General features: G+C 71.6%; 102 protein-coding genes and 1 pseudogene (2 of these 103 running past the window's edge). 55 read left to right on the top strand and 48 right to left on the bottom strand.

The window, feature by feature from the left end; genetic code table 11:
- Window positions 1-2069: the 5' portion of an ATP-binding cassette domain-containing protein gene (locus ACZ607_RS12740; protein ID WP_469734608.1), read on the bottom strand. The gene continues 322 nt to the left of window position 1, outside the view; 2069 of the gene's 2391 nt are visible here — the first part of the coding sequence; the start codon lies at window positions 2067-2069; its stop codon lies beyond the left edge, outside the window.
- Window positions 2070-2442: 373 nt separating this feature from the next.
- Here ACZ607_RS12740 and ACZ607_RS12745 point away from each other — a divergent pair, with 373 nt between their 5' ends.
- Together ACZ607_RS12745 and ACZ607_RS12750 are read left to right on the top strand one after the other, a co-directional pair.
- Window positions 2443-2934 carry an SHOCT domain-containing protein gene (locus ACZ607_RS12745; protein WP_469734610.1) on the top strand — a complete coding sequence of 164 codons (492 nt, stop codon included), beginning with the start codon at window positions 2443-2445 and terminating at the stop codon, window positions 2932-2934.
- Window positions 2935-3042: 108 nt separating this feature from the next.
- On the top strand, window positions 3043-3840 hold the full coding sequence (locus tag ACZ607_RS12750; RefSeq protein ID WP_469734612.1) for a tyrosine-protein phosphatase: 798 nt from the start codon (window positions 3043-3045) through the stop codon (window positions 3838-3840).
- 78 nt (window positions 3841-3918) lie between these two features.
- Here the strand turns inward: ACZ607_RS12750 and ACZ607_RS12755 are convergent, their stop codons facing one another.
- Entirely contained in the window at window positions 3919-4395 is a 477-nt protein-coding gene (locus ACZ607_RS12755) for a hypothetical protein (RefSeq protein WP_469734614.1), read from the bottom strand.
- On the bottom strand, window positions 4392-4994 hold the full coding sequence (locus ACZ607_RS12760; RefSeq protein ID WP_469734616.1) for a hypothetical protein: 603 nt from the start codon (window positions 4992-4994) through the stop codon (window positions 4392-4394). The genes ACZ607_RS12755 and ACZ607_RS12760 overlap by 4 nt, the downstream gene beginning before the upstream one ends.
- Before the next feature lie 226 nt (window positions 4995-5220).
- On the opposite strand from ACZ607_RS12760, the gene ACZ607_RS12765 reads away from it, so the two are divergent.
- Together ACZ607_RS12765 and ACZ607_RS12770 are read left to right on the top strand one after the other, a co-directional pair.
- Window positions 5221-5625, top strand: a complete 405-nt coding sequence (locus ACZ607_RS12765; protein WP_469734618.1) for a DnaJ family domain-containing protein — start codon at window positions 5221-5223, stop codon at window positions 5623-5625.
- Between the two features lie 43 nt (window positions 5626-5668).
- Window positions 5669-6151, top strand: a complete 483-nt coding sequence (locus tag ACZ607_RS12770) for a GNAT family N-acetyltransferase (RefSeq protein WP_469734619.1) — start codon at window positions 5669-5671, stop codon at window positions 6149-6151.
- A 50-nt stretch (window positions 6152-6201) separates the two neighbouring features.
- Here the strand turns inward: ACZ607_RS12770 and ACZ607_RS12775 are convergent, their stop codons facing one another.
- Window positions 6202-6588 (bottom strand): VOC family protein, encoded by a 387-nt coding sequence (locus tag ACZ607_RS12775; protein ID WP_469734621.1) that lies wholly within the window; start codon window positions 6586-6588, stop codon window positions 6202-6204.
- 305 nt (window positions 6589-6893) lie between these two features.
- On the opposite strand from ACZ607_RS12775, the gene ACZ607_RS12780 reads away from it, so the two are divergent.
- On the top strand, window positions 6894-7466 hold the full coding sequence (locus tag ACZ607_RS12780; protein WP_469734623.1) for a DUF6328 family protein: 573 nt from the start codon (window positions 6894-6896) through the stop codon (window positions 7464-7466).
- Window positions 7467-7470: 4 nt separating this feature from the next.
- Here the strand turns inward: ACZ607_RS12780 and ACZ607_RS12785 are convergent, their stop codons facing one another.
- The 3 genes from ACZ607_RS12785 to ACZ607_RS12795 all read right to left on the bottom strand — a co-directional run bounded on the left by ACZ607_RS12785 (window position 7471) and on the right by ACZ607_RS12795 (window position 9694).
- The gene (locus ACZ607_RS12785) at window positions 7471-8304 is read right to left on the bottom strand and encodes a VOC family protein (protein ID WP_469734625.1); all 834 of its coding nucleotides are present in this window, start codon (window positions 8302-8304) and stop codon (window positions 7471-7473) included.
- 102 nt (window positions 8305-8406) lie between these two features.
- On the bottom strand, window positions 8407-9324 hold the full coding sequence (locus ACZ607_RS12790) for a cation diffusion facilitator family transporter (protein ID WP_469734626.1): 918 nt from the start codon (window positions 9322-9324) through the stop codon (window positions 8407-8409).
- A 25-nt stretch (window positions 9325-9349) separates the two neighbouring features.
- Window positions 9350-9694 (bottom strand): DUF6479 family protein, encoded by a 345-nt coding sequence (locus ACZ607_RS12795; protein WP_469734628.1) that lies wholly within the window; start codon window positions 9692-9694, stop codon window positions 9350-9352.
- 88 nt (window positions 9695-9782) lie between these two features.
- On the opposite strand from ACZ607_RS12795, the gene ACZ607_RS12800 reads away from it, so the two are divergent.
- The 11 genes from ACZ607_RS12800 to ACZ607_RS12850 all read left to right on the top strand — a co-directional run bounded on the left by ACZ607_RS12800 (window position 9783) and on the right by ACZ607_RS12850 (window position 24733).
- Window positions 9783-10748: an LLM class F420-dependent oxidoreductase gene (locus ACZ607_RS12800; protein WP_469734630.1), complete on the top strand. Its 966-nt coding sequence runs from the start codon at window positions 9783-9785 to the stop codon at window positions 10746-10748.
- A 151-nt stretch (window positions 10749-10899) separates the two neighbouring features.
- Window positions 10900-14172: a formate dehydrogenase gene (gene fdh / locus ACZ607_RS12805; RefSeq protein WP_469734632.1), complete on the top strand. Its 3273-nt coding sequence runs from the start codon at window positions 10900-10902 to the stop codon at window positions 14170-14172.
- The gene (locus ACZ607_RS12810) at window positions 14169-15095 is read left to right on the top strand and encodes a 4Fe-4S dicluster domain-containing protein (RefSeq protein WP_469734634.1); all 927 of its coding nucleotides are present in this window, start codon (window positions 14169-14171) and stop codon (window positions 15093-15095) included. Before fdh ends, ACZ607_RS12810 begins: the two co-directional genes overlap by 4 nt.
- On the top strand, window positions 15092-16027 hold the full coding sequence (nrfD, locus tag ACZ607_RS12815; protein WP_469734636.1) for an NrfD/PsrC family molybdoenzyme membrane anchor subunit: 936 nt from the start codon (window positions 15092-15094) through the stop codon (window positions 16025-16027). The genes ACZ607_RS12810 and nrfD overlap by 4 nt, the downstream gene beginning before the upstream one ends.
- Window positions 16028-16040: 13 nt before the next feature.
- Entirely contained in the window at window positions 16041-16436 is a 396-nt protein-coding gene (locus ACZ607_RS12820; protein WP_469734638.1) for a hypothetical protein, read from the top strand.
- A 36-nt stretch (window positions 16437-16472) separates the two neighbouring features.
- Window positions 16473-17045: a 2Fe-2S iron-sulfur cluster-binding protein gene (locus tag ACZ607_RS12825; protein WP_469734639.1), complete on the top strand. Its 573-nt coding sequence runs from the start codon at window positions 16473-16475 to the stop codon at window positions 17043-17045.
- Window positions 17042-18022 carry an FAD binding domain-containing protein gene (locus tag ACZ607_RS12830; RefSeq protein WP_469734641.1) on the top strand — a complete coding sequence of 327 codons (981 nt, stop codon included), beginning with the start codon at window positions 17042-17044 and terminating at the stop codon, window positions 18020-18022. Before ACZ607_RS12825 ends, ACZ607_RS12830 begins: the two co-directional genes overlap by 4 nt.
- A 47-nt stretch (window positions 18023-18069) precedes the next feature.
- Complete coding sequence (locus tag ACZ607_RS12835; RefSeq protein WP_469734643.1) at window positions 18070-20166, top strand: xanthine dehydrogenase family protein molybdopterin-binding subunit; 2097 nt, start codon at window positions 18070-18072, stop codon at window positions 20164-20166.
- A gap of 151 nt (window positions 20167-20317) precedes the next feature.
- Window positions 20318-20779 (top strand): ATP-binding protein, encoded by a 462-nt coding sequence (locus ACZ607_RS12840; protein WP_469734645.1) that lies wholly within the window; start codon window positions 20318-20320, stop codon window positions 20777-20779.
- 148 nt (window positions 20780-20927) lie between these two features.
- Window positions 20928-22334 (top strand): NADP-dependent succinic semialdehyde dehydrogenase, encoded by a 1407-nt coding sequence (locus ACZ607_RS12845; protein WP_469734646.1) that lies wholly within the window; start codon window positions 20928-20930, stop codon window positions 22332-22334.
- 11 nt (window positions 22335-22345) lie between these two features.
- A complete protein-coding gene (locus tag ACZ607_RS12850) occupies window positions 22346-24733 on the top strand; it encodes a phosphoketolase family protein (RefSeq protein WP_469734648.1) in 2388 nt (795 codons plus the stop codon).
- A 79-nt stretch (window positions 24734-24812) separates the two neighbouring features.
- Here the strand turns inward: ACZ607_RS12850 and ACZ607_RS12855 are convergent, their stop codons facing one another.
- Together ACZ607_RS12855 and ACZ607_RS12860 are read right to left on the bottom strand one after the other, a co-directional pair.
- Window positions 24813-25220, bottom strand: a complete 408-nt coding sequence (locus tag ACZ607_RS12855; RefSeq protein ID WP_469734649.1) for a hypothetical protein — start codon at window positions 25218-25220, stop codon at window positions 24813-24815.
- Between the two features lie 156 nt (window positions 25221-25376).
- Complete coding sequence (locus tag ACZ607_RS12860) at window positions 25377-26492, bottom strand: baeRF3 domain-containing protein (protein ID WP_469734651.1); 1116 nt, start codon at window positions 26490-26492, stop codon at window positions 25377-25379.
- Window positions 26493-26729: 237 nt separating this feature from the next.
- Between ACZ607_RS12860 and glsA the strand changes: the two genes are divergently transcribed.
- Window positions 26730-28103 carry a glutaminase A gene (gene glsA / locus ACZ607_RS12865; RefSeq protein ID WP_469734652.1) on the top strand — a complete coding sequence of 458 codons (1374 nt, stop codon included), beginning with the start codon at window positions 26730-26732 and terminating at the stop codon, window positions 28101-28103.
- A 30-nt stretch (window positions 28104-28133) separates the two neighbouring features.
- Here the strand turns inward: glsA and ACZ607_RS12870 are convergent, their stop codons facing one another.
- Window positions 28134-28955, bottom strand: a complete 822-nt coding sequence (locus tag ACZ607_RS12870; RefSeq protein ID WP_469734654.1) for an endonuclease I family protein — start codon at window positions 28953-28955, stop codon at window positions 28134-28136.
- Between the two features lie 212 nt (window positions 28956-29167).
- Here ACZ607_RS12870 and ACZ607_RS12875 point away from each other — a divergent pair, with 212 nt between their 5' ends.
- A complete protein-coding gene (locus ACZ607_RS12875; protein ID WP_124278767.1) occupies window positions 29168-29380 on the top strand; it encodes a hypothetical protein in 213 nt (70 codons plus the stop codon).
- A gap of 70 nt (window positions 29381-29450) precedes the next feature.
- Window positions 29451-30608 (top strand): methyltransferase, encoded by a 1158-nt coding sequence (locus ACZ607_RS12880; protein ID WP_469734656.1) that lies wholly within the window; start codon window positions 29451-29453, stop codon window positions 30606-30608.
- Window positions 30609-30614: 6 nt separating this feature from the next.
- On the opposite strand, the gene ACZ607_RS12885 is transcribed toward ACZ607_RS12880, so the two are convergent.
- Complete coding sequence (locus ACZ607_RS12885; RefSeq protein WP_469734658.1) at window positions 30615-31091, bottom strand: hypothetical protein; 477 nt, start codon at window positions 31089-31091, stop codon at window positions 30615-30617.
- 157 nt (window positions 31092-31248) lie between these two features.
- On the opposite strand from ACZ607_RS12885, the gene ACZ607_RS12890 reads away from it, so the two are divergent.
- Both ACZ607_RS12890 and ACZ607_RS12895 read left to right on the top strand, forming a co-directional pair.
- Complete coding sequence (locus ACZ607_RS12890) at window positions 31249-32139, top strand: oxygenase MpaB family protein (protein WP_469734660.1); 891 nt, start codon at window positions 31249-31251, stop codon at window positions 32137-32139.
- A gap of 35 nt (window positions 32140-32174) precedes the next feature.
- Window positions 32175-34427 (top strand): serine/threonine-protein kinase, encoded by a 2253-nt coding sequence (locus tag ACZ607_RS12895; RefSeq protein ID WP_469734662.1) that lies wholly within the window; start codon window positions 32175-32177, stop codon window positions 34425-34427.
- A gap of 3 nt (window positions 34428-34430) precedes the next feature.
- Here ACZ607_RS12895 and ACZ607_RS12900 read toward each other — a convergent pair whose 3' ends face one another.
- Window positions 34431-35057: a DinB family protein gene (locus ACZ607_RS12900; protein WP_469734664.1), complete on the bottom strand. Its 627-nt coding sequence runs from the start codon at window positions 35055-35057 to the stop codon at window positions 34431-34433.
- A gap of 151 nt (window positions 35058-35208) precedes the next feature.
- Here ACZ607_RS12900 and ACZ607_RS12905 point away from each other — a divergent pair, with 151 nt between their 5' ends.
- Window positions 35209-36783 carry a phytoene desaturase family protein gene (locus tag ACZ607_RS12905; protein ID WP_469734666.1) on the top strand — a complete coding sequence of 525 codons (1575 nt, stop codon included), beginning with the start codon at window positions 35209-35211 and terminating at the stop codon, window positions 36781-36783.
- Window positions 36784-36793: 10 nt separating this feature from the next.
- Here the strand turns inward: ACZ607_RS12905 and ACZ607_RS12910 are convergent, their stop codons facing one another.
- Genes ACZ607_RS12910 through ACZ607_RS12960 form a run of 11 tightly spaced genes read right to left on the bottom strand, consistent with a single transcriptional unit; the run spans window position 36794 to window position 50719 of the window.
- Window positions 36794-37768 carry an acetylxylan esterase gene (locus tag ACZ607_RS12910; protein WP_469734668.1) on the bottom strand — a complete coding sequence of 325 codons (975 nt, stop codon included), beginning with the start codon at window positions 37766-37768 and terminating at the stop codon, window positions 36794-36796.
- A 4-nt stretch (window positions 37769-37772) separates the two neighbouring features.
- A complete protein-coding gene (locus ACZ607_RS12915; RefSeq protein ID WP_469734670.1) occupies window positions 37773-40175 on the bottom strand; it encodes a polysaccharide lyase 8 family protein in 2403 nt (800 codons plus the stop codon).
- Between the two features lie 11 nt (window positions 40176-40186).
- Window positions 40187-41338 (bottom strand): SGNH/GDSL hydrolase family protein, encoded by a 1152-nt coding sequence (locus ACZ607_RS12920; RefSeq protein WP_469734672.1) that lies wholly within the window; start codon window positions 41336-41338, stop codon window positions 40187-40189.
- Window positions 41326-42405, bottom strand: coding sequence for a DUF1565 domain-containing protein (locus tag ACZ607_RS12925; protein WP_469734673.1), 1080 nt, complete (start codon window positions 42403-42405; stop codon window positions 41326-41328). Before ACZ607_RS12925 ends, ACZ607_RS12920 begins: the two co-directional genes overlap by 13 nt.
- Entirely contained in the window at window positions 42402-43004 is a 603-nt protein-coding gene (locus ACZ607_RS12930; RefSeq protein WP_469734675.1) for a YesL family protein, read from the bottom strand. Before ACZ607_RS12930 ends, ACZ607_RS12925 begins: the two co-directional genes overlap by 4 nt.
- A gap of 2 nt (window positions 43005-43006) precedes the next feature.
- Window positions 43007-44992, bottom strand: coding sequence for a hypothetical protein (locus tag ACZ607_RS12935; RefSeq protein ID WP_469734677.1), 1986 nt, complete (start codon window positions 44990-44992; stop codon window positions 43007-43009).
- A gap of 3 nt (window positions 44993-44995) precedes the next feature.
- Entirely contained in the window at window positions 44996-46783 is a 1788-nt protein-coding gene (locus ACZ607_RS12940; RefSeq protein WP_469734679.1) for a heparinase II/III domain-containing protein, read from the bottom strand.
- The gene (locus ACZ607_RS12945; RefSeq protein WP_469734681.1) at window positions 46771-47535 is read right to left on the bottom strand and encodes an SDR family NAD(P)-dependent oxidoreductase; all 765 of its coding nucleotides are present in this window, start codon (window positions 47533-47535) and stop codon (window positions 46771-46773) included. The genes ACZ607_RS12940 and ACZ607_RS12945 overlap by 13 nt, the downstream gene beginning before the upstream one ends.
- 45 nt (window positions 47536-47580) lie before the next feature.
- Window positions 47581-48486, bottom strand: coding sequence for a carbohydrate ABC transporter permease (locus ACZ607_RS12950; protein ID WP_469734683.1), 906 nt, complete (start codon window positions 48484-48486; stop codon window positions 47581-47583).
- Entirely contained in the window at window positions 48473-49438 is a 966-nt protein-coding gene (locus ACZ607_RS12955; protein WP_469734685.1) for a carbohydrate ABC transporter permease, read from the bottom strand. The genes ACZ607_RS12950 and ACZ607_RS12955 overlap by 14 nt, the downstream gene beginning before the upstream one ends.
- 12 nt (window positions 49439-49450) lie before the next feature.
- Window positions 49451-50719 (bottom strand): ABC transporter substrate-binding protein, encoded by a 1269-nt coding sequence (locus ACZ607_RS12960; RefSeq protein ID WP_469734687.1) that lies wholly within the window; start codon window positions 50717-50719, stop codon window positions 49451-49453.
- A gap of 224 nt (window positions 50720-50943) precedes the next feature.
- Here ACZ607_RS12960 and ACZ607_RS12965 point away from each other — a divergent pair, with 224 nt between their 5' ends.
- Window positions 50944-52080 carry a LacI family DNA-binding transcriptional regulator gene (locus tag ACZ607_RS12965; RefSeq protein WP_469734688.1) on the top strand — a complete coding sequence of 379 codons (1137 nt, stop codon included), beginning with the start codon at window positions 50944-50946 and terminating at the stop codon, window positions 52078-52080.
- Between the two features lie 66 nt (window positions 52081-52146).
- Here the strand turns inward: ACZ607_RS12965 and ACZ607_RS12970 are convergent, their stop codons facing one another.
- From ACZ607_RS12970 to ACZ607_RS12980, 3 genes are all read right to left on the bottom strand, one after another.
- On the bottom strand, window positions 52147-53541 hold the full coding sequence (locus ACZ607_RS12970; RefSeq protein ID WP_469734690.1) for a glycoside hydrolase family 10 protein: 1395 nt from the start codon (window positions 53539-53541) through the stop codon (window positions 52147-52149).
- Between the two features lie 474 nt (window positions 53542-54015).
- Complete coding sequence (locus tag ACZ607_RS12975; RefSeq protein WP_469734692.1) at window positions 54016-54660, bottom strand: SIMPL domain-containing protein; 645 nt, start codon at window positions 54658-54660, stop codon at window positions 54016-54018.
- Window positions 54661-54749: 89 nt separating this feature from the next.
- Window positions 54750-56609 carry a serine hydrolase domain-containing protein gene (locus tag ACZ607_RS12980; RefSeq protein WP_469734694.1) on the bottom strand — a complete coding sequence of 620 codons (1860 nt, stop codon included), beginning with the start codon at window positions 56607-56609 and terminating at the stop codon, window positions 54750-54752.
- 269 nt (window positions 56610-56878) lie between these two features.
- Here ACZ607_RS12980 and ACZ607_RS12985 point away from each other — a divergent pair, with 269 nt between their 5' ends.
- The 3 genes from ACZ607_RS12985 to ACZ607_RS12995 all read left to right on the top strand — a co-directional run bounded on the left by ACZ607_RS12985 (window position 56879) and on the right by ACZ607_RS12995 (window position 60448).
- Complete coding sequence (locus tag ACZ607_RS12985) at window positions 56879-58435, top strand: acyl-CoA synthetase (protein WP_469734696.1); 1557 nt, start codon at window positions 56879-56881, stop codon at window positions 58433-58435.
- A 285-nt stretch (window positions 58436-58720) separates the two neighbouring features.
- Window positions 58721-59224, top strand: a complete 504-nt coding sequence (locus ACZ607_RS12990) for a sortase (protein WP_469734698.1) — start codon at window positions 58721-58723, stop codon at window positions 59222-59224.
- A 237-nt stretch (window positions 59225-59461) separates the two neighbouring features.
- Window positions 59462-60448, top strand: a complete 987-nt coding sequence (locus tag ACZ607_RS12995; protein ID WP_469734700.1) for a class F sortase — start codon at window positions 59462-59464, stop codon at window positions 60446-60448.
- A gap of 143 nt (window positions 60449-60591) precedes the next feature.
- Here the strand turns inward: ACZ607_RS12995 and paaK are convergent, their stop codons facing one another.
- Window positions 60592-61878 carry a phenylacetate--CoA ligase PaaK gene (gene paaK, locus ACZ607_RS13000; RefSeq protein WP_469734702.1) on the bottom strand — a complete coding sequence of 429 codons (1287 nt, stop codon included), beginning with the start codon at window positions 61876-61878 and terminating at the stop codon, window positions 60592-60594.
- A gap of 383 nt (window positions 61879-62261) precedes the next feature.
- Here paaK and ACZ607_RS13005 point away from each other — a divergent pair, with 383 nt between their 5' ends.
- Window positions 62262-63785 carry an alpha/beta fold hydrolase gene (locus ACZ607_RS13005; RefSeq protein ID WP_469734704.1) on the top strand — a complete coding sequence of 508 codons (1524 nt, stop codon included), beginning with the start codon at window positions 62262-62264 and terminating at the stop codon, window positions 63783-63785.
- 39 nt (window positions 63786-63824) lie between these two features.
- Here the strand turns inward: ACZ607_RS13005 and ACZ607_RS13010 are convergent, their stop codons facing one another.
- Window positions 63825-65459, bottom strand: a complete 1635-nt coding sequence (locus tag ACZ607_RS13010; RefSeq protein WP_469734706.1) for an FAD-dependent oxidoreductase — start codon at window positions 65457-65459, stop codon at window positions 63825-63827.
- Between the two features lie 273 nt (window positions 65460-65732).
- On the opposite strand from ACZ607_RS13010, the gene ACZ607_RS13015 reads away from it, so the two are divergent.
- From ACZ607_RS13015 to ACZ607_RS13045, 7 genes are all read left to right on the top strand, one after another.
- A complete protein-coding gene (locus ACZ607_RS13015) occupies window positions 65733-66854 on the top strand; it encodes a SchA/CurD-like domain-containing protein (RefSeq protein WP_469734708.1) in 1122 nt (373 codons plus the stop codon).
- A gap of 69 nt (window positions 66855-66923) precedes the next feature.
- A complete protein-coding gene (locus tag ACZ607_RS13020) occupies window positions 66924-67367 on the top strand; it encodes a cupin domain-containing protein (protein WP_469734710.1) in 444 nt (147 codons plus the stop codon).
- Complete coding sequence (locus ACZ607_RS13025; protein ID WP_099171225.1) at window positions 67364-68632, top strand: beta-ketoacyl-[acyl-carrier-protein] synthase family protein; 1269 nt, start codon at window positions 67364-67366, stop codon at window positions 68630-68632. Before ACZ607_RS13020 ends, ACZ607_RS13025 begins: the two co-directional genes overlap by 4 nt.
- Window positions 68629-69888, top strand: coding sequence for a ketosynthase chain-length factor (locus tag ACZ607_RS13030; protein WP_469734712.1), 1260 nt, complete (start codon window positions 68629-68631; stop codon window positions 69886-69888). Before ACZ607_RS13025 ends, ACZ607_RS13030 begins: the two co-directional genes overlap by 4 nt.
- 16 nt (window positions 69889-69904) lie before the next feature.
- Complete coding sequence (locus ACZ607_RS13035) at window positions 69905-70162, top strand: acyl carrier protein (protein ID WP_383193856.1); 258 nt, start codon at window positions 69905-69907, stop codon at window positions 70160-70162.
- Window positions 70163-70164: 2 nt separating this feature from the next.
- Complete coding sequence (locus ACZ607_RS13040) at window positions 70165-70644, top strand: SRPBCC family protein (RefSeq protein WP_099171220.1); 480 nt, start codon at window positions 70165-70167, stop codon at window positions 70642-70644.
- Between the two features lie 19 nt (window positions 70645-70663).
- Entirely contained in the window at window positions 70664-70996 is a 333-nt protein-coding gene (locus ACZ607_RS13045; protein WP_469734715.1) for a TcmI family type II polyketide cyclase, read from the top strand.
- Window positions 70997-71151: 155 nt separating this feature from the next.
- Here ACZ607_RS13045 and ACZ607_RS13050 read toward each other — a convergent pair.
- Window positions 71152-71320: pseudogene (locus ACZ607_RS13050) on the bottom strand (transcriptional regulator); the annotation flags it as partial.
- Between the two features lie 92 nt (window positions 71321-71412).
- Window positions 71413-72342 carry an NADP-dependent oxidoreductase gene (locus tag ACZ607_RS13055; RefSeq protein WP_469734716.1) on the bottom strand — a complete coding sequence of 310 codons (930 nt, stop codon included), beginning with the start codon at window positions 72340-72342 and terminating at the stop codon, window positions 71413-71415.
- 248 nt (window positions 72343-72590) lie between these two features.
- Between ACZ607_RS13055 and ACZ607_RS13060 the strand changes: the two genes are divergently transcribed.
- Window positions 72591-72911, top strand: coding sequence for a nuclear transport factor 2 family protein (locus tag ACZ607_RS13060; protein ID WP_469734717.1), 321 nt, complete (start codon window positions 72591-72593; stop codon window positions 72909-72911).
- 127 nt (window positions 72912-73038) lie between these two features.
- Here ACZ607_RS13060 and ACZ607_RS13065 read toward each other — a convergent pair whose 3' ends face one another.
- Both ACZ607_RS13065 and ACZ607_RS13070 read right to left on the bottom strand, forming a co-directional pair.
- Window positions 73039-74124 (bottom strand): methyltransferase, encoded by a 1086-nt coding sequence (locus ACZ607_RS13065; protein WP_469734719.1) that lies wholly within the window; start codon window positions 74122-74124, stop codon window positions 73039-73041.
- Between the two features lie 34 nt (window positions 74125-74158).
- Window positions 74159-75229 carry a right-handed parallel beta-helix repeat-containing protein gene (locus ACZ607_RS13070; protein ID WP_469734721.1) on the bottom strand — a complete coding sequence of 357 codons (1071 nt, stop codon included), beginning with the start codon at window positions 75227-75229 and terminating at the stop codon, window positions 74159-74161.
- 136 nt (window positions 75230-75365) lie between these two features.
- Here ACZ607_RS13070 and ACZ607_RS13075 point away from each other — a divergent pair, with 136 nt between their 5' ends.
- Both ACZ607_RS13075 and ACZ607_RS13080 read left to right on the top strand, forming a co-directional pair.
- On the top strand, window positions 75366-75767 hold the full coding sequence (locus tag ACZ607_RS13075) for an ACT domain-containing protein (protein ID WP_469734723.1): 402 nt from the start codon (window positions 75366-75368) through the stop codon (window positions 75765-75767).
- Window positions 75768-75813: 46 nt separating this feature from the next.
- Window positions 75814-76314, top strand: coding sequence for a hypothetical protein (locus ACZ607_RS13080; RefSeq protein WP_322986605.1), 501 nt, complete (start codon window positions 75814-75816; stop codon window positions 76312-76314).
- Here the strand turns inward: ACZ607_RS13080 and ACZ607_RS13085 are convergent.
- Complete coding sequence (locus tag ACZ607_RS13085; RefSeq protein WP_469734725.1) at window positions 76253-78514, bottom strand: family 2 encapsulin nanocompartment cargo protein terpene cyclase; 2262 nt, start codon at window positions 78512-78514, stop codon at window positions 76253-76255. The genes ACZ607_RS13080 and ACZ607_RS13085 overlap by 62 nt on opposite strands.
- 240 nt (window positions 78515-78754) lie before the next feature.
- On the opposite strand from ACZ607_RS13085, the gene ACZ607_RS13090 reads away from it, so the two are divergent.
- Entirely contained in the window at window positions 78755-80086 is a 1332-nt protein-coding gene (locus ACZ607_RS13090) for an N-acetylmuramoyl-L-alanine amidase (RefSeq protein ID WP_469734727.1), read from the top strand.
- A gap of 101 nt (window positions 80087-80187) precedes the next feature.
- Here ACZ607_RS13090 and ACZ607_RS13095 read toward each other — a convergent pair whose 3' ends face one another.
- The gene (locus tag ACZ607_RS13095) at window positions 80188-81324 is read right to left on the bottom strand and encodes an aminoglycoside phosphotransferase family protein (RefSeq protein ID WP_469734729.1); all 1137 of its coding nucleotides are present in this window, start codon (window positions 81322-81324) and stop codon (window positions 80188-80190) included.
- A 231-nt stretch (window positions 81325-81555) separates the two neighbouring features.
- On the opposite strand from ACZ607_RS13095, the gene ACZ607_RS13100 reads away from it, so the two are divergent.
- Entirely contained in the window at window positions 81556-83052 is a 1497-nt protein-coding gene (locus ACZ607_RS13100; protein ID WP_469734731.1) for a DNA-binding protein NsdB, read from the top strand.
- Window positions 83053-83142: 90 nt separating this feature from the next.
- On the opposite strand, the gene ACZ607_RS13105 is transcribed toward ACZ607_RS13100, so the two are convergent.
- Window positions 83143-84576, bottom strand: a complete 1434-nt coding sequence (locus tag ACZ607_RS13105; protein WP_469734733.1) for a PP2C family protein-serine/threonine phosphatase — start codon at window positions 84574-84576, stop codon at window positions 83143-83145.
- 519 nt (window positions 84577-85095) lie between these two features.
- Here ACZ607_RS13105 and rpmG point away from each other — a divergent pair.
- Complete coding sequence (gene rpmG / locus ACZ607_RS13110; RefSeq protein WP_103515106.1) at window positions 85096-85260, top strand: 50S ribosomal protein L33; 165 nt, start codon at window positions 85096-85098, stop codon at window positions 85258-85260.
- Between the two features lie 241 nt (window positions 85261-85501).
- On the opposite strand, the gene ACZ607_RS13115 is transcribed toward rpmG, so the two are convergent.
- A complete protein-coding gene (locus tag ACZ607_RS13115) occupies window positions 85502-86002 on the bottom strand; it encodes a tetratricopeptide repeat protein (RefSeq protein WP_469734735.1) in 501 nt (166 codons plus the stop codon).
- Between the two features lie 62 nt (window positions 86003-86064).
- On the opposite strand from ACZ607_RS13115, the gene ACZ607_RS13120 reads away from it, so the two are divergent.
- Window positions 86065-86865: a VanZ family protein gene (locus ACZ607_RS13120; RefSeq protein ID WP_469734737.1), complete on the top strand. Its 801-nt coding sequence runs from the start codon at window positions 86065-86067 to the stop codon at window positions 86863-86865.
- On the opposite strand, the gene ACZ607_RS13125 is transcribed toward ACZ607_RS13120, so the two are convergent.
- Window positions 86862-88616 carry a glycoside hydrolase family 6 protein gene (locus tag ACZ607_RS13125; protein ID WP_469734739.1) on the bottom strand — a complete coding sequence of 585 codons (1755 nt, stop codon included), beginning with the start codon at window positions 88614-88616 and terminating at the stop codon, window positions 86862-86864. The genes ACZ607_RS13120 and ACZ607_RS13125 overlap by 4 nt on opposite strands.
- Window positions 88617-89740: 1124 nt before the next feature.
- Here ACZ607_RS13125 and ACZ607_RS13130 point away from each other — a divergent pair.
- From ACZ607_RS13130 to ACZ607_RS13165, 8 genes are all read left to right on the top strand, one after another.
- Entirely contained in the window at window positions 89741-92578 is a 2838-nt protein-coding gene (locus ACZ607_RS13130; RefSeq protein WP_469734740.1) for a glycoside hydrolase family 48 protein, read from the top strand.
- A 118-nt stretch (window positions 92579-92696) separates the two neighbouring features.
- Complete coding sequence (locus tag ACZ607_RS13135) at window positions 92697-93212, top strand: DinB family protein (protein ID WP_469734742.1); 516 nt, start codon at window positions 92697-92699, stop codon at window positions 93210-93212.
- A 90-nt stretch (window positions 93213-93302) separates the two neighbouring features.
- Window positions 93303-94016 carry a DUF4230 domain-containing protein gene (locus tag ACZ607_RS13140; protein ID WP_469734743.1) on the top strand — a complete coding sequence of 238 codons (714 nt, stop codon included), beginning with the start codon at window positions 93303-93305 and terminating at the stop codon, window positions 94014-94016.
- 109 nt (window positions 94017-94125) lie between these two features.
- Window positions 94126-94563 carry a nuclear transport factor 2 family protein gene (locus tag ACZ607_RS13145; RefSeq protein ID WP_469734745.1) on the top strand — a complete coding sequence of 146 codons (438 nt, stop codon included), beginning with the start codon at window positions 94126-94128 and terminating at the stop codon, window positions 94561-94563.
- Between the two features lie 128 nt (window positions 94564-94691).
- Window positions 94692-95363, top strand: a complete 672-nt coding sequence (locus ACZ607_RS13150; protein ID WP_469734747.1) for a TNT domain-containing protein — start codon at window positions 94692-94694, stop codon at window positions 95361-95363.
- Between the two features lie 8 nt (window positions 95364-95371).
- Window positions 95372-95629, top strand: coding sequence for a hypothetical protein (locus tag ACZ607_RS13155; protein WP_469734748.1), 258 nt, complete (start codon window positions 95372-95374; stop codon window positions 95627-95629).
- 79 nt (window positions 95630-95708) lie between these two features.
- Complete coding sequence (locus ACZ607_RS13160) at window positions 95709-96716, top strand: alpha/beta fold hydrolase (protein ID WP_469734749.1); 1008 nt, start codon at window positions 95709-95711, stop codon at window positions 96714-96716.
- A 52-nt stretch (window positions 96717-96768) separates the two neighbouring features.
- Window positions 96769-97281, top strand: coding sequence for a mycothiol transferase (locus tag ACZ607_RS13165; RefSeq protein WP_469734751.1), 513 nt, complete (start codon window positions 96769-96771; stop codon window positions 97279-97281).
- Here ACZ607_RS13165 and ACZ607_RS13170 read toward each other — a convergent pair.
- Window positions 97275-98078 carry a helix-turn-helix transcriptional regulator gene (locus ACZ607_RS13170; protein ID WP_469734753.1) on the bottom strand — a complete coding sequence of 268 codons (804 nt, stop codon included), beginning with the start codon at window positions 98076-98078 and terminating at the stop codon, window positions 97275-97277. The genes ACZ607_RS13165 and ACZ607_RS13170 overlap by 7 nt on opposite strands.
- Before the next feature lie 89 nt (window positions 98079-98167).
- On the opposite strand from ACZ607_RS13170, the gene ACZ607_RS13175 reads away from it, so the two are divergent.
- Together ACZ607_RS13175 and ACZ607_RS13180 are read left to right on the top strand one after the other, a co-directional pair.
- Window positions 98168-98599 (top strand): DUF2000 family protein, encoded by a 432-nt coding sequence (locus ACZ607_RS13175; protein WP_383193808.1) that lies wholly within the window; start codon window positions 98168-98170, stop codon window positions 98597-98599.
- A gap of 123 nt (window positions 98600-98722) precedes the next feature.
- On the top strand, window positions 98723-99010 hold the full coding sequence (locus ACZ607_RS13180) for a hypothetical protein (RefSeq protein ID WP_099171177.1): 288 nt from the start codon (window positions 98723-98725) through the stop codon (window positions 99008-99010).
- Window positions 99011-99098: 88 nt separating this feature from the next.
- Here the strand turns inward: ACZ607_RS13180 and ACZ607_RS13185 are convergent, their stop codons facing one another.
- The 6 genes from ACZ607_RS13185 to ACZ607_RS13210 all read right to left on the bottom strand — a co-directional run bounded on the left by ACZ607_RS13185 (window position 99099) and on the right by ACZ607_RS13210 (window position 104046).
- The gene (locus tag ACZ607_RS13185; protein ID WP_469734923.1) at window positions 99099-99497 is read right to left on the bottom strand and encodes a protein-tyrosine phosphatase family protein; all 399 of its coding nucleotides are present in this window, start codon (window positions 99495-99497) and stop codon (window positions 99099-99101) included.
- 61 nt (window positions 99498-99558) lie between these two features.
- Window positions 99559-99825 (bottom strand): HPr family phosphocarrier protein, encoded by a 267-nt coding sequence (locus ACZ607_RS13190; RefSeq protein ID WP_469734755.1) that lies wholly within the window; start codon window positions 99823-99825, stop codon window positions 99559-99561.
- A gap of 46 nt (window positions 99826-99871) precedes the next feature.
- Entirely contained in the window at window positions 99872-101863 is a 1992-nt protein-coding gene (locus ACZ607_RS13195) for a PTS fructose transporter subunit IIABC (protein WP_469734757.1), read from the bottom strand.
- Window positions 101864-101945: 82 nt separating this feature from the next.
- Window positions 101946-102893 (bottom strand): 1-phosphofructokinase, encoded by a 948-nt coding sequence (gene pfkB / locus ACZ607_RS13200; protein WP_469734759.1) that lies wholly within the window; start codon window positions 102891-102893, stop codon window positions 101946-101948.
- Window positions 102890-103651 carry a DeoR/GlpR family DNA-binding transcription regulator gene (locus ACZ607_RS13205; RefSeq protein ID WP_469734924.1) on the bottom strand — a complete coding sequence of 254 codons (762 nt, stop codon included), beginning with the start codon at window positions 103649-103651 and terminating at the stop codon, window positions 102890-102892. The genes pfkB and ACZ607_RS13205 overlap by 4 nt, the downstream gene beginning before the upstream one ends.
- 143 nt (window positions 103652-103794) lie before the next feature.
- Entirely contained in the window at window positions 103795-104046 is a 252-nt protein-coding gene (locus ACZ607_RS13210) for a DUF6296 family protein (protein WP_469734761.1), read from the bottom strand.
- 275 nt (window positions 104047-104321) lie between these two features.
- Here ACZ607_RS13210 and ACZ607_RS13215 point away from each other — a divergent pair, with 275 nt between their 5' ends.
- Complete coding sequence (locus ACZ607_RS13215; RefSeq protein WP_469734763.1) at window positions 104322-104576, top strand: DUF5133 domain-containing protein; 255 nt, start codon at window positions 104322-104324, stop codon at window positions 104574-104576.
- A gap of 181 nt (window positions 104577-104757) precedes the next feature.
- Window positions 104758-105603 carry a PepSY domain-containing protein gene (locus ACZ607_RS13220; RefSeq protein ID WP_469734765.1) on the top strand — a complete coding sequence of 282 codons (846 nt, stop codon included), beginning with the start codon at window positions 104758-104760 and terminating at the stop codon, window positions 105601-105603.
- 86 nt (window positions 105604-105689) lie between these two features.
- Here ACZ607_RS13220 and ACZ607_RS13225 read toward each other — a convergent pair whose 3' ends face one another.
- Together ACZ607_RS13225 and ACZ607_RS13230 are read right to left on the bottom strand one after the other, a co-directional pair.
- Window positions 105690-106190, bottom strand: a complete 501-nt coding sequence (locus ACZ607_RS13225) for a GNAT family N-acetyltransferase (protein ID WP_469734767.1) — start codon at window positions 106188-106190, stop codon at window positions 105690-105692.
- A gap of 94 nt (window positions 106191-106284) precedes the next feature.
- Window positions 106285-107733: a hypothetical protein gene (locus ACZ607_RS13230; RefSeq protein ID WP_469734925.1), complete on the bottom strand. Its 1449-nt coding sequence runs from the start codon at window positions 107731-107733 to the stop codon at window positions 106285-106287.
- A 188-nt stretch (window positions 107734-107921) separates the two neighbouring features.
- On the opposite strand from ACZ607_RS13230, the gene ACZ607_RS13235 reads away from it, so the two are divergent.
- Together ACZ607_RS13235 and ACZ607_RS13240 are read left to right on the top strand one after the other, a co-directional pair.
- On the top strand, window positions 107922-109058 hold the full coding sequence (locus ACZ607_RS13235) for a hypothetical protein (protein WP_469734769.1): 1137 nt from the start codon (window positions 107922-107924) through the stop codon (window positions 109056-109058).
- A 111-nt stretch (window positions 109059-109169) separates the two neighbouring features.
- A complete protein-coding gene (locus ACZ607_RS13240) occupies window positions 109170-109937 on the top strand; it encodes an NPP1 family protein (RefSeq protein WP_469734771.1) in 768 nt (255 codons plus the stop codon).
- Between the two features lie 91 nt (window positions 109938-110028).
- Here ACZ607_RS13240 and ACZ607_RS13245 read toward each other — a convergent pair whose 3' ends face one another.
- Entirely contained in the window at window positions 110029-110460 is a 432-nt protein-coding gene (locus ACZ607_RS13245) for a VOC family protein (protein ID WP_469734773.1), read from the bottom strand.
- Between the two features lie 141 nt (window positions 110461-110601).
- Window positions 110602-112165 carry the 3' portion of an AbgT family transporter gene (locus ACZ607_RS13250; protein WP_469734775.1) on the bottom strand. 47 nt of this gene lie beyond the right edge of the window, so the window shows 1564 of its 1611 coding nt (coding positions 48-1611); the start codon falls outside the window, past its right edge; the stop codon is at window positions 110602-110604.

The raw sequence follows: 112165 nt of genomic DNA on the forward strand, positions 1-112165 counted from the left end.
CCGCCGGACAGGGTGGTGAGCGGCTGGCCCAGGCGGAGGTAGCCGAGCCCCACGTCGGCGAGGCGGCCGAGGACGCGGTGCGCCGCCGGCGTACGCGCCTCGCCGGCACCGAAGAACTCCTCGGCCTCGGCCACCGACATCGCGAGCACCTCGCTGATGTCACGGCCGCCCAGGTGGTATTCGAGCACGGACGAGTCGAACCGCTTCCCCTCGCAGTCCTCACAGGTCGTCGAGGTGCCGGCCATCATCCCCAGGTCGGTGAAGATGACGCCCGCACCGTTGCACGTGGGGCACGCCCCCTCGGAATTGGCGCTGAACAGCGCCGGCTTCACCCCGTTGGCCTTGGCGAACGCCTTGCGGATCGGATCGAGCAGTCCGGTGTACGTCGCCGGGTTGCTGCGCCGCGAGCCCTTGATCGGGCTCTGGTCGACCGACACGACGTTCTCTCCGGCCGGGACCGACCCGTGCACGAGCGAGCTCTTGCCGGAACCGGCGACTCCGGTGACGACGGTCAGCACCCCGAGCGGGATGTCCACGTCGACGTCCCGCAGGTTGTGGGCCGACGCCCCGCGGATCTCCAGCGCGCCGGTGGGCTTGCGCACCGACTCCTTGAGGGTGGCCCGGTCGTCGAAGTGCCGCCCGGTGACGGTGTCGCCCGCCCGCAGCCCCTCGACGGTGCCCTCGAAGCAGACGGTGCCGCCCTCGGTGCCCGCCCCGGGCCCCAGATCGACGATGTGGTCCGCGATCGCGATCGTCTCCGGCTTGTGCTCCACGACGAGCACCGTGTTGCCCTTGTCCCGGAGCCGCAGCAGCAGGTTGTTCATCCGCTGGATGTCGTGCGGGTGGAGACCGATGGTGGGCTCGTCGAAGACATACGTGATGTCGGTGAGCGAGGATCCGAGGTGCCGGATCATCTTGACGCGCTGCGCCTCGCCGCCCGAGAGCGTCCCCGCCGGCCGGTCCAGCGAGAGATAGCCCAGGCCGATCTCCTCGAACGAGTCGAGGGTCTGCTGAAGCGCGGTGAGCAGCGGCGCCACCGAGGGCTCGTCGAGACCGCGTACCCACTCGGCCAGGTTGCGGATCTCCATCGCACAGGCGTCGGCGATGCTGATCCGCCCGATCTTCGAGGACCGGGCGCCCTCGCTGAGCCGGGTGCCGTCGCACTCGGGACAGGTGGTGAAGGTGACCGCACGTTCCACGAAGGCCCGGATGTGCGGCTGCATCGCCTCCTTGTCCTTGGACAGGAACGACTTCTGGATCTTGGGGATCAGCCCCTCGTAGGTGAGGTTGACGCCGTTGACCTTGACCTTCACCGGTTCCCCGTAGAGGAAGTCCCGCAGTTCCTTCTTGGTGTACTCGCGGATCGGCTTGTCCGGGTCGACGAAGCCCGACTGCGCGTAGACCTGCACGGTCCACTGGCTGTCGGACTTCCAGCCGGGGATGGTGAACGCGCCCTCGGCGAGCGACTTGGAGTCGTCGTAGAGCTGGGTGAGGTCGATGTCCGAGACCGAGCCGCGGCCCTCGCAGCGCGTGCACATCCCACCGGTGCGGTTGAAGGTCGCCTTGACCGTTCGCGTCTTCGCCGCTCCGCGCTCGACGGTGATACCGCCGCTCGCCCGGACCGAGGCGGTGTTGAACGAGTACGCACTGGGCGGGCCGATGTGCGGCTTGCCGAGACGGCTGAACAGGATGCGCAGCATCGCGTTGGCGTCCGTGGCGGTGCCGACCGTGGAACGGGGATCGGCACCCATCCGCTGCTGGTCGACGGTGATCGCGGTCGTCAGCCCTTCGAGGACGTCGACCTCGGGCCGTGCCAGCGTCGGCATGAAGCCCTGGACGAAGGTGCTGTAGGTCTCGTTGATCATCCGCTGCGACTCGGCGGCGATCGTGCTGAACACCAGCGAGCTCTTTCCCGAGCCGGAGACGCCGGTGAACACCGTCAGCCGCCGCTTCGGGATCTCGACGCTGACGTCCTTCAGGTTGTTCACGCGCGCGCCGTGCACGCGGATCAGGTCGTGGCTGTCGGAAGCATGCAGCGTGGGCGACTGCTTGTCCGTCCTCGTGGCCATGCTTGTGGTTTCTCCATCTGTCAGGCGGGCCGTCCGCGCCTTCGCCGTCGGCGTCACCGCGTGCCGCGGCGACGGTCGTTGTCTACCAGAGCGACGGTCCCGTCCGGGGCGGAATCAGCGCCGGGACCGGTCGGGGCGCGGCACGCCGGGGTCGGTCTCCATGCGCATCACGCTACGGGGCGCGGACGGCTCGGGCTTCTTGATTCCTGACCGGTCGTGGACGACCCGGCGACGCCACGTGGAGCGGCTCGGCGGGGCGGCGGTCCGCCGAGCCGGAAGCCGTGTCGCTTCTGCCATCTCTTTTCACAGTGCGTAACGGATTGTCCGAAGTTAAGCTGCTGTCGATCCAGAACCGCAAGGGAAGGGGCGCACCGTGGCCGTGGGACCCGTGGAGTACCTCGTCGTCACCTTTCCCGGCGGCCGTTTCGCCGACGCGATCGCACCCGTACTGGCCGACGCCGTCGCGTCCGAGGCGGTGCGCATCCTCGGTCTGGCCTTCGCCCGGAGAGCGGGCGGGACCCTCGAACACGTCGAGCTGCGGCAGCTGGACCCCCAGGGACTGGTGTCGTTCGAACCACCGGACGACCTGCCCCCCGGGCTGCCGCAGATCACCGGCCTCGATGTGCTGGAACACCTGCCCGAGGAGAGCTCTGCCGCGCTGATCGTGTGGGAGGACCTCTGGTCGGTGCCTCTCACCCGTGCGGTCCAGGAGGCGGGTGGCCGGCTCCTGGCCCACGAGCGCGTCCCGGCGGACGGCGGGGACGACGTCATCACCCTGCTCGAGAGGCTCGCCGACCTGAAGCAGCGCGGCGTTCTCAGCGACGCGGAGTTCGCGGCGCAGAAGGCAAGGATTCTCGCCGACTGATCCCCACGGGCGGCCTGTGCCCGGTACCTCACGTTCCCTTTGTCGATATTCGCACGCCGTGCGACGTTGATTCCGACCTGCAGTCTGTCGGGAAAGAGGCAGTTCATCGTGCAGACCGCCCGGGCCGTCCCCGCATCGACCGTCGTCAACCTGCGCGATCTGGGCGGTATCGCCCTGGGGCGCCACCTCCGCCTGCGACAGGGCATCCTCCTGCGCTCCGGCCAGCTCAGCGAGCTGGACACGGAACACGACATGGCGGTGGCCGCCCTCGGCATCCGCACCGTCGTCGACCTGCGTACGGCCGAGGAGCGCCGCTGGGCGCCGGACCGGCTGCCCACGGGCGCACGGCTCTTCGTCGCCGATGTCCTCGGAGACAATCCGGGCGTGTCGCCGGCGCGGCTCAAGGCGCTGCTGAGTGACCCGGACGGAGCAGCCCGTCTGCTCGGCGGCGGACGGGCGGAGGAACTGTTCGCCCAGACGTACCGGGCGATGGTCCTCTCCCCGGGCGCCGCGGCCGCCTACCGCGCCTTCCTGGACACCGCCGCGGATCCGCACGCCAGGCCGCTCCTCTTCCACTGCGCCACCGGCAAGGACAGGACGGGCTGGGCCACGGCACTGCTGCTGATGACGGCGGGCGCCTCACGTGAGGTCGTACGCGCCGAGTTCCTCGGGGTCAACCGAGCCGTGCGCGCCGCCTTCGGGCCCGCGCTGCGGCGCTTCCTCGACGAAGGCGGGGACCCGGACATCGCGTCCGCGGTCATCGAGGCACGGCCCCGGTATCTCGAAGCGGCCCTGGACGCGATGGACGAGCGCTGGGGCGGCCTCGACGGCTATCTGACCAAGGCGCTGCGCCTGCCCCCGGCGGTGGCCGACCGGCTGCGCGCCGACCTCGTCCTCCCGGCCTGACGGACCGCTCGGGACACGGGCCGGCCCGGTGCCGCGTCCAGGGACGTGGTACCGGGCCGGTGTGCGGTGGCGCGCCGCTCAGATCCTCAGCAGCTGTTCGCTGAGGTCGCGGTAGCGCTGGAGCGCGATCCGCAGTTCCTCCGTCTGTGCTTCGGTGTCCTGCTCCTGCCAGCTCGCTCGCAGGACGCGCCTGCGCTCCGCGAGGGCCTCGGTCAGGCCGGAGACGATCTCGTCGAACGTGCTGTCCGCCTCCTCGACCGCCCTGCGGGGGCTCTCGACGAAGTTGGTGACCGCTTGCTGCATGCGCAGCGACAGCGCGTCCTGGGCGCCGCGCGGGACCAGCGGCCCGTCGGTGCCGGGGGCTTCCTGGGGTACGGCCTGCCCGGTGGGAGGGGGCGCGGGGGCAGCAGTGCGCGGGGCGGGCGGGACGCTGAGATCACCGGGCCCCCCGGTCCTGGGTTCGCGGATCCCGCCGTCCCCGGAGGGCCGCTCAGGTGTCTGCCGGGGCTCCGCGCCGGTGAGGGGCTCGGTCGTGTGTCCGGTGGGGTGGGTCATGCCGCTGCACTCCCTTTCGTCTCGTGCCGGTCCGTCCGCTCGGTCCGCTCGGTTCGCTCCGCGCGGTCCGGCTCACCGGGTGCGTCCGCGAGAAGTACGTCGAAGAGCGCCCGGGATTCGATGAGGGCCTTCCGCATCTCCTCGGTGCCGCCCTGGCCGCGTACGGCCGTGTGCACCCTGCGATAGCCGTCGACCTGCTCGGCGTGGTGGACGGAGAGGGCTGCCGTCTGTTCCTCGAAGCTGTCACCGCCGGGGAAGCCCCGGTCCCGGGCCAGCTGCGCCAGGAGTGCGTCGGCCTCGACGACCGCGTCCCTGGGGGAGTCGATGAACTGCTCCTGCACCTCCGCCCAGCGGCGGGCGTACGCCTCACGGGCCTCCGGCCGCAGGGGCCGCTCGGTCAGGGAACCGTGGAGCTTCACCCGCTCGGACAGTTCGTGCTCGGCGGCCTTGGTGTCGCCGTTGTGACGGGCGACCGTCCGGTCGTACTCGGGTCCGAAGCGGCGGCGCAGACCCCGTCCGCCGGTCCTGCGGCCGAGGACGAGGAAGAGGGCGAGCGCGGCCACCAGGACGACGGCAACGATGATCACCACGGTCGTCATGGCCGACGCTCCCGTCGGCTCGCGGTCGGTGCCTCGTACTGTTTCACTCTCGTCAACCCCTTCCGGTTCGGGCCCGGTTCGGTATGTGGGCCGGGCTGTGCGCACCAGGCGTGTACCCCCTGGGCGCGGTTCATGCGGGCGTCTTCCCGGTAGCCTGGAACGCGCGGGCCCGGACGCCCCGGCCGAACACGGTGCCGTCCGGTACGAGTGGGGAGAGGGGCACGCGGTGACCGAGCGCAAACCCGCAGGGGTCAGCTTCGAGACATGGGTGGACCGGCAGATCCGCGAGGCCGAGGAGCGGGGCGCCTTCGCCGACCTGCCGGGTGCGGGCAAGCCGATCCCCGGCCTGGACAGGCCCTACGACGCGATGTGGTGGATCAAGGCGAAGATGGAGCGTGAGGGGCTGTCGGCGCTCCCACCCTCCCTGACGCTGCGCAAGGCCGCCGAGGACGCCCGGGAAGAGGCGGTCCACGCCCGGTCGGAGGCCGAGGCCCGGCGCGTGCTGACCGAGATCAACGTGAGGATCCGCGCGGCACTGGCCATGCCGCCGGAGGGCCCGCCGCTGAACCTCGCTCCGTTCGACGTCGACGCGGTGGTGGCGGAGTGGCACGCACGGCGGAGCGGGCGCTGAGCGCCGTGCGCGCCCGGCACCCGCGGTGCGTGATACTCGTTCCATGAGACCGAGGGCCAGGGACCGGCACGGCGGCGTCCGCATCAGGCGGGCCGTCGCACGGGACGCCAAGCGGCTCACCCGTCTGGTCACCCGGTCCCGCGCCTACGAAGGCCCGTACGCGCCCATGGTCGCGGGATACCGGATCGGCCCGGACTACATCGAGGCGCACGCCGTGCACGTGGCCGTGGACGACGACGGCCGGATCCTGGGCTTCTACGCGCTGGTCCTGTCCCCGCCGGAGCTCGACCTGATGTTCGTCGCCGACGACGCCCAGGGGCGTGGGATCGGGCGGCTCCTCGTCGGGCATCTGCGCGAGGAGGCCCGCCGGGCCGGTGCCGACGCCGTACGCGTGGTCGCGCACCCGCCGGCCGAGGGCTTCTACCGGAGTGTCGGAGCCGAACGCACCGGTACCGTCGCGGCCCGCCCGCCGGCCGTGATGTGGGACCGGCCCGAGCTGACGCTGACGGTCGACGGCGGCCCCTGAGCCGGGCGGCCCGGCACGGTCATCGACCGCCGCCGGGCCGCCCTTCCGCCCTAGGACCAGCCGCCGTACGGCCGGGTGATGAGCTCCATCCCGTGGCCGCTGGGATCGGGGAAGTACACCCCGCGTCCGCCGTCGTTGTGGTTGATCTCGCCGGGGTGCTTCTTGTGGGGGTCCGCGTAGTACGGGATGCCCTGCTCCTCGATGTGGCCGAAGGCGGTGTCGAACTCCGCCTCCGAGATGAGGAACGCGTAGTGCTGCACGGTGATCGATCCGGCGGGAACGGTCGCGAAGTCCAGCGTGACGCCGTTCGCGAGGACCACCGGGATGAACGGTCCCCACTCGGTTCCGACGGTGAGACCCAGGATGTGCGCCAGGAACTCCGCGGACTCGCGGTTGTCCCGGCTGTGAACGATGGTGTGATTCAACTCGACCGACACGGTGGAATGCCTCCAACAGGCATCTCACGGGCTACCTCCACGCCTCACCCGGACGGTGACCGACGCGCGATGCCGTACCTCGATCCTAGGTCAGTAGTCACAGGGCGTCGAGGCTCGGGCCCCGGCCTGCGGCGGAGCCCGGTGCACGTCCGTCGGTGTGTTGGATTCCCCCGCGGCTGCCACCATGGAGAGCATCGGCGGGTGCGCCGTCCGCGTCGCCCGGCCGCCGGGCGGCACCGGCGGCCCAGGATTCACGGGGGCTTCGCGGGGAACCAGTACCACCTCGACGAGGTGGGGAGGCATCGATGGGCCGGAGACCGGGTGTCGGCGGAGAAGACGTGGAGCCGGGAACGAACCCGCTCAGCGGGCGGCACGAGACCGAGGAGGAGCGGGCCGACCGGCAGTGGGGCGATCTGCTCCAGGAACTGCGCGTCGCGCAGACCGGTGTCCAGATCCTGTTCGGTTTCCTGCTCGCGGTGGTCTTCCAGCCCCGCTTCGCCGACCTCTCCACCGTCGACCGGAACATCTACGTCGTCACCGTCCTACTGGGGTCGGCGACCGCGGCCGCGCTCATAGGGCCCGTCTCGTACCACCGGCTGCTCACCGGCCGCCGGATGAAGCCGCAGACGGTCATCTGGGCCTCCCGTCTGACGAAGCTCGGGCTGGGCCTGCTCTTCGGCACCATGTGCAGCACGCTGCTGCTCATCCTGCGGGTGGCGCTGCACAACTCGGTGGCGCTGTGGCTGGTGGGCGGGATGGCCCTGTGGTTCCTGGTCTGCTGGTTCGTGTTCCCGCTCTGGGCCATCGCCCGGGACAACCGCCGGCCGGCCGACGGGGGAGAGGGCCGGGACCCCGACGAGCCCGGCCCGCAGCCCTGACCGGTCAGCTCCCGTCCTCGTCCGCGCCCGCCGGGCCGCGTACGTCCGTCACGGTGAACAGACCGCCGTCCGGGTCCCGCAGCGTCGCCTCGTTGCCGTACCGCACATCGCGCCGCTCCATCAGGGAGCCCCCGTTCCGCTCCGCGGCGAGCACCGTCGCGCCCACATCGGGGACCGGGAACTGCACCTGCCAGTGCGGGCGCACCTGCGGGTCGGGGGCGGCCTCGACGGCACCGGAGCTGATCCGGGCCAGCGGGCGGCCGTTGCAGCGTACGAGCACCTCCTCCTTCACGTACGCCACCTCGCAGCCGCCCGGCTCACCGCTCGCCCAGCCGAGGACCTCGCCGTAGAAGATCGCGGCGTCGAAGGCGTCCCTGGTGCGCAGCCGGAGCCAGGCGTGCGCGCGGTTCCCGGACGGCGCCAGGGTGGCCGCGCGGCCCGTCCACTCCCAGACCCCGAAGGACGCGCCGTCACGGTCGGCGGCGAGGACCGCGCGGCCCGTCCCGACCGTGAGCGGACCCACGGCCACGGTGCCGCTGCGCTCACGGATGCGGTCCGAGACGACATCGGCGTCCCGGACGGAGAAGTACGGCATCCAGGCCACCGCCACCTGGTAGGCGGAGGCGACCGCGCCGATGCCCGCGACCGGCACTCCGTCGGAGCGCGCCATCAGGAAGTCCTTGCCCAGCGGCCCGCGACGGAACGTCCAGCCGAGGACGGCGCCGTAGAAGCGCCGCGCGTCCTCCAGGTCGCGGGTCACCAGATGGACCCAGCACGGGGCGCTCGCGCCGCTCAGCACCGCCGGTTCCGGAGCGGTCCGCGGATCGCCAGTAGTCATGGTCCACTGCCCTATCGTTCTGCGGCATGACTTCTTCGGTGCCGCGCGGCCAGGACCAGCCTCATGCGCCCCGGCGACTCCCGCAACACGCGGCGGCCGTGGTCACACGCCGCCCCGGGGCGGTGCGTTCGTGATGTCGAGGAAGACGTGCTCGGCCTCCGGCCACGACCGCGCGATCGACCGCTTGATCCGGACGGCGACCCGCTCGATCTCCTCGCTGTCGATGCCGGGCGCCAGATCGATCCTCGCCGCCACCAGCACCGAATCGAGACCGAGACCCATGGTGAACAGGGCCGCCACGTTGTCGATCTCGGCCTGGGACGTGAGGAACTCCTCCACGCCCCGGCGCAGCCCCGGTTCGGCGGACTCGCCGATCAGCTGGTCACGGGCGTCCTTGCCGAGCCGGTAGGCGACGTAGACCAGCAGCAGGCCGATCCCCAGCGAGGCCGATGCCTCCCACACGACGTCACCCGTGACGAGGTGCAGCACCATGCCGGCCATGGCCAGCACCACGCCCAGCACGGCGGTGCTGTCCTCGGCGATCACCGTCCTCAGCGCGGGGTCGCGGGCCGCGCCGCCCTTCTCCCCGCGGAGCTGGACCAGGGCGCGGACCAGCGAGCTGCCTTCCGCGATGAGGGCGACCCCGAGGACGACCAGACCCGCCGTGTACCCGTCGGGTGACTCCTGTTCGTTCCGCCCGAGCGCCTCGATCCCCTGGAAGAACGAGAAACAGCCCCCCACGACGAAGATCCCGACGGCCGCCAGCAGCGACCAGAAGTAGCGCTCCTTGCCGTACCCGAAGGGGTGACGGGCGTCCGGAGGCCGGCGGCTGCGCTTGAGTGCGGCCAGCAGGAAGACCTCGTTCACGCTGTCCGCCACCGAGTGGGCGGCCTCGGACAGGAGGGCGGGGGACCCCGAAAGGAATCCCCCCACCCCCTTGGCCGCGGCGATCACGAGGTTGGCGGCGAGCGCGACCAGGATCGTGATCCTGGTCCTGCGGTCGGACTTCGACCGGTTCATGTTCCCCCCCCATCCGTCTCCGCCGTCAGTCGCGCGGGCGCTCGGGATCGGGTCCGGACTCGGGCGGGATCACCTCGTTGCCGTGGTCACCGAGTTCGTACGGCGTCATGGCCCGGCCGTCCTCGGGGAAGTGGTCCGAGCCGTGCTTGTCGCTCTCCCGGATCTCGGTGCGGTGATCCGGCCGGGCCGGCTGCTCCTCCGGGCGCGGCGGCGGTGACTCCTTGTCCCGGCGTCGCATGCCCCACCAGAAGGCGCCGATCAGCAGAACCACCACGGCGAGCCCGACGACGCCGAGGATCGCACCCACCGCGCCGGGGCCATCAGCGAGGGTGGCGGCCAGCGAGTCCCTTGCTCCGTTCGTTACGTCCATGCATGGCGCATACCCCGGGGTATCGATCACAGACAGCCATTGACATGAATTCATGTTTTATGACGATGTCAGGGTAAATGTGTTTCGTATGGTGCAAATCGGCTACACGATGATGACCGAGCAAGCAGGCCCGCGAGCGCTCGTCGAGGACGTGGTCGCCGCGGAGCGGGCGGGATTCGACTTCTCCGTCACCTCCGACCACTACTTCCCCTGGTTGGCTTCCCAGGGACACGCGCCCTATGCGTGGTCCGTCCTGGGCGCCGCCGCGCAGGCCACCTCCACGATCCCCCTGATGACGTACGTGACCTGCCCGACCACCCGATACCACCCCGTGGTGATCGCACAGAAGGCCGCCACGCTCCAGCTGCTCGCCGAAGGCAGGTTCCGCCTCGGACTCGGCTCCGGGGAGAGCCTCAACGAGCACGTCGTGGGCGGGGGATGGCCCGCGCCCCATGTCCGCCTGGAGATGCTCGAGGAGGCCGTGCACATCATCCGGGCGCTCCTCGACGGGGGCTACGTCAACCACCACGGCGCCCACTTCGACGTGGAGAACGCCAAGCTGTGGGACCTCCCCGACCAGCGCGTGCCCCTCGGCATCGCGGTCTCCGGGGGACGGTCCTGCGCACTCGCCGGCCGGCTCGCCGACCTGGTCATCGCGACCGAGCCCAAGGGCGAACTCCTGAGCGAGTTCGACCGGCACGGCGGTACGGGGAAGCCCCGGGTGGGGCAGGTGCCCGTCTGCTACGACCCCGACCGGGACGCCGCGATCGACCGCGCCCACGACCAGTTCCGCTGGTCGCTCGGCGGCTGGAAGGTCAACTCCGAGCTGCCGGGACCGGCCGCCTTCGACCAGGCCACCCGGTTCGTACGCAAGGAGGACATCGCCGGCTCCATCCCCTGCGGCTCGGACGTCGACGCGTTCGTCGAAGCCGTACGACCCTACGCCGAGGCGGGCTTCACCGAGGTCGCCCTCGTCCAGATCGGCGGAGCCCACCAGGCGCCCTTCATCGACTGGGCCCGCGACACGCTCCTGCCGGCGCTGCGCGAACTGTAGGCGGCGGCCCGGGCCGGGGCCCCACGTTTCCCCGCCGCACACCGGGTACGAGATCTTCCGCGGGCCCGCCCGTCGGGACCTCGCTCGTGTCGCCGACACGGAGCCGTGGGGCGAGCCTGGAGTCAGTTCCCGGACCGCTGGAGGAATCGCGATGGCAGCAGGCAATCCGCTCGGCCGCTGGCCCGTGTACCGACAGCTGACCGGCGGCGATCCTCTGGGCAGAGGACGGGCGGTGATGTCGCGGGAGACGGAGCGGCTCCGGCCCCGGACGGCCACGGCGGACCGCGTCGTCAAGTCCGTCTGCCCGTACTGCGCCGTGGGCTGCGGCCAGCAGGTGTACGTGAAGGACGACCGGGTCGTCCAGATCGAGGGCGACCCGGACTCACCCGTCAGCCGCGGCAGGCTCTGTCCCAAGGGCTCCTCGACGCTCCAGCTCACCACCGGCCCGTCCCGCCGTCACCAGGTGCTCTACCGGCGCCCGTACGGCTCCGACTGGGAGCCGCTCGACCTGGAGACCGCGATGGACATGGTCGCGGACCGGGTCGTCGAGACCCGGCGCAGGACCTGGCAGTGGGAGCACGAAGGGCTCCGCACGGCCCGCACCCTGGGCATCGCCAGCCTCGGCGGAGCGACCCTGGACAACGAGGAGAACTACCTGATCAAGAAGCTCTTCACGGGCCTCGGCGTCGTGCAGGTGGAGAACCAGGCGCGGGTCTGCCACAGCTCCACCGTCGCCGGGCTCGGCACCTCGTTCGGCCGCGGCGGGGCGACGACCTTCATGCAGGACCTCCAGCACTCTGACTGCATCGTCATCCAGGGGTCGAACTTCGCCGAGGCCCACCCGGTCGGTTTCCAGTGGGTGATGGAGGCGAAGGCGCGCGGCGCCCGGATCATCCATGTGGACCCGCGCTTCACCCGTACGAGCGCACTGGCCGACCTTTTCGTGCCCATCCGGGCCGGCAGCGACATCGCGTTCCTCGGCGGCATCATCAACCACGTCCTCACCGAGGAGAAGGACTTCCGCGAGTACGTCCTCAACTACACCAACGCGGCGACGCTGGTCGGCGACGACTTCCGGGACACCGAGGACCTCGACGGCGTCTTCTCCGGCCTGGACGAGGAACGCGCCCACTACGACCCCAGCAGCTGGCAGTACCGGGACTCCGAGGTGCAGGCGCCCGCCGGGGACGTGGACGAGCAGTACGAGGACCGCGCCGAGGGCGGCGACGCGCAGAACCGGATCCACGCCGCGGCCAGGTCCGAGACCCACGGGTCCGGAGGCGCGCAGGCCGCGGCGCGGCCACCGCGCGACGAGACCCTCCAGGACCCCCGGTGCGTCTACCAGATCCTCAAGCGCCACTACGCCCGCTACACCCCCGAGATGGTCGAGGAGATCTGCGGGGTGAAGCCGGAGGTCTTCCTGGAGGTCTGCGACGCGCTGACCTCCAACTCCGGACGCGAGCGCACGGCCGCCTTCGCGTACGCCGTCGGCTGGACCCAGCACACCACCGGCGCCCAGTGCATCCGCGCGGCGAGCGTGCTCCAGCTGCTCCTCGGCAACATCGGCCGGCCCGGGGGCGGCATCCAGGCGCTGCGCGGACACGCCTCGATCCAGGGCTCCAGCGACATCCCGACCCTCTTCAACCTGCTGCCCGGCTATCTGCCGATGCCGCACGCCCACGCCCACGAGGACCTCGACGCCTTCATCCGCGCCAGCCGCACCGACAAGGGCTTCTGGGGCGACATGCGGGCCTACTTCGTCAGCCTGCTCAAGGCCTACTACGGCGACGCGGCCACCGCCGACAACGACTTCTGCTTCGACCACCTGCCCCGCCTCACCGGCTCCCACGGCACGTACGAGACCGTCATGGCGCAGCTGGCGGGGGAGTGCGAGGGCTACTTCCTCATGGGGGAGAACCCGGCCGTCGGCTCCGCCAACACCCGGTTGCAGCGGCTCGGCATGGCCCAGCTCGAATGGCTGGTCGTGCGCGACTTCTCCCTCATCGAGTCCGCGACCTGGTGGCAGGACGGCCCGGAGACCGAGACCGGGGAGATGACCACCGAGGAGATCGGCACCGAGGTCTTCTTCTTCCCGGCGGCGGCCCACACCGAGAAGTCCGGCTCCTTCACCAACACCAACCGGTGGCTCCAGTGGCACCACACCGCCGTGGAACCCGAGGGCGACGCACGCAGCGACCTCTGGTTCATGTACCACCTCGGCCGCCGCATCAAGGAGCGGCTCGCGGGCTCCACCGATCCGATGGACCGTGCCATCCAGGACCTGACCTGGGACTACCCCGTGGACGGGCCGCTCGACGAACCCGTCTCGGCGGCGGTCCTGGCCGAGATCAACGGACACGGCCCGGACGGCGCTCCGCTCTCCGCCTACACCGAGCTCAAGGACGACGGCTCGACCCGGTGCGGCTGCTGGATCTACTGCGGGGTGTACGCGGACGGTGTCAACCAGGCCGCCCGCCGCAAGCCCCACACCGAGCAGGACTGGGTGGCCGCCGAATGGGCCTGGGCCTGGCCCGCGAACCGGCGCATCCTCTACAACCGGGCCTCGGCGGCCCCCGACGGCAGCCCGTGGAGCGACCGCAAGGCCCACATCTGGTGGGACGAGGCCGAAGGCCGGTGGACCGGGTACGACGTCCCGGACTTCATCCCGGACCGTGCCCCCGGCCACGTACCTCCGCCCGGCGCCGAGGGGCCCGACGCCCTGCGCGGCGACGACCCGTTCATCATGCAGGCAGACGGCAAGGGCTGGCTCTACGCCCCCGCCGGACTGGAGGACGGCCCGCTGCCCACGCACTACGAGCCGCAGGACTCGCCGTTCACCAACGCGCTCCACCCCTCACGCTCCCGCTCGCCGGTCAGGAAGCTGCACCCGCGCGAGGGCAACCGCTCCCACCCGAGCGGCGACGAGCCGGGCGCGGAGGTGTATCCGTACGTCGTCACCACCCACCGCCTCACCGAACACTTCACAGCGGGCGGGATGAGCCGCTGGTCGCCCTATCTGTCGGAGCTGCAGCCGGAGTTCTTCTGCGAGGTGTCACCGATGCTCGCCGAGGAGAGAGGGCTGGAGCACGGCGGCTGGGCGACGATCGTCACCGCACGCAACGCCGTCGAGGCCCGCGTCATGGTGACCCGCAGGATCACGCCCCTGACCGTCGCGGGCCGCACCGTGCACCAGATCGGCCTGCCCTTCCACTGGGGCCCCAACGGGATCGCCACCGGGGACGCCGCCAACGAGCTGGTCGCCATCGCGCTCGACCCCAACGCCCTGATCCAGGAGGACAAGGCGCTCACCGCCGACATCCGGCCCGGACGCAGGCCCAGAGGCCCGGCGCTGCCCGAACTCGTCGCGGAGTACCGGCGCAGAGCCGGCATCACCGGGACGACCGGAACAGGGGAGACGACGTGAGGAACATCGTGGGCGACCACCTCTTCAGCGGGCCCGAACCCGACCCGGCCGGCGACGCCGGACACGACGACGCCCCGCCGCGCGTCGGCTTCTTCACCGACACCTCCGTCTGCATCGGCTGCAAGGCGTGCGAGGTCGCCTGCAAGGAGTGGAACGCCCTCCCCGAGGACGGGCTGTCGCTCACCGGCATGTCGTACGACAACACCGTCGGCCTGGGCGCCTCCACCTGGCGGCACGTCGCCTTCATCGAGCAGCCGCTGCCCGCCGGACGCACCGAACTGCCGCTCGTCGAGCCGGACTCCGGGAAGCCCGCGGCGGTCCAGGACGACGGCGCGGGCGTGCGGTGGCTGATGTCCTCGGACGTCTGCAAGCACTGCACCCACGCCGCGTGCCTGGACGTCTGCCCGACCGGATCGCTGTTCCGTACGGAGTTCGGCACCGTCGTCGTCCAGGAGGACATCTGCAACGGCTGCGGCTACTGCGTGCCCGCCTGCCCGTACGGAGTGATCGAGCAGCGCCCCACGGACGGCCGGGCGTTCAAGTGCACCATGTGCTACGACCGCCTCGGTGCCGGTCAGGAACCCGCCTGCGCCAAGGCATGCCCCACCGAGTCCATCCAGTTCGGCCCGCTCGACGAACTGCGGGAGCGCGCCGCGCTGCGGGTGGATCAGCTGCACGACGCCGGGGTCACCGAGGCACGGCTGTACGGCCATGAACCGGACAACGGCGTCGGAGGGGACGGCGCGTTCTTCCTCCTCATGGACGAACCCGAGGTGTACGGGCTGCCCCCGGACCCCGTGGTCACCACCCGGGACCTGCCCGCCATGTGGCGCCACGCGGGCGTCGCCGCCCTGTCGCTCGTCACGGGCGCGGCCCTGTCCTTCGCTCTTCCCGCACTCACCCGAAGGAGCGGCCGGACATGACCGGCACCACGTCCAGCAGGCAGAGGGCCCGCCGTGAGGAGCCCGTCTCCTACTACGGCCGTCCCGTCATCAAGGCACCGTCGTGGTCCGCCCAGGACATCGCCGGCTACTTCTTCCTCGGCGGCCTCGCCGGCGCCGGCTCCGTGCTCGCGGCCGGAGCCCAGCTGACCGGGCGCACCACCACGGCCGGCGCCCTGAAGGTGTCCTCCCTCGCCGCCGTCAGCCTCTCCGCCGCCGCGCTCGTCCACGACCTCGGCCGTCCGTCGCGCTTCTCCCACATGCTGCGCGTCTTCAAGCCGACCTCCCCGATGAGCATGGGCTCCTGGTTGCTCTCCGCCTACGGGCCGGCCGCCGGTGCCGCCGCCCTCACCGCGGTCACCGGACGGCTGCCCAGGACCGGCGCGGCCGCCACCGCGGCCGCCGCGGTGCTCGGCCCCGCCCTCGCGACGTACACCGCGGTCCTGGCCGCCGACACCGCCGTACCCGCGTGGCACGGCGCGCACCGCGAACTCCCCTACCTCTTCGCGGCATCGGCCACCGCCGCTGCCGCCGGAATGGCCCTGGCCACCGGGCCCGTGCACGAGAACACCCCGGCGCGGTACGCCTCCGTACTCGCCGCCGTCGCCGACGGCGCCGCGCTCCACGCCATGGAACGGCGCCTCGGCACCGTCGCGGTGACCTGCCGCGAGGGCCGGGCCGGATCCCTGCTGCGCGCGGCACGCGGGCTCACCGCCGCCGGAGCCGCGGCTGCCCTCGCGGCAGGTCACCGCAGCCGTCCCGTCGCCGCCGGCGCGGGCCTCGCGCTGCTCGCCGGGTCGGTCTGCACACGCTTCGGGGTCTTCGCGGCGGGAATCGCCTCCGCCGAGGACCCCGCCCACACGGTCGGCCCCCAGCGCGCGGCCGCCGAGCAGCGCGCACAGCGCTCCCAGTGAAAGGAATCCAGTGGTGAACAGCACGCGGCAACAGACACAGGAACACCAGGAGAGCGGCGATGTCGTGGTGGCGGTGACCGGCTGCCCCAAGGAGGACGCGCGCACCGTGTTCGACGTGCTGCGCCGCTCGTTCGTCTCCGACCGCCCGGCGGGCGACACCCCCGAGGACGCGTCGGACACACGCCCCACCGTGTGGACCGCGACCGTCGACGTCTCCGAGACGCGGACCGGCCCAGGACCCTCACGGCTCTCCGTACCGGTGACGGTCGAGGCCCAGGGCGGCTACTGGGCGGTCGACCGCCTCCGCAAGCACCTGGCGGAGGCCTTCACCGTCCGGCTCGTCGGAACGGCGGCCGGCGACCAGGAGCAGGAGATCCGCCTGCGGCTGGAGAGCCACCGGCCCGCGTGACGCCCGTACGACCCGAACCCGGAAGGTAACGCGTAGATGAATGCCACCCCGGGAACCGTCGACGCGGAAGCGGCCCTGGTGCCGACTCCCGAGGACTGTTCCACCTTCACCCTGTACGTCAACGGCACGGCCCGCACCCTGACGCTCGATCACCGCACCACCGTGCTCGACGCCCTGAGGGAGCACCTCGGACTCACCGGCGCCAAGAAGGGCTGCGACCACGGACAGTGCGGAGCCTGCACCGTGCTCGTCGACGGCCGGCGCGCCAACAGCTGCCTCCTGCTCGCCGTCGCCCAGGAGGACGCCCACATCACCACCGTCGAAGGGCTGTCCGAGGGCGACCGGCTGCACCCGCTGCAGTCGGCGTTCCTGGAGAGGGACGCCCTCCAGTGCGGCTACTGCACCCCCGGACAGATCTGCTCGGCCGCCGGCATGCTCGGCGAGGCCGAGGACGGCTTCCCCTCGCACGCCACCCCGCGTGCGGTGCTCGCCGCCGGAGGGCCGGTCGCGCTCGACGCGGACGAGATCCGCGAGCGCATGAGCGGCAACCTCTGCCGCTGCGGCGCCTACCCGCACATCGTCGAGGCGATCGAGGACGTGGCCCCATGAGACCCTTCGCCTATCTGCGCCCCGCGTCCGTGGCCGAAGCCGTCCGCGCCGGCGCCGGACATCCCGGCGCACGGTTCCTCGGAGGCGGCACCAACCTCGTCGACCTGATGAAACTCGGCGTCGAGTCGCCCGGCCTGCTCGTCGACGTCAGCCGGCTGCCGCTGGACCGGGTGGCACGGACCGACGACGGCGGTCTCCGGATCGGCGCCACCGTGCGCAACAGCGACCTCGCCGCCCACCCCGACGTACGGAGCGGCTACCCCGCCCTGTCGCAGGCCCTGCTGGCCGGTGCCTCCGGGCAGCTCCGCAACACCGCCACCACCGGCGGCAACCTGCTCCAGCGCACCCGGTGCCCGTACTTCCAGGACGTCTCCAAACCCTGCAACAAACGGACGCCCGGCTCCGGCTGCCCGGCCAAGGAGGGCGCCCACCGCGACCTCGCGGTGCTGGGCCACTCCGAGGACTGCGTCGCCACCAACCCCTCGGACATGGCGGTCGCCCTCGCCGCGCTCGACGCCGCCGTCCTGCTCCACGGGCCCGAGGGGGAGCGGACCGTGCCCGTGACCGACTTCCACCGGCTGCCCGGCGACAACCCGGACCAGGACACGGTGATCCGCCCGGGCGAGCTGATCACCGAGGTGGTGCTGCCACCGCCCGCCGCCACCTCCCTGTACCGCAAGGCCCGGGACCGCGCCTCGTACGCCTTCGCCCTGGCCTCCGTCGCGGCGGCGCTGAGCGTGCGCGACGGCCGGGTCGAGCGGGCCGCCCTCGCCTTCGGCGGAGTCGCGCCCCGGCCCTGGCGCGCCCGGGTGGCCGAGGACGTGCTGCGCGGCGCCCCCGCGAACGAGGAGACCTTCGCCCGCGCCGTGAGCGCCGAACTCGCGACGGCCAGACCCCTGCGCGACAACGGTTTCAAGGTGGACCTGGCCCACCGGCTGGCCGTCGGCGCCCTGGCCGAACTCGCCGGCCTCGCCTGACCCGCCGTCGCCCCGCACACACCCCCGAGAGACCGAGGACTTCCGTCATGAGCGACACCACCCGGGCGCTGGGCGCGCCCGTACTCCGGCGCGAGGGCCGGGACAAGGTCACCGGCACCGCCCGGTACGCCGCGGAACACACCACGCCGGGCTGTCTGTACGGCTGGGTCGTCCCGGCCACCGTGGCGAGCGGGCGGGTCACCGCGATCCGGACCGCCGACGCGCTCGCGGTGCCGGGGGTGCACACCGTCCTGACCCAGGACAACGCGCCGCGCCTGGAGGAGCCCGACGACCCGATCCTCGCCGTCCTCCAGGACGACCGGGTCCCGCACCGGGGGTGGCCCGTGGCCCTGGTCCTCGCGGAGAGCCTGGAGTCCGCCCGGGCCGGCGCGGAAGCCGTGTACGTCGAGTACGCCACCACCGGGCACGACGTCGTCCTCACCGCCGACCACCCCGGCCTTTACACCCCCGAGGAGGCCAACGGCGGCTACCCGGCCCTGCGCGAACGCGGTGACGCCATGCGCGCCTTCGCCGCCGCACCCGTGCGGATCGACGCCACCTACACGTTGCACGGGCTGCACAACCACCCCATGGAACCGCACGCCTCCACCGCGCGGTGGGCGGACGGGCACCTGACCGTCCACGACTCCAGCCAGGGGTCCACCGCGGTGCGTGAGAGCCTCGCCAAGGCCCTCGGGCTCGACCGCGACCGCATCACCGTCATCTCCGAACACGTCGGCGGCGGCTTCGGCTCCAAGGGCACCCCCCGCCCCCAGGTCGTCCTCGCCGCGATGGCCGCCCGGCACACCGGCCTCCCGGTCCAGCTCGCCCTGCCCCGGCGGTACATGGCGGCGGTCGTCGGGCACCGGGCCCCCACCCTGCAACGGGTACGCCTGGGCGCCGACCGCGACGGCGTGCTCTCCAGCGTCTCCCACGAGATCGCCACCCACACCTCGCGCATCAAGGAGTTCGTCGAGCAGGCCGCCGTGCCGGCCCGCATCATGTACGGCTCGCCCCACAGCCGCACCGAGCACCGGGTGGTGGCGCTCGACGTGCCCAGCCCCTCCTGGATGCGCGCACCGGGGGAGGCCTCGGGCATGTACGCCCTGGAGTCCGCCATGGACGAACTGGCGAACGCCCTCGGTCTGGACCCCGTCGAGCTGAGGCTGCGCAACGAACCGCAGACCGAACCCGACAGCGGGCGCCCGTTCAGCAGCCGGGGCCTCACCGCCTGCCTGCGCGAAGGGGCCCGCCGCTTCGGCTGGTACGAGAGGGACCCGCAGCCCGCCACCCGGGAGGAGGGGCCCTGGCTGATCGGCACGGGGGTCGCCTCGGCGACGTACCCCGTACTCGTCTCGAAGGCGGGCGCCACCGCCGAGGCGGCTCCCGACGGCTCCTACCGGGTCGGCGTCAACGCCACCGACATCGGCACCGGCGCCCGCACCGTCCTCGCGCAGATCGCCGCCTCGGTCCTGGACACACCCGTGGAGAACGTCACGGTCGACATCGGCAACAGCGATCTGCCTCCCGGCCCCGTCGCCGGCGGCTCCTCCGGGACCGCCTCCTGGGGCTCCGCGGTCCACAAGGCGGCCACCGCCCTGGTACGCCGGCTCGACGGGCACACCGGGCCGATCCCGGCGGAGGGCATCACCGTCACCGCCGACACCGGCGAGGAGACGGCACAGGAGTCCCCGTACGCACGGCACGCCTTCGGCGCCCACTTCGCCGAGGTGGCCGTCGACTCCCTCACCGGCGAGGTGCGCGTGCGCCGGCTGCTCGGGGTGTTCGCCGCCGGACGCATCCTCAACTCCCGTACGGCCCGCTCCCAGTTCATCGGCGGCATGGTCATGGGGCTCGGCATGGCCCTCACCGAGAGCAGCACCATGGACCCGGCCTTCGGCGACTTCACCGAGAGCGACCTGGCCTCGTACCACGTGCCCTCCTGCGCCGACGTCCCCGACATCCAGGCGCACTGGATCGACGAGGACGATCCGCACCTCAACCCCATGGGCAGCAAGGGCATCGGTGAGATCGGCATCGTCGGGACCGCCGCCGCCATCGGGAACGCCGTACGGCACGCCACCGGGGCCCGGCTGCGCGAACTGCCCCTCACGCCGGACAAAGTGCTGCCCTACCTGCCGTGACGCCCGGTGCCCGCCCCTTCGGTTGCGCAACCGGCCCCGCCGGGTCACCCTGAGGAGTGACCCAGAAGTGATTACTGCTCACGCTTCGTGTTCGGGGGTCGTTGGTTCAACGGGGTGAAGCACGTGGGCCTCGCGGTGAGGAGCCTCGACGATGACCGTTCCACTCGACCGGCACTATCTGGTCGAACTGCAGGTGTCGGCAGAGCGCATTTCCCAGCTGCGGCGCATAGTCGCCGCACACCTTCGTCACTGGAGTCTCGATCTGCACGTCCGGCCGGTGTGCCGGGCCGCGGAGGAGCTCCTGACGAACGTCCAGCGCCACGTCGGCGACGACAACCACTGCGTCGTCGAACTCCGCTGGAGCGGCCGGCACCTGACGGTGTCCGTGGCCGACAACGATTCCCGGATGCCCCGGCTGCTCGACGGCGGTGGCGGCGGTCTCAGCCGCGTCATGGCCCTGAGCGACAGCTGGGGCACCTGCCGGACCACCGACGGCAAGGTCGTGTGGTTCACGCGCTACGCGGAGACCCCCAGCACCACGGGACTGCTTCCGCGTACGCCGCTCCCCGGCGGACGTACGTTCCTCAGCGGCCCGGTCGCCGAACTCGTGTGACCGACAGCCCGGTGCCGGCCCGGCCGGCGCGGACGGTGTGCCCGCGGCACGCATGATCCGCGCCGGCCGGGTACGTGTGCGTGAGGGTCGCGTTGCGCGCCGGGGCGCGGCGCGGCACGGTCGAAGAACAACGCAAGGAGGCACAGCCATGCCCATCGCGACGGTCAATCCCGCGAACGGCGAGACGCTGAGGACATTCGACGCGCTGGACGAGCGGGAGACCGAGCGCAGGCTCGCCGCCGCGCACCGCGCGTTCCGCGACCACCGCACCACCGACTTCGCCGAGCGCGCCCGCCTGATGAACCGGGCCGCCGACCTCCTCGACGAGGACCAGCAGGAGATCGCCCGCACCATGACCATCGAGATGGGCAAGCCGGTCAAGGCCGCCCGCGCCGAGGCCGCCAAGTGCGCCAAGGCCATGCGCTGGTACGCGGCCAACGCCGAGCGGCTGCTCGCCGACGAGCACCCCGACGACGCCGACGTCAAGGATTCCGGTGCCACCCGCGCCCGGGTGCACTACCGGCCGCTGGGCGTGGTGCTCGCCGTGATGCCGTGGAACTTCCCGCTCTGGCAGGTCATGCGCTTCGCCGCGCCCGCCCTCATGGCGGGCAACACCGGCCTGCTCAAGCACGCGTCGAACGTGCCGCAGACCGCCCTGTACATCGAGGACCTGTTCACCAGGGCCGGATTCCCGGCCGGATGCTTCCAGACGCTCCTCATCGGCTCGGGCGCCGTCGAGGCGGTCCTGCGCGATCCGCGCGTCGCCGCCGCGACGCTCACCGGCAGCGAACCGGCCGGCCGCTCGGTCGCCTCGGTCGCGGGCGACGAGGTGAAGAAGACCGTGCTGGAACTCGGCGGCAGCGACCCCTACGTCGTCCTGCCCTCGGCGGACGTGCGGAAGGCGGCGGAGACCGCTGTGACCGCCCGCGTCCAGAACAACGGCCAGTCCTGCATCGCGGCCAAGCGCTTCATCGTCCACGCGGACGCCTACGACGCGTTCACCGAGCGGTTCACGGCGGGCATGCGCGCCCTGACCGTCGGCGACCCGCTGGAGGAGTCCACCGACGTGGGACCGCTCTCCAGCGAACAGGGCCGCGCCGACCTGGAGGAACTCGTCGATGACGCCCTCGCCAAGGGCGCCACCGTGCTGTGCGGCGGCGGACGGCCCGAAGGGCTGGACCGCGGCTGGTTCTACCGGCCCACCGTGCTCACCGGCATCACCCCGGACATGCGCATCCACCGCGAGGAGACCTTCGGCCCGGTCGCGACGCTCTACCGGGTGGCGGACCTGGACGAGGCCGTGGACCTCGCCAACGACACCCCCTTCGGCCTCAGCTCCAACGTCTGGACGCGCGACGAGGGGGAGATGGACCGCTGTGTACGCGACCTGGAGGCCGGCGGGGTCTTCTTCAACGGCATGACGGCCTCCCACCCCGCGCTGCCCTTCGGCGGCGTGAAACGCTCCGGCTACGGGCGCGAGCTGGCAGGACACGGGATCCGCGAGTTCTGCAACGCCACCACCGTCTGGTACGGCCCCGGCTCGGACGCGGCCTAGGGAGACGCTTCATGACCGACGCCCGCATACCGCCCGGGGCCTCCGCCCTGACCGACGCCGAGACCGAAGCGCTCGACGCGCACTGGCGCGCCGCCAACTACCTCGCGGTCGGCCAGATCTACCTGATGGCCAACCCCCTGCTGGAGGAGCCGCTCGCCCCCGAGCACATCAAACCGCGGCTGCTCGGACACTGGGGCACCTCGCCCGGGCTGAACCTCGTCCACACCCATCTCAACCGGATCATCAGAACGCGGGACCGGCCGGCCCTCTGCGTCTGGGGGCCGGGCCACGGCGGTCCCGCCGTCCTCGCCAACGCCTGGCTGGAGGGCAGCTACTCGGAGACGTACCCCGACGTCAGCCGCGACCGCGCCGGAATGGGAGCCCTGTTCAAGCAGTTCTCCTTCCCCGGCGGTGTGCCCAGCCACGTCGCCCCGGAGACCCCCGGTTCCATCCACGAGGGCGGCGAACTGGGGTACTCGCTCACCCACGCCTACGGCGCCGCCTTCGACCACCCCGAGCTGCTCGTCGCCTGCGTCGTCGGCGACGGAGAGGCCGAGACGGGACCGCTGGCCGCCTCCTGGCACTCGAACAAGTTCCTCGACCCCGTGCACGACGGGGCCGTCCTGCCGATCCTCCATCTCAACGGATACAAGATCGCCAACCCGACGGTCCTCGCCCGGCTGCCCGAGGACGAACTCGACGCACTGCTGCGCGGATACGGCCACGACCCCCTGTACGTCGAAGGGGACGACCCCGCCACGGTCCACCGCGCGCTGGCCGCCGCCCTCGACCTCGCCGTGGACCGCATCGACGCGTACCAGCGTGCCGCCCGCTCCGGGGGCGCGTCCGTACGGCCCCGCTGGCCGATGATCGTCCTGCGCACCCCCAAGGGCTGGACGGGCCCCGAGGAGGTGGACGGGCTCCCCGTCGAGAACACCTGGCGCGCCCACCAGGTCCCGCTGCCCGGCGTCCGGGACGATCCCGGCCATCTGCGCCAGCTGGAGGAGTGGATGCGCTCCTACCGGCCCGAGGAACTCTTCGACTCCGAGGGCCGGCCCACCGCCCAGGTCCTGGAGTGCGTCCCCGAGGGCGCCGCCCGCCTCGGCTCGACGCCGTACGCCAACGGCGGACAGCTCCTGAGCGACCTGCCCGTCCCTCCGCTGGAGGACCACGCGGTGCGGGTCGACACCCCGGGCACCGTCCTGCACGAACCCACCAAGGTCCTGGGCGGACTGCTGCGGGACGTCATGGCGGCCACCGCCGGGCGCCGGAACTTCCGGGTGGTCGGCCCCGACGAGACCGAGTCCAACCGGCTGGGTGCCCTCTACGAAGCCACCGGCAAGGCCTGGCAGGCCGAGGTGCTCCCGACCGACGAGCATCTGGCCCGCGACGGCCGGGTCATGGAGGTGCTCTCGGAGCACCTCTGCCAGGGCTGGCTGGAGGGATACCTCCTCACGGGCCGGCACGGGCTGTTCTCCTCGTACGAGGCGTTCGCCCACATCGTCGACTCGATGGTCAACCAGCACATCAAGTGGCTGCGCACCTCGCGCCGGCTGCACTGGCGGGCGCCCATCGCCTCCCTCAACTACCTGCTCACCTCGCACGTCTGGCGCCAGGACCACAACGGCTTCTCGCACCAGGACCCCGGCTTCGTCGACCACATCCTCAACAAGAGCCCCGAGGTCGTCCGGGTCTATCTGCCACCGGACGCCAACACCCTGCTGTCCACCGCGGACCATGTGCTGCGCAGCCGTGACTACGTCAATGTGATCGTCGCCGGCAAACAGCCCGGCTTCGACTGGCTCACCCTCGACGAGGCCCGCGCGCACTGCGCCCGGGGAGCCGGGGTGTGGGAGTGGGCCGGCACCGAGGACGGCGGCCGTGAGCCCGATGTCGTCCTGGCCTGCGCCGGGGACGTACCCACCCTGGAGACCGTCGCCGCGGCCGGACTGCTGCGGCGTCATCTTCCGGAGCTCGCCGTACGCGTGGTCAACGTCGTCGACATGACCCGGCTGCTGCCCCACTCGGAGCACCCGCACGGCATGCCGGACGCCGAGTACGACGCGCTTTTCACCCGGGACAAGCCGGTGATCTTCGCCTACCACGGCTACCCGTGGCTGGTGCACCGCCTGGCGTACCGGCGCGCGGGCCACGCCCATCTGCACGTCCGGGGCTACAAGGAGGAGGGGACCACCACCACGCCGTTCGACATGGTGGTCCGCAACGACCTGGACCGCTACCGGCTCGTCATGGACGTGATCGACCGGGTGCCCGGGCTGGGGGTCCGCGCCGTCGCCGTACGGCAGGCCATGGCGGACGTACGCACCCGCCACCACGACTGGATCCGGGAACACGGGACGGACCTGCCCGAGGTGGCCGACTGGACCTGGGAGGGCTGACGTTCCCGGCGCGACGCCCTCCGGCCGGCCCGCTTCTTCGCGGGCCGGCCGGAGTGCGTGGGGCGGGAGAGGCGGGCGCTCAGCCCACGCTGGTGCGGACGACCGGGGAGACGGCCCCGCCGCCGACGATCCGCAGGGCGTTCTCGCCCTTCATGCCGAGCTTCACCCGCAGGGTGTACTCGCCGCTGCGGGCCGTCCGCATCGTGGCGGGCAGGGACACCCAGCGCTTGCCCTGCTTCTGCTGAAGGGTGACCCGGGTGCCGGCGCCGATGTTGCGGGCGGAGCCGTGGATACGGAACTCCTCCCAGGCCACCACGGAGCGCGCGGTCGCGTGGGCGGAGAGGGCCGGCCGCGTCGCCAGGTCCTGCGCGCGCTCCCTGGACGGCGGCGCGGGGACATCCGACGATGCCGCGGCGCCGCCCACCGCGCCGGCCAGCGCCACCGCTGTCAGCAGGGCGGCCGCCGACGCGCGCCTGAATCGGTCCATGAATGGCTCTCCTTCGTGCACGACGTGATCGGTGCGATCAACGCGGTGAGATCGACTTGAGAGCGCCAAACCTAGACATAATTCACATAATCCTCACGTAGAGACACGCGGTGAGGAGCGCACGGAGTGCGAGGCGTGTGGTCGGGGGGTGCGTGTTCAGAAGCGCAGGGCGGCCGCGATCCTGCCGTGGCCGGCGAGGGAGTCGTCGGCGACGAACACCACCTCGCCGCCGTTGTCCAGGACCGTCTCGATGAGCTCGTCCACGATGTCCTCGCGGACCTCGTCGTCCCCCGGTGCCACGTCCGCCGGATCCACGGGCTGCAGGTGGTTGTCGCTGACCCTGACCGTCCGCTGGAAGTGCTCCTCGACCGCGACGACGGCGACGCGGCCCTCCCCGGCGGCGGTCCAGACCTCGTCGAGGCCGCTCGTGAAGGTCTTCGCGCCGAGAGCGGTGTCGAGCCTGTTCCGGACGGCGGCGTCCTTCTGCGCGTGCCAGTCGTCCAGGGCGGCCTTCAGCTCGGCGGCCAGCTCGGGCGCGGTCGTCTCCGCCGTCGTTCCCTTGGGCACCTTGCAGACGGCGGACCTGGCGCACTCCCCGACGTCCTCGAGCAGGGAGAGCGCCTGCGGCAGCCCGACCAGGAACAGCGGTCGCGGGTCGGCGGCCTGCACGGTCCGCAGCTTGCCGTCGACGGCGCGGAAGAAGCTGCGGGTGTCCTCGCTGGAGTAGATGCTCGGGGCGCCGCCGCTGCGGGCCTGACGCTCCGGATCGAAGTTCTCGTGCGGGGGCTTCAGCGGAAAACCGTGCCCGTCCTCCGTGCGCAGCACCTCGTTCGTGCCCGACCAGAGCGTCGCGTGCTCGGCGGACACGGTCAGCACCCGGAACAGCTGGGCCCCGGCCTTCGCCGCGACCAGGTTGCGGGTGAGGTAGCTGTCGCTCAGGACCACCCGTTCGGGGGCGGTGCGCGGCAGTTGCCAGATCTGGTACTCGTCGGGGCCCGCCAGGATGACGAGGGATTCGAGGGCGCGACGCTGATCCACCTCGGCCACCGCGCGGTCGAGCTGCGCCTTCACCGCGGCCCCGGTCTCGTGGGACACCCGGGGGTCGGCGTCCAGCCGGTTGCCGGCCTCGGCCACGAGGTTCCGCAGCCGTACGGCGTCCTGGGCGTTGTCCGGCGCGCGTCGGTGGGTCGGCATCGTCAGCGACAGGGCCGGGTAGGGCCGGTTCGCGCGAAGTTCCTGCAGCAGGCCGGGCGTCAGGGCGTCCGTATCCATCGTTCCCTCCCGGAGGGTTCGGGGTCCGCGGTGCTGGGCCGCCCTCAGGCGCGGAGCGGTCGCCCAACGAGTCAATTCATACCTTTTGATCCTAATATGGGCGAATTATTGAGCGAATTATTGGGCGAGTTTGCCCTTCACTCCTCCGGAGGTAGCCGCGATGTCCACGCCCACCGGGGAGGGCTCGCCCCTCGCGGGTGCCGAGGGGCGTCCCGTACGGCATCCGGAGGCGGCACGGTGAGCGCGTCGGACGCCGTCACGGACACGCTGCGCGAGCTCCACGGCCGGTTCGCCGTCCTGCGCGAAGGACAGCCGGCCGACTACATCCCGGAGTTGGCCAGGGCCGCGCCCGACGACTTCGGGCTCGCCCTCGTCAGCATGGACGGGCACTCCTACGGGGCGGGCGCCGCCGACACCCCTTTCACCCTGCAGTCGGTCTCCAAACCCTTCGTCTACGCCCTGGCGCTGGCCTCGCTCGGCCTCGACGAGGTCACCCGCTGGGTGGGCGCCGAACCGAGCGGCGAGGCCTTCAACGCCATCAGCCTCGAGCACGGCACCGGGCGGCCGGCCAACGCGATGGTCAACGCGGGGGCCATCGTCACCACGGCCCTGGTCCCCGACACCCGTGAGGCTCCCGCGTTCCGGCGCATCCTGGTCTGCCTGAGCCGGTTCGCCGGACGGAGGCTGGACGTCGACGAGGAGGTGTACGGCTCCGAGGCCGCGACGGGGGACCGTAACCGGGCGCTCGCCTATCTGATCCGCAGCACCGGCACCCTGCCCGTCGACCCGGTGGCGGCCGTCGACACCTACTTCCGGCAGTGCGCGGTGCGGGTCACCGCCCTCGACCTCGCCGTGATGGCCGCGACCCTGGCGCACGGCGGCGTCAATCCGGTCACCGGGGAGCGGGTCGTCTCCCCGGAGGTCGCCGCGCAGGTCCTCGCCGTCATGGCCACCTGCGGGATGTACGACTCCTCCGGCGACTGGCTGCTGAGGGTCGGGCTGCCCGCGAAGAGCGGGGTGTCCGGCGGGCTGATCGCCGCAGGACCCGCCCGCTTCGGGCTGGCCGCCTACAGCCCGCTGCTGGACGCGACGGGCACGTCGGTACGCGGCCACGCGGCGCTCGCCGCACTCTCGGAACGCTTCGGGCTGCATCTCATGCGGAATCCTGCGCTGCCCGGCTCCACCGTCACGCTGGTCACCACCGCCGATGTGCTGCCCTCGGCGCCGTCCGGCCGCCGCGGGCGCGCGCTGCGCGAGCGCGTGGGCGTCGTGGCCGCCCAGGGCGCGCTCGACTTCACCGCGGCCGAGCGGGTGCTTCACGCCCTGGACGAGTCGGGTGGGGAGCCGCCCGGTCCGGTGGTGCTCGACCTGCGCGAGGTGACCGGCGTCGACTCCCTCGCCCTCTCGCTGCTGCACGCCGGGCTGTCCCGGCTCGCCCGGGACGGACGGAGCGCGGCCGTCGTCGACCCGGGCGGCCGCCTGGGGCCGGCGGACCTGCTCCGGGAGCGGACCGGGCAGGACCTGCCGCGCTTCGGCTCCGTCGAGGAGGCTGCCGAGCGCTGCGCGCAGACCCTGGCGGACCGGGGTGAGCCGCCGGATCCCCGGGCGTGATCGCCGGATCCCGGCGGCTCCCGGCCGGTGCTACCAGATGGCCTCGACCCACTCGGGGTGGTCGATGAACGGGTTCCGGTTGTGCTGGAACCGGTCGAATATGACCTGGTTGCGGTTCTGCTCGAAGCTGTCCGGCGGGTCCTCCTGGCTCCACTGCTTCAGCACCGAGAGCCGCCCGATGTTCGGAGCCGACCCGTTGCTCACGCTGTCGTTCGGCTCCAGGTCGGCGAAGGCGTCGTCACCCTCGTACCGCACCGCCATGTAGAGGATCATCCGGGCGACATCACCCTTGACCGCGTCGCGCGGTTCGAAGGAGTCGCCGTCGCTGAAGTTGCCGGGCGCCCCCGAGACGGCGCTGCCGCCGTTGTCGAAGTCCTTGTTGCCGCGGATGGAGTTGACCTGGACGTCCTCGGGGCGCAGGTGGTGGATGTCGGTGCCGGGGCCGGTCGCGGTACCGAAGTCGCCATGGGACTTGGCCCAGACGTGCTCCCGGTTCCAGTCGCCGGTGTCGCCCCCGTTCTCGCTCTTGGCCTGGGAGCGGCCGGTGTAGAGGAGGATCACGTTGGAGGAGTTGGCCGGGTCCTCGTCGGTCGCCTTGAGCGCGTCCCAGACCTGGCTGTACGAGAGCTTGGTCTGTTCGCTGATGATCGTGTGCAGCGAGCTCTTGAGCGCGGAGCCCGTCTTGCCCAGGGCGTCCTGGTAGTAGGTGTCGTCGAGCGCGGCGGCCGGGGACGCCTGGCCGGACGACGTGGGGGTGGCGGCGGGCGCGGTGGCCGCGACGCCGGTGAGGACGACGACCGAGGCGGCTGTCGCGAGTAGTGGACGCGCGTAGAAACGGCGACGGCTGGACATGTGGGGTGTCCTTTCCGGGGCTGCAGAACGGGGTCGTGGAGGCCGGACGTTGACTGCTCGGTCGGGAGCCTTCCACACGCACGGTGCCGGTCGTGTGAACGTTGCGTATTCATCATGTGCAAGTCAAGTGACACGTCTTCCGGGGGCTCCGGGGCATCGGATGCGGGGATGTCGCCCCGGCGCGAGAATTGCCGCAAGGACGAGGAGGCGGTATGAGCGAAGAGTCCGAATCCGTATCCGTATCCGTGCCGGAAGTGCGGGGGGTGACCCCTGACCGTCTGCTGCACACCGGGGCCGGCGATCAGCCCACCGCGGAGGACCTGGTGCTCGCCTCCGGGCGGGATCTCACCCCCGAGAGCCTTGAATGGGCACAGCGCAGGCTGTCCGAGGAAGGCCGGTCCGCCATGGACAAGCGGCTCCCCTAGGACGCGGGACCATCCCCGGGGCGGGGAGCGTGCCCGGCGCTCCCCGCCCCTCGGTTAGCCTGAACTCAATATGAACCGTTTGACGACGTCACAGGGCGAATTCGATCTCGCCCGCCATCCCGAGAACCCCCGCGACCCGTTCCGCGCGTGGGACGCCGCCGACGAGTACCTGCTGCGGCGGCTGGAGGGGGCGGAGGGGAGCGAGCCGGTCCGTCCGTCCGGCACCGTGGCCGTGGTCGGCGACCGCTGGGGCGCCCTCGCCACCGTGCTGGCCGCGCACAGCCCCGTACAGATCACCGACTCGTACCTTGCGCGGCGGGCCACCGAGGCCAACCTGGCACGCAACGGAGCCGCCCCCGACGCCGTGCGCATGCTCTCGGTGCGCGACACCCCGCCGGAGCGCGTCGACCTCCTGCTCGTACGGGTGCCCAAGAGCCTCGCGCTGCTGGAGGACCAGCTCCACAGGCTCGCGCCCGCCGTGCACGCCGGGACCGTGGTCATCGGCACCGGCATGGTGAAGGAGATCCACACCTCCACCCTCAAGCTGTTCGAGCGGATCATCGGTCCCACCCGCACCTCCCTCGCGGTGAAGAAGGCACGGCTCATCTTCTGCACCCCGGACCCGGCCCTGCCCAGGACCCCCAGCCCCTGGCCCCGCCGCTACGCACTGCCCGACGACGTCGGCGTGGTCTCCGGCCGCACGGTCACCAACCACGCCGGGATCTTCTGCGCCGAACGCCTCGACATCGGCACCCGCTTCTTCCTGAAGCACCTCCCGCGGCGGACGGGACCCGACCGCGTCGTCGACCTCGGCTGCGGGAACGGCGTACTCGGCACAGCAGCCGCGCTCGCCAACCCCGACGCCACGGTCACCTTCGTCGACGAGTCCTACCAGGCGGTCGCCTCCGCCGAGGCGACCTTCCACGACAACGCCGGAGCCGACGCCAAGGCCGAGTTCGTGGTCGGCGACGGGACGGCGGACCTTCCCCGGGCCGGCGTGGACCTGGTCCTGTGCAACCCGCCGTTCCACTCGCACCAGGCGGTCACCGACGCCACGGCCCGGGACATGTTCGCCGGGGCGCGTGCCGCGCTGCGCCAGGGCGGGGAGCTCTGGGTCGTCGGCAACCGGCACCTCGGCTACCACACCCAGCTGCGCCGGATCTTCGGCAACTGCGTCACCGTCGCCGGGGACCCGAAGTTCGTGGTGCTGCGGGCCGTCAAGCGCTGACCCGCGTCAGGAGAGGTCGTCCCGGCCGAGCCAGGACGGCACCTCCGGCACCTGCGCGTCCCAGGCGGGCGGGGGACCGGGCTCCGGCGCCGTCGGCCGGGGCTCCGCAGCCCTTGGCGGAGCGGGCGCCTTCGCCCCGGGCTCCTCCCGGCCGGCGGGCGGGGAGGGTTCCTGCGCCTCGGCCGGCGGCGCGGCGGGGGCGGGGGCGGCGCTGTCGTACAGCTGCTCGGCCACCGAGAACCGGCAGTGGAAGGGCTGCCACTTCCCATGGGCGACCAGCAGGAAACCGTTCGCCTCCCGGTACAGCTCCCGGCGTCTCGGCTCAGCGGGATGGAACGGTTCGAACCGCTCGGCCAGCAGCCGGAGCGCCGCGAGCGCCTCCTCGCGCGTCCCCTCCACCTGGCCCAGGACCTCCACCGACCACGTCCGCGCATGCCGGCCGTACCCGCGGTTCTCCTCCACCACCAGTCCCCATCTGGGCACGGCCCCACCCCTCCCCGGAACGCGCGCGGTTGCGGTATGCATGTAACTGCGCCGGGACGTCATCCTACGAGTCACCGTCCTCCCGGCAGGACCGCGCCCGTACGACGACCCCGGCCCCCGGGCCCCGGTTCCGCCGCCGAACGGAAGGGACGAGCCGATGAACGATCCGGACCCCGGGCTGTTCGGTCCCCGCTCCGTCACCTGGCAGATGCACGGCGACCCCATGATGTGGGTGGCCGGCGTCCGGGCCCTGTACCTCCAGGCGCTCCACCCGCGCGCCGTCCGCGGGGTCATGCAGAACAGCGACTTCCGCCAGGACGCCTGGGGGCGTCTGCTGCGTACGGCCGACTTCGTGGGCACGCTCACCTACGACCCCACGGAGGCCGCCGAGAGGTGCGGGGCGCGCGTACGCAAGATCCACCGGCTGCTCAAGGCCACCGACCCGGAGACCGGCGAGGTGTACGGCGTCGACGAGCCCGGGCTGCTGCTCTGGGTCCACTGCGCCGAGGTCGACTCCTACCTCCAGGTCGAGCGCCGCTCCGGCTACCCGCTCACCGACGCCCAGGCCGACCGTTACGTCGACGAGCAGCGGGAGAGCGCCCGGCTCGTCGGCCTGGACCCGGCGGACGTCCCCGCCACGGCCGCCGCCCTCGCCGCCTACTTCGACCGGGTCAGGGACCAGCTCGCCGCGGGCCCCGAGGCGTCGGACGTCGACGACTTCCTGCGCGACCCGCCCGTCCCCGCCCTGCTGACACCGGCCCGCGCCCTGCTCTGGAGGCGCGTGGCCGCGCTCGCCTACGACTCCCTGCCCGCGTACGCCCATGAGCTGTACGGCAGAGCCGCGCCGCCTCCCGCGGCGGTCGACCGCCGGCTGCGCATCACGGGAACCGTCCTGCGCGCCATCCCCTCCCGCCTCCGCTGGCGCCTGCCGCCCGGGCACATCGTGAAGGCCATGGCCCGGCTCGGCCCCGGGAGCCGCCCCGCCCCGTACAAACTCCGCAGACAGGCAGCCATACTGGACGGGCCGGGGAGGGCGCAGCAGCGGTAGCGGGGCAGCGGAGCATACGGGGGCGACAACAGGCGATGGCGGACACCACCAGGCTGATCCAGAGCCGGTACCGGCTGCTCGACATGATCGGGCGCGGAGGCATGGGCGAGGTGTGGCGGGCGCGCGACGAGTCGCTGGGCCGCCAGGTGGCCGTCAAATGCCTCAAACCGATGGGGCCGCAGCACGACCAGGCCTTCACCCGCGTCCTGCGCGAGCGCTTCCGGCGTGAGGCGCGGGTGGCCGCGGCACTCCAGCACCGCGGAGTCACCGTCGTCCACGACTTCGGGGAGTCCGACGGCGTCCTCTACCTGGTGATGGAACTCCTGGAGGGGCGCAACCTCAGCCAGCTCCTGGAGGACAACAAGCAGCACCCCCTGCCGGTGGAGGACGTCGTCGACATCGCCGAACAGGTGGCCGACGCCCTCGGCTACACCCACCAGCAGGGCATCGTGCACCGCGACCTCAAACCCGCGAACATCATGCGCCTGGACGACGGGGCCGTGAAGATCTGCGACTTCGGCATCGCGAGGCTCGGCCACGACATCGGCTTCACCTCCCGGCTCACGGGTACCGGCATCGCCATGGGCACCCCGCACTACATGTCGCCCGAGCAGATCAGCGGAGGAGACGTCGACCACCGCAGCGACCTCTACTCGCTCGGCTGCGTGCTGTACGAGATCGCCACCGGGGTACCGCCGTTCGACATGGACGACGCCTGGGCCGTGCTCGTCGGGCACCGCGACACCGTTCCCGAGCCGCCGCGCACCCACCGCTCCGAACTGCCCAGCTTCTTCGACGAGGTCGTCCTTGACCTGCTGGCCAAGACGCCCGGCGAACGTCCGGCCGACGCCGGTGACCTGCGCCGGCGCATCACGCTCGGGCGGACCGGCGGGCAGCCGGAGATCGGGCGGGTCCGGCTCGCCCCGCCCGTCCCGGTCCAGCACCCCGCCGGAGGCAGGGAGTACCGACTGCCCTCCTGGACGCGCGACATGACCGCCGGTCACAAGGCCGTCGGTGCCACGGACCCGGGCACGGCCGCCATCGACCAGGCGACGGCACTGACCGGGGCGTGGACCACCGCGACCGGCCGCGCCCCCGCCGACGGCCTCACGCCCGGGGGAGCCGGCCGCCCCACGCCGCCGCCCGAGCTGCTGGCCACCCTGGCAGGCCGGCACAGCGCCGGGCTCAACCTGGGCCGGCTGGGGCACTGGGAGGAGGCCGGCGACGTACACCGCGCGGTCGCCGCCGAGCGGGAGCGCGTCCTCGGCCCCGCCCACCCCGACACCCTCGCCAGCAGGTACGAGGTCGCCTTCACCCTCAGCCGCACCGGCCGGGCCGAGGACGCCCTGCGTGAGTTCGGCCGGGTCGCCGACGGCCGTGCGCACACCCTGGGCCCCGATCACCCCGAGACCCTCGCCGCCCGGCAGGAGACGGCGTACGTCCTGGGGCAGCTCGGCCGGCACTTCGAGGCCCACCAGGTCTACGCCGCGGTGCTCGCCTCGCGGGAGCGCTCCATGGGCCCCGACCACCCCGACACCCTGCGCTGCCGGCACAACCTCGCCTTCAACCTCAGCAGGCTCGGCCGTCCGGAGGACTCGTACCGCATGGCCCGCGAGGTGGCGGACGCCCGCGCCCGGCTGCTCGGCGCGACACACCCGGACACCCTGGTCACCCTGTACGAAGTGGCGTACACCCTGGGCCGGCTGGACCGCTGGACCGAGGCCCTGCAGACCTACCGCGAGGTGGCGGGGGGCCGCGCCGCCACCCTCGGCGCGGACCACCCCGACACCCTCGCCGCGCGCTACGAGGTGGGCATCAGCCTCGGCAGACTGGGCCGCAGCGCCGAGGCCATGGAGCTCTACCGCGCCCTGGTCGCCGACCGCACCCGGGCCTGCGGCCCCACCCACCCCGAGACGCTGCGCGCCCGGCACGGACTCGGCGTCAACCTGGGGCGGATGGCGCGCTGGGAGGAGGCGCTCGAAGAGGCACGCGAGGTCTGCGCGATCCGGGAACGCACCCTCGGACCCGACCACCCCGACACCCTCGTCAGCCGCCGCGAGGTGGCCGTGGGACTGGGCTGGCTCGGCCGCTGGTCCGAGGCGCTCACCGACTACCGTACGGTGGCCGGCGTCCGCGAACGGGTGCTGGGCGCCGACCACCCCGACACCCTCGCCGGCCGCAACGACGAGGCGCACTGCCTGGAACAGCTCGGCCGCAGCACGGAGGCCGTGGACCTCTACCGGAGGGTCGCCGACCTGCGCCGGCAGCGCGCGGCGCCACCCCACTGACCGTCAGGCCAGGCCGCCCCGCACGCGGTAGAGGTCGCGCAGCAGCGCGATCTCCGCCCCGTGGTGCAACAGCTCCTGGTTGACCCACCACACGATCTCCAGGAACGGATCCTCCGGGTCGCTGCCGTGCGGGTACGAGCTGTACCCGACGGTGTCGAGTGCCGCGTCGTCGGCGCCGAGCAGCGCCGCGCGCCACGCGTCCGCCGAGGCGCCGAAGTCCGCGAGGGCTCCCGCCGCGTCACCCACCGGGCGGTAGTCGTCCCGGGTGAGGCTGTGGCTCCCCGCCGTGTGGTCGGCACGCAGCGCCAGCAGCTCGCTGAGATGGCTCAGACGCCACGCGAGGGTGGTGAAGGGCGGCGGCGAAGGATGCGGGTGCGGCGCGGTGTCGCGCCCCCACGCTCCCGCGCCTGTCAGGGCGGTCGCCCCCGGGCCGGGCCCTCCGCCCCGGCGGCGGACCGACCAGCAGCCCGGCACCGGCTCCCACAGGTACTCCTCGTCGGTCAGCGGGGGAACCTCCACGTCCGTGCCGTTGCCGCTGTCCACGAACGGGCCCGCGAGCCGGCCGGTGAGCCGCTCGCGTGCCTGGTCGAACTGGTCGAGCAACGGGGCCAGACGGGCAGGCGTGTTCATGGAGGCTCCAGTGCCGGGCGCGGGACGACGCGGTAGGGGCAGCACCTTGCCACACGCGCCGCCGGACCCCCACCGGATTTCCGGCGCCCCTTCCGTGCGCCACGAACCGCGCCCCCTGTCCAGAGACGATCATCCCGTGTTACGAAGGGGCATGCCCGCAGACGAGACGTCCTCACCCGGTGCCCCCGCGCACGCCGCCTACGACACGGTGATTGTCGGCGGCGGCCACAACGGCCTGGTCGCCGCCGCCTATCTGGCCCGTGCCGGGCAGTCCGTACTCGTCCTGGAACGTCTCGGCGGCACCGGCGGAGCCGCCGTGTCGACGCGCCCCTTCGAGGGGATCGACGCCCGGCTCTCCCGCTACTCCTACCTCGTCTCGCTCCTCCCGCAGAAGATCGTCCGCGAGCTCGGCCTCGACTTCGCCGTACGCAAGCGCACCGTCTCCTCGTACACCCCGGCCGTGCGCGGCGGCCGGTCCACCGGGCTGCTCGTCGGCGGCGACGGCACCCGGGACTCCTTCGCCGCGCTCACCGGCGACGGCCGGGAGTACGAGGCCTGGCAGCGGTTCTACGCGATGACGGGCCGGGTCGCCGAGCGGGTGTTCCCCACCCTCACCGAACCGCTTCCGGCCCGCGACGAGCTGCGGGCGCGCGTGGCCGACGCCGACGCCTGGCGCATGCTGTTCGAGGAGCCCATCGGCGTCGCCGTCGAGAAGAACTTCACCGACGACCTCGTCCGCGGAGTCGTGCTCACCGACGCGCTGATCGGCACCTTCGCCGACGCCCACGACCCGTCCCTGCTCCAGAACCGCTGCTTCCTCTACCACGTGATCGGCAACTCCACGGGGGACTGGGACGTCCCGGTCGGCGGCATGGGCGCGCTCACCGACGCCCTGGCCGGAGCCGCGCGGGCGGCGGGCGCCGAGATCCGCGTGCTGCACGAGGCGACCCGTATCGAGACCGACGGCACCCAGGCCGAGGTCACCGTCCGCTCACCCGAGGGAGAGCACGTCGTCGGCGCACGCCGGGTCCTGGTCAACGCCTCGCCCCGGGCGCTGGCCGAGCTCCTCGGCGAGGAGCCGCCCGCCCCCGCCGAAGGCGCCCAGCTGAAGGTGAACATGCTGCTCACCCGGCTGCCGAGGCTGCGTGACCGCTCCGTCGACCCGCACCGGGCGTTCGCCGGGACGTTCCACATCGCCGAGGGATACGGCCAACTGGCCACCGCCTACCAGGAGGCCGCGGCCGGCCGCCTGCCCTCCGCCCCGCCCTCGGAGATCTACTGCCACTCCCTGACCGACCCGTCGATCCTCGGACCCGACCTCGCGTCACGCGGCTACCAGACCCTCACCCTGTTCGGCCTGCACACCCCCGCCAGGCTCTTCGCGGAGGACAACGAGACGGCGCGCGAAGCCCTGCTGTCGGCCACCCTGGCCCAGCTCGACGCCCACCTGGAGGAACCCCTCACCGACTGCCTGGCCCTCGACGCCGACGGCCGTCCGTGCATCGAGGCGAAGACCCCCCTCGACCTGGAGCGCGACCTGAGGCTCCCCGGCGGTCACATCTTCCACCGGGACCTCTCCTTCCCGTACGCCACCGGGGAGACGGGCCGCTGGGGCGTGGAGACCGCCCACGCCAACGTCCTGCTGTGCGGTGCGGGCGCGGTGCGCGGCGGCGGGGTCAGCGGGGTGCCCGGCCACAACGCCGCGATGGCGGCACTGGGCCGGTGACGCCCCACCGCTAGCGGCCGAACACCCCGCGCAGCGCCCCGATCTTGCGCGGCAGGTCGTACTCCGCGCCGCCCTCGTGGCCGTTGTACGGGAACACCTCCAGCTCGGCCGGTCCCGCGTACGCGTGGTACGCGGCGAACACCGTCGACGACGGGCAGATCCGGTCCATCAGCCCCACCGAGAACCACGCCGGAGCCGTCGCCCGCGCCGCGAAGTTGACCCCGTCGAAGTAGGAGAGGGTCTCCATCGCCTCCTCGACCCGGAAGCGGTGGCCGGACAGCCAGCGGGCGATCTCCGCGTACGGACCCGAGTCGGTGATCTGAGAGCCGCGCCGGAAGTGGCAGAGGAACGGCACGTCGGCCACGGCCGCCGCCACGTCGTCGCGCAGTCCGGCGACCGCCAGCGCGAGGCCGCCTCCCTGGCTGCCGCCGAGCACCGCGACCCGCGAGGGATCCACGGCCTCGTGCGCCCGCACCGCGTCGACCGCGCGCACGGCGTCGGTGACGAGCCGCCGGTAGTAGTGCCGGTAAGGGTCCTCGATGCCCCGGGTGAGGAAGCCGGGGGAGGAGGAGCCATGACCGTCCGGGTCGAGGTCCGGGGTGTCCGACGTGTTCTTGCCGCCGCCGCCCTGCCCCCGGTTGTCCATCACCAGGTGGGCGTAGCCGAGCGCGCTCCACGTCAGCCACGCGTACGGCACTCCGCGCCCGCCGTTGTACCCGATGTACTGCACCACGGCGGGCAGCGGCCCCGAGCGGACGCGCGGCAGCATCAGCCATGCCTTCACCGGCTGCCCGCCCCAGCCGCCGAACGTCACGTCGTACACGTCGACGGTCGCGAACCCGGCGTCGTACGGCACGAAGGAGGCGTCCAGACCGTGGCGCGCGCTCTCGCCGAGCGTCTTCTCCCAGAACGCGTCGAAGTCGGCGGGCTCCTCCGGCTCGGGCCGGTACGCACGCAACTTCTCCAAGGGCATGTCGAACAGCAAGGGTCTAGCTCCTCTTCAGGGTGAGGCCGAGGGTGGCGCCGTGCAGGCCCGCCGTGTCCGCGGTGATCCGCAGCCCCCGGCCCGTGACGGCGGTACGGACACCGGGGTCCGCCGTGGCGACGGTGAGGCCGGGCAGGTCCAGGTCCAGCACCACCGAGGACCGCAGCTGCGTCGGATCGGACAGGGCGACCGTGACCGTCCTGCCCTCCGGGCGCACCAGCACCGAGGCGGGCCCGTCGCAGGTCAGTTCCCGCGCGGTGCCGGCGCCCCAGAAGTTCGCGGCGAGCAGCCCGTCGGAGAGGCGGCGCACCGCGTGCACGGCCGTCGAGCGGGAGACCGGCTCCACCGGAGGCGCCGCCGCCCACTGCCGGGTCCGCGCCGCCGAGGCCGCCGGAGCCTGGAGCCAGAAGTAGCCGGCACCGGAGGGCGCCTCGCCGTGGTCCTGCCACAGCGTCAGATAGGGGCGGGTGACCGGGGTGTCCGTACCGTACTTGAGGTTGATCTCCCGCCAGGTCGCCGTGCGCTCCTCACGCAGAGCGCGCAGGTCGGCCGGCTCGGGGAAGACATAGCCCCCGGTCCCTTCGAGGTGCAGCCAGCGGACCCCGCCGAGCCGCGCCGACCAGTCCGTGGCACCGGGGGCGGGGACGCCGTCGACGAGCAGGGGCGCCGCCGGGTCACGCAGTTTGCGGTTCTCGACGACGGTCTCCACGGCGCCCGTGTCCGCGTCGATGCCCGACCCCACGCACGCGATCACGTCGTCCAGGCAGAACCAGCTCTTCAGCGCGCGCAGCGTGCTCCCGTACGCCCGCAGCTCCATGCCGTACGCGCCGAGCGTCGTGCCGGCCAGCGCGGTGCCGCCCGCCCAGTCGGCGGTGCTCGTCGTGCGCTGGCCCGCGGCGTCCGCCGGCCGGCCTGCGACGACCGTGGTGCCCGGCAGCCGGGTGGGGTCGACGGTGGGCCAGTAGTCCTCGCTGTAGTGCCCGAGGTCGTCCGTGTACAGGAGGACCATGCCGTCGGACAGGTGCCAGCCGTGCAGGTTCTCGTTCTGGATCGACTCGTAGGTGTAGATCCGGCTCGAGTACGCCGAGACGCCCAGGGCGAACGACGGCCGGTGGTGCGCCGCCTTGTCCATCCGGGGGTGCTGCTTGTGGGTGACCAGCGGACCGCGCGCCGGGACGGGCGAGTCGAGGACCCGCAACGCGGCGACGAGGGACGCGGGGTCGGTCACCGCGAGGAAGTCCCGGTAGGTGTCCTCGGCGATCCACTGCTTGACCAGCGAGGTGAACACCTCGCCCGTCTCACCGGGGAAGCCCGGGATCAGCCGCAGCACCGCCTCCACGACGGTCTGCGCGGAGGCGTGGCCCTGCTTGCTGGGGCGTGCGATCTCGCGCCCGCACACCGAGGCCATCACGTCGCCGCGCACCAGCAGCGGGTCGAAACCGTCGACGATCCAGCCGCGAACGTTGTCGAGGGCGGGGTCGGTGACCGCCCAGTCCGTGCCGGCGAGCAGATTCAGCAACCGGGAGAGACTGTTGAGCAGCTCCTTCCCGTAGCCCCCGTTGTACGGATGCTTGTAGTGCTGCAGGAACGAGCCGTCCGCGTAGAAGCCCTCTCCCGTGCCCGAGGGCCCGTCCGTACCGTCGTTGAAGGCCAGGACGCTGTTGGCACTCCCACCCTCGACGTCCGAAAGAGCGTCACGCACCGTGCCCAGGGCGTCCCCGTCGTCACGGAGCACCGCGTTGACGGCGACCACGGTGGAGACCCACACCCGGTTGGCGCCGGTGGCGATCTGGCGGTCGGCGCGCCACAGGTCGGGGTCGGGGGTGTAGTGCCGCACCGCGGTGGTGACGCGCCCCAGCCGGTCCGCACCGAGTGCGTCGTACAGCAGGACGGCCGCGTCGTTGAGGGCGAGGGCCGAGCCGATCTCCCAGTCCCAGTCGTTGTCGAAGCGGGTGTGCCCGGGGCCGTAACGGTTCGTCAGCATCCAGTCGAGGCCCGCGAGCAGCAGGTCGCGCAGGGAGGTGTCGCCGTGCTGCGGGGTGCCGGGCATCGCCCAGGCGGTGGCGATCGTGGCGAGGCGCTTGAACGAGGTGGTGACGTGGTTGGAGAGCGTCGTGCTGGTGAGATCCTCGAACAGCCCGTCGGTACGGGAGGGGTCGAGCCCCTTGGCGGCGGTGGTGGCGGCCCTGCCGGTCCGGGCCACGGCCGCCGCGATCCGCTCGTCCGCGAGGTCGAGACCGGGACCTCCGGTCAGCAGGGTGTGCCAGCGGGCGCGCAGCGCGGCGGCGTCACCGGCGGCGGCGTGGGCGGTCCCAGGGGTAAGGGTCAGGGGCAGGGTGACGGCCGCGCCGAGCGCCGCCGCTCCGGCCAGGACGGTGCGGCGTGTGGTGCCGGTGTCCGGTCGCATGGTTGGGGTCCTCACAGGTGTCGGCGGTCGACGGCGCCGGCGAGCGCGGCGTGACCGGACGGGTCGGGATGCAGGCCGTCACCGCTGTCGAAGGCGGGCCGCAGACGTGACGGGCGTGCGGGGTCGCGCAGCGCCGCGTCGAAGTCGGCGACGGCGTCGAACAGGTGGCCGGTGCGCACGGCGCGGTTGATCCGCTGCCTCACCTCGTCGGCCGCAGGGGTCCAGCGGACCCAGCCCTCGAACGGGGTGATGGTCGCGCCGACGGTCCTCAGCCCCGCGCTCCTGGCCCGCAGCACCAGCTGGCGGTAGCCGGCCAGCACGAGCGAGGAGTCCGGCTGAACGGGCGGCTGCTGGAGGTCGTTGACGCCGAGCTGGACCAGCACGGTGCGCAGACCGGGCAGCGACAGGACATCGCGGTCGAAGCGCGCCTGGCCGCCGGGCCCGTACCGGGCGTCGTCCAGCAGCAGTCTGTTGCCGCTGATCCCGAGGTTGGCGACCGCCGAACCGGGCAGCCGCCGGGCCAGCTGGTCCGGCCAGCGCAGATCGGCGTCGTCGGGTGTGCCGACGCCCTCCGCGACGGAGTCGCCCAGCACGGCCACGACGGGCCCCCGGGCGCCCGTCACCTCGACGCCCGTCAGGAGGAACACCGAGGTGGTGCGCGCCCCGTCGACACGGTGCGACGCATGCGTGTTCCGGTGGAAGGACAACGGACCGGTGGGACCGGGCAGCCGGGTCTCCACCGTCAGCGCCGACCCGTCCGGAGCACGCAGCCCGTCGACCGGGTCGCTGGTCAGGGACGCTCCCGCGGCCAGCCACGCTTGCCGCCGCCCGCCGAACGTCACCGCCCGCCCGCCGGCGGTCACCGGACCGACCAGCACCGGTACGGTCCCGAAGGCATGCCCGTACCTCAGGCGCACCCGGCCGCCGGCGGAGAGCCGCACGGTCGCGGTGCACACCCCGTCGGTCAGTCCGGCGGCCGCCACCGTGTCCGCGTCGGTCGGCGCGGTCTGCGCGGTCGCCCAGGACGTGGCCCAGGCCGTGTGGGCTTCCTTCGACTGCGCCGCCCGGGCCTGCGGAACCGTCGCCGCGGCCGCCGCCACCCCCGCGACCGTGGCCGTCAGCACCCCGCGTCTCGCGGGCCCCCGGGCGGTCACCGCGGGCACGCGCCGGTCGGGTCGTGCTCGCCGCCGTAGGTGCCGACCGCGTCGCCGCCGGTGTTGCCGCTCATCGTGTTGGCGCACACCGGGCCCTGCGGGGTGCGCATGAACTTGACACCACCGCCCGCGTTGCCGGTGATCGTGTTCCCGTACACGCTCGTGCCGGTGCCGTCGGTCGCGGTGTCACCTCCGAGACGGACACCCGCGCCCACGTTGTCGTGCACGGTGTTGTAGCGGAAGACGTTGCCGCTGCCACGGGCGTCCAGCCCGCCGGAGCTCGCGTCCCTCTGTCCGCTGCAGTCGTTGTACTCGACGTAGTTGGCGGTCGAGTTCTCCTTCACGTCCACGCACTCGTTGCCCCGGGTGACGATGGTGTTGTGGTGGATGCGGTTGTTCCTGCTGACGTCGGCCGCCGCGTCCGGCGCGCCGTTGGCGCCCTGCTGCTCGGGCGCCGTACCGAGGTAGATCCCCTCGCCGTTCTTGCCGCCCCCGCCGAACTTGAAGTCGGCGACCCCGCAGTCGGTGATGGTGTTGCCGTCCACCTCGGCGCCCGTGACCAGATAGCGCAGCCGCAGGCACTCGTCCGCCGCGTTCCTCAGCGTCATCCTGGTGATGTGCAGGGCGCCCACCCCGTTGCCCGGGGTGGTGCTCATGACGTAGATCAGCTTGGCGCGGTAGCCGGCGACGTCGTCGGCCGAGCCGTGCAGTCCGTCGACCGTGAAGCCGCTCAGCGTCGTCGAGTCGTGCCGCACCTGGATGATCCTGCTGTCACCCGCGCCCTTCACCACGGCGTTCGCCGGCCCGGTGACCGTGACACCGGGGCGCGTGGTGACCACGTCCTGCCGGTACGTACCCGCCGCGAGGTGCACCACCGCCCCGGTGGGCGCCAGGTCGAGGGCCTTCTGGATCGTGGCGAGCGGCGCCTCCGCCGACGTACCGGAGGCGGAATCGCTCCCGGACGGCGAGACGTAGTACGCGGTGGCCGCCTCGACGGCCGGCGAGGGCGGGGCGAGCAGGAGCGGGACGCCGGCGGCGAGCGCGGCGACGAGGACGGTACGCGGTAAACGCCTCATGGGGTGTGCCTCCTGGGATCGGCGAAGGACAGAGCGAGCAGTACGGGGACACTGGGGCCCAGCAGCAGCGGCCCCAGCGGTACGACGAGCGGGAGCAGCACGGCGGAGACGGCAGCGCCGAGCAGCGCGGTGCCCCGGGCCGGGGACCCGAAGGCGAGCGCGAGCGCACCGGCCGACCAGGCGCGGACCGAACCGCCCGGCGACCGGCCCGCCTCGGCCGCCAGGGCGATGTGATGGACGACGAGAGCGGCGGCGATGCCCACCTGGGCCGCGAGCACGACGAAGGTCCAGGGCTCCGGACGCCCCACCAGATACACGATGTTCGCCGCGAGGACCGACGCCGCCACCGTGGAGAGCAGCCCGTGGAGCCACAGCGCGCGCCCGTACCGGGTGAACGCGGCGAAGGTGTTCACGAACACCCGGCTGTCCCCCTCCGTACGCCAGAGCTGGAGGGCGTGCCCCATCGCGGCCAGCGCGGGCAGCCACGTCACGACACCCAGGGACAGCACGGTGCACGCGGCCCCGGCGACGGCGGGAAAGGCGATGAACTCCAGCCGGCGCAGCAGCGCCGTCCCGCCGGACGGGAGGATTGCCTGCATGGTCAGCCGACCTTTCCCGTGTACGGCTCGGGCGCGTCGAGGAGCACGACCCCGTCCAGTTCCAGCCGTGTGCACCCCACGACGTACGGCGCCGAGCCGGCGCGGATGAGCACGGCGGCGGCGTCGGCGTCCACCCGTGGCGAGCTGATCCGCCGGGCGACGGGGGACAGCAGGACGCTCTCCCCGGTCTCCGTGAAGGTGACACCGTGCCCGTCCGCGCAGGCGGTCCGCTCGGCGCCCGGTGCCCCGCCCGGGGTGAGCGCGGTCAGGAAGAGCCCTTCGCGGGACGGCGCGGTCGTGGCGCGGAGCGTGTGCAGGGTGCGGGTCAGCCGCAGCTCCGGGGTGCTGGACGTCGGGTTGGCCTCCACCTCGGTGACCTCGCAGGTGACCGAGGCGTCCTGGGGTGCGAACCGGCGTACGAGCGCGGTGGCCGCGCCCGATCTGATCAGCCGGCTGCCTTCGGGGCCGGGCTCCGTCGGGCGGTCGGTCTGGAGCAGGAACGTCCATTCACGCGGTTCCTCCGCCTCGGCCAGATCGAGCAGGACGAGCCGTCCCGACGGGGTGAACACCAGCGTCCGGTCGAGCCGCCGGACACCGAGCCCGGCGTCGTACATCGCGGCGATCTCAGCCGTGGCGTGCGCCCAGCCGCCCTCGGCGTCGGCCAGCACATCGCGCTGCCGGGCCTGCCGTTCGTACGGGATGCCCTCGTAGACGTGGTACCGGTCCTCGTCCGCGTACCCCTGCCCGTCCACCAGCAGGAGATTGTGGTGGGCCGCCCGCTTGCGGTTGCTGTAGCCCTCGTCGACGGCGAGGAACTCGCCCTGCGAGACCAGGACGAACGAGCCGGAATCGGGATGGTGATGCCCCTGGTTCAGGGTCTCCCACCCTCGCTCGGCCCGGTGCTTCGCCGAGGTCTCCCACGCCGTGCGACCGCCGCCCGGACTCGCCTTGAACGACACCAGCGTGGCGTCGTCGTCCCAGCCCGTACGGGCCGCGAGCAGCCCGAGGTCCGGGAAGAACGCATGCGTCTCCGTGGGCGGGGCCGCCCGTACGGACGGGTCGTACCAGAGGTACTCCAGATACGCCTCGGGCAGGATCCCCGGCCGCACCCCGCTCTCCGAGGCCTCCTTCCACAGCAGTTCACCCGACGCGAGATCGCCCATCCACTGGGCCTCCGCGATCCCGTACCGCGCCGCGAGGCGGTAGTACAGACCGGCGCTGTGGCCGCTGCGCCGGTCATGGCAGTCGCCGTGGTCGACGTTGAACGCGAAGCCCGGCGCCGTCTGATGCAGCCGGTAGCGGAACGTCGAGGGGAGGAAGCCGCCGCGCTCCCACCAGTCGACACCCTCCGCCTCCTGGAGCAGGTCCAGATGGACCGCCAGGAACGGCACGCCGTAACGCCAGTAGACGACACCCTCGGCATGCGAACCGTCCGGTGGCATCAGGTCCAGGACCGTGCCCAGGTTGTCCTTGGCGCGCTCGGTCCACTCCTCCTTGCCCAGCACGTAGCCGGCCGTCGCCAGACCCGCGTAACAGATCCAGTTGTGGTTCTGCCAGTACGACGACGACCACCAGCTGCCCTCGCTCGCCACCGCGAACTCGTACATCCGGCGGCCCTGGAGCAGCAGCTTGTACCGGAGCATCGCCTCGACCTCCTCCGGCAGTTCGTCACCGATCCACCGGTGGGCGAGCGAGAGGTGGTGCAGCAGCCAGCCGGCGTCCAGGTCGTGGTCCGGCATATGGGCGCGGCCCCAGTGCGGCAGCCGCACCACGGCCTCGATCCAGCGCCGGCTCTCGTCCAGATGCGCGCGGTCACCGGTGACGCGGTACGCCAGCGCCGGATTGGAGGCGGCGGGCCCCAGCCAGGTGATGCTGGCCAGGGGGTGCGTACGGGGCGGGGTGAGACCGCGGTGACGGGCGGCCTCCTCCCGCAGACGGAGCTCCTGCGCGGGGCGCGGCCCGGGCGGCGGTGTGGCGGAGAGCAGCACGGGTCAGACCCCCGTTCCGAAACGCGTGGCCGAACCGTCCGCCAGCTCCACCGTCAGCTCCTCGCCGTCGAACCGCACCCCGGTCACCGCCGGGCCCGCGGACGCCGCCTGGTACACCGAGGCGAACGTGACCCGATCCGCCCGCGCGGTGAGGTCGACCCAGGTGCGGGTGCGCTGCGGATCGTCGGCCGGTCCGGGGCCCGGCCGCGAGAACGGACGGACCTCCGTCCCCGGGGTGTGCGTGTGCCAGCCGTGCAGGGTCTCGTCGCCGTACCAGGTGGTGCGCACGGGACCGGTGGCCTGGTGCTGGACGTCCAGAGCCGTCCCCGGACGCAGCTGGCCGGTGACGCGGCGCGGCCTTCCGCCCGTCACGGTGAGCAGATCCACCAGGTAGCAGTCGCCCGCCACGACCCTGCGCACCGCCCGCACCCCCTCATACGCCGTGGTGACCTCGGCGGTGACCGCGCGGGCGTCCGAGGCCAGGAGCGCGCCCGCGCACTCCGCCTGCTCCGCGCCGTCGACCCGGAACGCCGGATGCGCCTCGGTGGACGCGTACAGCTCCCGGAACTCCGCGTGGGCGTACGGCACCTGACCGGGGTCCGGCTGCCACGCGGTCGTGTCGCCGTACAGATAGAGGGACAGTTTGTCGCGGTGCCCGTGGGACCCGCCGTGCGGACCGAAGTCCAGCAGGGCGTGGATGCCCGCCGCACGCACCACCGCGTAACCCGTCGACGGGAACAGGGCGACCGTGTCCGGTGCCGGGCGTCGGGGGAGGGGCGGGCCCGCGAACCAGCCGCCCAGCTCACGATCGAGTCCGTCGTCGTACGCCCCCAGCTCCTGCCGGGCCCGCGCCGCCACCGCCTCCAAGCCGCCGGCCGGAACCAACTGCTGTGCCAGTGCGATCAGTTCGAGCCACTCCAGGGCCAGCGGCCGGCGCAGATAGGGGCCGTCGTGCAAGGCCGGCAGAATACCGCCGTCCGTCGCGATCACCGCCAGTACGTCCGTCATCCCGGCCAGCACCCCGACCACGTCGGACGGGATCGCCGCCGGGTCGGTCGAGCGCAGCGCCAGCAGCGCCGCCCGCAGCACGAACCCGTGGTAGTAGGTGCTGCCCTCCCACTCCCACCCGTCCTCGGCGACGGCCACCCGCAGATGCGCGTACAGCCCGTGCTCACCCTCCAGCCACTGCTTGCCGCCGTCCCACTCCAGACCGCGCGCCGCCGAAGCGGCACGGCTCGCGGAGGCACCGGCGGCGTTCAGCCAGGCGGTGTAGTTGGACGCCAGCTCACCCCGGCCCGTCAGCACGCCGCGCGCCTCCAGCGCCGCCTGCTCCAGCTCGTCCAGCAGCGGCAGCACCGGAGCCAGATCCTCCGTACCGTCCTGCGCCAGCGTGATCACGGCGTGCCCGATGTTCACCGCCCAGATGGCGTCGGTCAGCGCCTGGTGGAAGAGCCGGCCGCGCAGCATCCAGCCCTGCGCCTCGCCGTGCCGCTCCGTGGCGAGCGACGCGTACACACCGGCGTACTCGGCCAGCCGCGCCACCGTCTCCGCGCGCTCTCCCCGATGGGCGAGCACCCGCAGATGCCTGGCCCACGCCTGGTGCGACAGGACCACCCACGCGCCGCGCACCGCCGGAGTGTCCACCCGGCAGCCGTGCGCACACCGTGCACCGCCCTCCGGGAAGACCCCGGCGAGCGGATCACCGTGATCGAGCTCCACGCCGTGCGCCGGGCACACGTACGCGTGCCACCAGCCGCCCCGCTCCCGGGGGATCCGCCTCAACGCGGCCATACGCCACCGTCGATGTCCACCGTGGTGGCGGTCAGGAAACCGGAGGCGGGCGAGGCCAGATGGACGACCGCGTGGGCCACGTCCTCCGGGGTGCCGGCCCGGCCGACCGGGATGCCGGCCTCCATGGCCTCCTGTGCCGGGGCGGCGGTGAAGGTGTCGTGGAACGCGGTGCCCTTGATGAAGCCGGGGGCGACCGTGTTGACGGTGATCCCGGTGCCGGCGAGCTCCTTCGCGAGGCCCTTGGTGAAGCCCCGGACGCCGGCCTTGGCCGCCGCGTACGCGACCGAGCCGGGCCCGCCGCCGTTGTGCGCGGCCAGCGACGACATCGTGATGACGCGTCCCGCGGACGACCGCGTCAGATGCGGCAGGGCGGCCCGCACCGTGCGGAACGTCGACGTCAGATTGGTGGAGACGACCCGCTCGAAGTGGTCGTCGGACATCTCCGCTATCTTCTCGCGGCCGATGAGGTGGCCCGCGTTGCACACGAGGACGTCGAGCCCGCCGAGGAACCCGGTGGCCTCCTCGACCAGCAGGTCCACCTCGGCGGTCACCGTCGCGTCGGCCCGGAACGCCTTGGCCCTGCGGCCCAGCGCCTCGATCGCGGAGACGGTCCCCGCCGCCTCGTCGGCGGAGGAGTGGTAGTGGACGGCGACATCGGCGCCGGCCTCGGCCAGGGCGATCGCGATGGCGCGGCCGATGCCGTGCCCCGCCCCCGTGACGAGAGCGCGGGAGCCGGTGAGATCAGCAGACATGGGTGAAGCCCTTTCGGTGGCCGGCCCGCGGGGGGCCGGAGCCGGTCACTTGAGACCGGCGGTCGCGAAGCCCTGCACGAAGTAGCGCTGGCCGATGAGGAAGAGGACGACCATGGGCAGGGTGGCGAGCGTGGTGCCCGCCATCAGGAAGTGCCACTGGGTGCCGTTCTCCGTCTTGAAGACGGAGAGTCCCACCTGGATGACCCGCAGGCTGTCCGTATGGGTCACCAGCAGCGGCCAGAGGAAGTTGTTCCACGACGACTCGAAGGTCAGCAGCGCCACGGTGATGAAGGCGGGCTTGACCTGCGGCGACATGATCCGCGAGTAGATCCGGAACTCACCGAGCCCGTCGAGCCTGGCCGCCTCCTCCAGCTCGACCGGCAGGTCCAGGTAGAACTGCCGGAAGAGGAACACGGCGAAGGGCGTGACGGCTCCCGGGACGATCAGCGCCCACCAGCTGTCCAGCCAGCCGCTGCCGCCCTGGCCGAGGAGGTCGTTCCCGCCCGCCAGCGGCATGAAGCGGACGATCAGGAATTCCGGCAGCACCTTGGTGTACGTGGGGATCATCAGGGCCGCGACGAAGAGATAGAAGATCATCTCGCTGCCGCGGAACCGGATGCGCGCCAGCGCGTACCCCGCCATCGACGCCACCAGGACGTTGAGCACGGTGTGGCTGACCGCGATGATGAAACTGTTCCGGGCGTACGTCGCGAACGGCGCCGCCTTCAGCGCGTCGACGTAGTTGCCGAACTCCCAGTGCTCCGGCAGCAGTCCGGCGTCCTGCGAAGCGATCTCCACCGGCGTCCTGAGCGAGGTGAGCACCATCCAGGCGAACGGCACCACCATCAGCAGGGAGACGACGGACAGCGTCGCGTAGAGCGCGATCCGGCCGAGGGGCACGGCCCGCCGCCGTGGCACGGGGGCCGTTCGCAGCAGCTCAGTTGTGGCCACGACTGCCTCCCATGATCCGCTTGTTGACCAGGGTGAAGCCCATCAGCAGCACGAAGAGCACCAGTGACTGCGCGCTGGCGTAACCGACGCGGAACTCCCTGAAGGCGGACTTGTAGATCTCGTACGTCATCATCGTGGTGCTGTTGGCGGGGCCGCCGTCGGTCAGGATGTAGATCTGGTCGAAGGACTGGAAGGCGCTGATCATCGAGGTGATGAGCACGAAGAACGTCGCCGGCTTGAGCAGCGGCAGTGTGATCGAGAAGAACTGCCTGACCCTGGACGCCCCGTCCACCGACGCCGCCTCGTACAGCTCCCTCGGCAGGGACTGGAGCGCGGCGAGGTAGATGAGCATCTTCATGCCGATGCCCTGCCAGATGCCGACCAGGATCACCGACGGCAGCGCCCAGGTGGTCGAGGACAGCCAGGCCGGGCCCTGGACCCCGAGGAACGACAGCACCGTGTTGAGCAGGCCGTTGCCCGGGTTGTAGATCCACAGCCAGACCAGCGCGATGGCGACGGTGGCGGTGACCTGCGGCAGGAACACGGCGGTGCGGAAGATGCCGCGCGCCTTGAGCCCGGTGTGCAGGGCGAGGGCCACCAGCAGGCCCAGCGCCATCCCGAACGGCACGGTGAAGAAGGTGTACAGCAGGGTGTTGACGACGGACTTACGGAAGACCGCGTCGTCCAGCATGTCCCGGAAGTTGGCCAGGCCCACGAACTCCGGCGCGGTGAGCACGTCGTACTTCGTGAAGGCCAGGGCCACCGAGACCACGACCGGAAGACCGATCCACAGCGAGGCGTGCAGCAGCGCGGGCGCCACCATGAGCATGCCCGCCCGGCGCCGGCGGCGTCCCGGGCCCGTGGGGAACCGGCCGGTCCGCAGTGCCGCCGGGTTCGCTGGAGGGGAAGGCGGCCGGGCAGGCCTCGCCTTCATGATGGTTGTCGCTCCCATGGTGACGCGTCCTCACATCCGGCCGATGGCGGCCTCGGCGAGACGGCCGAGCTCCGCGATGGCGTCCTTCGCGGACTGGTCGCCGACGATCGCGGGCTCCAGCGTCGGCTTGATCTTTTCCCGGATCTCCATCCAGGCCGCGGTACCGCCCTCGGAGAAGGCGTGCTGGAGGTTCTTCAGGGAGAGATCGACGAACTGGTTCTCCGTGACGTATCCGGTGTCGTCGAGGTCGCGCAGACCGGGCACCGATCCCCGCTGCTCGGCGGCCCCGAGGATCGACTCGGGCGTGGCGAGGTACTCGACGAGCGCGCGCGCCGCCGCAGGGTGCCTGGATCGCGCCGCCTGGGTGACGAGGGTGCCGCCCTGGAGCATCGCGGGCCTGCGGTTGGCGAGCACGAACGAGCCGAGCTTGTCGTCCTCGACGAGGTCGGGGTTCTGCTCCTTCACCTGGACCCACAGCGCGCTGGTCGTCATCATCATCGACGCTTTGCCGGTCTGGACGTTGGACGGGGCACCGGCGTCCGTCTTCCTGGCGTAGTCGGCGGAACCGTCCTTGACCAGGTCCTTGAAGAGCTGAAGGGCCTCGACCCCGCGGGCGCCGGTGAACAGGACCTTCTTGCCGTCGGCGCTGAACAGCTCACCGCCGTTGGCGAAGAGGAACGTCTCCCAGCACTGGCGCAGGTCGATGGAGAACGGGTCGAAACCGATACGGCCGTTCCGGGTCAGCTGCTTGGCGACGGCGCGCAGTTCGGACCAGTTCGCCGGCGTCCTCCTCACTCCGGCCTCGGCGAAGTGGTCCTTGCGGTAGACGACGATGCGGGTGTCGAGGACGACGGGCAGCGCGTAGAGCTTCCCGTCGTAGCGCGAGGGCTCCAGCACACGCTTCTCGTAGTCGTGCGCGGAGGCGAGCGTCTCCGGCAGCTCGGCGATCGCCTTCTTCGCCGCGAACGGCGGGATCCAGCCGACGCCCATCATCAGCACGTCGGGCAGCAGCCCGCCGGCGAGGCCGGTGGTGATCTTCTCGTTGAGCTGCGCGTACGTCGTGTAGTCCACGTTCACCTTGACGTCCGGATACTTCTTCCGGAACCCGCCGAGGATCTTCTTCTCCAGCAGTGTCTTCCCGTCGGCGCCTTCGTAGATCGGTGTGAGCAGCGTGATCTCGCCCTCGGCCGGGCCGTCGGCCGAGCCGGCGGACGACGCGCCGCCGCCACAGCCTGCGAGAGCGGCGGCGGCGGTGCCCGCGCCGATCGCGGCGAGCACGGACCGTCGGTTGAGTTCCATGGGACACCCCTTGTGAGGTGGAGCGGTGGATCGATCCAGCGTTGACTTCCTCAAGGTGGCTGGGAAGTACTGGTAAATCGATGCAGTGATGCTAGGAACGCCTTGAGAGTGGCGTCAACAGCTGATGCACAAGAATTTTCAGGGACGTTAACGGGTGTACCGGTGGAGTGAGTTCAGTAAATCGGTACACTAGGCTGGGCAGTGCGTTCCCAACCGGAGGTGGCATGAGCGGGGTAACGATCCATCAGGTCGCGGAGACCGCAGGGGTCTCGGCGAGCACGGTCTCCAACGTCCTCAACGGGCGTACGGACCGTATGCAGGCGGCCACCCTGGCTCGCGTGGAACAGGCCATCGAGCAGCTCAACTACCGTCCCAACCGGGCGGCCCGCATGCTCCGCACGGGCCGGATCAAGGTCATCGGCCTTATCGTGCCGTCCGTCGCCAACCCCTTCTGGGGGGCGCTGGCGAGGGAGCTGGAGGCCATCGCGCTGGCCGAGGGCTACCACGTACTGCTCTGCAACAGCGAGCGCGACCCCGCCCGGGAGCTGAAGTACGGCGAGGAGCTGCTCGCCGACGGGGTGAGCGGGGTGGTGCTCTGCTCCTCGCTGCCCTCGCTGGACCACATGACGCCTCTGCTGAGCAGAGGACTCAAGATGGTGGCCTTCGACCGGACGGCGCAGGCGGGCGACCCGTCCTCCCTGGCCAGCATCAGTGTGGACAACGCGATGGGGGCGGAGCTCGCCACCCGTCATCTGGTCGAGCTGGGCCATCGGAAGCTGGCCTTCGTCTCAGGCTCCGTCCACAGTGTGAACCGGCGCGAGCGGCTGCGGGGCTTCCGTTCGGCCCTGGAAGCGGCGGGGATCGACCCGGCCGGCGCGATCGTCTGGCCCGGTGCGGACACCACCGAGTTCGGCGACAAGGACGCTGCGGAGCTGGGCCGGAACGCCGCCCGGGAGCTCCTCGCCCGCGCCGACCCGCCCACCGGCTTCGTCGCGATCAACGACATGTGCGCGATCGGCATCTGCCGCGGAGCCAGGGACGCCGGGCGCGGCGCGGGACGGGACGTCTCGGTGGTGGGCTTCGACGACATCCTGCTCGCCGACCTCTTCGAGCCGCCGCTCACCACGGTCCGCCAACCGCTGCCGGAGATGGCCGCGGAGACGTTCCAGCAGTTGCGGGCCCGGATCGACTCCGCCCCCGCCGCCGGGCGTTCGCTGCTGATCAGGCCCCGGCTGGTGGTACGGGAATCGACGGCACCGGCACCTCGGGGGGCGGATGCCCCGGCCGGGACCACCGTCCCCGCGCCGTCCGCCGCTCCGGCGCTCGCCGTCACCGGAACCGGCCCCTCCACCACCGGCTGACCGCCCCGGCAGTGCTCCGCCCCGCCCGGTCGGAGGTCCGGGCGGGGCGGAGGGGGTGCGGGGACGTCAGGAAGCGGTGCAGGTCCCGACGACGGGGGCCGAGGTGTCGCCGTTCGTCGTGACGGTGAACCCGAAGCTCGTCGAGGCACCGGCCGCCAGGGTCCCGTTCCAGGCGGGCCTGACCGTCATCACGTTGCCGGACGTGGTGGGCGTACCGTTCCAGAGGGCCGAGACCTTCTGGGACGACGGTACGGTCACCGGAACCGACCAGGTGGTGATGCCCGAACTGCCGGCCTTGACGGTCACCTCACCGTTGTACCCGCCGTTCCAGGCCGAGGTCCGGGTGTACGTCGCCGTGCAGGCGCCGGTGGTACCGCCGTCGTCACCACCCCCGTCGTCACCGCCACCGCCGGACCCGCCGAGCGCCGCCAGCACCGCGTCGTAGGCCGGCTTCTTGTTGTAGTCGCCGTCGAAGAGCAGCGGGGTGCCGCTGCTGCGCCACGAGTACTTGTCCGTGACGCCCCAGACGGTCAGGCCGGTGCACCGGGTGACGGCCAGGCAGGCGTTCACCACCTTGGTGTAGTTCGCGGCCTGTGCCGAACCCGAGCCCTCGATGTCCAGCTCGGTGATCTGCACATCCACGCCGAGATCGGCGAAGCGCTGCAGATTGGCCTGGTAGTCGGAGGGGACGGGCGAGTTGCTGTTGAAGTGCGACTGGAAGCCCACGCAGTCGATCGGGACGCCGCGCTGCTTGAAGTCCTTCACCATGTCGTAGACCGCGTTGCTCTTCGCGTTCTGACCGTCGGTGTTGTAGTCGTTGTAGCAGAGCTTGGCGCCGGCATCGACCGCACGAGCGGTGCGGAACGCCTCCTCGATGAAGCCGTTGCCGAGCTTGTCCTGGAACGGCGAACTGCGCCGGGCGCCGCTGCTCCCGTCCTGGTACGCCTCGTTCACCACGTCCCACGAGTGGATCTTGCCCTTGTAGTGGGTCATCACCTGGGTGATGTGGTTGTTCATGGCGGAACGGAGCTCGGTGGCCGACAGGCCGCTCACCCAGCCCGGAAGCTGGGAGTGCCACACGAGGGTGTGGCCCCTGACCTTCATCCCCTTGGCCTGGGCGTGGCTGACGATCTGGTCGGCCGCCGAGAAACTGAACGAGTTGCGGGAGCTCTCGACGGCGTCCCACTTCATCTCGTTCTCGGGGGTGACCGAGTCGAACTGGGCGTCCAGCGTCGACGCGTACGCCGCCTCGCCGAGGTGGTTGGCGGCCACCGCCGTACCGAAGTAGCGGCCCTTCGCGGCCGCGGCATCGCCGAGAGCGCCCACGGCCTGGGCGTTGCCGGCGAGGGCGACGACACCGGCTGCGGCGAGCACACCAGCCGTGACGAGGGACAGGGCCCGTCTGCCGCGGGCCGGCAGGTGGGGGCGGGCGGAAGATCCGCCGGGGGGTATCTGGGCCATCACGTTTCCAGCCTCTTCTTCCGGTTGCCGGGCGTGTCGAACCGGACGCCCGGACAGGGGGATTCGGACCGTTCGAGGTGCTGTGCGGCCGTCGGCGGACGCGCGGGAGGGGCGTCGGCCGACGGAGGGAAGAGCTGTGGAACAAGGGGAGCGAGGGAGAGTATGCGCTTCACGGGAAGTCACGTCAACGTCGCATTTCCGAAACATTTCCGAGTGAACTGCCGCTCATATGGCGGCCGTTGTTGTCCTGACCTGCCAATAGCCCCGCACTGTCGATGTGTTCGGTGCTCGAACGGGGAAGGCTCCGTCTGTCGGCCTCAGTCACGACGAAACGCGTTCACATCACTCATCGAAACTTTCGAACCGCTTCTGGGGGAAGGAACGGACCTGGGAGAAGCGGGGAGGAGGCGGGGAATGAGAAGGCGCGGGCTCCCTCGGGAGGCCCGCGCCCGTCGTCGTGCCGTGGTGGGTGTGTCAGCCGCCGATGAGCGAGAGGCCGAGGACGACCCCCGCGGACACGGTCACCTTGCCGGGCGTCAGATCGCCCTCGCCGCCGCCACTCCGGTTACTGCTGTGGCTGCGGTAGTTCTGCACCTGCTCGGCGTCCACGTCCTTGATGTGGATGACGGGCCCGAGCTGCGCACCCGCCGCCTCCGCGTACAGGGCGGCCTTCTCCCTCGCCGCCGCCACGGCCGCCGTACGGGCGCGGGCGCGCAGCTCCCTCTTCGTGCGCACGTCGAACTCGACGCCCTGGACCTCGTTGGCCCCGGCCTCCACCACGTCGATGAGGACCGTCTCCAGGGTGTCCAGCTCCCGCAGTTCGATCACGAACGAGGCCGTGCACTCGTAACCGACGAACGTGCGCTCGTTGCCGTAGCTCCACTGCGACGACAGGTTCAGCCTCGACGTGGACACGGCGGCCTCCGGTATCTGGTGGCCGCGCAGGACCTCCCGGATCGCGTTCACCCCGCTCCGGGTGGCGGCGAACGCCTCGCCCGGCTTGTTCCTCGTCTGCGATATCGCGACGCGGAGGCGTGCCAGGTCGGGCGCGGCGTCCACGCTCGCCGCCCCGAACACCGACACGCCCCACGGGCTCTCTATGGACTGGGTTCCGTTCATGCCTCCATCCAACCAGCCGGACCCGCCCGGCCGGAGGGGTCAGCCGGAGGGATCAGTCGGAGGGATCGGCCGGCGGGGCGGCCGGAGGATCAGTCGGAGGAAACGGCCCACCCCGACGCCTCGATGCGCCCGGCGTCCCGCGGCCTGCTGTCGTCGAAGAGCGTACGGCCGGCGTCCTCGACCCGGACGCCGTCCACGTACACCCCTCGCCCGACGTACAGCTGGTCGGTGACATACCGCCAGCGGAGCCGCACCTCGGTGCCCCGCCAGGCCTTCAGGTCCGCCTCCAGTCGGTGCCAGACGCGCCCCGACCACCCCGAGACCGAGCCGTCGGGGTGGGGCGTCGACTCCCTTTGCCCTCCACCCCGCGTCGGTACGGTGGTGAAGGGCACGGGCACCCATGTCGCCCCGGAGTCCGACGACGCCTCCAGACGGAGGACGTCCGAGGCCGGCTCGGTGTCCCACCACAGGGCACAGCTCAGTGACGTGCGCGAGGAGGCCGGGCGCAGCGCGGGCAGCGTGAGCGTCGCGGTGGAGGCGCTCGCCATGCCGGAGAACCAGGCGGTGCGGCCCCGGGCGGGGCGGACGGGCACCGCGCGCGCCATCCGGTTGGCCGTCGCGACCCGCGGAGCGCTGCCCGAGCGCCATGTGCGTACGGGATGGACCGAGTTGCCCAGGACGATCAGGAACGAGTCCGTGGTCGGGTCGAGGACCAGGCTCGTCCCGGTGAACCCCGTGTGGCCCGCGGTGCGGGGCGTGGCCATCGCGCCCATGTACCAGTGCTGGTAGAGCTCGAAGCCCAGGCCGTGCTCATCTCCGGGGAACGCGGTGTTGAAGTCCGTGAACAGCAGCTCCACGGACTTCTCGGACAGGATCCGCGCCGAGCCGTAGCTCCCGCCGTTGAGCAGGGTCCGGGCCAGCACGGCCAGGTCCCAGGCGCAGGAGAAGACGCCCGCGTGGCCGGCGACCCCGCCGAGGCTGTACGCGTTCTCGTCGTGGACCTCGCCCCACACGAGGCCGCGCTCCAGCCCCGACCAGGGCAGCCGGGCGTCCTCGGTGGCCGCGATCTTCGGCTTCCAGGAGGCCGGCGGGTTGTACCGGGTGCGGTGCATCCCGAGTGGAGCGGTGATCTCGTCGCGGAGCAGGGCGTCCTCGGTGCGTCCGGTGATCTTCTCCAGGATCAGCTGGAGCGAGATCAGGTTGAGGTCGGAGTACAGGTACGCCGTACCGGGAGCCGACGCCGGGACCTCGTCCCAGATCAGGCGCAGCTTCCCTTCGCGGGTCGGCTCCTTGTAGAGCGGGATCCACGCCCGGAACCCGGAGGTGTGCGTCAGCAGCTGACGGACCGTGACGTCCTGCTTGCCGCCGCCGGCGAAATCGGGGAGGTAGGACGCGACCGGCGCCTCCAGCTCCAGCTTGCCGCGCTCGATCTGCTGCACGGCCAGGATCGAGGTGAACAGTTTGGACACCGAGGCCAGGTCGAAGACCGTGTCCTCGGCCATCGCGATCTGCTGGTCCGGCGGAAACTCCACGCCGGTGTCGGTCGTCTCGTCGTACGCCGCATAGCGCACGGCATGGCCGATCGGCCGGTGCAGGGCCACGGTGCCGCCCCGGCCGGCCAGCAGGACCGCGCCCGCGTACCAGGGGTGCGTGGGGGAGTCGGCCAGGTACTTCTCCGCGTCCGACACGAGCAGGCCGAGCTGGTCCGGCAGCAGGCCGGCCCGTGCGGCCGACCCGCGGCGGAGGGTCGGTCCGCCCCGCCCTGATCCCATACCCGTCCCGGTTCCCGATGCTGTGCCGGGCTGCTGCGCTACCCGCCCGGCGCCGGCGGCCGCTCCCGCAGCACCCGCGAAGGGGATCGGAGCGAGGGCGAACGCACCGCCCAGGGCCAGTATCCCGCCGCCCATCCTCCGACGGCTCATTCCCCGTCCCGACACGTCTCCGGTCATCCGGAACCCCTTCCCCTCATGTCGAAAGCACCCGCGCGAAAGTAACTTTCGAAATCTCGTACGGTGATGAAACTTCCTGCCGAAGCAGAGGTTACTGTCACCGCCGTCGCCCGTGGGGTCCCTCGCGTAACAAAAGAATCTGACCAACCATCAGGCGCCGGGCGGGGTTCCGGTGTGCGGCGCGGCGCCCCCGGCCGGGCGCGCGGTCCGGGCCGACACGGGCGCTCCCGGCTCTTGACCCCCGGCGACCCGCCACCCAGGATCACGCCATGACAGGTGTACGCAGCAGCACAGTGGACGGTGTCCTGACCCGCAGCGCACGGCGCACCCCCGGGCGCACCGCCGTACGGTACGCCGAGCGGTCGTGGACCTACGCCGCCCTGGACGAGGCGGTCAGCACGGCGGCCGCGGTGCTGACGGACGCACACGGACTGCGCCCCGGCGACCGCGTGGCCTCCTACGCCCATAACTCCGACGCGTACCTGATCGCCTATCTGGCCTGCGCCCGGGCCGGACTGATCCATGTCCCGGTCAACCAGAACCTCACCGGCGCGGACCTGTCGTACATCCTCGGCCAGTCCGGCAGCGCACTCGTCCTCACCGACCCGGAGCTCGCCCCGCGCGTCCCGGCGGGCCACACGGTGCGGCCCCTGCGCGACGCGCCGGACTGCCTGCTCGGCGAGCTGGCCACCCCGCGCCCCTTCACCCCCGAACGCGAGCCCGGCGCCGACGATCTGGTCCAGCTGCTCTACACCTCCGGCACGACCGCCCAGCCCAAGGGCGCGATGATGACGCACGGCGCGCTGGTCCACGAGTACGTCAGTGCCGTCACCGCCCTCGACCTGCGGGCCACCGACCGGCCGGTCCACTCGCTGCCCCTCTACCACTCCGCGCAGATGCACGTGTTCCTGCTTCCGTATCTCGCGGTGGGCGCCGAGAACACCATCCTCGACTCACCGGACGCCGGCCGGATCTTCGACCTGGTCGAGGCGGGCCGGGCGGACAGCCTCTTCGCGCCGCCGACCGTCTGGATCGGACTCGCCAACCATCCCGAGTTCGCCACCCGCGACCTCCGGGCCCTGCGCAAGGCCTACTACGGCGCGTCGATCATGCCCGTGCCCGTGCTGGAACGTCTGCGCGAGCAGCTGCCGGAGCTGGCGTTCTACAACTGCTTCGGCCAGAGCGAGATCGGCCCCCTCGCCACCGTCCTCGGGCCCGACGAGCACGAGGGACGGATGGACTCCTGCGGCCGCCCCGTGCTCTTCGTCGAGGCGAAGGTGGTCGACGAGGACGGCAAGGAGCTGCCCGACGGCACGGCGGGCGAAGTCGTCTACCGCTCCCCTCAGCTGTGCCAGGGCTACTGGGACAAGCCGGAGGAGACCGCGGAGGCCTTCCGCGACGGCTGGTTCCACTCCGGCGACCTCGCCGTACGTGACCCGGAGGGCTACTTCACGGTCGTCGACCGCGTGAAGGACGTCATCAACTCGGGTGGCGTGCTCGTCGCCTCCCGGCAGGTCGAGGATGCTCTCTACACGCATCCCGCGGTGGCCGAGGCCGCCGTGGTGGGACTGCCCGACGAGCGCTGGATCGAGGCGGTCACGGCGATCGTGGTGCTCCGCGGTGAGGTCTCGGAGCCTGAGCTCATCGAGCACGCCCGCGGCGCACTCGCCCACTTCAAGGCGCCGAAGCGGATCCTGTTCGTCGCCGAACTCCCGCGCAACGCCAGCGGCAAGATCCTCAAGCGGGAGCTCCGTGACCGGTTCTCCGCATCCGGGACCGCGGTGGTTCGGGAGCCCGCCGCCCCGGCGCCGGGGACGCGGAGCTGAGCTCGCTCCCGGCGCTGGACGCGAACATCCGGCCGCCGCCGTCCGCAGCGGTGGCGGCCTGCTTACGCCGTTCGACGTCCGGGGTGTGATACCTCCTCAGCTGCCGTGCCGGAAACAGGTGACCTGCGAAAACGGGCGCCGACGCGGAGAGGTGCCGGGACCGGCCGGGTGACGGGGGCGGCCGGGTCGTGTTGCGGGGGTGACGGACTGTCGGTTGCCTCGACAGCGGAGCACAGCAGAGGTGCCGCGCAGACGGCCGGACCCTGCTCCCGTTGGAGGATCCACATGCGCAACACACGCATCGGTGCGGGTATCTGTCTGGCCGTAGGTTCTCTCGCACTCGCGGCCCCGGTCGCGGGAGCGGCGGCCGGGCCCTCCGGTGAACAGACCATTCGCATCACCCCGGCGCAGGCCTCGCCGGGCTCACAGGTCACCGTCAGCACCGGGGCCTGCGGCAAGGAGACCTACGGCAAGGGGACGTCCGAGGCGGGCGGGGCCTTCCACCTCTTCGCGGGCGACCGGCCAGGGGTACTCGTCGGCGTCTTCGACGTCCCGCCGGGCACCCGGCCGGGCACCGACACGGTCACCGTGAAGTGCCCGCCGCGCACCAGGATCACGGACACGTACCGGATCGTCGAACGCGCCCCCACCGGCGGGGTCGACGCGGGCTTCGGCACCCCCACCGACCGGACCACGCAGCTCGCCGCAGGCAGTGTGCTGCTCGCCGCGGCCGCGGCCGGGGGAGTGGTACGGCTGCGCCGCAGGACCGCAGCAGCGGCCGGTTCCTGACCGTACGGCGCGCCTCGTGCGGCGTACGACGCACCACGTGCAGGACGCGCGACGTACGAGGCGCGACGTACGAGGCGCGACGCACGAGGTACGACACACCACGCACTACGTGCGGCGCACGTCGTACGAGGCGCGACGCACGTCCTCCGGCCCGGACGCCGTCCCTGTCCGGGCCCGAGGACGCCCCTCCCCACCCGCTGCGAAGCAGAGGCACACGCGGAAGCCGAGGCACACGCGATGGAATCCGGGCGCACCACCAGCACGACACCCCCGCCGTTCCCGGCGGTCAAGCACCTCGTCTGGGCCCTGGTCGCGGGCACAGCGCTGGTGATCAGCGGCACGCGCGACGACCGGCCACCCCAGCCGCCGGCCGCCGGGAGCGCAGCCGTTGCCTCCGACCCCGCGCCGGCCGCCGGAACAGCCATCCCCGTGCCACCCGCCACCGCGTCCCCCGCGCCCGCCGCCGCTCCTCGGAGCCTCGGCATCGGGACGGCGTCCGGGCTTGCGGGAGTGCCCCTCCACCTGTTCGGGGAACGCCCGGCCCACGAACCGCCCTCCTATCTGCGCCGGCCCTCCACGACACCGGCACCGCTGTCCCGACCGCACTCCCGGCCGGTCCCTCCGGCCCCGCTGTGGACCGGCCCCACCCCCACGAGCCGCGAGGAGCACACCCCGGCCGGCGCGTCGGGCTCGCCCTCCACCGGCCCCGCACCTGGCCGCACCACCTCGCCCCTCCCAGCCTCCACACGACCTGCCGCGCAGCCGCTGCCGCCCTCGACGCCGCTCCGGCTGCGGATCCCGGCCATCAAGGTGGACGCGCCCATGATGAAGCTCGCCCTGAACGCGACCGGCTCCCTCGTCCCCCCGCCCGACAACAACCCCGTACTCGCCGGCTGGTACGCAGGCGGCACCGTGCCCGGAGCTGTCGGCACCGCCGTCACGGCCGGGCACGTCGACACGAGCATGGGGCCCGGTGTCTTCCACGGCCTGGGGTCCGTGCGCAAGGGCGCCACCGTCGACATCGTCCGCGCCGACGGACGCACCGCCGTGTTCACCGTCTACGCCGTCGGGGTCTACGACAAAGCGCACTTCCCCGACGACAAGGTCTACGGCCCCTCCACCCGGCCCGAACTACGGGTGATCACCTGCGGAGGCGCCTACGACAAGAAGTCCGGCTACCAGGACAACGTCGTGCTCTTCGCGGCCCTGACCGCCACGCGCTGAGCCCTGTTCCAGGACTACTCCCAGGAGTCTCGCCGTACCCGAAGGCCGCCGCCCCCGCGGCCCGCCCCCTCGGTCCCCGTTCGGACCACCCCCGGGCCTGCCCCTCGGACTCCTCAGCCCCCCCCTCGGCCTCCTCAGCTCACTCAGCCCTCCCTCAGATCGACGATCCGCTTGATCTTGCCGACCGACCGTTCCAGGGTCTCCGGGTCGACGATCTCGACCTCGACGCTCACACCGACCCCGTCCTTCACCGCCGCCGCGATGGAACGGGCGGCCGCTTCGCGCTCGGCCTTGGAGGCACCGGCCCGTGCCTCCGCCCGTACGGTCAGCGCGTCCATCCGTCCCTGCCGCGTCAGCCGCAGCTGGAAGTGCGGGGCGACCCCCGGTGTCCGCAGCACGATCTCCTCGATCTGCGTGGGGAAGAGATTCACCCCGCGCAGGATCACCATGTCGTCACTGCGCCCGGTGACCTTCTCCATCCTGCGGAAGACGCGCGCCGTGCCCGGCAGCAGCCGCGTCAGATCACGGGTCCGGTAGCGGATCACCGGCATGGCTTCCTTGGTGAGCGAGGTGAAGACCAGCTCGCCCTCCTCCCCGTCCGGGAGGACCTCACCGGTGAACGGGTCGACGACCTCCGGATAGAAGTGGTCCTCCCAGATGTGCAGCCCGTCCTTGGTCTCCGCGCATTCCTGCGCCACCCCCGGGCCCATCACCTCCGACAGCCCGTATATGTCGACCGCGTCGATGGCGAACCGCTCCTCGATCTCGCCGCGCATCTGCTCGGTCCACGGCTCGGCGCCGAAGATCCCCACCTTCAGCGACGTCGACCGGGGGTCCACCCCCTGGCGCTCGAACTCGTCCAGAAGGGTCAGCATGTACGAGGGCGTGATCATGATGATCTCGGGCCGGAAGTCCTGGATCAGCTGCACCTGGCGCGCCGTCATCCCACCGGACGCCGGAATCACGGTGCAGCCGAGCCGCTCCGCCCCGTAATGGGCTCCCAGCCCGCCGGTGAACAGCCCGTACCCGTAGGCCACATGCGCCTTGTGGCCCGGTCGCCCGCCCGCCGCCCTGATCGACCGCGCGACCACGTCCGCCCACGTGTCCAGGTCCCGCTCGGTGTACCCGACCACGGTGGGCCGGCCGGTCGTGCCGCTGGAGGCGTGGATCCGCCGGACCCGGTCCTCGGGAACGGCGAACATCCCGAAGGGGTAGTTGTCGCGCAGGTCGGCCTTGACGGTGAACGGGAAGCGGGAGAGGTCGGCGAGTGTGCGGCAGTCCTCGGGGTGCAGCCCCGCCTTGTCGAAGGCCGCCCGGTAGAAACCGACGTTCTCGTAGGCGTGCCGCAGCGTGGCCCGTAGCCGCTCCAGCTGCAGAGCTTCGAGCTCGTCGCGGCCGAGCCGCTCGCCGGCGTCAAGCAGCGCGGTCATAAGGATCATCCCCTCGCCGACCGGCGACCGACCATTCGGTCGCCTCCTGGGAGCAGTAATTCAGGAGGCGGGGGGTTCTGGCAAGGGGTGCGGTGCGCCTGTGGATAACTCCTGGTGGAAGCCCCGTCCGGGCCACCCGACACCGATGCCCCCGCCCGGGCCACCCGCACAGCCGCAGGGCAGCCGGACGGCCGTCCGGCCGCCGCGTCCTGCGCCCCGGTGCTCCCGGTGCCCCCGGCGCCGACACGCCGTGTGCGCGCCCCCGCGCCCGCATACAAGCGGTGGGCGGCGGGCGCCCGGACCCTGGTGGGACGCGGCCCTGACCCGATTCGCTCTTGGCGTACGCACCCGCGACGCGCCGCCCGCCCTGTTTTGATGACCGTATGCCGATCTTCAGCACATACGACGGAACCGAGCTCGCCTACCACCTGGTGGGCGAGGGCGAACCGCTGATCTGTCTGCCCGGCGGCCCCATGCGGGCGGCCCGCTACTTCGGCGACCTCGGCGGTCTGTCCCGGATGCGCCGGCTGGTGCTGCTCGACCTGCGGGGCACCGGGGACTCCGCCGTCCCGCACGACCCCTCGACGTACCGGATCGACCGGCTCGTCGACGATGTCGAGGCACTCCGCGCGCACCTCGGCCTCGAACAGGCCGACCTGCTCGGCCACTCCGCCTCCGGCGAACTCGCGGCGCTCTACGCGGCGAAGTACCCCCAGCGGCTGCGCTCCCTCACCCTCGTCACCCCCGGTACGGGCATCCTGGGCCTCCCCGCCACCGACCAGGACCGGCGCGACGCCGCCGAGCTGCGCGCCGACGAACCCTGGTACGCCGAGGCCAGGGCCGCGCTCGACGAGATCCAGGCCGGCCGGGCCACGCCCGGGACCTGGGAGGGGATCCGGCCGTTCATGTACGGGCGCTGGGACGCCGCGGCCCAGGCACACGCCGCCGAATCACCCGCGCAGCGCAACGCCGAGGCAGGCGCCCTCTACTACCCGGACAGCGGCCTCCTCGACACCGAAGCCGTCGTCGCCGCACTCCGCGAGCTGCAGGCGCCCGTGCTCGTCCTCGCGGGGGAGTACGACGGCGGTCCCACCCCCGACCGCGCGGCGGAGCTCGCCGCCGTCTTCCCCCACGCGGAGTTCGCCGTCCAGCGGGGCGCGGCCCACTTCCCGTGGATGGACGACCCCGGAGCCTTCGCCCGTACCGTCGAGGCCTTCCTCGACCCCGGCGTCCGCAGTGTGCAGGCGGGCGGGATCCGGCTCGCCTACCGCACCTGGGGCGACCCCGCGGCCCCGCCGGTCGTCCTCGCCCACGGGCGCGGCGGGAGCAGCCTGGACTGGACCGGTATCGCCGAACGGCTCGCGGCCCGCCACCGGGTGTACGCGCTCGACTTCCGGGGCCACGGCCTCAGCGACTGGCCGGGCCGCTACTCCTTCGAATTCTTCCGTGACGACCTGCACGCCTTCCTGGAGACCCGCAACCTGCCCGGAGCCACGGTGATCGGGCACTCCATGGGCGGCGCGGCAGCCCTGCTGCTCGCCGAGCGGCACCCGGCGCTCCTCGGCGCCCTGGTCATCGAGGACGCCCCCACCCTGCTCCCGCTCGACCCGCCCCGCCCGCCGGCCGAACGACCGGCGGGCGAGCTCGACTTCGACTGGCAGGTGGTCCCCTCCATCGACGCCCAGCTGAACGCCCCGGACCCGGCCGCCCGGGAGTGCCTGGGCGACATCACCGTCCCCGCGCTCGTCGTCGGAGGGTCCCGCAGCCACGTCGACCAGGAGCAACTGGCCTGGATGGCGACGCAGATACCCGCAGGGCGCTTCGTCTCCGTGGACGCGGGCCATCTGGTGCACGCCGACAACCCGGAGGCGTTCCTCGCCGCCCTCGATGCGTTCGGCGTCGGCTGACGGGCCCCGCCGGGGCCCGCCCGCCGTGCGTTCCGCGCGTCAGCCCCGGTGGAGCAGGGTCACCATGACCTCGTACAGCGTGGCCTCGGGGTCCGCCGCCGAGCCCACGGAGCGCCAGGCCACGAATCCGTCGGGGCGCACCAGCACCGCGCCCTCGTCGGACGTGCCGTGGGAAGCGGCCCAGTCGGCCCCCTCCCCGGACCGCAGATCGGCGTCCGGCGCGGAGCCGATCCCGAACGCCTCCAGCGGGACGGACAGACGCTTCGCCACCTGCTCCGTCGCCGTACGCCACTCCGGGTGGCGGGCGTCGCACAGCAGGACGAACGACTTCTCGTAGAGGTCCAGCGTCGAGACCCTGGCTCCGTCCCGGTCGAGCCACATGTGCGGCGCCCGGGTGCCCGGGTCGCCCGACAGGTTCATGCCGTCCGGCACCACCGGGAGACCGGGGTCGACGTCCAGCACGGCGCCCCGCACATAGCGGTAGCCGAGCGCGACCGTCAGCATGCCGCCCTTGCGCCCGCCGGTCGGGCCGGGTGAGCCGGCGTACCCCGGGTGGCTGTGCTCCCCCGAACGGGCCGACGCACGCGCACTCGTGGCCTTCGCCACCGGAAGCCGCTCCGCCTCGTACGTCTCGAGAAGCCCGGGCCCCGCCGCCTCGTCGATCACGGCGGCCAGCTTCCAGGCCAGGTTGTGCGCGTCCTGGATACCGGTGTTCGAGCCGAACGCCCCGGTGGGGGACATCTCGTGCGCGGAGTCACCGGCCAGGAAGACCCGGCCGGCACCGTACCGTTCGGCGACCCGCTCGGCGGCGTGCCACGGGGCCTTGCCCGTGATCTCGACGTCCAGGTCAGGGGCTCCGACCGCCCTGCGGATGTGGTCCGCGCACCGCTCGTCGGTGAAGTCCTCCAGCGTCTCGCCCCGGTCCGGCTGCCACGGCGCGTGGAACACCCACCGCTCCTCGTTGTCCACGGGCAGAAGGGCCCCGTCGGCGTCCGGGGTGGTCAGATAACAGACGATGAAGCGCCGGTCACCCACCACGGCGGCGAGACGGCGGGAGCGGAACGTGATGCTCACGTTGTGGAAGAGGTCCCCGGGACCCATCTGGCCGATGCCCAGCTGCTCCCGGATCGGGCTGCGGGGCCCGTCGGCCGCGACGAGATAGTCCGCGCGCACCGTGGTGTGCGCCCCGGTCTCCCGGTCCTTGATCACGGCGGTGACCCCGTCCGCGTCCTGCTCGAAGCTGAGCAGCTCGGTGGAGAACCGCAGCTCGCTGCCCAGCGCCCGGGCATGGTCGACCAGCACGGGCTCCAGGTCGTTCTGGCTGCACAGGCACCAGCCGCTCGGGCTGAACCTGGCGATGCCGCCGCCCGGGTCGATCTCCTTGAACAGCCACTCCTGGTCGTCGCCGGTGAGGGATCCGGCCTGCAGGATGCCGTGGTTGTCGGCCAGGACGGACGCGGCATCCCTGATCAGCTGCTCCGCCCCCGCGGTCCGGAACACCTCCATCGTGCGGACGTTGTTCCCGCGCCCCCGCGGGTGGGTCGAGGTGGCGCTGTGTTTCTCCACCAGCAGGTGACGGACTCCGAGCCGGCTCAGGAAGAGGGAGGTGGACAGGCCCACCAGGGAGCCGCCCACGATGAGGACCGGTACGCGGAGGTCGACGTTCTCGTTCATCAGTTGCTCCAGCTCGGACGCATGACGGATGCAGTGTCCATGCCCTCGCGGGACGCCTTCGGCCGGGCTTCGGCCGCCGCCTCACCTGAACGGTTCATAAATCTCGCGCCGCCCGTACCAGCGTTCCACGATCAGTCGCGGGAGCGCTGCTCGCGCTGCGGGGGTGGACCACACACGCCGGCGGGCGGAGACCTGTGCCGCTTCCACCGAAACCGACGGATGACGAGGGGCCACGGGACGTGGCCGCCGCACCGTCTCGAAGGAGAGCGAAAGATGACAACCCTCTCGGAACGGATATCTCAGTCCGCCTTCGACGGTTCGAGGCTCCGGGTCATACTGCTGCTGGACCTGCACGACGGCGCCCAGAACCAGTTCCTCGAGGCGTACGAGCACATGCGCAACCAGGTGGCCTCGATCCCCGGACACATCAGCGACCAGCTGTGCCAGTCCATCGAGAACCCCTCGCAGTGGCTCATCACCAGTGAGTGGGAGAGCGCCCCGCCGTTCCTCGCCTGGGTGAACAGCGAGGAGCACGTGGCGACGGTGCAGCCGCTGCACAGCTGCGTACGTGACACCCGCTCCCTGCGCTTCAGTGTTCTGCGGGAGACCGGGAAGGCGTTCGAGAGCACGCCCGAACCGGCTGCCAAGGGCCGCCTCCAGTCCGCCCCGCGGCTGGGCGACGGTGTCGTGCGGCACGCACTCACCTTCACGGTGAAGCCGGGCACGGAGGAGATGGTCGCGAAGCTTCTCGCCGACTACGACTCCCCGCAGGCCCGCGTCGACGAGAACACCCGTCTGCGCCGCACCTCGCTCTTCATGCACGGGAACCGTGTCGTGCGAGCGGTCGAGGTCGAAGGAGACCTCATGGCCGCGCTCCGCCACGTCTCCCGTCAGCCCGAGGTCAGGGCCGTCGAGGAGGCCATCAACCCCTACCTGGAGCAGGACCGCGACCTCAGCGACCCCGACTCCGCCCGGATGTTCTTCACCAGGGCCGCCCTCCCGACCGTCCACCACGTGAAGGCCGGACGCCACGCCCCCGAGGACGTCCAGCGGCACTCGCTGTTCTACCAGGCCAAGGAAGGCTGCGGCATGGCGCTGGCCAGGCTGCTCGCCGGCCAGGACGAGGAAGCGGCGAACGAGGCGTCGAGCCCGATCGAGAGCAGCACGATCTTCCAGCGCGACGACATCGTCGTACGGCTCCTCGAAGTGAGCGGCCCGCTGGACGCGCAGCCCACGCAGGCGCTCGGCATCGGTGGCCACCGCAAGGCGGCCATGCTCGGCCGGCTGCTCGACGGCGGTGCGAACGGACTGCCGACGACCGACCAGGAGGCCGCGCGCTTCCTCGCGCAGGCCGAGATGGACCTGATCACCGACCGTCGGGCCGCCGAGTCCTGATGCGTCAACGGCAGCGGGGCCGACCCGTGTTGCCGTCCCACCGCACAACGTGCCTGGAGGAGAACAGCCATGACCACCCACCGGCCTCGCATCGTGGACCTCAGCGAGACTCAGCCCAACCGCAGGCGCGGAGGCGACCTGCGCGCCATGCTCACCCCCACGGCGGTGGGCGCCACCAGCGGCTTCATGGGGCTGGCCATCGTCGCCCCCGGCGACCGGATCGGCGAGCACTACCACCCGTACTCCGAGGAGTTCGTGTACGTCGTGGACGGGCTCCTCGAAGTGGACCTGGACGGTGAGTCGCACCCGATGCGGCCCGACCAGGGCCTGCTGATCCCGCCGCACGTCCGTCACCGCTTCCGCAACGTGGGTGACGTGGAGGCGCGCATGGTCTTCCACCTCGGCCCGCTGGCCCCCCGCCCCGAGCTCGGGCACGTGGACACCGAGGTCACGGAGAACGCGGACTCCAGTGACGGCTACGCCCCGCCAGAACGAACGGGGGCGGCCTCATGACCCGGCGCGTGGCTGTCACCGGGGTCGGCGTCGTCGCACCCGGCGGCATCGGCGCCCCGGCTTTCTGGGACCTGCTCGCCAACGGCCGTACGGCGACACGGGGCATCACCCTGTTCGACCCGGCGGAGTTCCGCTCGCGGATCGCCGCCGAGTGCGACTTCGATCCCGTCGCGCACGGCCTGGACGCCGACCTGATCGCCCGCTCCGACCGCTACATCCAGTTCGCGCTGGTGGCGGCGAGGGAGGCCCTCGGTGACGCCGGGCTCGACCTCGAGAAGGAGGACCCCTGGCGCATCGGGGTCTCCCTCGGAACCGCGGTCGGCGGCACCACGCGCCTGGAGCACGACTACGTCGCCGTCAGCGGCAGCGGGGCGCGCTGGGACGTCGACCACCGGCCGGCGGGCGCCCATCTCGAGCGGGCGTTCGCGCCGAGCACCCTCGCCTCCGCGGTCGCCGAGGAGGTCGGCGCGCACGGCCCGGTGCAGACGGTCTCGACCGGCTGCACCTCCGGCCTCGACGCGATCGGCTACGCCTTCCACTCCGTCGAGGAGGGCCGCGTCGACATCTGCGTCGCCGGCGCGTCCGACACGCCGATCACCCCCATCACGGTGGCCTGCTTCGACGCGATCAAGGCGACCTCGGCGAACAACGACGACCCGGAGCACGCCTCCAGGCCGTTCGACGCCCGCCGGGACGGCTTCGTCATGGGCGAGGGCGGCGCCGTCCTCATCCTCGAGGAGCTGGAGCACGCCCGCGCCCGCGGCGCGACCGTCTACTGCGAGATATCGGGCTACGCCACGTTCGGCAACGCCTACCACATGACCGGGCTGACCACCGAAGGACTGGAGATGGCCGAGGCCATCAACACCGCCCTCGCGCATGCCCGGCTCGACGGATCGCAGGTCGACTACGTCAACGCGCACGGCTCGGGCACCAAGCAGAACGACCGGCACGAGACGGCAGCGGTGAAGAAGGCCCTGGGCGCACACGCGTACAAGGTGCCGATGAGCTCGATCAAGTCGATGGTGGGGCACTCCCTCGGCGCCATCGGCGCCATCGAGATCGCCGCCTGCGTCCTGGCCCTCAAGCACCAGACGGTGCCGCCGACGGCCAACTACGAGACCGCGGACCCCGAGTGCGACCTCGACTACGTACCCCGCACCGCACGGCCCCTCAAGCTGCGCAGTGTGCTCTCGGTCGGCAGCGGCTTCGGCGGATTCCAGTCCGCCGTCGCCATGACCAGATCAGGCGGGAGGACCCCATGAACGCCCCGGCAACTCCGGCACACCGCAGTTCCGTCATCACGGGGATCGGTGTCGTCGCCCCCAACGGGACCGGCGCCGGCGCCTTCTGGAAGCAGACCCAGGAAGGGGTCAGCGTCCTCGACCGCGTGTCCCGCGAGGGCTGCGAGAACCTCCCGCTGCGCGTCGCGGGCGAGGTCAGGGACTTTGACCCGGTCGCGTTCATCGAGGAGCGCTTCCTCGTCCAGACCGACCGCTTCACGCACTACGCGATGGCAGCCGCCGACCTCGCCCTGGACGACGCCCGGCTCGGCCGCGCGGACTACGAGGGCGCGCCGTTCAAGGTGGGCGTCGTCACCGCCGCCGGGTCCGGCGGCGGTGAGTTCGGCCAGCGCGAGCTGCAGCGGCTGTGGGGCGAGGGCTCCCGGTTCGTCGGTCCGTACCAGTCCATCGCCTGGTTCTACGCGGCCAGCACCGGTCAGATCTCGATCCGGGGCGGCTTCAAGGGACCGTGCGCCGTCGTCGCCAGCGACGAGGCCGGTGGCCTGGACGCGCTCATGCATGCCGCACGCTCCATCCGGCGCGGCACGGACGCCGTCGTCGTCGGTGCGGCCGAGGCGCCCCTCGCGCCGTACTCGGTGGTCTGCCAGCTCGGCTACGACGATCTCAGCCTCGCCGACGAACCGACCCGCGCCTACCGGCCGTTCACCGCGGACGCCTGCGGGTTCGTGCCGGCCGAGGGCGGTGCCATGCTGGTGGTCGAGGAGGAGACGGCGGCCCGCGAACGCGGAGCCAAGGTCCGGGCCGAGCTGGCCGGCCACGCCGCCACCTTCACCGGAGCGGCCCGCTGGGAGGAGTCCCGCGCGGGGCTTGCCCGGGCGATCGAAGGGGCGCTCCGCGAGGCGGACTGCGCGCCGGAGGAGATCGACGTCGTGTTCGCCGACGCGCTGGGCGTGCCCGCGGCCGACCGGGCCGAGGCACTGGCGATCGCCGACGCCCTGGGCGCCCACGGACGCCGGGTGCCGGTGACCGCGCCCAAGACGGGCACCGGCCGCGCCTACTGCGGCGCACCCGTGCTCGACACCTCCGCGGCGGTGCTCGCCATGGAACACGGCCTGGTCCCGCCGACGCCCAACGTCTTCGAGGTGTGCCACGACCTGGACGTGGTCACCGGGCGCGCGCGCCCCGCGGAACTGCGGACCGCCCTCGTGCTGAGCCGAGGACTCATGGGCTCGAACGCGGCCCTGGTGCTGCGGCGCCCGACCGACACCCCCCACTGAGAAGGAGCAGACCCCCGTGAACGATCGACTGACGTACGAAGAACTGGCCACGCTCATGAAGAACGGCGCCGGCCTGACCGTCGACCCGTCGGACATGGCCGGCCGGCCCGGCTCGGCCTTCGACGAGTACGGCCTGGACTCGCTCGGTCTGCTCGGCATCGTCGCCGCGCTCGAGAACCGGTACGGCCGTCCGCTGCCCGCCGACGCCGACCGGTGCAAGACGCCCGGCGAGTTCCTCGACCTCGTGAACAACACCCCAGTGACAGGAGTCTGAACGTGTCCGGACACACGGAGAACGAGATCACCATCGCCGCCCCCCTGGACCTCGTCTGGGACATGACGAACGACCTCGAGAACTGGCCGCAGCTGTTCAGCGAGTACGCCGCCGTCGAGGTGATCGAGCGGCAGGGCCAGAAGACGACCTTCCGTCTCACGATGCACCCCGACGACAACGGCAAGGTCTGGAGCTGGGTCTCCGAGCGCACCACGGACCGCCAGGGCCGCAACGTACGCGCACGGCGGGTCGAGCCCGGCCCGTTCCAGCACATGGACATCCGGTGGGAGTACTCGGAGGTGCCGGGCGGTACGCGCATGCACTGGCGCCAGGACTTCGCCATGCGCCCCGACGCCCCGGTCGACGACGCGTGGATGACCGACAACATCAACCGCAACTCCCGCGTCCAGCTGGAGCTCATCCGCGACAAGATCGAGCAGCGCGACCGGGAACGCCGCTCCGCCTCCGTCCCCGCCAACTGATGCCCCGAAAGGCAGCCAGATGCACCACGCACTGATCGTCGCCCGGATGGCGCCGGAATCGGCGCCGGACATCGCGAAGCTGTTCGCGGCCTCCGACAACACCGATCTGCCGCACCTCGTCGGCGTCAAGCGGCGCACCCTGTACCAGTTCGGCGACGTGTACCTGCACCTGATCGAATCCGAGCACCCCCCGGGCCCGGAGATCGCCAAGGTGACGGAGCACCCGGAGTTCAAGGCCATCAGCGACCGGCTGACCGCCTACGTGAGCCCCTACGACCCGGAGACCTGGCGCGGTCCGAAGGACGCGATGGCGCAGCAGTTCTACCGCTGGGAGAGCGACGGTTCCGCCTGACACACCGCCGATCGCTCCGGGTCCGACACCTGGAGCGTGTCTCGTCGACGGATCTGGTCGGTCGATCGGATGTGTCCGTCCGGTGGGTGATCAGTGAGGCGTTGCGGGACCGGATCGAGCCGTTCAAGCCGGCCGGTCCGGTCCGGTCGGCGTGCTCAGCGTGTGGGGTCGGTGGACCTGTCGCGGGCCGCGTCGGCACCCCAGCCGGCCAGTAGCCGCAACGCCTGCTCGGACGTCGAACCGGGTTCGGCGTGATAGCTGCTCAGCACCTACGAGCGGGTGGGGCAGACGCATGGTGCCGTGGGTCTTGTTCTTGACGTCGTGACGCGAGCTGCGCGTCCTCCGGGCGCACGTCCGCCCAGACCCGTAGTTGCCCCACCACGTGACCTGGGCCGGCGGCTCCGTGTGTGTCCAGGTCAGGGGATGAGGACGAGCTTGCCGTCGATCCTCCCGCTCTCGCCGAGCCGGTGCGCTTCGGCGGCGCTCGACAGCGGGAGTGTCGAGTCGACCTTGACCCGCAATGCGCCTGTGGCGGCCATGTCGGCGATGGCCTGCATACCGGCGTGGTCGGACTGCACCATCATGCTGCGGTACCGCACGCCGCGTTCGCCGGCCAGGGCGAGGGCCTCGTCGTCCGCCCCGAGGAGGGAGACGAGGACGCCGCCGCGGCGCAGGGCGCGCAGGGAGTCCAGACGCGTCCGCCCGGTGAGCGGCACGAGTGCGACGTCGGCGTCCGTGAGGACGTCGCTGATGGTGGTGGTGCGGTAGTCGAACACCTGGTCCGCGCCCAGCGAGCGTACGAAGTCGGCGTCGGCGGCCGACGCGGTGGCGACGACTTCGGCGCCGAGATGGCGGGCGATCTGTACGGCGAGGTGCCCGACGCCACCGGCACCGCCCTGGATCAGCACCCGCTGCCCACGGGTGAGCCCGGCGGTGTCGTTCAGCGCCTGCCAGGCCGTCAGCGAGGCCAGGGGCAGCGCCGCGGCCTGCGTGAAGTCGATGCTGTCGGGCTTGGCGGCGAACGCCCGGGCCGGCCCGGTGGCGTACTCGGCGTAGCCGCCGGGCTCGTACGGATACGGCAGCATTCCGAAGACCGCGTCGCCCTCGTCGAAGATCGTGACCCCGGGGCCGGCCTTGTCGATCACCCCGGCCACGTCCCAGCCGGTGGTGGCGGGCAGGCCGTGGTCGTAGGGGATGGTGCCGTCGCGGTGCTTCCAGTCGGTGGGGTTCACACCCGCCGCGGCGACCCGTACGCGGATCTCGCCCACGCCGGGCTCGGGAAGCGGCAGTTCGGTCCCGGTGAGGACCTCGGGCTCTCCGTAGGTGTGCTGAACGATGGCGCGCATGGTGCGGCTCCTTGGGTGTGGGGGCGGTGGTCGCCGGTGCTCAGGTCCGGGTGGAGCGTGGCGTTCGGCAGTGGCGTCGGCATGAGGAGCGGGGCCGTGGACCGGGCCCGCGCATCGTGGACGACAGCCGCGAGAGGCCGACCGGGCCGGCCGACGACACGGCGAACGAGTGAGGGTCGGGTGAGCGGCGCCGATGGCCCTGTTCCCTGGCATGTACTGGCACGTACGAACCCCACCAGGAGGCCCGCGTGATCCCCGTGAACCAGCTGACCGACCCCGTCGTCCGCGCCTTCGTCACCGCCGTCAACATGAACGACAAGGCGGCTTTCGACTCGGTCCTGACTCCCGGCGCGACCATGTCCGACGACGGGACCGACCGCGACCTGCAGGACTGGGCCGACCGGGAGATCTTCTCCGCCAACGGACGCATGGACGTCGAGTCCGAGTCCGCGGACGGCCGCTCCCTGGTGGTCGACTACCGCAACGACACCTGGGGTGCCATGCGCACCACCTGGCAGTTCACCGTCGAGGACGGCCGCGTGAGCCGTTTCGAGACCGGCCAGGCCTGAACTCCGGCCCCACACCGCATCACTGATCACCGACCGGACGGACACATCCGGTCGACCGCCTGGCCCGTCGAAGGGACACGCTCCGGGTGCCGGACCCGGAGCGTGTCCCTGTGCGCCTGGCCGGGCGCTACGGCACGACGCATTCGAACGCGTGCAGGTACGCGTTGACGGGGTGGACCTCGCCCACCCGCAGACCGGCGTCGGTCATCCGGCCGACCAGGCTCTCCCGGGTGTGCTTGGCACCCCCGACGTTGAGCAGGAGCAGCAGGTCCATGGCGGTCGTGAACCTCATCGACGGGCTGTCGTCCACGAGGTTCTCGATGATCACCACGCGGGCGCCCGGGCGGGCCGCCGCGACCACGTTGCCCAGGGTCCGCCGTGTGCTCTCGTCGTCCCATTCGAGGATGTTCTTGATGATGTACAGATCCGCCTCGACGGGGATGTCCTCACGGCAGTCGCCCGGCACGATCCGTGCGCGGTCCGCGAGTGCGCCGCCTTCCCGCAGCCGGGCGTCCGCGCGGGCCACGACACCCGGAAGGTCCAGGAGCGTTCCCCGGACCGAGGGGTGCTTCTCCAGCAGGCTCGCGAGGACGTGCCCCTGGCCGCCGCCGATGTCGACGACCGAGGACACCCCGGTGAGGTCCAGCAGATCGGCGACGTCCTGCGCGGACTGCACGCTGGAGGTGGTCATCGCCCGGTTGAACACCTGCGCGGACTCGCCCGCGTCCTGGTGGAGGTAGTCGAAGAAGCCCTTGCCGAACGTCTCCGGGAAGACGCTGGCGCCGGAGCGCACCGCGTCGTCGAGCCGCGGCCAGACCTCCCAGGTCCAGGGCTCGGTGCACCACAGCGAGATGTAGCGCAGGCTGTTCGGGTCGTCCTCGCGCAGCAGCCGGGACATCTCCGTGTGGACGAACTTCCCGTCCGCCGTCTCTTCGAAGATCCCGTAGCAGCACAGCGCACGCAGCAGCCGCCGCAGTGGCGTGGGCTCGGCGTCCACGACCAGGGCGAGCTCCGCGGCCGATGCCGGGGCATCGCCCAGCGCGTCCGCCACGCGCAGCCTCGCCGCCGCGCGGACCGCCGCGGCGCATGCGGCCCCGAACGCCAGCTCCCGGAGCCGCATGGACGGCGGCGGGGACTGCGCGGCGGAGACCTGGGGAACGGTGACAGGGGTCGCGACGGGGGTGGTGTCGGGGGTGGGGCTCACGGTGGTCATACCGTCTCGTTTCTCCTTGTCCGGCGCTGAGCCGTCATCCGGCGCACATGCCGGCCGGGACGGACGTCCCGCACGTGTTGCTGACGAAGGTGTTGCCGGTGCCCGAGGTGTCACCGTTGGCAAGGTCGGCCGGCTTGTTGCCCTGCACGAGGTTGTGGCTGACGGTGTTGTCGGTGTTGAGGGCGCCCACGAAGCTCTTGAACAGCAGGACACCGCCCGAGAGCGGGGTCGAGCCGACGTTGTCCCGGATGACGTTGGAGCGTACGACCGTGGCCTCGCTGCCGGTGAGGACGATGCCCGAGCCCTGGATCGCCGACAGGCGCGGGGTCGCCGGACAGAACTTGTTGTTCTTGACGATCCGGTTGCCGCTGATCGTCATCGCACCCGCCGCTGGCTTGGACTCGTCGCCCACCACGAAGACCCCGCTGCAGTTGCCGGTCAGGGTGTTCCCGTCGATGACGAGGTTCCTGACCCGGCGGGCCGTGACGCCGATGCGGTTGCCGCTCACCGAGTTGTCGACGACGGCGGTCCCCCCGGTGTCGGTGGCCCCGCCCTCCTCGCTGACCGAGTTCGCGACGAAGATCCCCGCGTCCCCGTTGCCGGTGGCGGTGTTCCGCCGGAAGTCGCCGCGGGTCGACCGCTCCTGCGCGATGCCCCAGGTGCCGTTGGACTCGGCGGTCACCTTGCGGACGCTGAGCCCGTCGGTCCACGACGCCCAGATGCCGTTCCCGGAGAAGCCGGAGACGGTCAGGGAGCGGATGGTGACGTCGTCGACGGTGCGGCCCTTGGCCCCGATGACGCAGATGCCGTTCCCGCCGGTGGCACAGGCGTTGGCGGCCTTGGCGCCGTCCGCGGCCGGCGGCGCGACGACCGTCCGGCCCCGGGTGCCCAGCAGGGTCAGCCCCGGCTTGGTGATCAGGACGCTCTCGCGGTACGTGCCGGGCAGGATGACGATGGTGTCGCCGGCGTCCGCGGCGTCCACGGCGCTCTGGATCGAGTCACCGGGGCGCACCACATGATCACCGGGTCCTGCCGCGGCGGAGGGGACGGCCGCCAGACCCAGTGCCGTGGCCGTGGAGACGGTGATACCCGCCAGGCATTTCATGTGTCTTTTCCTCATGAGCCGAAGCTATGGGCGATCAACCGCCGGTGCCACGCAAGGTGAGCGTATGGATACATGGCGTGCCTGAATGGCTTACTGCGTCGGCGCCCCGCCTCCGCGCACCCGTAGCGTGACCCCCATGACGGGCGAGCGCGACCTTCGCACACTGCTGCACGGCATGCGGCCGGAGCTGAACCCCGGCCGCTACGTCTACACGACCCTGCCCGGGGGAGCGGTGCCCACCGGTGTCACCCCGGTGGCCACCGTCTCCGAACAGGAGGGACTGACCCTCGTCGTCCCCGAGGCGCAGGCCCTGGCGGCGGGACTGACGTACCACTTCGCCGCCGCCTGGATCACGCTCCGCGTGCACTCCGCGCTGGACGCCGTCGGACTGACGGCGGCGGTCTCCCTGGCCCTCACCGACGCCGGGATCAGCTGCAACGTGGTCGCCGGATATCACCACGACCACCTGTTCGTGCCGTACGCCCGCGCGGCCGACGCGATCCGCGCGCTCGAAGCGCTGGCCGCCGAGTCCGCGTAGGAGTGCCCGGCTCCGCGACGTGAGCCGGGACACGTAACATGGGCCCATGTCCTTCCTCCGCCGCCGTAGCGCCGCCACACCCGCGGGCCCGGACTTCGACGTCCTGGCCATGGACCCGGGGGACTGGCCCGGCAACCTCGGCGCCGGTCTGCTCCCCGCTCCCGACGGGAGCTGCCAGGGCGTGTTCCTGCGCTACGACCTCTTCGGCGGACGCGGCCCCGCGATGATCATCGGCAATCTGCCGGAGGGCTCCCCGGCCCGCGAGGCCGAGGAGGGCCAGGTCCCCTTCGAGGTCGCCCAGCTGCTCCTCGCCCTCGAGAACGACGAACCGGTCGAAGTCACCGGCACCGAGGACGTGCCCGTCATGCAGGGCGACAGCCTGCTGATCGTGCGCCGTATCAAGCTCTCCGAGAGCCGGATCTCATGCGTCCAGTTCGACCGGAGCGACGGCGTCCTCGTCACCATCGCCAGCTGGGACCGGCCGATCACCGATGATCTGTACGCCCTGCTGAAGCCGCTTCCCGCGGAGCTGTTCCAGCAAGGCTGAAACGTCCCTGCGTCAGCAGTCGTGTCACCCGCGCCGCCGACGTCCCGAACCCCGTGGGGCCGCTGATGTGCCACGGGGTCCCGGTGCCCCGGCGCAGATCCTCCTCGCGGTAGCGCCGGCAGCCCCGGTGCCAGATGAGGATCCCCGCCAGCCAGTGCTGGAGCTCCAGCACATAACCCGCCAGGACCTCCCTCGCCTCGGCGTCCAGGTCGAAGTCGTCGTAGAGGACCGGCAGCTCCTGCTCCGCCACGTGCTGGAACTGGCGCATCCGGGAGTTCATCAGGTCGTCCACGATCGCGACCCCCGTCGGGTAGTCCACCCCGAAGAAGTTCTGGACGACCAGCACCCCGTTGTGCACCTCCCCCTCGTACTCGATCTCCTTCTGGTACGAGAACAGGTCGTTCAGCAGGCACGCGTAGTCCGCCGCGGCGTTCTCCAGGGAACGCATCGGGCCGCTGCGGTAGACGGCCTCCGGCACCTTCCTGCCGTGACCCAGCCGGCACAGGCTCATGGTGAGATCCGAACCGAACGTGGCCCGGCGCATCTCCACGTAGTCCACCGGATCGGGAATCCGGTTCTGCGCCTGGTTCGCCAGCTCCCACAGCCAGCTCGCCGTCATCGACTCCACCGCGTCCCGGAAGGTGCGGCGCGCCCCCTCGTCCATCGGCTCCGCCGTACGCCGCCAGAGGTCCGCAAGCCCACGCTCCAGCGCGTTGACCGGCTCCGGCACGGACGAGCCGTCCAGCGGCATGAACAGCGACAGCCGCTCGTTGGCCAGGCGCGCACCCGCCAGATCACGGGTCCGGCCGTGCACCACCGGGAACCAGTCGTCACCGTACGTCCCCCAGGTCAGCCACCCCGACGACAGATCGAGCTCGTCCGGCGTCGCGTCCGGGTGCAGCCCCGCCGCACAGAGCGGCAGGTCGGTCGCGACGAGCCGCTCCTCGTCCCAGATGTGCGAACCCGGCACGCCCGGCTGCGCCTCCAGGATCCCCATCCGGCGCGCCCAGTCCACGATCCGCACGCGCGCCCCCTCCAGATGCGGGCTCAGCGTCGTACGGAACGGCATGTCGAAGTCCGGCAGCAGCGACGGACCGACCCGCTGGTACGGGACATGCGTCCGGCTGCGCAGCCGGAGCGACTCGGAGCGCGGCGTGAGCCGGAGCGAGGCGGCGGCCATCCCGAAACCGGGGACGCTCTCGCCCGCACCACCCCCGTTCATGTAGCGGCTGGAGCGCATGTGCCACTCATGGCCGCCCGACTGCCAGTCCTGAAGCCCCTTGACGTACGCCAGGACCGCGGCCGTCCCGTCCGGTGTGAGCCCCTGCTCCGCGCAGAGCGGACCCAGTTCGGTGAGAGCGGTGTTCTCGAACTGCTGGAGGCGTGAGGTGAGCAGATCGTTGACCGCCTCCGCCGCCTCCTGGGTGGAGCAGCCCAGGAACCTCTCCAGGACCAGGACGCCGTTGCTGTTCTCGCCCTCCTCCTCGACCTCGCGCTGGTACGAGAAGAGGTCGTTGCGCAGGTGCACACCGTCGGAGAAGGCGTCCCTCAGCACCCGCAGCGGGCGTGAATCCGCCACGGCTTCGGGAACCTCCGCGCTCGCCGCGTACTCCACCAGGCCCGCCGACCACGGCGCCCCGCCCACCTTGCGGCGCATCTCGATGTACTCGACGGGGTTGGCGATACGCCCCTCGTTGATGTTCGAGAGCTCCCACAGGGACTCGTTGAGCAGGTTCTCCGTCGCCTCGGCGAACCGGGCCCGCCAGGCGTCCGACATGGCGGGCACCGTCCTCGTCCAGAGGTCGGCCAGCCCCGCCTCCACCGGATTCCCGGGCTCCGGAGTCGCCGCACCCCGCTCCATCGGCATGAAGGCCGGCAGCCGGTCGAGATACCGCTTCGCGCCCTCCCGGTCCGGCGTGCGCTTGAACAGCTCCAGGAAATGGTCGTCGAAGAAGAAGACCCACACATACCAGTCGGTGACCAGGGACAACGCCTCGGCCGAGCAGTCCGGGTGCGTGTACGCGCAGAGCAGCGCGTAGTCGTGGGCCTCCAGGTCCTTCTCCTCCCAGACACCGGAGCCTTCCAGCATCCCCATTCCGCGCGCCCACTCCCGGGTGTGGCTCCGGGCCGCCTCCAGATGGGGGTTGAGACGCGCCGGGTACGGCACGTAGAAGTCCGGCAGTGAGAAGGGCTGTGCCATGGGTGCGTCCGGCCTTTCCGAGAATTGCGCGCGGTCCACGCGGACCGGTCCTGTCGGCGCCAGCACTACCCCTCGGCCATACGGGGCACGCGCGGCGCGAAATAGTCACACAAGCTCATGTCCAGCAGCACGCTGCACTCTTGACTCATCAACACCTTGCGCCACAGAGTGTGCGCCGACCGATGAACGCGGGGAGCGCCCCTGGGAACCTCTCTGCCACCCGGCCCAGGAAGGGTTGTCATGACGTCGAAGCAGAGGATCAGACTCGCGCTCGCACTGACCACGGCGGGGGCGCTGAGCGTGGCGCTCCTCACCCCGGCCGCCGCCGGCGCGGCCACCGTACGACCCGAATGTCCGCGCGGACTGGCCTGCGACTGGGTCCCCGCGGCCTACCAGCAGACCGGTGACCCGGCGGACAAGGAGACCTACGGCAACTACGACACCGCGAACCGGCCCGCGAGCAATTCCATCAAGTACATCGTCCTGCACGACACCGAGGTCGACTACGACACCACCCTGAAGATCTTCCAGAACCCCGCCAACCAGACCTCCGCCCACTACGTGGTGCGTTCTGCCGACGGCCACGTCACACAGATGGTGAAGAACAAGGACGTCGCCTGGCAGGCGGGCAACTGGTACCTCAACACCCACTCCATCGGCATCGAGCAGGAGGGCTTCGCAGCCGAGGGCGCCAAGTGGTACACCGACGAGATGTACCGCTCGACCGCACGGCTCGTACGCCACCTCGCGGCGAAGTACGACATCCCGCTCGACCGGCAGCACATCCTCGGCCACGACGGCGTACCGCCCACCAGTGCGGCGGGCACCCAGAACATGCACTGGGACCCGGGCCCCTACTGGGACTGGAACCGCTTCATGGCGCTGCTCGGCAGGCCCACCGTGCCGACCGCGCCCCGGAACAGCGAACTGGTCACCGTCAGCGCGGACTTCACCAAGAATCAGCAGGAGTTCCGCGACTGCGAGAAGAGCGTCGACCTGCCCCGGCAGGGCAGCAGCGCGGTGCCCCTGCACACCGGACCGTCCGACGACTCACCGCTCTTCTCCGACCCGGGACTGCACCCGGACGGATCGGCGGGGACGAACTGCGCCGCGGACTGGGGCAGCAAGATCAGCGCCACCCAGCAAGCGGTCGTCGCCGGCAAGGCACCCGGCTGGACGGCGATCTGGTGGTACGGGGAGAAGGCCTGGCTCCGCACGCCCGCCGGAAGCCGGGTCGTCAGCCCCACAGCCGGCCGTCTCGTACGACCGAAGGCAGGCAAGGAGGAGGTGCCGGTGTACGGCGTCGCCTACCCGGAGAAGGCGGAGTACCCCACGGACTTCGTCAAGCCGACCGTGGGCACTCCGCTCGTCTACACCATCAAGGCGGGACAGGCCTTCCCCGGTGGAGGCGAAGCCCCCAACGGATACTTCTACGCACCGACGATCGACTCCTCGAAGCCCTACGACCACACGTACTTCCGGGGAGATCAGAAGTATGTGACGGTCCAGATCGGTCACCGGATCGGCTTCGTCAAGGCGTCCGACGTCGATGTGGTGCGAGCCGGATCCTGACCGGCTGCCGATTCGGCGAACGGCGCGCTGCGGGACCTGTGTGTCGGCACACGTCCCGCAGCGCGCTTCCCCCGTCCGTCAGGCCGGTCGACCCGGCGTGGTCAGCGTGTTCCCACCGCGGCGCGCACGGCCCGCCGGGCCATGGCGCAGTCGTCGTGCAGCCTGCGCAGCAGCAGCCGCTGCTCCTCGCCGGAGGACAGCACCCCCTGCCGTGCCTGGCCGCCCCCGGCCGGCGCACCTTCGCGCATGGCCCGCTGGACAGCCGTCTCGTACGTACGGATCTCCCGGGTCAGCACGATCATGAGGTTCACCAGGAAGGCGTCACGGGCGGCCGCGCCCGACGCCTGTGCCAGCTGGCTGATCTGGCGCCTGGACGCCGGTGCGTCGCCGAGCACGGTCCACAGCGTCGCCAGGTCATACCCCGGCAGATACCAGCCGGCGTGCTCCCAGTCGACCAGGACGGGCCCGGTGGGCGGCAGCAGGATGTTCGAGAGCAGGGCGTCGCCGTGGCAGAACTGGCCCATGCCCTGTCGCCCGCCCGCGTGGGCCAGACCGTGCAGCAGCTTCTGCAGGTCACCCAGATCACGGTCGGTGAAGAGACCCAGCTCGTGATAGCGGGCGATCCGCGAGGCGTAGTCCAGGGGCGCGTCGAACAGACCGGCCGGCGGCCTCCAGGCGTTGATCCGGCTGACCGCGCCGAGCACGGCACGCAGATCCGCGCGGGGCGGCGCCTCCGCGGGATGCCTCGTCAGTGCCGCGACCCGTCCGGGCATCCGCTCGATCACCAGGGTGCAGTTCTCCGGGTCGGCGGCGATGAGCCGCGGGGCCCGGACCGGTGGGCGGTGCCTGACGAAGGCGCGGTATGCCGCTATTTCGTGCCGGAACCGCTCCGTCCACGCGGGGGAGTGGTCAAGTAAACACTTGGCCACCGCGGTCGCGCGGCCGGTGGTGCCCACGATCAGCACCGATCGCCCGCTGCGGCGCAGCACCTGAACCGGGTTGAACTCGGGGCAGATGCGGTGCACGGAGGCGATGGCCATCCGTAGCTGCGCGCCCTGGGCACCGGACAGGTCCAGTCGTCCGCTGAGCGGTGGGGAGCCCGGCCCCGCCGCCCGCCGGGTCCGACCCGTGCCGGACGCCGGTGACGCGGCGCGGGGGTCGAGATACGGCCCGCCGCCCGTCCCCAAGGGACGAAGCGGCCGGGGCGGGGCGGACACGGAGGACGATGCTGTGTACATGGGCGAGACAGATCCCTTCGTGCGCCGACAAGTTACGTGCGCCGCCCCGGCCGGCGGCCGTCCGGCACCCTGGGGAGTACCGAGGGCTGCCGGGCGGGGTGGCGCTTTCCTACCTGACACCGGATCGCGGGTGGCACAACATCTAGCGACCCCTGGCGAACCCTGGCGAATATTCGCCCGGCATCCGCCGGGGGGCTAGGGTCAAGTCAGCCGAGAACCTGGGGGCTTGACGTGACCGGAGAACCCAACACCCGTCTGTCGGACCTGTTCGGCCTGGCCGGCTGGTCCAAGGGCGAACTCGCGAGAATGGTGAACAGGCAGGCGGCGGCCATGGGCCACCTCCAACTCGCCACCGACACCTCGCGGGTGAGGCGCTGGATCGACATGGGGGAGTCCCCCCGCGATCCCGTGCCCGAAGTGTTGGCAGCTCTGTTCACCGAGCGGCTCGGCCGTGTCGTGACCATCGAGGACCTCGGGTTCGGCCGGCGCGGGCGTGTGGGGAAGCGGCGAAAAGCCGGGACGGAAGACAATCCCGACGGTTTGCCGTGGGCGCCCGAACGGACGGCAGCGGTCCTCACCGAATTCACGGGAATGGACCTCATGCTCAACCGACGCGGCTTGGTGGGCGCGGGCGCCGCGCTCGCCGCTGGCTCAGCTCTCACCGGCGCCATGTACGACTGGCTGCACTCCGAGCCCGCTCCGGCGGCCCGGGCCTCCGGTCTCAACGATCCCCTGTACGCCGACAACGCCGGCTTCGACCTGTACGAGGCCGCCCCCGTCGGATCCGAGGAGATCGAGGCCCTCGAGCGCTCGGTCGAGGTCTTCCGGGCCTGGGACGCATCGAGAGGCGGCGGACTCCAGCGCAAGGCGGTCGTGGGCCAGCTCAACGAGGTGGGCGGCATGCTCGCCTACCGCCACCCCGACCATCTGCAGCGCCGTCTCTGGGGCGTCGCCGCCAACCTCGCCGTCCTCGCCGGCTGGATGTCCCACGACGTCGGCCTCGAACCCACCGCCCAGAAGTACTTCGTGATCGCCGCACACGCGGCGCGCGAGGGCGGGGACCGTCCCCGCGCCGGCGAGGCACTCTCCCGCGCCGCCCGCCAGATGGTCCACCTGGGCAGGCCGGACGACGCCCTGGACCTGATGAAGCTCGCCAAGTCGGGTTCGGGGGAGGAGACCCTGCCGCGTACCCGGGCGATGCTGCGCACCATCGAGGCCTGGGCGCAGGCATCGATGGGACGCGGGCAGGCCATGCGACGCACACTCGGTGAGGCCGAGGAGCTCTTCGTCTCGGACAAGGGCGATGTGCCGCCCCCGAGCTGGATGCAGATGTTCGACGAGGCGGACATGCACGGGATGCAGGCCCTGGCCTTCCGTACGCTGGCCGAGCACGACCCGGGAGCGGCCTCCACCGCTCAGCGTCATGCCAAGCAGGCACTGGATCTGCGGATAAACGGGCGCCAGCGGTCGAAGATCTTCGACTACATCTCTCTGGCCTCCGCGTGCTTCATCGCCGACGACCCCGAGCAGGCCGACCGCTACGCACGGCTGGCCCTCGTGTCGATGGGGGAGACGTCCTCGCACCGCACGTGGGACCGGCTGCGCGAGATGTACCGCCTCACCGGCCAGTTCGCGGGATACGCCAAGATCGAGGACCTGCGGGAGGAGATCGAACGCGCTCTGCCTCCCCGCGTGGCCGGCAAGAAGACGAAGGGTTCAGAGGTCTGATCCGTCCGCACACGGCGGGCGGGTCCGTACGGGCAGCTCTGGCAGGACGTCTTCAGCAGGACGGTCTTCGGTATGGCGGCCGTGGCCCGCTCATGCCTCGACGCGGGCCACCAACACGCAGGCGTCGTCGAGTCGTTCGGCGGAGCCGAGCGCCTCGACCACCGTCCGTACGCACTCCTGTGCCGTGCGGGCCTGCGCGAACCGAGGCGCCAGCCCCAGAAGCATGTCCGGGCCGGCGTTCCGGTCGTCCGTGCTCGTCAGTCCGCCGGTGTGCAGTACGAGTACGTCGCCCGCCAGCAGGTCCACCTGGTCCTGCTCGTAGGTGACCCCGGACGCAGCCCCGAGCAGCACCCCGTCCGGCGCGGGCAGCGGACGCCCCACCCCGTCGCGGAACAGCAGCGGCGCGGGGTGTCCTGCCTGCGCCCAGACGAGGGCTCCGGTCGCGGGGTCGAAGCGGCAGCAGACGGCGCTGCCCAGGGCGGGCTGTGCCGAGGCTTCGATCAGCTGGTTCAGATGGCCCATGACCGGTCCGGGTCCGATGCCCGCCACGGCCATGCCGCGCAGTGCCCCGAGCAGCATCGCCATGGCCGAGGTCGCCGGGATCCCGTGGCCGGTGAGGTCCCCGACGGTCAGCAGAGTCGTTCCGTCAGGGAGGGGCAGCGCGTCGTACCAGTCGCCGCCGATGAGGTCGCTCGACCCCGACGGAAGGTAGTGCGCGGCGATGTCCAGGCCCCTCGTGCCCCGGTCGGATATGGGCAGCGACCCCCGCCACGAGGGGAGAACGGCCTCCTGGAGCTCCACTGCCATCCGGTGCTCGGCCCGGGCCATGTGCTCCTGGCGCCGCAGCGTGTCCCGGGTCCTGCCCACGATGTGCTGGCTGCGCCGCAGCCTGCTGACATCGCGCAGGACCGCCCACATGGAAGCGGTGCAGCCGTCAGCGTCGAGGACGGGCTCGCCCATCATGTGCAGGGTGCGCATGCCTCCGTCGGGCAGCAGGATGCGGAATTCGCCGTCTATCGGGCGTCCGTCCACCAGGCAGTCGGTCACCATCGAGGTCAGGAGAGGCTGGTCCTCCGCGAGAAGCACCGACGGCAGTTCGTCCAAGGACAGCGCTCCCGCCCCCGGGTCCCTGCCGAAGATCTGGTACAGCTCATCGGACCAGCTGACCTCGTCGGTGAGCAGATTCCACTCCGCGCTGCCCACCCTGCTGAGGAGTGAGCCCGTCGGCGGCCCGGCCGGCGTCGGGGAGTGCTCTCCCACGGGCTCGGCGGCGGCCGGAGCCCGGGAGATGCCGTCCCTCAGCTGGCCCAGATGCTCGCCGAGGTCGTCGAGCTGATGGACGGCGAGTTCGCAGAGGGCTCGCTGCCAGCGCTGCTGGGGATCGTCGTCGTCGATGACACAGGTGTCGCGCCGCACCGCGTCGACATCGCCGCGCAGCAGCCGGGTCCGATTGATCAGGGCGTCGACGGCGTCACGCTCGGGCGGCTGTGGGGCGGGGCGGTCCGCGAACAGATGGGACGGCATCTGGCACTCCGATACAGGCGGTACGGCCGGTTCGTGGGGTGGACCGAACACGACTGTTGCACAGGCCGAGAGGCCCCGTAAGGGGTTTGGCAACACTCGATACGTTCTTGCTTCCGGCATATGCCATCGGCTGAGTGGAGCGGGGGTCCGCCGAACACCCTTGCCCCTGGTGGCGAGTTGACGCAAGTCGCCGGGCGTGAGCCGCTCGGCGTACGCCCGCGCGTGCGACCTCTCACGGCTCGCACCGACCGGGAGCAGGGCATATGCGCAGGAGTGCGAAAGCGTCCGCCGGTGCGGGTCGGCGCCGGCGTCCGGTGTCGATTCGATGAGGGGTTCGAGGTCGATGACGCATGTGCGTCGGTCGCCCGTTCGAGCCCTCTGGGTGGGAACGTCCGGCGACTCCGCGGGGGAGCGGGGGCCCGGGAATGGCGGGGCCCCTGTGTGCGTTGTGCGGACCAGAAACGAAAACGACACCCATTCCCACCCCGGGAGTGAGGTCGGAATTTGTCTGGAGGCTCCATGGCGCGCAGTGAGACCAGGCCCGTCGTCCTGCTCCGCTCCACGGCCGGAACCGGCCACACCTATGTGACGCGGAAGAGCAGGCGCAACGATCCCGACCGGCTGGAGCTGCGGAAGTTCGACCCGGCCGCCGGGCGGCATGTCGTGTTCCGCGAGGCCCGCTGACGATCGGCCGCGCCACCGCTCCGTGACCCGTGCGGACGCCCCGGCCTGCACGGCCGTGGTGTGGATCACACGGCCAGGGGTCGATGTACGGGAACGGGCGGCGGTGGTTTATCGTTCATCTATGCGTAGGGGTGAGTGGCCGTAGGGCCGCCGGGCAGTGGCCCGCCTTCACCTCCGCACACAAGCCGCCCCGGCTGGATTCCCCCGATCCGGCCGGGGCTTCTCCTTGCCTCCCTGGCGCTCACATGGTCCGGGTGAGATCTGCCGCGTAATGCTCGATGGCCGGCCGGTACTGCTGGACGTGCGGACTGTCGCTCGTCGTCGCGACTAGACGCAGCAGGAGCTGCATGGCCTCGTGGTGCTCGCCGGTGTTGAACAGGGCCATGGACAGGAAGGTCCTCAGCGCCCCGTCGTCCGGGAACTCCGACACACCGCGCCGGAGCGTTTCGACGGCCTGCCCGTACCTGCCCAGGACGCGATAGGTGCTGCCGAGACCCAGCAGCGCACCCCGGCGGTCCTCGCCCGTGAGGTCGTCGCCCTGCAGACTCCGCTCGTAGTACGGCACCGCCTCGGCCTCGAGGCCGAGCACATCGTGGACCCAGGCGGTCTGGTACGCGACGTCCACCGCGTCCGGGAACGAGGCGGTGAGGGCGAGGAGGCGTTCCCTGGCCTGTTCGGGATGGCCCTGCTCCCGCAGCCCTACGGCCTCCGCCAGCAACTCGTCCTTCTTCTGTGCGCTCATGCGCACATGGTCGCACCCGGACCGGGGGTGTGGCCGCGGAGGTTGGGGGCATTCGTTCCGCCATGACAGCAGAGGCGAATCGTAGTGCACGACACGGAGGCATAGGGCGTCTGCTGCTGCGGGCGGCTGTACTGGCCGCCGCGTTCGTGGCGTTGGTCGCGTTCTCGGTGGTCCTGGCGAAGCTGACGCTCACCCCGTCGCCCGCCTCGGAGGACATCGTGACGTCCAATCTGAGGCCGGGGCGGTCCCTGCGGCAGTACGCGGAGGACTACACCTTCCTCGCCGCGTGCAAACAGGCGGGCGGAAACATCCTGATGGGCACACCGTTCGGTGTGCTGCTGCCCATTCTGGTGCCGCGCCGTCTGCGGATGATCCGGATGACCGTGCTGACAGTGCTCGTCATGGCGGTCGTCGAGCTGACGCAGGGCGCCCTGGTGGCCGGACGGGCCTTCGACATCGACGACGTGATCCTCAACACGACGGGCGCGCTGCTGGGGTACGCGCTGGTGGGGCGCCGGATCAGCCACCGCTACCACGCCCTCTCGGACGACCCGGCCGCGGCCGACGAGAAGAAGCCCGGACCGCGGACGCCGTCGCCCCGGAAGAAGCCGGACGCCGAGCGCGCGACCAAGCCCGCCGCCACGAAGGCCGGCGCCACGAAGAAGCCCGCCGCCACGAAGCCCGCCGCCGGGACGAAGGCCCGGGCCAAGGCGGCGGAGACGAAGCCCCGTGGGTCCGGCTCCACCGCGCGCCGGAGCGCGTCCGCGCCGGTGACTCGCGGACGCGCTCTGTTCGACAGGTGGCGCGGCCGGCGGGAGGGCCCGGGCGGGGGAGCGCCCGGAGCCCGCCGGCGCGGAGCTTAGAGCGCCGGGTAGGCGTTCTTCATGAGCTCCTGGAACTGGGCGGAGAACCATTTGCCGGAGACCGGCGCGTCGGCCAGCGCCCCGGACGGGTTGTTGCCGTTACGGACGTTGCCCGCGTAGGCCGGGTCGCACATCTGGTCGAAGCCCTTGCCCTCGTCGTTCGGGATCTCCTTGCTGGAGCCGTCCGACTCCCCCGGGGGCTTCATCCAGACGTACGCGTCGATGCCCGCGGCGGGCGCCGCCTGCGGCCGTTCGCCGAGGCCGGCTCCGGCCTGGTTGCACCAGTTCCCCAGGTGGATGCGCCGGTCGTAGCGGCCGCCGTCCACGTAGGTGTCGACGCTGGTGCTCGCGCCCGGCCCGGTCGGCCGGTTCGCGCCGCCCCAGCCGTTGCGGGAGGTGTCGATCAGCATGCCGATGCCGGAGTTGAAGCCGACCGAGACCAGCTCGTTGCGGAAGGCCTGGGCGAAGGACTGCTCGTCCGTGTAGCGGTTCCAGTCGACCCACTTCGACTGGCGTACGGACGTGCCGTTGACGGAGTCGTCGATGGAGAAGTTGTCCTCCGTCGTGGCGCCGTAGTTGGCCGTGTTGGTGATGAAGCCGTGCACGTCGTCGACCGTGGCGCCCTCGGTCGTCGCCGCCTCCTTGAAGAGGTCGGCGGACGGGCCGAAGTTGTCGTCCCAGCCGATCCAGCCGTGGTGCCCCGCGTCGATGTAGTTGTAGACGTTGGGCGCGTCGCCGAGCTTGTTCAGCGCGTAGCCGACGCCCTTCTGGTAGTTTCCGTTGGCCTTCATCACGTCACAGGCCGGGGTCGCGGTCGGCCGGCTGCCGGTGTTGGTGACGAGGTTCGGCAGGGAGTCGATCTCGACCGTGGTGACGATGCGCAGACCGGCGTACTTCTCGTCGGCGAGGATGGCGGCGATCGGGTCGATGTACTCGGTCTTGTAGCGGCCGATCTCGGTGGGGCCGAGCTCACCGTTGGAGGCGAGCGCCGCGCAGTCGCGTCCGGGCAGGTTGTAGATGACGACCTGGAAGACGAGCTCGCCGGAGCCCTTCTGGGCCAGGGCCTCGTCCAGGTGGTCACGCAGGCCCATTCCGCCGTTGGCGCCCTCGATGGCGGCGATGCGGTCGAGCCAGACGCCCGTCGGCTGATCAGCGATGCGGCTGCCGCCCGGTTCGGCGGCGGCGTTGGCCGACCACTCCGGGTTCACATAGACCTTGGCGCCCTCGTACGGGTTGTTGACCCGGGCCGTCGGACCCGTGGGGTCCGTCGGGTCGGTCGGATCGGTCGGGTCGGTGGGGTCCGTCGGGTCGGCGTTGCACGTGACGCCGTTCAGCTTGAAGGTCGCGGGTACGGCGCTGTTGCCGTTGCCCGTCGCGTTGAAGCCGAAGGACGCGGAAGCCCCCTTGGCGAGCGCCGCGTTGTACGAGAGGCCCTTCGCGGTGACCGCGGCGCCGCTCTGCGAGACCGTGGCGTTCCAGCCCTGGCTGATCGTCTCGCCGCCGGCGAACGACCACTCCAGCTGCCAGCCGGCCAGGGCGTCACCGGTGTTGGTGACGCTGACGGCGGCGGTGAGTCCGCCGTTCCACTGATTCTGGATCTTGTAGTCGACCGTGCAGCCGGCTGCCGCCGCGGCGGAGGCTCCGAAGGGGGCCGCCGCGGTGGCGGAGCCCGCTGCGGCGGCGACGAGTGCGCCCGCGGCTATGAGCGCCATTCGGGATCGGCGCAGGGTGGTGCGGCTCGTGCGGCTCATACGAATTCCGTTTCCTCAGCTGTCGAGGGCGCGCGGGTGTCGCGCAGCCCGATTCGTACGGGGTGGGGGTTCCGTCGTGGTCGCTGATCGAGGACGGGCCGTGAGCGGTCCCAGGTGTTCCAGGCCCGTCCGTGAGGTGGGTCTTCGGTCGCCGGGCCCCCGGTGGGGGCAGGTCTGTTCGCCGACTCGCCTGCGGCGAGGGGGACTTCGGCGAGACCGGTGCGAGCGGGGGTGTTCGAGCGGTCCTCGCTCGCGCGGATGGCGAGTGGTGGGCGTGCCACGCGGCTGCGGGCGGTTCTTCGTGCCCGCGGGTCCTCATGGCCGATGCCGTCGGCGTGCGCATCGGCCCGTCGGGCCGTTCCGCGTACTGCCGATCCATGGGTTCAGGTCAGGCCGGTGCTCCTTGTCCGAGGGTGCGGGGGCTGCGCGGGTGTCCCGGCCGGCGCACGTCCGCAGAGCGGCGCGCTCGTTGCTCCGGACGCCCGTTCCGGGCGTCCGTCGGCGGGGACGGGGAGATCCACCGGACCGGTGGAGCCGGTCGGATCCGTGGTGCGGGCCGCACTGTCGCGCCTGGGCGCACCGACGCGGGACCGCCGCCCCGCTGATGCGCCGTGCTGTTCTCCACCGTGCGTACGAGGGTGGATCCGGAAGCCGTGACCATGGCCGTGCGGGTGTTGCCGGCCATGCCGAGCACTGCTCCGGGGAGCAGCCTGAACAGGTGCGACACGCGGGGGATGACACATGAGCGACTCCTTGCAGATCGGGCGTGCCCCCTACGGCACGTCGACTGGTGGAACCGCTCCCACTGGTGTGGCTTGACGTTAGAGCGTCAAGTGGTGTCGGTCAACACACCCGTTCTCATCTCTCGGTATCGAAATAATTCGACTCTTCAAGTCTCTTGACTCTCTTTTTCCTCGTCCCCATGCTGGGAGCGCTCCCACTGGTTCAAGGCTTGTGCTCAGCCCCGCACACTCCCCATGTCGCCGAGCCGCGAGGAGGTACTGCGCATGCCATCGGGACGCGCACGAAGAACCTGGTTACCGAGAAGATCGGGCAGAACCGGAGCCGGACGCCGACGGCGGCTGTGGACAGCCCTCGCGGCGGCGCTGGCCCTCCCTCTGGGAATGACTGCCGCAGCCGGTACGCCGGCCCAGGCCGCCGCGGTCCAATGCAGCGTCGACTACACGACCAACGACTGGGGTTCGGGCTTCAGCACCGAACTCACCGTCACCAACAGGAGTTCCACCGCGATCGACGGCTGGACCCTGACGTACGACTACGCCGGCAGCCAGAAGCTCACCAACGGGTGGAACGGCACCTGGTCCCAGTCCGGCAGCACGGTGACCGTCAGGAACGCGAGCTGGAACGGCGCCATCGCCGCCGGAAGCGCCGTCACGACGGGCGCGCAGTTCACCTACAGCGGCACCAACACCGCGCCCACCACCTTCGCCGTCAACGGCACCGCGTGCGTGGGCGCCCATCAGCCGCCGATCACCGTTCTCACCAGTCCGGCGGCGGGCGCCGTCTTCACCGCCGGAGACGCCGTCCCGCTGGCCGCCACCGCCGCGGCCGCCGACGGAGCGGGGATCAGCAAGGTCGAGTTCTACGACGACACGAAGCTGCTGGGCACGGACACCACGTCCCCCTACACCTACAGCGCCCAGGGGCTGACCGCCGGCGGCCACTCCGTGTACGCCAGGGCCTACGACAGCCTCGGCGCGTCGGCGGAGTCCACCCCGGCGGGCATCACCGTCGTCGCGGGCCCGGCCGTCGTCGCCACGCCCGCCCAACTGGGCGTGCAGCAGGGCACGTCGGGGACCTTCGAGGTGTCGCTCTCCACCGAGCCCGCCTCGTCCGTCGCCGTCACGGTGGCGCGGAGCGCCGGAAACTCCGGACTGAGCGTCACCGGTGGCGCCGGCCTCACCTTCACCCCCTCGAACTGGTCCACACCCCAGAAGGTGACCGTCTCGGCCGACGGAACCGGCACGGGAGCGGCGACCTTCACGGTCACGGCGCCCGGCCACAGCAAGGCCGAGGTCACCGTCACCCAGCTCGCGGAGGCCAAGGAGTACGACGCCCGCTTCCTCGATCTGTACGGGAAGATCACCGACCCCGCGAACGGCTACTTCTCCTCGGAGGGCATCCCCTACCACTCCGTGGAGACGCTCATCGTGGAGGCTCCCGACCACGGCCACGAGACGACGTCGGAGGCGTACAGCTATCTGATCTGGCTCCAGGCGATGTACGGGAAGATCACCGGCGACTGGACGAAGTTCAACGGTGCGTGGGACACCATGGAGACGTACATGATCCCCACCCACGCCGACCAGCCCACGAACTCCTTCTACAACGCGTCCAAGCCGGCGACGTACGCCCCCGAGTACGACACCCCGAACGAGTACCCGGCCGTCCTCGACGGCTCGGCGACCTCCGGCTCGGACCCGATCGCCGCCGAGCTGAAGAGCGCCTACGGCACCGACGACATCTACGGGATGCACTGGATCCAGGACGTCGACAACGTCTACGGCTACGGCAACACGCCCGGTAAGTGCGCGGCCGGACCCACCGAGACCGGACCGTCGTACATCAACACCTTCCAGCGCGGCCCCCAGGAGTCCGTCTGGGAGACCGTCACCCACCCCACCTGCGACAACTTCACCTACGGCGGGACCAACGGCTACCTGGACCTGTTCACCGGGGATGCCTCCTACGCCAAGCAGTGGAAGTTCACCAACGCTCCGGACGCGGACGCCCGTGCCGTACAGGCCGCCTACTGGGCCGATGTCTGGGCGAAGGAGCAGGGCAAGTCGAGCGAGGTCTCGGCGACCGTCGGCAAGGCCGCCAAGATGGGCGACTACCTCCGCTACTCCATGTTCGACAAGTACTTCAAGAAGGTCGGCAACTGCGTCGGCCCCACCACCTGCCCCGCCGGCAGCGGCAAGGACAGCGCGCATTACCTGATGTCCTGGTACTACGCCTGGGGCGGCGCCACCGACACCTCGGCCGGCTGGTCCTGGCGCATCGGATCCAGCCACGCGCACGGCGGCTACCAGAACCCGATGGCGGCCTACGCGCTCAGCTCCGTCGCCGACCTCAAGCCCAAGTCGGCCACGGGACAGTCCGACTGGGCCAAGAGCCTGGACCGGCAGCTGGACTTCTACCAGTGGCTCCAGTCCGACGAGGGAGCCATCGCGGGCGGCGCGACCAACAGCTGGAAGGGCAGCTACGCCCAGCCGCCGGCCGGTACGCCCACCTTCTACGGCATGTACTACGACGAGAAGCCCGTCTACCACGACCCGCCGTCCAACCAGTGGTTCGGCTTCCAGGCGTGGTCCATGGAGCGCGTCGCGGAGTACTACCACGAGTCGGGTGACGCACAGGCCAAGGCCGTGCTCGACAAGTGGGTCGACTGGGCCCTGTCCGAGACGACCGTCAACCCGGACGGCACCTACCTCATGCCGTCCACCCTCCAGTGGTCGGGCGCGCCCGACACCTGGAACGCGTCGAGCCCCGGGGCGAACTCCGGGCTGCACGTCACGGTCGCGGACTACACCAACGACGTCGGGGTGGCCGGGGCCTACGCCAGGACACTGACCTACTACGCCGCCAGGTCCGGTGACGCCGAGGCCAAGGCCACGGCACAGGGGCTGCTCGACGGCATGTGGAGCCACTACCAGGACGACGCCGGAATAGCGGTCCCCGAAACCCGTGCCGACTACAACCGGTTCGACGACCCGGTGTACGTCCCGAACGGCTGGACGGGTGAGATGCCCAACGGGGACACCGTCGACAACGACTCGACGTTCCTCTCCATCCGGTCGTTCTACGAGGACGACCCGAACTGGCCGAAGGTGCAGGCCTATCTGGACGGCGGGACCGCTCCCGTCTTCACCTACCACCGGTTCTGGGCACAGACCGACGTCGCACTGGCTCTGGGGGCGTACTCGGACCTTCTGGAGTGAGTGACCGCGCGATCCGGGGGTCCCGGTCGCCGGCAGGCGGCCGGGACTTCCCCGTAGGCGCGTGCGGGCGCCTCCTAATCCCTCGCGCGAACCGTCCGACGCGAGGCATGATCATGCGATGACATGGACAGCTCCTGAAGCAACCCGCACCATCGGACCGCTCGTCGGCGGCGAACGCGAGACACTGACCGGCTTCCTGGCGTTCTACCGCAGCACACTGCTGCAGAAGTGCGCCGGACTGACGGGCCGCCAGCTCGCCGAGCAGACCGTCGAGCCGTCCAACCTCACCCTCCTCGGCCTGATCCGGCACATGGCCAAGGTGGAGCGGATCTGGTTCCGCCAGGGTCTCGCGGGCCTGTCGCTCCCCTCGATGTACGACCCGGAGAAGGGCAAGGACGCGGACTTCGAGGACCTCGAACCGGACCGTGCCGCCGAGGACTACGCCCGTCTCGTCGAGGAGATGCGCCTCGCCGACGAGACGGCGGACGGGGTGTCGCTCGACACCACCCTCACCTGGCGCGGCTCGGTCCTCTCGCTGCGCACGGTGTACGTCCACATGATCGCCGAGTACGCCCGCCACATCGGCCACGCCGACCTCCTGAGGGAACGGCTGGACGGCGCCACCGGAGCCTGAGCAAGCCCAACAGCCCACGCCCGTACAGGATCTGGCGTAATCCGGGGGCCCGGGCGGACTGAAATCGCCGGACCGGGTCACACGGAAGGAATGACGTCCACTGACGTAAGGACAGACAGCACCGGGGACCCCGGCCACGACGGCGCGCCGCGCCGCCGCTCCCGCACGCGGGGATGCCTGCCGTTCGCGGGAGTGTGCGCCGCGGCGCTCGTCCTGCTGCTCCTGGGTTCCCGGATCAGCCTGCTGCCGGGACTCGGCGGTCTCTTCGGCGAGGAGACCACCGACCGCTCCGGCCCCGCGGTGCTCAAGTCCATCCAGGACATGAGCGCCTACGAGGCGGCCTCCGGGAACTTCCAGGTCGTCGTCGACCTGGAGAAGGACGCCAAATTCCTGCCCGACGCCATCCGGGGCACCCGCACGCTGTACGTCGGCGCGGGCACCGTCGGCGCCTCCGTGGACCTCGGCGAGCTCGGGCCCGACGGGGTGAAGGTCGACAAGGACCGCACCACGGCCGAGCTCGTCCTGCCCCACGCGGTGCTGGGCAAGCCCGCCCTGGACCCGGAGCGCTCCTACGCCGTGTCCAAGCAGCGTGGTCTCCTCGACCGGCTCGGCGACTTCTTCTCCGACAACCCCGGAAGCGAGCAGGCGGTCAACAAGCTGGCCGCACAGCACATCGGGAAGGCGGCCGAGGAGAGCGGCCTGACGAAGCGGGCCGAGAAGAACACCACCTCGATGCTCCAGGGACTGCTGGCCTCCCTGGGATTCGAGAAGGTCACCGTCCGTTACGCCGATACGCCCGGCTGACCCCCTGCCACCGCGGCCCCGCCTTCACCGGCCCACCGGCCCTGCGCCACACTCGCCTGAGCGAACGGTCGCCCCACCGGCGGCCGTCAGGAGCCGGGGAGTGATGACCATGACCGCCGAAACCACGGAACGCTTCAGGGCCGCCGTCGAGAAGGGCGACCACGCGGCACTCGAGGAGCTGTTCACCGAGGACGCCCGACTCTTCAGCCCGGTGAAGTTCACACCCTTCGAGGGCCGGCCGATGGTGCTCGGACTCTTCGGCGTACTCCTCAGGACGTTCGAGGACTTCCGGTACGTCGGGCAGTTCGAGGGCGAGGCCTCCACCAGTGCGGAGGGCGCCCAGGAGCCCTCGGAGATCCTGCTGTTCAGGGCGACGGTGAACGGCAAGGCGATCCACGGGATCGACCTGCTCCAGTTCGACGAGGACGGCCGCATCAAGGAGTTCACCGTGATGGTGCGCCCGATGTCCGCGGTCCAGGCGCTGGGTGAGGCCGTCCTGCAGGGCCTCGCCGCCGACGGACTCGTCCCGGACGGCACGGCCCACTGAGAGAGCGCTGTCCGGCCGGGCGTCACCCGGCCGGACACCGAACGGCATGGCGCAATCGCCTTACGGAGTCATTCGCTTACCCTACGTGAGCCTACCGAGTACTCATCGGCATCCGAGGGGACACCCGAATGAACCGTATCCGCACCGCACTTGCCGCGATCGGCCTCGCCGCCGGCCTGGTGGCCGCGCCCGCCGCGAGCGCCGCACCGCACGAGGACCGTACGACGGCGGCAGTCGCCCACGACCCCTGCACCGGTGAGTTCCTCGGGGACGCGCGGCTGGGCCCCCAGTGGCTGCCCTCCACGAAGCAGGCCCCCGTCGGCCCCCTGCTCAAGGGGTACAAGCGGACCGGAAGTCTCTCCCCCTCCGCCTTCCTGAACAAGTACTGGGAGGGACCGGCGGACACGGGCAGCTGGAAGTACCCGCCCAACGACGGCTTCGCCGAGGTCAACGGCGAGATCGACAAGGAGCCCGCGAAGCTGCGCACCGGCCAGCGCCTGGACCGCTTCGGGTCGGAGTACGGCGGCTACCTCGCCCCGGCGGGCGACGCCTACAAGGAGCGCGCCCTGCCCCCGCAGAACCTCAACACCCGCGACACCGCGGTCCCGTGCGACTACCGCGTCTACAAGGTCACCAAGCCGTTCTGGGTCTGGCAGGGCAGCATCGCCCCGTGGTTCGAACAGCCCGGCGGCGGCCAGCAGATCAAGCTCGACGCCGTCTTCCTCGACCCGGGCGCGGGCCAGCGGCTCAACGTGAAGTGGCTGCTCGACCACGCCTACCTCACCGCCGTGGGAGCGTAGGACCCGCCGTGGAACGCCGGGAACTGCGCGCCGCGCTGCACGCCGCCGGCGTCGCCGACGGCTACTACCGCATCGAAGGCGTGCACGAACCGGCGCCCACACCCCCCGACTTCCTGTTCCTGCGGAAGGCCCCCGACGGGGTGTGGGAGACCGGCGCGTACGAACGCGGTACGTACGAGGTGATCGCGCGGCACCCGGGCGAGGCGGCGGCCTGCGCCCACCTCCTGCACCTCCTCGTCGGACGACCGCAGACGCGTTTGCCGTAACGGCAACTTCTCTTGGCCGGCGGTGCCGTGGCGCCGAATGATGGTCGTGCCGACAGGCACCGATCACCCGAGGAGACCCATGTCGCAGCACGCTCCCGCCGCCGAGCCCTCCACCACCGTCCCCGGGGCGGTCCACCGGCTGGTGGACGTTCCCGGCGGCCGGATCCATCTCCTGGAACAGGGGAGCGGCCCGCTCGTCCTCATGATCCACGGCTTCCCGGAGACCTCGTACTCCTGGCGCCACCAGCTCGCCGCCGTCGCCGAGGCGGGCTTCCGCGCGGTCGCCCTCGACGTACGCGGCTACGGGCGCTCCTCGGCCCCCGGGCCGGTGGACGCCTACCGGATGACGGCCCACGTGGCCGACAACGTCGGCGTCGTACGCGCCCTGGGGGAGGAGACCGCGACGCTCGTCGGCCACGACTGGGGCTCGAACATCGCCGCCGACAGCGCGCTGCTGCGCCCCGACATGTTCACGGCCGCGGCCATGCTCAGCGTCCCCTACGCCCCCTGGAACCCGGTCCGCCCCACCGACGGCTTCGCCCGTATCGGCGGGGACGAGGAGTTCTACGTCAGCTACTTCCAGCAGCCCGGCCGCGCCGAGGCGGAGATCGAACCGGACGTACGCGGGTGGCTCGCGGGGTTCTACACCTCGCTCTCCGGCGACACGATGCCGCCGCCCGGCGCGGACAGCCCCTTCTTCGTGCCCGCCGGAGGGACCATGCGTGACCGCTTCACCGGCGGCGCCCTGCCGTCCTGGCTCCCGGAGGCGGAGCTGGACGTCTGCAGCGCCGAGTTCGAGAGGACCGGCCTCACCGGCGCGCTCAACCGCTACCGGAACGTCGACCGTGACTGGGAGGACCTGGCGGCCTGGGACGGAGCGCGTCTCAGCTGCCCCTCGCTCTTCATCGGGGGAGCCCTCGACTCCTCCACGACCTGGATGGCCGACGCCATCGCCGCCTTCCCCACGACGCTTCCGGGCCTGGTCTCCTCCCACATCCTGGACGGGTGCGGCCACTGGATCCAGCAGGAACGCCCCTCGGAGGTCAACGCCCTGCTGACCAAGTGGCTCCACACCGTGCACCCGTGACGGCCGCGTGTCGAAGTCGGGGCCCCGTCCGCGGACCGGCCATGGTGGTCGTATGAACAGTGCAGGCATTCTCGCCGATGCGTTCGAGCGAATCCATGAAGCGGTGCACTCCGCGGTCGAGGGACTCCCACCCGAGGACCTCAACGCCAGGACCGACGACGACGCGAACTCCATCGCCTGGCTCGTGTGGCACCTCACGCGCGTCCAGGACGACCACGTCGCCGATGCGGCGGGCACGGAACAGATCTGGTTCTCCGAGGACTGGGAATCCCGCTTCGAGCTGCCCCTGGAGAAAGGCGCGACCGGCTACGGCCAGAGCAGCGCGCAGGTGGGTTCCGTGACGGTGGGGTCGGGCGACCTTCTCCTCGGCTACTTCGACGCCGTGCACGAGCAGACCCTCGGCTTCGTCCGGGGACTCGACGGCCGGGCCCTGGACCGCGTCGTGGACGAGGCGTGGTCACCGCCGGTGACCCTCGGCGTACGGCTGATCAGCGTCATCGCCGACGACCTGCAGCACGCGGGCCAGGCGGCCTTCGTACGCGGGGTGCTGGAGCGGCGTCAGTAGGCCGCGGCCCCTGTGCGCGCGTAATGACCCGGACTCGTGCCGACCACGCGCTTGAAGTGCCGTGAGAAGTGGGACTGGTCGTAGAACCCGGCCGATGCCGCGACCTCCGGGGCGCGCATGCCACCGAGCAGCAGACGGCGGGCCAGGTCGACGCGGCGCCCCGTCAGGTACTGGTGCGGTGCCATGCCGAACTCCCGGCTGAAGGCCCGCACCAGGTGGGTGTGATGGGAGTGCAGTCGCTCCGCCGCCTCGCGCAGCGTCAGCCCTTCCACGAAGTGCTCGTCGAGCAGGTCCCGGAGCGCGTACGCGACCCGGCGGTCGGGCACCTGCGGGGCGACGGTCTCGTCATGCAGGTGCCCGACGAGGCGTTCGGAGACGAGGGCCAGACGGCTCTGTGCCTCCAGCTCGTCCCCGGGGTGCTCCAGCGTCCGGTGCAGCTGGTCGACACGGTGGCGCAGCTGCGGGTCCCGCAGCACGGGCCGGTCGACCGCGCGCCCCACGAGACCGGCGTCGAGCTGCGCGTTGTTGAGGTACAGGACCCGCTTGCGGAACCCTCCGGGAGTCGCCGCGCCGCCGTTGTGCGGGACGTGCGGAGGCAGCAGCGTCACGACGGAACTGGGCGCCCCGTGCTCATGGTGGTCCAGGTCGTAGCGGACCACTCCCTCGTCGACGATGAGAAGGGTCCACGCGTCGTGCGTGTGCATGGGATACGCGTGGTCGGCGAAGTGCGCGTGGAAGACCTCGTCGATCCCCTCGACGCGCGGACGCCACGCGCTGATGTCCGGACGTGCACCCATGGGCGAAGCGTACAAGAGGGGGCCGGGGCCCCTGCGGCGTGCAAACTTCGTACAAGACGGCCGTCGGCCGGGCTCGGCAGACTTCCCGCATGACCGACGACAACGCACCCGTACGCTTCGACACCAAGATCGCTGTGCTGCTCCGCGACGACCTGGAGACCTGGCAGCGCCTCAACGTCACCGCCTTCCTGGTCAGCGGCCTCGGCACCCAGGTGCCCGAGGTGATCGGCGAGCCGTACGCGGACGCCGACGACACCCCGTACCTGCCCATGTTCCGTCAGCCGGTCCTCGTGTTCGCCGGGTCCAAGGAGATCCTGACCGGCGCGCACGCCAAGGCGGTCAGCAGGGGCGTGACCCTGTCCGTGTTCACCTCCGACCTCTTCGCGACCGGCCACGACGAGGCCAACAGGGCAGCCGTCCGGGCGGTGAGGAGGGACGGGATGGACCTGGTGGGCCTGGCCGTCCACGGGCCGCGCAACGCCGTCGACAAGATCCTCAAGGGTGCCTCCATGCACCCGTGACCGGCGTCCCGGCGTCACCGGGCGGATACTCACGGACACACCCGTGCGGGTGATGGTTCCCGGTGCCATACTCGAGACAAGTCCGCTTGACAGGCTTGTCATCGTCCCGAAAGGCGACGCGTCATGAACTGGGCATCGTGGACCACCCTCGGTGTCTTCGCGGGAACCGGCGGAGTGCGCACCGAAGAGGTAGGTGTCGTGAGCGGTGATCTGACCGTACACACGACGTGGACCGAGGAGCAGGCCGAGGTCGCTGTCCAGTACAGCGGCGCATCGGACTGGTTCACACTGGCCGGCAGTCCGGTGCCGTGCTCCTCCGAGGAAGCCAGCAGGGATCTCCACCAGAGAGTCGTCGAGGCGGTACGCGACGGCGGCGGAGCCACGGTTCCGGTTCCGCACGCGGTGGAGTGACCGCAACCGTGGAGCGATCACACCCGGTGGTGTGACCGCACGGGTGGAGCGGCCGTACGCGGCGGTGTGAGGGACGCCGGCGTCGTGGTCAGGGCTGCGCGAAGCGGACCACGTACCGCCGCTGCCAGGGCGTCTCGACCGCCCGGGGGTGATAGCGGGCGCGGACGTACGCGACGGCTTCCGCCGCCGGGACGCCGTCCAGGACGGCCAGGCACGCCAGAGCCGTGCCCGTCCGTCCACGACCTCCCGCGCACGCGACCTCGACGCGCTGGTCCGCGGCCCGGCTCCACGCCTCCGTGAGGACGAGGCGCGCCTCCTCCCTGTCGGCCGGCAGACGGAAGTCGGGCCAGCGGACCCACCGCGACTCCCAGGCCACCGGGGGTGGCGGCCCGCCCAGCAGATGAACCGCGAAGGCGGGCCCGGGCCCCGGGGGAAGCGGGCGCCTCAGACCACGGCCGCGGACCAGCCGCCCCGAAGGCAGCCGCATCACGCCGTCACCCTGCGGGTCCCAGGTCTCCGCCACGCTCGGTCCTTCCGGGGTCGAGGTCCTACTGGTCCAGGTCGCTGGAGAGAAGGCTAGCCAGTTCCTCGACCGCGCCCTCCGCGCTTTCGCCCACGGCTGAGAGCACCAGCTGATCCCCGTGCTGGGCCGCCAGGGCGAGCACCGAGAGCATGCTGCGGGCGTCGACCGGAGTGCCGCCCTCACGTGCGACGGTGACGGTGACCGGCTGGCGGGCCGCGGCCTGAACGAAGAGCGATGCGGGACGGGCGTGCAGGCCGCTGCGGGAGCCGACGGAGACGGTGCGCTGGTACACGGGTTCACTCCTGGGTGACGGGGGATGGGGTGCGGGGGAACGGGGATCAGGCGGCCACGGCGACGCCGGACTCGTCGTCGGCCGGGGCGGGGACGGGGGTCCGCCGCATGCCCTTGAGGACGACGACCAGAGCGGTGGACACGGCGGTGCCGACGGCGATCGCCAGCAGGTACAGGAACGGCTCGCCGATGAGCGGGACGACGAACACACCGCCGTGCGGGGCGCGGAGCGTGCAGCCGAACGCCATGGACAGCGCGCCGGTGACCGCCCCGCCCGCCATCACGGACGGGATCACCCGCAGCGGGTCCGCGGCGGCGAACGGGATCGCGCCCTCGGTGATGAACGAGGCGCCCAGCACCCATGCCGCCCTGCCGTTCTCCCGCTCGGTCGCGGTGAACAGCCCGCGGCGTACGGTCGTGGCGAGGGCCAGCGCCAGCGGGGGCACCATGCCGGCCGCCATCACGGCGGCCATGACCTTGAGGCTGCCGGGCGTCGGATCGGCCAGCCCGCCGACCGCGAAGGCGTACGCCACCTTGTTCAGCGGGCCGCCCATGTCGAAGCACATCATCAGGCCGAGGACGACGCCGAGGATGACCGCGTTGGAGCCGGACAGCCCGTTCAGCCAGTCGGTGAGGGCGTTCTGCAGCGAGGCGATCGGCTTGCCGACCACGATGAACATCAGGAAGCCGACGGCGATCGACGCGAGCAGGGGGATCACCAGCACCGGCATGATGCCCCGCAGCGTGGGGTGCACCTTCACCCGCTGGATCGCCATCACCGCCGCACCGGCCAGCAGACCCGCGACCAGACCGCCGAGGAACCCCGCGTCGATGGTGAGCGCGATGGCCCCGCCGACGAACCCGGGGACGAGGGCGGGCCGGTCCGCCATCCCGTAGGCGATGTACCCCGCCAGCACCGGCACCAGGAAGCCGAAGGCGGCGCTGCCGATCTGGTTGAGGAGCGCGGCCCAGCTGTCCGCCTCGCCCCAGACGAAGTGGTCGGCCACCGACTTGGCGGTCGCGATCTCGTATCCGCCGATGGCGAAGGAGAGCGCGATGAGCAGCCCTCCGGCCGCGACGAACGGCACCATGTAGCTGACGCCGGACATCAGATAGGTCCGCAGCCGGACACCGAAGTGCCCGGACGCCCCCGCCGGACCGCCCGCATCGGCGCCCGCTGCGTCGCGGTCGTCGGCGAAGCCGCCGACCTCTCCCCGCTCGGCCTTCCGCCGGGCCTCGGCGATGAGCTCGGCGGGCCGGTTGATCCCGGCCTTCACCCCGGTGTCGACCACCGGCTTGCCGCCGAAGCGGGCCTTCTCCCGTACGTCGACGTCGTGCGCCCAGATGACGGCGTCGGCTGCGGCGATCACCGCCGGATCCAGCCGCTCGAAGCCCGCCGACCCCTGTGTCTCGACATCCAGCACGACGCCCTGGGCGCGTGCGGCCGCCTCCAGCGACTCGGCGGCCATGTAGGTGTGCGCGATCCCGGTCGGGCAGGACGTGACCGCGACGATACGGAAGGGCTCGGCCGCAGCCGTGTCCTGCGGCTCCGGTGCACTCGTGGCCGTGTCCTGCGGCGACGGAGCCGCCGCGGGAACCTCTTCGCCGCGGATCAGGGCCGCCGCCGCGCCGGGGTCGGCCTCCGCCCGCAGCGCCCCGGTGAAGCCGGGGTCCATGAGCCTGCGCGCCAGGCCGGACAGGATCGTGAGGTGGTCGTCGTCCGCGCCCGCGGGCGCGGCTATCAGGAAGACGAGATCCGCGGGACCGTCCGGGGCGCCGAAGTCGATGCCGCCCGCGCTGCGCCCGAAGGCCAGCGTCGGCTCGGTGACATGCTCGCTCCGGCAGTGCGGAATGCCGATGCCGCCGTCCAGACCGGTCGGCATCTGCGCCTCGCGGGCCGCCACGTCGGCGAGGAAGCCGTCGAGGTCGGTGACGCGGCCGGCGGCCACCATGCGGCCGGCCAGCGAACGGGCGGCCGCGTCCTTCGTCTCGGCGGACAGATCGAGATCGACCAGGTCCGCGGTGATCAGCTCACTCATCGCGGGGCTCCTTGCTCGTGGACCGCCCGGGGGACGGCGCGGGGGACGGGGGAGTCGTACGGCTGGACAGGGGCGGGGCGGTTCATGGGGCCTGCTCGGTGAGCGGCAGGTCCGTCGGGATGTCCGCGGTGGTGACCACCGCCGACGGATCGAGGTCGGCGGGCGTCGGCATGGCACTTCCGGGCAGCTGCACGGCGGCGGCACCGTGGGCCACGGCGGCGGACAACGCGGCCCGGCCCGTGCCGCCCGCGGACAGGAACCCCGCGAGCGAGGCGTCCCCCGCACCGACGTCGCTCCGGACGGCAGCCACCCGCGCCACGGCGAAATGGGCTCCGGAAGGTTCCACCAGCAGCTGGCCGACGGCACCGAGGCTGGCGAGCACCGACCGTGCGCCGAGGTCGCACAGCCCCTGCGCGGCCTTGAGCGCGTCACCGACCGTCGCGAGCGGGCGGCCCACGGCCTCGGCGAGCTCCTGCGTGTTCGGCTTGATGACGTCCGGCCGCTCGGCCAGCGCGGCGACGAGCGCCGCACCGGAGGTGTCGAGCGCGATCCGTACGCCGGCCCGGTGGCTCCGGGCGACCAGTTCCGCGTACCACTGCGGCGGCAGACCGCGCGGCAGACTTCCGCAGCAGGCGATCCAGTCCGCGCCGGCCGACCGCGCCCGGACGGTGTCCAGCAGACGCTCGGACTCGGCGGTGGTGATCTCGGGGCCCGCCGCGTTGACCTTGGTGAGCGTGCCGTCGGGTTCGACCAGGGTGACGTTGACACGGGTGTTGCCGGCGATCGGCACCCCGGCGGCCTCGATGCCGTGCTCTCCGAGCAGCTGGGCCAGCAACGCGCCCTCGGGCCCGCCCAGCGGAGCGACGGCCACCGTGCGGTGCCCGGCCGCGGAGACCGCGCGGGAGACGTTGACGCCCTTGCCGCCGGGATCCACACGGTCCGCGGCGGCCCGCAGGACGGCGCCACGGGTGAGCCCGGGGAGTTCGTAGGTGCGGTCCAGGCTCGGATTGGGTGTGACGGTGAGGATCATGCGCGTACCACTTCCGTGCCCCGGCTCTCGATGGCCCGGGCGTCCTCGGGGCTCAGCCCCGTATCGGTGATCAGCAGGTCGACGTGGGAGAGATCGCCGAAGCGGGCGAAGTGCTCCTGGCCGGACTTGCCCGAGTCGGCGAGGAGCACCACCCTGCGGGCCGCCGCGATCACGGCACGCTTGACGGCGGCCTCGGCCAGGTCGGGGGTGGTCAGGCCGCCGTCGGGGGAGAAGCCGTTCGTGGCGAGGAAGACGACGTCCGCGTTGATCTCGGCGTACGCGCTCAGCGCCCAGGCGTCGACGGCCGCGCGGGTGCGGTGACGGACCCTGCCGCCGACCAGGTGCAGCGCGATCCCCGGGTGGTCCGCGAGACGGGCGGCCACCGGGAGGGCGTGGGTGACCACGGTGAGGGACGAGTCGATGGGGACGGCCGCCGCCAGCCTGACGGTCGTCGTCCCGGCGTCGATGATGATGTTGCCCTCGGCCGGGAGCTCGCCCAGGGCGGCCGCGGCGATGCGGTCCTTCTCGTCGGCCGCCACGGTGTCGCGCTCGGCGAGGTCCGGTTCGAAGCCGAGCCGCCCGGCCGGGATCGCGCCGCCGTGCACCCGGCGGAGGAGCCCCGCCCGGTCGAGAGCCTTGAGGTCCCGCCGTACCGTCTCTGCGGTCACCTGGAACTGCTCGGCCAGGGAGAGCACGTCGACCCGCCCGCTCTCGCCGGCGATGCGGAGGATCTCCTGCTGCCGCTCCGGTGCGTACATGTGGTTACGTTTCCGTTTCATGCCCGAGTCTGTGGGTTCACTGGCAGGCTACGGGCGCACTTCAGGAAAGTAAACACATCCGGGCAATGGGTGGGCATGAACGGACTTCGGGCCCGGCGGCTGTCGCGGCGGGCCCGGAGTCCTCAGTCGCTGCCGTGCGTGCCGCGTGGACTCAGCGGCCGGGCCAGCAGCGGTGCCCCCAGGACCTGATGGCCGCCGCTCGCCTGCATGCGCACCTCGCCGCGCCGGCTGATCTCGGCGCGCACGATTCCGGTCTCGTCCTCGTAGACGGGGTACCCGCCCGCACCGGAGCGGGCCGTGAGATGGACGACGACCACGTCGTCCTCGGCGCCGCCCGCCTGGAAGATGAGTTCGTAACTCTCCGGGTAATCCATGACCACCTCCGACCGGGCATGGCAGAAGTCGCTCGCCCGTCACTCCCATTGTTTCCCACCGGAGCGCATGGCGCTCCGGGGATCATGGTCAGGTGACCGTCCGTGACTGCGGATGCGGAATGGGTGAGGCGGGGCGACCATCATCTGCAAGGGATCGGACGCGTGCTGTCAGCTTCGCACGGCCGCCCGTGACGCCAGGCGGTACCGCCGGCGCGATCGGACTTCGTCGGCGCGGGGCCCACAGGCTCCCGGCCGCCCTGTGGAGAGGAACTGCCGTGCTGATGGCCAATCCCGCAACGCTGCGGAATCTCGTCAAGCGCTACGAGACACTGCGGAGCACCCATGCACGGCTCGGCACCTCCGAGAGCAGCCGTCAACTCGAAGACGTCTCGTACACCCTCTGCGTCACCACCGGGACCAGGACCGTCCCCGATGCCCTGGCCGCCGCGGCCGTCCAGCTGCGCGCCGTCCCGGCGGCCGGATCTCTGGGCCCGGCACCAGGTGCGGCCGAGGTGCAGCTGACCGCCTGACGCGGCACCGCACACCTGGGAATGGCGCCGGTTCGACAGAACCGGCGCCATTCGGCCTGTCGGGCCCACCGCCTGGCGGCAGACCGCGCGACACGCCGAATGGGCGGACGGCACCGTCGATCGGGTGACTCCCACCGGTCGGACAACATGACTGTTCGCGCGGGCGGCTAGGCATGTCGGCATGAGATCTGAGCCCCGCCGAAACAAGACTGTGTCCCCGCGCACCCGTCGGCTCCGCGTCGCCGGAGGCGCCTTGTGCGCTGCCGCTCTTGCCGCCACCCTCGTGACCGGTTGTGGTCAGGACAGCGGTGACGAGACCGCCGCGGCCACCTCCGAGGCTGCGAAGGTCCTTCCGAACCAGACGACCAGCCCCTCCGGCAGTCCCTCCGGGACGGCGCAGCTGACCGAGGACCAGACCAAGCGCAAGGACCTGCTGTCGACCGTCAAGGTCACCTTCGACAAGGCGGCCACGACGGCTGTCGGCGAGGTGTCCGGTGGCAAGCTGACCGATCTGGACCTCGAAGGCCTCGACGACCAGGACGACGACGCGACCGGCAGCCCGAGCCCCACCGGCAGCCCGACCGGCAGCCCGACGGGTGGCACCGGCAGCCCGAGCCCGGACGGCAGCGAGAGCCCGGGCGGCACCGGAAGCCCCAGCCCGAGCGGCAGCGCCGGCAGCCCGAAGTGGGTCGCGGAGGTCGTCGAGGAGGACGGAACCGCCCACAACGTGACCATCGACGCGGTGACCGGCAAGGTCATCGACTCGTCGCCGGACGCCGACCAGAGCGACGCCGACAAGCAGAAGCTCGCGGACCAGATCTCCAAGGCGACGCAGACGCCCCAGCAGGCGGCGAAGGTCGCCACGGACAAGACGCCGGGCAAGGTCACCTCGATCGCCCTCGACGAGAACGACAGCAACGTTCTGGTCTGGCAGGTCGACGTGGTCACCAAGGACTGGAAGAAGACCACCTTCGACGTGGACGCGGCCAAGGGCACGATCACGGACGAGCAGGTCGACGACGACTGATCACGGCACCTACGGACTCATCGGTGGCGCACCGCGAGGCGGTGCGCCACCGATGTGCTGTTCCCGGGCGCACCGGGACCGACGGCTCAGCCTCCGTGCCCCGCGTCCGTCAGATCACGCGTGAAGGACAGCCCGGGCTTTCCCATCAGGGTGATCGGGCCGGCCTCCACGAACCCGGTACGGGCCAGCACGGCCCTCGAACCCGCGTTGTCCGCCGTCGTCCTGGCCCGGAGGACGGTCAGGCCGTACTCCGCGAAGGCCAGCGCACACACCTCGGTGACCGCCGACGTGGCCAGTCCCCGGCCGGCCGCCCGTTCGGCGATCCGGTACCCGAGTTCGGCCGAGCCTCCCGCGACGTCCACGAGGTTGACCCGGCCCAGCACGGCCCCGTCGCCGTCCGACAGGACGTGGAGGTGGTCCACGCCCGCCGCCTGCCCCGCGAGCAACTCGGCGAGCCGGGCGTCGAACCCGGCGAAGAACGCGTCGCCCCGGTCCGGGACGGAAGCGGCGAAGTAGGCGCGGTTCTCCCGCTCGAAGGCGAGCAGGGCGGGAGCGTGATCGGGGCGCAGACGTTCGAGGACGGCCATCCGGGAACGATATACAGCCCCGGTCGCCGGGGGAGAGCGAATTCCGGGCCGGGGCACTGGCCCCGGGCCGGCGTCAGCCCTCCGCCGATGCAACTCAGGGCGCGATTCCCACGTCCTCGAGCCGGCTCCACTTCCTCTCCTGGGCCCTGGTCATCGCGGGCCACAGCGTGGCCCCCGGGCGTGCGTTCACGCGCGAGGCGTAGGGGCCGGGACGGTACCCGGGCCGGAAGAAGCACCCGGTCCCGTACACGTCGTCGAAGGCCGGGCAGGAGGAGGCGACGGAGTCCGGCGTCGGCTTCCTTCCTGTGCGCACCCACCCGGACAACGCCGAGATCGCACTGGCGTACTCCGCCGTGCTGAGCCCGCTGTGCTCGCCCTCCTGGGTGAAGGTCTGCACGAGGTACCGGTCGCGGTGAGCCCCCTTCAGACTGTCGCGATAGGCCGCCTCGTGCTCCACGAAGGCGGTGGGGTCGTCGATGGCGTGCATGGTCAGCACGGGGACGGACACGGAGCCGGTCACATCGCTGTCGTACGAGAGGTCACGCCGGCCCGACGGGTCGGCGGAGAACCGTTCGACCCCGGCATTCAGTGCCGCGTCGTCGTGCGACCCGCTGTAACGCACGTGCTCGTTGCCGAAGGGGCTGCGCAGGCCGAGCCGTCGCACGATGTCGCGGAACGTGAAGGTCGCGAAGGAGAGATGGGACTCCAGGGTCCGCTCGGGGATCTTCGTGACCGCGAGGATGTCGTCCAGGTTCTGCTGCTGGAGGGGCGTGCGCTCCGCCGGCTCCGAGGCGTACCCCGTGCACTCCTGGAGCCGGGCGCGCAGCCCCGCGCCCGTCATGGACGAATCGTCACGGAGCCCCATCCACAGGGGGTACGAAGGCTCCGACGGGCGCGGGTGGTTCCGGCAGTAGTACTGGTAGACGACACGCAGGTCAACCCGGTAGTCGTAGCCACGCGAGCCACCCGCGAGGACACCGTTGGTGAGCAGCGCGCCGTCGTAGGGAGAGCCGGGGCCCGTCCCGTACGTCTCGATGGTCTTCGCTGCCACGTTCCCGCCCCAGGACTGGCCGTGGATCAGCGTGGTGTCCGGGCGCCCGAACCTCTTGGTGAACAGCCGGCGCAGATTCTCGGTGTCCTCGGCCGCCATCCTCGTACCGTAGCCACCGCGACGGTAGGCCGAACCCGCCCAGGCGTAACCCTCGTCGACCATGACCGACCAGCGCTCCAGGTCCTCGGCGCTGCGCTCCGGATCCGACTCCGCGCCCAGGTCGGGCCCACCATGGGCGTGCATGACCAGCGTTCCGTTCCACGCGTCGGGGACGGCGACGGTGTAGTGGGCGCCGTGGGAGTCCTGCCCGGCGTAGCACGTCGCCTTCGACGCCAGCCGTTCCGGGCAGGCGACCGTATCCGGCGCTCCCGCCGCAGCCGAGGGCTGGGCGGGGCCGACGAGACTCGCGGCGAGCATGAGGCTCGCGGCGAGAGCGCCCGCCGCGAAGCCTGACGTCACCGCTGACCGCCTTCCGCGTGAACGCTGCCGCATGACAAAGGCGACCACGGTATTGCCTCCTGGCTTCTCGCTCCGTTGCATGCGGGCCGATGCTAGCCACGCCGCTGTGATCCACCAGGGGTCGCGTCATTGCGTTCATATCGTTTACCGGACCGCCCCTTCTGCGGCGCGGACACCGGCGCGAACGGTGACCTCGGCCCTTCCCGCGCGTTGTGCAGAACATGCCCACCTCCTCGCCCAGTTCGCCCCCCGCTCCGGCCGCACCGGTGGCGAAGCCGAAGCCCTTCCTGCTGACGCCCAGCCAGGGAGAAGCCGCCCGTACGCTCCTGGCCTACGTGGGTTCACTGCCGCTGAGGGGAGCCGACGCGCAGCTCCTCGCGGTCGTCGTCGTCATCCGGGCGGCGCGGACCGGAATCGGCAACCTCACCGGCCAGGACCTGCGTTCCCTGCGTCTGGCCGACCCGGAGGCCGCCGTCACCTCGTTCGCCGCCCTCGGCTGGCAGAAGCAGGAGGCCCTGCTCGGCGACGACCTCGTCACCCCGGTGGGGATCACCGTGCCGGACCTCGCCGGCCGGCCGGCGTCCCCGCTGCCCTTCGGCAAGGTGATGCGGTCCAGGGTCTCGGGCTGGACGATGCGGACCCTGTCCGCCAAGCCCGTCAAGAAGACCTCCACCGCCGCGCGGCTGGCCGCGCTGTTCCTGGCGGCCCACGGTCCGGCCGACGCGTACGGCACGCTGCCCGCCCACCTGCCCGACGACTGCCGGGCCGCCCTGCCCGAACTGGTCGCCAAGGGCTTCCTGGAGGAGCTCGACGACGACCGGTACCTGCTGTCGGAAACCGTCCGGCATCTGTCCGGAGTGCGCCCCCCGTCCGACACCCCCGCGGCCACGCGCAAGGAGCCCGAGGCGGACCCGCTGAGCTGGCACGAGTGGAAGGACCGGGCGAGCGTGGCCCTGCGCCGGCATGTGGAGGCGGTGGAGAACTGCCCCGACTGCTCCCTGCCGGCGGCCAGGGTCTCCGAGGCGTTCATGCGCACGGCGGTTCCCGCCCAGTTCGAGGAGAAGGTGCGTGCGGCCCACGCCGTCTGGGAGGCCAGGTTCCCCGACCGGGGGCCGGCCGCCGCCGAGTTCGCCGCCGCCTTCCGCGCCTCACACGGTCACGGGCCCTCGGTCAAGCAGCTCTGCAAGTCGATGGGCTGGGGGAAGATGTCGCGGGAACTGCGGATGTACGCCGTCCGAAGGCTGATCGCCGAGGGCTGGCTGATGAACACCGACCCGGTGCCGTGGACGCTGCGCCCGGGCAGGGCCGCCGGTGCCGGTGCCTCGGCGGCGACGGCAACGACCGTACGGCCGGGCTGAATCGAGCGGCGCCGTACCCGCGTCACTCGCGGGGTTCAAGACGATTGTGGTGGGCATGCCAGGCGTATCGCGCGTGCCCCCCACAGCCACGCGCCGACCGGGAGGACGTCAGTGAAAAGCCGCGTACCGATCCGTAAGGCCGCTCTCGTCGTGACCAGCGCCGTCGCTCTGGTCATCGCCACCGCGAGCAGCGCGCTCGCCGACCCGCCGACCGCGCTTCCGGCGAACGCGGACGCGCTGGAACAGACATTCCAGCCGGCGTTCGACTACGACACGGACGGCTGCTACCCCACGCCGGCGATCGGCCCCGACGGAACGATCGCCCCCGGCCTCAACACCACCGGTGCGGTCAACGGCAGTTGCCGTGACGCCGTGGATCTGGACAACACCAACGGCTATGCCCGGTCCACCTGCAACAACGGGTGGTGCGCCGTCATGTACGGGCTCTACTTCGAGAAGGACCAGGCGGTGGCCGGCAGCGGGCTCGGCGGGCACCGGCACGACTGGGAACACGTCGTGGTGTGGATCCAGGACAACGAGGCCCGCTACGTCTCCACCTCCGCCCACGGAAACTTCGACGTCTACTCCAGTGACCGGATCCGGTGGGACGGAACGCATCCCAAGATCGTCTACCACAAGGACGGTGTGAGCACCCACTGCTTCCGCCCCGCGAACTCCAACGACGAGCCGCCGGAGAACCACTACCACGAGTGGCGGTTCCCGGCTCTCGTCGGCTGGAACGGCTACCCGGCCGGACTGAGGGACAAGCTGGTCCAGGCGGACTTCGGGAGCGCGGTCTTCGGCCTCAAGGACGGCAACTTCGCCGCCCATCTGGCGAAGGCGCTCCCGTCCGGCATCCCCTTCGACCCCAACGCCTGACACGGGAGAGGCCGCTGACGCCGGGCGCCCGCGCCGAGTGGCGCGGGCGCCCGGCAGCCACGAGCCGAGTGGCGCTGGCCCTGGTGACGTGTCAGCGGGCCGAGAGCTCCGCGGGTGCCTCCTGGACCACCCATCCGTTGCCGTCCGGGTCGGCGAAGGACATGAACGAATTCCAGGTGTCCCCCTTCCCCTCCTCCCAGCCCGTCGCGCCGACGTGCCGGACCGGGGAGACGTCCACACCCCGGCCCGCCAACTCCTCGCGGGCCGCCTCGATGTCCGTGACGCAGAGCTGAAGACCCTGCAACGTGCCGGGTGCCATCGTCTTCTCACCGGGGAAGGCGGGCATCCCCCGGAGCATCGCGATCGAGCACCGGGACCCCGGCGGCGTCAGCTGGATGATGCGCATGCCGGGGGCGACCTCGTCGTCCAGGTCCAGCCGGAAGCCGGCCTTCTCGGTGTAGAACGCCTTCGCCCGGTCCATGTCGGTGACGGGGACGGGGATGACCTCGAGTGTCCAGTTCATGGAGCCACCGTCACCCGGGGAGGGGGCGGGAGGCACGCCGAAACGCCTGCGGAGTCCGCACTGTGACCCCATGTGCCCCGCCGGGCCGAAGGTGAAGCGACCCGGACGGGTCGGCCTGACCCGCACGGAAGCTCCTACGGGTCAGCGGTGGATGTCCGCGCCCGGGCCCAGCGGCAGGCCCAAGCCGTAGAAAAGGCCGAGGACAGCGAGCCAGGCGATCAGGAACGGGATGACGAACACCGAGAGGCGGGAGAGGACCGTGCCGAGCTGCGCGCTCGGTTCGTAGCGGCGCAGGATCGTCAGCATCAGGAAGACGTACGGGTTCAGCGGCGTGATCATCTGGGTCGCGGAGTCGCCGATACGGAACGCCGCCTGGGTGACGGCCGGTTCCATGCCCAGAAGCAGGAACGCCGGCACGAAGACGGGCGCGACCAGCGACCACAGGGCTGAGCCCGAGGTGACGAACAGGTTCAGGACGCAGACGAGCAGGACGAACAGGACCAGGCCCGTGAAGCCGGTCAGGCCCGCGGACTCCAGGAGGTTGGCGCAGTTCACCGCGAGCAGGGTGCCGACGTTGGACCAGTCGAACACGCCGATGACCTGGGAGATCACCAGGATGAGGACGATGTACCCGGACATCCCGGTGATCGACTCGGCCATCATGCGGGGCGCGTCCTCGGCCCGCGTGAGCGTGCCCACGGTGCGGCCGTAGACGACACCGGCCAGGACGAAGGCGACGAACAGCAGCGGCACGATGCCGTCCAGGACCGGCGAGGGGACCAGTGCGCCGCCCTCGCCGCGCAGCGGGGAGCCCGGCAGCAGCCAGCAGATGACCACGACGGCCGCGTACAGCAGGACGGCCAGGCCCGAGCGCAGCAGGCCGGTACGCTGCCGGGCGGTGACGGTGACCGAGGGGCGGGCGATTGCCCCGTCCCCGGTCTCGGTCCTGTCCTCCTCCTCGGCGTCGGCCGCCGCCTCCGCGGCCGGGTCCGGCTGGGGCAGCCGGGGCTCGAGGACGCGGGAGATCAGGAAGCCGCCGATCAGGGCGAGGGCCCCGCTGGCCGCGGCCGTGTAGAAGTAGTTGATCAGGATGTGCGTGGGGGAGCTCTCGCCGCCCGGCACGACCGCGGCCGCCTGGTGGGTGATGCCGGTGTAGAGCGCGTCGAGCGCGCCGATCGAGAAGCCCGCCGCGTAGCCCGCACAGGTGCAGGCGAAACCGCCGATGAGGCCCGCGATCGGGTTGCGGCCCGCGTTCTTGAAGACCAGTGCGGCCAGCGGCGGGATCACCAGGATCGCCACGTCGCTCATCAGGTGCGCCTGGCAGGCCACGAACGCCACCAGGTAGGGGAGCAGCAGCCGCGGGGCCCGCGCGATGGAGGCGCGGACGGCCGTCTCGAGCAGGCCCGTCTTCTCGGCCACACCGACGGCGGCCATCATCAGCAGGACGGTGCCCAGGGAGGGGAAGCCGGTGAAGTTCGGGATGAAGTTCTCGAGCAGCCAGCGCACGCCCTCGCCGGTGAACAGGCCCTTGACCGCGAGTGTCTCGTCCTCGCCGGGCACGGTGACGGTGGTGCCGGTGGCGGCGAAGATCGTCGAGACCGTGCCGATGATCAGGAACAGGCCGAGGAAGAGCAGCACCGGGTGCGGAAGCTTGTTCCCGGCGCGCTCGATGCCGCTCATGACCTTGTCGAGGAGGGAGCGCTGA

The organism is Streptomyces sp. NPDC104381 (assembly GCF_055583745.1).

Bases quoted from the DNA above. Each gene is read 5' to 3' on its own strand.
- ACZ607_RS13130 (WP_469734740.1), top strand. From the start codon at position 89,741: ATGACTGCCGCAGCCGGTACGCCGGCCCAGGCCGCCGCGGTCCAATGC.
- ACZ607_RS13140 (WP_469734743.1), top strand. From the start codon at position 93,303: ATGACGTCCACTGACGTAAGGACAGACAGCACCGGGGACCCCGGCCAC.
- ACZ607_RS12895 (WP_469734662.1), top strand. From the start codon at position 32,175: ATGGCGGACACCACCAGGCTGATCCAGAGCCGGTACCGGCTGCTCGAC.
- ACZ607_RS13010 (WP_469734706.1), bottom strand. From the start codon at position 65,459: ATGAACGAGAACGTCGACCTCCGCGTACCGGTCCTCATCGTGGGCGGC.
- ACZ607_RS12925 (WP_469734673.1), bottom strand. From the start codon at position 42,405: ATGAGGCGTTTACCGCGTACCGTCCTCGTCGCCGCGCTCGCCGCCGGC.
- ACZ607_RS12875 (WP_124278767.1), top strand. From the start codon at position 29,168: ATGAGCGAAGAGTCCGAATCCGTATCCGTATCCGTGCCGGAAGTGCGG.
- ACZ607_RS12930 (WP_469734675.1), bottom strand. From the start codon at position 43,004: ATGCAGGCAATCCTCCCGTCCGGCGGGACGGCGCTGCTGCGCCGGCTG.
- ACZ607_RS13080 (WP_322986605.1), top strand. From the start codon at position 75,814: ATGTCCTTCCTCCGCCGCCGTAGCGCCGCCACACCCGCGGGCCCGGAC.
- ACZ607_RS13045 (WP_469734715.1), top strand. From the start codon at position 70,664: ATGCACCACGCACTGATCGTCGCCCGGATGGCGCCGGAATCGGCGCCG.
- ACZ607_RS12970 (WP_469734690.1), bottom strand. From the start codon at position 53,541: ATGGCCCAGATACCCCCCGGCGGATCTTCCGCCCGCCCCCACCTGCCG.
- ACZ607_RS12790 (WP_469734626.1), bottom strand. From the start codon at position 9,324: ATGAACCGGTCGAAGTCCGACCGCAGGACCAGGATCACGATCCTGGTC.
- ACZ607_RS12995 (WP_469734700.1), top strand. From the start codon at position 59,462: ATGGAATCCGGGCGCACCACCAGCACGACACCCCCGCCGTTCCCGGCG.
- ACZ607_RS12955 (WP_469734685.1), bottom strand. From the start codon at position 49,438: ATGGGAGCGACAACCATCATGAAGGCGAGGCCTGCCCGGCCGCCTTCC.
- ACZ607_RS13055 (WP_469734716.1), bottom strand. From the start codon at position 72,342: ATGCGCGCCATCGTTCAGCACACCTACGGAGAGCCCGAGGTCCTCACC.
- ACZ607_RS12845 (WP_469734646.1), top strand. From the start codon at position 20,928: ATGCCCATCGCGACGGTCAATCCCGCGAACGGCGAGACGCTGAGGACA.
- ACZ607_RS13105 (WP_469734733.1), bottom strand. From the start codon at position 84,576: ATGCCGTCCCATCTGTTCGCGGACCGCCCCGCCCCACAGCCGCCCGAG.
- rpmG (WP_103515106.1), top strand. From the start codon at position 85,096: ATGGCGCGCAGTGAGACCAGGCCCGTCGTCCTGCTCCGCTCCACGGCC.
- ACZ607_RS13025 (WP_099171225.1), top strand. From the start codon at position 67,364: ATGACCCGGCGCGTGGCTGTCACCGGGGTCGGCGTCGTCGCACCCGGC.
- ACZ607_RS12760 (WP_469734616.1), bottom strand. From the start codon at position 4,994: ATGACGACCGTGGTGATCATCGTTGCCGTCGTCCTGGTGGCCGCGCTC.
- ACZ607_RS12770 (WP_469734619.1), top strand. From the start codon at position 5,669: ATGAGACCGAGGGCCAGGGACCGGCACGGCGGCGTCCGCATCAGGCGG.
- ACZ607_RS12840 (WP_469734645.1), top strand. From the start codon at position 20,318: ATGACCGTTCCACTCGACCGGCACTATCTGGTCGAACTGCAGGTGTCG.
- ACZ607_RS13205 (WP_469734924.1), bottom strand. From the start codon at position 103,651: ATGTACGCACCGGAGCGGCAGCAGGAGATCCTCCGCATCGCCGGCGAG.
- ACZ607_RS13135 (WP_469734742.1), top strand. From the start codon at position 92,697: ATGACATGGACAGCTCCTGAAGCAACCCGCACCATCGGACCGCTCGTC.
- ACZ607_RS12960 (WP_469734687.1), bottom strand. From the start codon at position 50,719: ATGGAACTCAACCGACGGTCCGTGCTCGCCGCGATCGGCGCGGGCACC.
- pfkB (WP_469734759.1), bottom strand. From the start codon at position 102,893: ATGATCCTCACCGTCACACCCAATCCGAGCCTGGACCGCACCTACGAA.
- ACZ607_RS13160 (WP_469734749.1), top strand. From the start codon at position 95,709: ATGTCGCAGCACGCTCCCGCCGCCGAGCCCTCCACCACCGTCCCCGGG.
- ACZ607_RS13090 (WP_469734727.1), top strand. From the start codon at position 78,755: ATGACGTCGAAGCAGAGGATCAGACTCGCGCTCGCACTGACCACGGCG.
- ACZ607_RS12800 (WP_469734630.1), top strand. From the start codon at position 9,783: ATGGTGCAAATCGGCTACACGATGATGACCGAGCAAGCAGGCCCGCGA.
- ACZ607_RS13180 (WP_099171177.1), top strand. From the start codon at position 98,723: ATGAACTGGGCATCGTGGACCACCCTCGGTGTCTTCGCGGGAACCGGC.
- ACZ607_RS13085 (WP_469734725.1), bottom strand. From the start codon at position 78,514: ATGGCACAGCCCTTCTCACTGCCGGACTTCTACGTGCCGTACCCGGCG.
- ACZ607_RS13165 (WP_469734751.1), top strand. From the start codon at position 96,769: ATGAACAGTGCAGGCATTCTCGCCGATGCGTTCGAGCGAATCCATGAA.
- ACZ607_RS12870 (WP_469734654.1), bottom strand. From the start codon at position 28,955: ATGTCCAGCCGTCGCCGTTTCTACGCGCGTCCACTACTCGCGACAGCC.
- ACZ607_RS12975 (WP_469734692.1), bottom strand. From the start codon at position 54,660: ATGAACGGAACCCAGTCCATAGAGAGCCCGTGGGGCGTGTCGGTGTTC.
- ACZ607_RS13225 (WP_469734767.1), bottom strand. From the start codon at position 106,190: ATGGCCGTCCTCGAACGTCTGCGCCCCGATCACGCTCCCGCCCTGCTC.
- ACZ607_RS13235 (WP_469734769.1), top strand. From the start codon at position 107,922: ATGCCCACCTCCTCGCCCAGTTCGCCCCCCGCTCCGGCCGCACCGGTG.
- ACZ607_RS12880 (WP_469734656.1), top strand. From the start codon at position 29,451: ATGAACCGTTTGACGACGTCACAGGGCGAATTCGATCTCGCCCGCCAT.
- ACZ607_RS12900 (WP_469734664.1), bottom strand. From the start codon at position 35,057: ATGAACACGCCTGCCCGTCTGGCCCCGTTGCTCGACCAGTTCGACCAG.
- ACZ607_RS12990 (WP_469734698.1), top strand. From the start codon at position 58,721: ATGCGCAACACACGCATCGGTGCGGGTATCTGTCTGGCCGTAGGTTCT.
- ACZ607_RS12890 (WP_469734660.1), top strand. From the start codon at position 31,249: ATGAACGATCCGGACCCCGGGCTGTTCGGTCCCCGCTCCGTCACCTGG.
- ACZ607_RS13125 (WP_469734739.1), bottom strand. From the start codon at position 88,616: ATGAGCCGCACGAGCCGCACCACCCTGCGCCGATCCCGAATGGCGCTC.
- ACZ607_RS12755 (WP_469734614.1), bottom strand. From the start codon at position 4,395: ATGACCCACCCCACCGGACACACGACCGAGCCCCTCACCGGCGCGGAG.
- ACZ607_RS13175 (WP_383193808.1), top strand. From the start codon at position 98,168: ATGACCGACGACAACGCACCCGTACGCTTCGACACCAAGATCGCTGTG.
- ACZ607_RS12980 (WP_469734694.1), bottom strand. From the start codon at position 56,609: ATGACCGGAGACGTGTCGGGACGGGGAATGAGCCGTCGGAGGATGGGC.
- ACZ607_RS12905 (WP_469734666.1), top strand. From the start codon at position 35,209: ATGCCCGCAGACGAGACGTCCTCACCCGGTGCCCCCGCGCACGCCGCC.
- ACZ607_RS13170 (WP_469734753.1), bottom strand. From the start codon at position 98,078: ATGGGTGCACGTCCGGACATCAGCGCGTGGCGTCCGCGCGTCGAGGGG.
- ACZ607_RS12945 (WP_469734681.1), bottom strand. From the start codon at position 47,535: ATGTCTGCTGATCTCACCGGCTCCCGCGCTCTCGTCACGGGGGCGGGG.
- ACZ607_RS12780 (WP_469734623.1), top strand. From the start codon at position 6,894: ATGGGCCGGAGACCGGGTGTCGGCGGAGAAGACGTGGAGCCGGGAACG.
- ACZ607_RS13185 (WP_469734923.1), bottom strand. From the start codon at position 99,497: ATGCGGCTGCCTTCGGGGCGGCTGGTCCGCGGCCGTGGTCTGAGGCGC.
- paaK (WP_469734702.1), bottom strand. From the start codon at position 61,878: ATGACCGCGCTGCTTGACGCCGGCGAGCGGCTCGGCCGCGACGAGCTC.
- ACZ607_RS12855 (WP_469734649.1), bottom strand. From the start codon at position 25,220: ATGGACCGATTCAGGCGCGCGTCGGCGGCCGCCCTGCTGACAGCGGTG.
- ACZ607_RS12860 (WP_469734651.1), bottom strand. From the start codon at position 26,492: ATGGATACGGACGCCCTGACGCCCGGCCTGCTGCAGGAACTTCGCGCG.
- ACZ607_RS13195 (WP_469734757.1), bottom strand. From the start codon at position 101,863: ATGAGTGAGCTGATCACCGCGGACCTGGTCGATCTCGATCTGTCCGCC.
- ACZ607_RS13220 (WP_469734765.1), top strand. From the start codon at position 104,758: ATGAGATCTGAGCCCCGCCGAAACAAGACTGTGTCCCCGCGCACCCGT.
- ACZ607_RS12965 (WP_469734688.1), top strand. From the start codon at position 50,944: ATGAGCGGGGTAACGATCCATCAGGTCGCGGAGACCGCAGGGGTCTCG.
- ACZ607_RS13065 (WP_469734719.1), bottom strand. From the start codon at position 74,124: ATGACCACCGTGAGCCCCACCCCCGACACCACCCCCGTCGCGACCCCT.
- ACZ607_RS12835 (WP_469734643.1), top strand. From the start codon at position 18,070: ATGAGCGACACCACCCGGGCGCTGGGCGCGCCCGTACTCCGGCGCGAG.
- ACZ607_RS13145 (WP_469734745.1), top strand. From the start codon at position 94,126: ATGACCGCCGAAACCACGGAACGCTTCAGGGCCGCCGTCGAGAAGGGC.
- ACZ607_RS13030 (WP_469734712.1), top strand. From the start codon at position 68,629: ATGAACGCCCCGGCAACTCCGGCACACCGCAGTTCCGTCATCACGGGG.
- ACZ607_RS12940 (WP_469734679.1), bottom strand. From the start codon at position 46,783: ATGGCCGCGTTGAGGCGGATCCCCCGGGAGCGGGGCGGCTGGTGGCAC.
- ACZ607_RS13115 (WP_469734735.1), bottom strand. From the start codon at position 86,002: ATGAGCGCACAGAAGAAGGACGAGTTGCTGGCGGAGGCCGTAGGGCTG.
- ACZ607_RS13095 (WP_469734729.1), bottom strand. From the start codon at position 81,324: ATGTACACAGCATCGTCCTCCGTGTCCGCCCCGCCCCGGCCGCTTCGT.
- nrfD (WP_469734636.1), top strand. From the start codon at position 15,092: ATGACCGGCACCACGTCCAGCAGGCAGAGGGCCCGCCGTGAGGAGCCC.
- ACZ607_RS13005 (WP_469734704.1), top strand. From the start codon at position 62,262: ATGCCGATCTTCAGCACATACGACGGAACCGAGCTCGCCTACCACCTG.
- ACZ607_RS13120 (WP_469734737.1), top strand. From the start codon at position 86,065: ATGACAGCAGAGGCGAATCGTAGTGCACGACACGGAGGCATAGGGCGT.
- ACZ607_RS12850 (WP_469734648.1), top strand. From the start codon at position 22,346: ATGACCGACGCCCGCATACCGCCCGGGGCCTCCGCCCTGACCGACGCC.
- ACZ607_RS13150 (WP_469734747.1), top strand. From the start codon at position 94,692: ATGAACCGTATCCGCACCGCACTTGCCGCGATCGGCCTCGCCGCCGGC.
- ACZ607_RS13075 (WP_469734723.1), top strand. From the start codon at position 75,366: ATGACGGGCGAGCGCGACCTTCGCACACTGCTGCACGGCATGCGGCCG.
- ACZ607_RS12825 (WP_469734639.1), top strand. From the start codon at position 16,473: ATGAATGCCACCCCGGGAACCGTCGACGCGGAAGCGGCCCTGGTGCCG.
- ACZ607_RS13015 (WP_469734708.1), top strand. From the start codon at position 65,733: ATGACAACCCTCTCGGAACGGATATCTCAGTCCGCCTTCGACGGTTCG.
- ACZ607_RS12915 (WP_469734670.1), bottom strand. From the start codon at position 40,175: ATGCGACCGGACACCGGCACCACACGCCGCACCGTCCTGGCCGGAGCG.
- ACZ607_RS13245 (WP_469734773.1), bottom strand. From the start codon at position 110,460: ATGAACTGGACACTCGAGGTCATCCCCGTCCCCGTCACCGACATGGAC.
- fdh (WP_469734632.1), top strand. From the start codon at position 10,900: ATGGCAGCAGGCAATCCGCTCGGCCGCTGGCCCGTGTACCGACAGCTG.
- ACZ607_RS12985 (WP_469734696.1), top strand. From the start codon at position 56,879: ATGACAGGTGTACGCAGCAGCACAGTGGACGGTGTCCTGACCCGCAGC.
- ACZ607_RS12795 (WP_469734628.1), bottom strand. From the start codon at position 9,694: ATGGACGTAACGAACGGAGCAAGGGACTCGCTGGCCGCCACCCTCGCT.
- ACZ607_RS12785 (WP_469734625.1), bottom strand. From the start codon at position 8,304: ATGACTACTGGCGATCCGCGGACCGCTCCGGAACCGGCGGTGCTGAGC.
- ACZ607_RS12830 (WP_469734641.1), top strand. From the start codon at position 17,042: ATGAGACCCTTCGCCTATCTGCGCCCCGCGTCCGTGGCCGAAGCCGTC.
- ACZ607_RS13230 (WP_469734925.1), bottom strand. From the start codon at position 107,733: ATGCGGCAGCGTTCACGCGGAAGGCGGTCAGCGGTGACGTCAGGCTTC.
- ACZ607_RS13020 (WP_469734710.1), top strand. From the start codon at position 66,924: ATGACCACCCACCGGCCTCGCATCGTGGACCTCAGCGAGACTCAGCCC.
- ACZ607_RS13070 (WP_469734721.1), bottom strand. From the start codon at position 75,229: ATGAAATGCCTGGCGGGTATCACCGTCTCCACGGCCACGGCACTGGGT.
- ACZ607_RS13210 (WP_469734761.1), bottom strand. From the start codon at position 104,046: ATGGATTACCCGGAGAGTTACGAACTCATCTTCCAGGCGGGCGGCGCC.